Genomic DNA, 115343 nt, shown 5'->3' with positions numbered 1-115343 from the left:
CCTTTGGCGGCGATTCAGGGCTACGCCGAACTCACCCGCCAGGACAGTTCGGAGCTGCCGCCGACCACCGAATACGCGCTGGCCCGCATCGAATCCGAGGCCCGGCGGATGGCGTTGCTCGTCGACGAGTTGCTGCTGCTTTCGCGGCTGGGCGAAGGGCAAGATCTGCAGTCCGAGGACGTCGACCTGGCCGCGGTGGCCAACAACGCGGTCAATGACGCGACGGTGGCTGCGCTGACCCACCACTGGGTCAAAGACTTGCCCGACCATCCGGTCTGGGTGCGGGGCGACCACGCCCGGCTGCACCAGTTGGTCAGCAACCTGCTGGGCAACGCCCGGGTGCACACACCGCCCGGGGTGACGGTGACGACCGGAATCACCTGCCACCGTGACGGTCCCGAACCGCCGTTCGTGGAATTGACCGTCACCGACGACGGACCCGGCATCGACGAAGAGCTGCTGCCCAGGCTGTTCGAACGGTTCGTCCGCGCAGACAAATCGAGATCCGACGGCTCGGGCCACGGACTGGGCCTGCCGATCGTCAGTTCGATCGTCAAGGCCCATCATGGTTCGGTCACCGTCGAATCCACGGAGGACGAGACGGTTTTCCGGGTACGGCTCCCCCTGATCGACGGGCCGCCACGGGGCGTTAACAAACCGTAAAGGTGCACGGTAGCCCCGTTAGGAAACCGTCAACCACGCACCCTCACCGCACGCCACCCGGTTAGTTTCGATCGGACGTTGGCCCGCGGCTGTCGCGCGACGGTGGGGCTACTCGGAGTCCCTTGCGTATGCGCGTGATTGGCGCGGAACGGAGACGAGATGGGCGTGGCGGTGTACGTCGTGCTGACCGTGGCGGTGTTCGCCGCACTCGGCATCGCTCAGCAGCTGGTCGAGCGGCTATGAACTACCAAAACACGGTCGGTTTGGTGCTTTCCGTCCTCGTTGCGCTCTACGTGGGTAGCGCCCTGCTGTTCCCCGAGAGGTTCTGAGTGAGCACGACAACGGCCGGGATCGTTTTCCTCGTTGTCCTCGTCGCGGCGGTGGCGGTTGTCCACGTGCCCTTCGGGGACTACATGTTTCGCGTATACGCCGCGGAGAAGGATTCGTCTGTCGAGCGGATGATCTATCGGCTGATCGGCGTCGACGCGCGCTCGGAACAGACCTGGGGGGCCTATGCCCGAAGCGTGCTGGCGTTCTCGTCGATCAGCATTCTGTTCTTGTTCGTCTTCCAACTCGTCCAGGGCAAGTTGCCGCTCCACCTGCATGACCCGGCCACCAGGCTGACGCCCTCGCTGGCGTGGAACACCGCGGTCAGCTTTGTCACCAACACCAACTGGCAGGCCTACTCCGGCGAGACGACACAGGGACATCTCGTGCAGATGGGCGGCCTGGCGGTGCAGAACTTCGTGTCCGCGGCCGTCGGGATGGCGGTGGCCGTGGCGCTGGTGCGCGGGTTCGCCCGCACCCGCACCGGCGAGCTCGGCAACTTCTGGGTCGACCTGGTGCGCGGGACGCTGCGGATCCTGTTGCCCGTCGCCATCGTCAGCGCGATCCTGCTGATCGCCGGTGGGGCGATCCAGAACTTCCACCTGCACGACCAGGTGGTCACCACCGTCGGCGGCGCCCAGCAGACGATCACCGGCGGGCCGGTGGCCAGCCAGGAGGTCATCAAGGAACTCGGCACCAACGGCGGCGGCTTCTACAACGCGAATTCCGCGCACCCGTTTGAGAATCCGACCGGCTGGACCAACTGGCTGGAGATCTTCCTCATCCTGGTGATCGGGTTCTCACTGCCCCGCACGTTCGGGCGCATGGTGGGTAACACCAAGCAGGGCTTCGCGATTGCGGCCGTGATGGCGACGCTGTACATGATCAGCACCACCTTCATGCTGTGGTTCCAGACGCAGCACCACGGCACGGTGCCGACGGCCGTCGGCGCGGCCACGGAGGGGGTCGAGCAGCGCTTCGGCGTCGCCGACTCGGGGGTGTTCGCCGCCGCGACGACGCTCACGTCCACCGGCGCGGTCGATTCCGCGCACGACTCGCTGACCAGCCTGGGCGGCATGATCACGATGTTCAACATGCAGCTGGGTGAGGTCGCGCCCGGCGGCACCGGCTCCGGCCTGTACGGCATCCTGGTGCTGGCGGTGATCACCGTGTTCGTCGCCGGCCTGATGGTCGGACGGACCCCCGAATACCTCGGCAAGAAGATCACCCCGCGCGAGATCAAGCTCGCCGCAAGCTATTTCCTGGTCACTCCGCTGATCGTGCTGACCGGCACCGCGATCGCGATGGCGTTGCCCGGCCAACGCGCCGGCATGCTCAACAGCGGACCGCACGGACTCTCCGAGATCCTCTACGCGTTCACCTCGGCGGCCAACAACAACGGGTCGGCCTTCGCCGGGCTGGGCGCCAACACCGACTGGTACAACACCGCTCTCGGCCTGGCCATGGCCTTCGGCCGGTTCCTGCCCATCGTGCTCGTGCTGGCGCTGGCCGGATCGTTGGCCCGCCAAGGCAGCACACCGGCCTCGGCGGGCACCTTGCCCACGCACCGGCCGCAGTTCGTGGGCATGGTTGCGGGCGTCACGTTGATCGTCGTTGCCCTGACGTTCTTGCCCATGCTCGCGCTCGGGCCGCTCGCCGAAGGGATTCACTGATGACCGCCACCGCGATCCAGCCGGCCGAGCAGACGCGACCGGCGGCGTCCACCAGCAGAAAACGGGTGCAGGGTGGCCTGCTCGACCCGAGGACGCTGTGGCGCTCGACCCCGGACGCGCTGCGCAAACTCAATCCCCGCACCCTGTGGCGCAACCCGGTGATGTTCATCGTCGAAATCGGCGCCGCCTGGAGCACCGTCCTGGCGGTCGCCGCGCCGAGCTGGTTCGCCTGGCTGGCCGTGATCTGGTTGTGGCTGACCGTGCTGTTCGCCAATCTCGCCGAAGCGGTTGCCGAGGGCCGGGGCAAGGCCCAGGCCGAAACGCTGCGCCGAGCCAAAACGCAAACCGTCGCCCGGCGGCTCAAGGACTGGGTACCGGGGGCCGCTGCGGTTGAGGAAGCGGTCGCCGCGGCGCAACTGCGACAGGGCGACATCGTCGTGGTCGAGGCCGGCCAGGCGATCCCCGGCGACGGTGACGTGGTGGAAGGCATTGCCTCCGTGGACGAATCGGCCATCACGGGCGAGTCGGCGCCGGTGATCCGGGAGTCCGGCGGCGACCGATCGGCGGTCACCGGCGGCACCACCGTGCTGAGCGACCGGATCGTCGTCAAGATCACCCAGAAGCCCGGCGAGAGCTTCATCGACCGGATGATCGCGCTCGTCGAGGGCGCCAACCGGCAGAAGACCCCGAACGAGATCGCGCTGAACATCCTGCTGGCCGCGTTGACGATCATCTTCGTCTTCGCCGTCGTGACCTTGCAGCCGCTGGCCATCTACTCCAAGGCGAACAACCCCGGCGTCCCGGATAGCCAGGCGCTGGACGCCGGCGGCGTGACCGGCATCGTGATGGTGTCGCTGCTGGTGTGCCTGATCCCGACCACCATCGGCGCGCTGCTGTCGGCCATCGGCATCGCCGGCATGGACCGGCTGGTGCAGCGCAACGTGCTCGCCATGTCCGGGCGGGCGGTGGAGGCCGCCGGCGACGTCAACACCCTGCTGCTGGACAAGACGGGCACCATCACGCTGGGCAACCGGCAGGCCGCCGCCTTCATCCCTCTCGACGGGGTGTCGCCCGAACAATTGGCCGACGCCGCGCAATTGTCCAGCCTCGCCGACGAAACACCCGAGGGCCGTTCGGTTGTCGTGTTCGCCAAGGAGCACTTCGGATTGCGTGCCCGCACACCGGGCGAGCTGTCACAGGCCCACTGGGTAGCCTTCTCGGCCACCACGCGGATGTCGGGCGTCGACCTCGACGCGCACCTGCTGCGCAAGGGCGCGGCCAGCTCGGTCGCGGAATGGGTGCGCGGCCAAGGGGGCAACGTCCCCGCGCAGCTCGGCGAGATCGTCGACGGCGTCTCCGCCGGTGGCGGCACGCCGCTGGTCGTCGGGGAAAGCGTCGATGGGCACGCGAGGGTGCTCGGTGTCATCCACCTCAAAGACGTCGTCAAGCAGGGCATGCGGGATCGGTTCGACGAGATGCGCCGGATGGGCATCCGGACGGTGATGATCACCGGCGATAACCCGTTGACCGCCAAGGCGATTGCCGACGAGGCCGGGGTCGACGACTTCCTGGCCGAGGCCACCCCGGAGGACAAGCTCGCGTTGATCAAGCGCGAGCAGGCCGGCGGCAAACTGGTGGCGATGACCGGCGACGGCACCAACGACGCGCCCGCCTTGGCGCAGGCCGACGTGGGTGTGGCGATGAACACCGGCACGTCGGCCGCCAAAGAGGCCGGCAACATGGTCGACCTCGACTCCGATCCCACCAAGCTCATCGAGATCGTGGAGATCGGCAAGCAGCTGCTGATCACCCGCGGGGCGCTGACGACCTTTTCGATCGCCAACGATATCGCGAAGTACTTCGCGATCATCCCGGCGATGTTCGTCGCGCTGTTCCCCGGCCTGGACCTGATCAACGTGATGCGGCTGCACAGCCCGCAATCGGCGATCCTGTCCGCGGTGGTCTTCAACGCGATCGTCATCGTGTTGCTGATCCCGCTCTCGCTGCGCGGTGTGCGGTACACGCCGAGCAGCGCGTCAAAACTGTTGAGCCGCAACCTGTATGTCTACGGTCTGGGCGGCATCGTCGCCCCGTTCGCCGGAATCAAGGCGATCGACCTGATCGTCCAATTCATCCCGGGGATGTCCTGATATGACGAATTTCGTCCGCCTGCACTGGGCGGCACTGCGTGCGCTGCTGGTGCTGACCGCGATCACCGGTCTGGCCTATCCCCTATTCGTCTGGGCCGTCGCGCAGCTTCCGGGATTGCGGGAGCATGCCGAGGGGTCGATCCTCACCGCGGACGGCAAGCCGGTGGGCAGCAGGTTGATCGGCCAGTCCTTCACCGACTCCGGCGGCAACCCGTTGCCGCAATACTTCCAGAGCCGACCCTCGGCGGCCGGCGCCGGCTACGACCCGACCTCGTCGGGCGGCAGCAACCTGGGGCCGGAAAGCATCGTCGACGCGCCCGGCAAGCCGAGCCTGCTGACGCAGGTGTGTGCGCGCAGTGCCGCGGTGGGCAGGCTGGAAGGTGTCGACGGGTCGCGGCCGTTCTGCACCGGCGGGGGTGTGGGCGCGGTGCTGTCGGTGATAGGCCCGCGCGACGCGCGTGGAAACGTCGTCCACCCGACCCGGGTTATCAGCGTCAACGAGCCGTGCGGCTCGACGCCGGCGCCGTTCCTCACCCTCTACCAGGGGGTGCGTGTCGAATGCGCCCAAACCGCAGAGGACTACTCGATCGGACAGACCGTGCCCGTCCGCGGCGCCGCGCCCGCCAGCCCGGCCGTGCCGGCCGACGCGGTCACCGCCAGCGGCAGCGGCCTCGATCCGAACATCTCGACGGCCTACGCCGACATCCAAGTGGCACGGGTCGCCCACGCCCGCAGTGTCAGCCCGGATCAGATCCGTGCGGTGGTGGCGCAGTACCGGAGCGGCCGCGCGCTGGGGTTTTTCGGTGAGCCGTGCGTCGATGTGCTGCAACTCAACCTGCAACTCGACCACCGGTATCCCGTCACGAGTTAGCGCCAAGGGGGATGATGGTTGGCGTGAGTGACGTCAACCTCCACGGCCGCCAACCCAGGCGGGGGGAGCTACGCATCTACCTCGGTGCCGCTCCGGGCGTGGGTAAGACGTATTCGATGCTGGGTGAGGCGCATCGGCGGCTGGAGCGTGGCACCGATCTGGTGGCGGGCGTGGTGGAAACCCATGGGCGTGCGAAAACCGCTGAGCTGCTTGAGGGCATCGAGATCATTCCGCCGCGCTATATCGAGTATCGCGGCGGCCGCTTCCCCGAGCTCGACGTGCCGGCCGTGCTGGCGCGCCGCCCGCAGGTCGTCCTCGTCGACGAACTCGCGCACACCAACGCGCCGGGCAGCAAGAACCCCAAGCGATGGCAGGACGTCGAGGAGTTGCTCGACGCCGGGATCACGGTGATCTCCACGGTCAACGTGCAGCACCTGGAAAGCCTCAACGACGTCGTCGCCCAGATCACCGGGATCGAGCAGAAGGAGACCGTCCCGGACCTGATCGTGCGGCAGGCCGCGCAGGTCGAACTCATCGATATCACGCCAGAGGCGTTGCGGCGCAGGTTGTCCCATGGCAATGTCTACGCTCCCGATCGCATCGATGCGGCGCTGTCGAACTACTTCCGTCGCGGAAACCTCACCGCGCTAAGGGAACTGGCGCTGCTGTGGCTCGCCGACCAGGTCGATACGGCCCTGGCAAAATACCGGGCCGAGAACAAGATCACCGACATGTGGGAGGCGCGCGAGCGGGTTGTCGTCGCGGTCACCGGTGGACCCGAATCCGAGACGTTGGTGCGACGGGCGTCCCGCATCGCGTCGAAGTCGACCGCCGAGCTCATGGTGGTCCACGTCGTCCGCGGCGACGGCCTGGCCGGCCTGTCGGAATCCCGGATGGCCAAGATCCGCGAGCTGGCGACCAGCCTGGACGCTTCGCTGCACACCGTCGTCGGCGACGACGTGCCCACGGCCCTACTCGAGTTCGCGCGCGAGATGAACGCCACGCAGCTGGTGATCGGCACCTCGCGGCGGTCGCGCTGGGCGCGCCTGTTCGAGGAGGGTATCGGCCCGAGGATCGTCGAGCTGTCCGGCAAGATCGACGTGCATCTGGTCACCCACGAGGAGGCCAAGCGCGGATTTCGCACGGCCTCGCTCGCGCCGCGCGAACGGCGGGTGACGTCGTGGCTGGCGGCGCTCATCGTGCCGTCGATCATCTGCGCGATCACCGTCACGGCGCTGGATCCCTACCTGGACACCGGCGGCGAGAGCGCCTTGTTCTTTGTGGGGGTGCTGCTGGTCGGGTTGTTCGGAGGCGTTGCGCCCGCGGCGCTTTCGGCGATGCTGTCCGGGCTGCTGCTGAACTACTTTTTGATTGCCCCGCGGCACAGCTTCACCATCGCCGAACCCAACAGCGCCATCACCGAATTGGTGCTGCTGCTGATCGCGGTCGCGGTGGCGGTGCTGGTCGATTTCGCGGCCAAACGCACCCGGGAAGCCCGCCGCGCGTCGCAGGAGGCCGAGCTGCTGACCCTGTTCGCGGGTTCGGTGCTGCGCGGCGCCGACCTCGAAACGCTGCTCGAACGGGTGCGTGAGACGTACGCCCAGCGCGCGGTCGCGATGTTGCGCGGGGCCGGCGAGGAAGCGCGCGGCGGCGGCACCACGAGCGACGTCGTCGCCTGCGTGGGCAGGGATCCCTGCGTCACCGTCGATTCCGCGGACACCGCGATCGAGGTCGGTGACGACGAATTCTGGATGCTGCTGGCGGGCCGAAAGCTCTCGGCGCGGGACCGGCGGGTGCTCAGCGCGGTGGCCAGGCAGGCGGCCGGTTTGATCAGGCAGCGGGAACTCGCCGAGGAGGCCAGCCGAACCGAGGCGGTCGTGCGGGCCGACGAACTGCGGCGCTCGCTGCTGTCCGCGGTCAGCCATGACCTGCGCACGCCGCTGGCGGCGGCCAAGGTCGCGGTATCCAGCCTGCGCGCCGAGGACGTCGCCTTCTCCGCCACCGACACCGCGGAGTTGCTGGCGACGATCGAGGAGTCCATCGACCAACTCACCGCGCTGGTCGGCAACCTGCTCGATTCCTCGCGGCTGGCCGCCGGGGTGATCCACCCCGACCTGAGCCGGGTGTACCTCGAGGAAACCGTGCAACGCGCGCTGGTCAGCATCGGCAAGGGCGCCACCGGCTATTTCCGGTCCGCCATCGACCGCGTCAAGGTGGACGTGGGCGACGCCATGGTGATGGCCGACGCCGGGCTGCTGGAGCGCGTGCTGGCCAACCTGATCGACAACGCGCTGCGCTACGCGCCCCACTGCCTGGTCCGGGTCAACGCCGGGCGAGTGGGCGATCGGGTGCTGATCAACGTCATCGACGAGGGGCCCGGAATACCCCACGGGGCCGAGGAGCAGATCTTCGAAGCGTTTCAGCGGCTGGGCGATCACGACAACACCACCGGCGTCGGTCTGGGGATGTCGGTGGCGCGGGGCTTCGTCGAGGCGATGGGCGGGACCATAACGGCCACCGACACTCCGGGAGGCGGGCTGACCGTGATCGTGGAAATGGCTGCGCCGCAATCGATAGAGGACCGGCGCACATGACGCGCGCCGGCGACGATGCAGAGCGCAGCGATGAGGAGGAGCGGCGCACATGACCCGCGCCGGCGACGATGCAGAGCGCAGCGATGAGGAGGAGCGGCGCACATGACGCGCGTATTGGTGATCGACGACGAGCCGCAGATACTGCGCGCGCTGCGCATCAACCTGTCCGTGCGGGGCTATGAGGTGGTCACCGCGTCGAGCGGCGCGGGCGCGCTGCGCGCCGCCGCCGAGCACAAGCCCGACGTGGTGATCCTCGACCTCGGCCTGCCCGACATCTCCGGGATCGACGTCCTGGCGGGTCTGCGCGGATGGCTCACCGCACCGGTGATCGTGTTGTCCGCGCGCACCGACTCGTCGGACAAAGTGGAGGCGCTGGACGCCGGCGCCGACGATTACGTCACCAAACCCTTTGGGATGGACGAGTTCCTGGCCCGGCTGCGCGCGGCGGTCCGCCGCAACACCGCAGCATCCGAAGTCGAGCAGCCGGTGATCGAAACAGAATCGTTCACCGTCGATTTGGCCGCCAAGAAGGTCAGCAAGAACGGCGGCGAGGTCCATCTCACCCCCACCGAGTGGGGAATGCTCGAGGTCCTCGTCCGCAATCGCGGCAAGTTGGTCGGCCGCGAGGAGCTACTCAAGGAGGTGTGGGGCCCGGCCTATGCCACCGAAACCCATTACCTGCGTGTGTATCTCGCGCAGCTGCGCCGCAAGCTCGAAGACGACCCGTCGAACCCCAAACACCTGCTGACCGAGTCGGGCATGGGCTATCGCTTCGAGGTATGACGCCCGCGCCCACCGACATAGTCCCATCCGCCACACGCGTCCCTCCGGAGGAGGACATGTCAATTGCCCACCTCCGAGCGACAACCCGCGGCCTCGCGCAACGCCAGCACGCGCTGATGGATTCGATGCTCGGTGCTGCGCGGCAGGTAGCCGGGGCCGTACCTTCCTCGCCCTAGTCGCCGTACCCGCCCACGACCGATCTCCCATCGCAGCGCGTCCGAAATCGCCTTCGACGGCCTGCCGCGCACCGAGAAGCGGTGCCAGTTCAAGGCTTCGATCAGTTCGGCGATGGTTGCCGGCCCGTGAACGGCCAGCTGCATCGTGAGCACGTAACGCAGCTCGATGCCTTTGAGTGCATGGTTCATTCCCGGACGGTCGCACAGGGGTACGACACCGCCGAAGTTGTCGCTCGGAGGTGGGCAATTGACATGTCCTCCTCCGGAGGGGCGCATGTGGCGGGTGTGACTAAACCCGGCCTATTCGGCGATCGACAGCACGATGCCGTCCAAAATGTCGTGCTCGCTCACCGTCAACTCCTCGATGCCCGCACGGGCGCGCAACTCGCGGGCCAACTCCTCCACCACGATCGCACCACCGCCGATCACGTCGGCCCGCCCCGCGTGCATCGGCGGCAGCGCCGCGCGCTCGGCGCGCGTCATCCCGATCAGCCGTTCACACACCGCCAACAGATCCGCACCGGCGACGCGTGAAAGATGAATGGCCGCAGAGTCATACGCCGGCAAGTCGTGCGCCAGCGCGGACAGCGTGGTCATCGTCCCGGCCAATCCGACCCACGTCCGCGCGCCCTCGACGGGCACCACGCCCAGCGCGACCTCGAGCCGCTCGCGCACCACCTGCCGGGCTGCGGCCACTTCCGCGGGCGTCGGCGGGTCCGAATGCAGGCAACGCTCGGTCAGCCGGACGCAGCCGATGTCGGCCGAGTAGCTGGCCGCCACCGCCTCGCCCCCCACGACGATTTCGGTGGAGCCCCCACCGAGGTCGACGACGACGAAACGTCCGGCCCCACCGTCCAATTCGCCGACCGCGCCGCGGAACGACAGCTCGGCCTCCTCGGCGCCGCTGATCACCTCGGCCACCGCACCGGGCAGCACCGCGCCCAACACGTCGGCCGTCATCGCGAAGAAGTCGTCGCGGTTGGCGACATCGCGGGCCGCCGAGGTCGCCACCATCCGCACCCGCTCCACCCCATGCGCTTTCAGCAGCGCGGCGTAGTCCGCTAACGCCGCCCAGGTGCGGGCTATGGCCTCGGCCGCGAACTCGCCGGTCGCGTCGACACCCTGGCCGAGCCGCACGATCCGCGTCTCCCGATGCACGTCACGCAGCCGCCCCGGCCCTACAACATCGGCGATCAACAAGCGAATTGAGTTGGTACCGCAGTCGATTCCCGCGAGCCTGCCGTTCACCATTGGCCCTCCACCAAAATGCCCGCCATCGCGGGCTCGCCGGCCAGGATCGCCAGCGCCTCGTCGCCGAACGGATTCACGCCCGGCCCCTTGGCCAGCGAATGCGCGATCAGCACGTGCAAGCACTTGACCCGGTCGGGCATCCCGCCGCCGGTGAACGTCGTCCCCAACGATTCGATCGCGTCACGCTCTGCCAGATAGGACTCGTGCGCGCGCCGGTACGCGGCCGCCAGGTCGGCGTCGCGGCCCAGTCGCTCGGTCATCTCGCGCATCAATCCCGTCGTCTCGAGCCTGCTCGCCGCCGCCGTCAGCGCCGGATGTGTCAGGTAGTACAGCGTCGGAAACGGCGTTCCGTCAGGCAATTTCGGCGCGGTCTTCACCACGCCGGGTTCGCCGTTGGGACACCGGTAGGCGATTTCGAGCACCCCGCGCGGTTCCCGCCCGAGCTGGCGGGCCACCGCGTCCAGGTCGGCACGATCAACCACCGGGACCGGGGGGATTCGGCGCGGACGGACCCGGTTCGGCCGGCGGGGCCGGGGCTTCGGCGGGCGGCGGCGCGGGAGGCGGCGCGGCCGGCGGCAGGTGCGGGGCGTCGGCGATGGTGTGCCACAGCGACGTGTACCACGGGTCGTTGTTGACCGGTTTCGCCGACGGGGACCCCGGCTGGGTCGGCTCGGCCGCCGACGGGGGAAGCTGAACCTGGAACGGGATGTCGCCGGGCTTCACGAAGCCGAGCCGCTCGCGGGCCTGCGCCGCAATGTAGGCCGGGTCACCGAGTTTGGTCTTTCGCTGCTCCAAATCCGCGATCTGACGGCGCAGCGCCGCCTCGCTGGCGGCCAGCTGATTCATCTCGGTGCGCTGCGCGAAATAGGTGCGCACCGGTCCGGCGATCGTCAGCGTCAGCACGCAGATCACCGCGGCCAGCACCGCCGCGCGCCGCGCGGTGAACCCGAGCCGTTGCTCGGAGCGCTGCTCAACCGATTCGGCGGCCTGCCGGGCGATGGGTTCGACGACATGCTCTTGCTGCGTGGCGTTGCGGCCGCCGTGGTTCGCCGTGGGCGATGTCCGCGCGGACGGCTTCGACGACGGCTTGGCCGACCGAGGGCGCCGAACCGAAGCGCCGGCCTTCCCCGGGCGCGATGCCGGGGAACGCCGCTTCGGATCCGGCTTGCCGGGCAAGCTATTTGGCCTCCGGCGGCGTATACCGCGGGAAGGCGAGATCGCCGGCGTAGCGGGCGGCATCGCCGAGCGCCTCCTCGATCCGCAGCAGCTGGTTGTATTTGGCGACGCGCTCGCTGCGGGCGGGCGCACCGGTCTTGATCTGCCCGCTGCCGACCGCCACCGCCAGGTCGGCGATCGTGGTGTCCTCGGTCTCGCCGCTGCGATGGCTCATCATCGTGCGGTAGCCGCTGTGATGGGCCAGCGCGACGGCGTCGAGCGTCTCGGTCAGCGTGCCGATCTGATTCACCTTGACCAGCAACGCGTTTGCCACACCCTTGTCGATACCCTCTTCCAGGCGTTCGGGATTGGTGACGAAGATGTCGTCGCCGACGATCTGCAGCCGGTCACCGATGGCCGCGGTCAGGGCTACCCAGCCATCCCAATCGTCTTCCGACAGTGGGTCTTCGATGGACACCAGCGGATAAGACCCGAGCAGCCCGGCGTAGAACTCGGTCATCTGCTCCGCGGTGCGGGTGCTGCCCTCGAATTTGTAACCCGCCCCGTCGGTGAAGAACTCGGTGGCCGCCGCGTCGAGGGCCAGCGCCACGTCGGCGCCGAGTTTGAAGCCGGCCGAGTCGATGGCCCGGCTGATCAGGTCCAGGGCGGCCGTGGTGCCCGCCACGTCGGGGGCGAAGCCGCCCTCGTCGCCCAGGCCCGTGCTCAAGCCCTGCTTCTTGAGCACCGATTTCAGCGAGTGATACACCTCGGCGCCCCAGCGCAGCGCCTCGGCGAAGCTGGGCGCACCGATCGGCGCCACCATGAACTCCTGGATGTCGACGGCGGTGTCGGCGTGCGCGCCGCCGTTGAGAATGTTCATCATCGGCACCGGCAGGATGTGCGCGTTCGGGCCGCCGAGGTAGCGGAAAAGCGGCAACTCGGCGGAATCGGCGGCCGCCTTGGCCACGGCCAGCGACACACCCAGGATCGCGTTGCCGCCCAGCCTCGACTTGTCGGGCGTGCCGTCCAGGTCCAGCAGCGCCTGGTCGACCAGCCGCTGATCGTCGGCGTTGAGGCCGATCACCGCCGGGCCGATCTCGTCCAGCACCGCCTGCACGGCCTTCTGCACACCCTTGCCGGCATAGCGCTCGCCACCGTCGCGCAACTCGACGGCCTCGTGCTCGCCCGTCGACGCGCCCGACGGCACCGCCGCGCGGGCAAAGGTCCCGTCGATCAGGGCAATCTCGACCTCGACTGTCGGGTTGCCGCGGGAATCGAGGATCTCGCGGGCCCCGACCTGCTCGATAATCGGCACTGGGGTTCTCCTTGTTCGCGTAAGGCCTGGGTCAGCGATACATCCTGCTATAGCGGGTGACCTTTCGCGTAAGCGGTCGCCCAATCCCGGACCGCCCGCGCGTAGACCCCGGAATTGTTGTAGGCCCGCAGCGCGGTGATCCATCCCCGCGGCGTCGCGAGATCCTTTCCGCGCCAACACAGGTAGCCCGCCGCGGCGAGCGCGGCGTCGTCGATGTTGTCGGGGCTGACGCGGCCGTCGTTGTGAGCGTCGACACCATAGAGCCGCCACGTCTCGGGGATGAACTGCATCGGCCCCATGGCACGCGTCACGCCGTCGCCGTCGGTGAGGTCCTCGTCGGTGTCGACGATGCGCAGCGTCCCGCCGCTGCCGTCGAGTCGGACGCCGCGGATCGGCGGGCTGACATCCCCGTTGGGGGCCAGCGTGGCGCCGCGGTAGGTGCCGTGGTGGCTCTCGACCTGTCCGATGCCCGCCAGCGTGGTCCAGGCGATGTGGCACTTCGGGTTCTCGACTTCGGCGACCCGGGCCGCGTACGCATAGGCCTCGAGCGCGATCAGCGGGATCTCCAAGGCCGCCGACCGTGGTTGGGCCCAGTCGCGCAACTGTTCCGCGGGCCGACCGCTGGCGTGCGTGTCCACCGGCGGCACCGGGTCACCCGCGGGGGGCGGCACGCCGTCGGGGATGAACAGGCTGAGTTGCCACGTGCAACTGGAGGCCAGAACGATCGCGGTCGCGCCGATCACGGCGGCCGCGCGCATCCAACGCCTCGGCGACACCATGCTTTCCTGAGCTCCCCTAAACTCGCCTGCACCAACTTCCGCCACACCATCGTCCCATGCGTTCGGGGACCGCTCGGTCGCGTCGGGCCTCGGCGCACCGGCGTCGTGCCGGGTTCAGCTAATTACCGATTAGCTGCTGGCCGCCTTGGCTAGCGCGGTCAGACCAACGCTGACCACGGGGATTCGCAACCTCATCCGCGATATTACCGACGCGCCGAGGACAAATCCGGCAAACACCGCGGCGACCGCTCTCTCCGGTGACGGCGGGCGGGAAATAACCGTGGCGCGCCCGCCTGCGAGGCGTCGTCGCGCGCTCAGGCCTCGTCGGCAACGGCGTCGGTGGCGGCCCCCTTGGGGGCCGAGTCACCCGTCGGCCAGTGCTCGCGCCACTCCTGTTCGGAGACTTCACCGAGCGGGGCCACGTCGAACTCGTCGGGGACGTCTCCCCCGCGGCGCGCCGTGGCGATCGCCCGTTCCGCACCGCGAACCGTGTCGACGAAGTCCAGAACCGCTGTGCGCAGAGCGCTTTCGGCATCGACATCGGCCGACACGCGGATCGAGGTAATTTCGTCGGGGATCAGGTCGGCGGGCACACCGGCTTTGCCGGCGCGCTGAATCACCTTCTGGGCGAGCGCAAGCGCGGGCTGCCCCGTGTGCACGTCGTCCATCACCGACTTGCGCGGCTTTTCGGACGCCTTGCGCTCTTCCCACTGGGCCAACTGCTCTTCGAGCGAAATCGATTGCCCGGCAAGCACTCCCGGGACCCGGTTGCCCAGCTTGCGCATCAGGGCTGCGGCGACGTCATCGATGGTGAAGGCGGACTGCGGCGCCTCCTCGGCGATGCGGGCGTGGAAGAGGACTTGCAGCAGCACGTCGCCGAGTTCGTCGCGCAGCTGGTCGGCGTTGCCGCTGCCCACCGCGTCCAGCAGCTCGTAGGTTTCCTCCAACAAAAACCTGCGCAGCGAATCGTGGGTTTGCTCACTCTCCCACGGCCCGGCGGTGCGCAGTTTGTCCATCATGGCCACGGCGTCGACCAGCCGTTCGCCGCGCGGCGTCTCGGGCGCCGAGATCAGCCGGGCCCCGGCCGCCAGGCGGGCGGTCACGGCCGGGTGGTCGGGGTCGGACGACAGCAGCACCGGCGCGTCCGCACCGGAGTGCACCGGACGCGCCGCCGACAACGACCAGGGCACCGCGACGGGCATCTCCTCGGTGTACTGCACCTCACCGGCGAGATGCTCGATGGCTTCGATGGGGACCAGCGAAGGGCGGCGGGGGTCGAACAACACGACGATCATTGGCGCCGCTCCTCCTCATCGCTGCGCTCTGCATCGTCGCCGGCGCGGATCATTTAGCGCCCCTCACTCGTCATCGCCGCAGGTGAACTCGTTATACCAATATCCGTCTGCGCCTTGCCCTGCAATGCCGTCACCAGGTTGGCCACCATCTGCACCAGCTCGACATCGCGCAGCCGCGGCGCGCCGACGCCGCCGGCGCGCGGGATGGGAACCTGCACGGTGGAGGTCGTGGCGCGGTAGCCCGCCGCCGGATACATCCGCTTGAGCCGCACCTGCGCCGAATCCGGCAGCGTCATCGGCGAGAGCCGCACGGTGGCCGCCGAGGGCGCCGACACCTCGGTGATGCCCGCGGCGCGGCACAGCAGCCGCAGCCGGGCCACCGCCACCAGCCGCAGGGCCGGCTCGGGCAGCGCGCCGTAGCGGTCGACGAGTTCCTCCACGACCGCGTCGATCTCGCCGTCGGAGGCCGCCGCGGCCAGCCGGCGGTACGCCTCGAGCCGCAGCCGGTCGCTGGCGATGTAGTCCGGCGGCAGGTGCGCATCGACCGGCAGGTCGATGCGCACGTCCTTCGGCTCCTCGGCCGTCGTGACGGTGTGGCCGTCGGCGGCCGCGCGGTAGGCCTCCACGGCCTCGCCCACCAGGCGGACGTACAGGTCGAAGCCGACGCCGGCGACGTGCCCGGACTGCTCGACGCCCAACACGTTTCCGGCGCCGCGGATCTCGAGGTCCTTCATCGCGACCGCCATGCCCGCGCCGAGCTCGTTGTTCTGCGCGATGGTGGCCAGCCGGTCGTAGGCGGTCTCGGTCAGCGGCGCATGCGGCGGATACAGGAAGTAGGCGTAGCCGCGCTCCCGGCTGCGGCCGACCCGGCCGCGCAGCTGGTGCAGCTGCGAGAGGCCGAAGGTGTCGGCGCGCTCGACGATCAGCGTGTTGGCGTTGGAGATGTCCAGCCCGGTCTCCACGATCGTGGTGCACACCAGGATGTCGTATTCGCGGTTCCAGAACCCCTGCACCGTGCGTTCCAGCCGTTCTTCGGGCATCTGCCCGTGCGCGACGACCACCCGCGCCTCGGGCACCAGCTCCCGGATCTTCGCCGCCGTCCGGTCGATGGAGCTGACCCGGTTGTGCACGTAGAAGACCTGCCCGTCGCGCAGCAGCTCGCGGCGCAAGGCGGCCGCGACCTGCTTGTCGTCGTGCGGGCCGACGTAGGTCAGCACCGGGTAGCGCTCCTCGGGCGGGGTCAGGATCGTCGACATCTCGCGGATCCCGGCCAGGCTCATCTCCAGCGTGCGCGGGATCGGGGTGGCGCTCATGGTCAGCACGTCGACGTGGGTGCGCAGCGACTTGATGTGCTCCTTGTGCTCGACGCCGAACCGCTGCTCCTCGTCGACGACGACGAGGCCGAGGTCCTTCCAGCGCACCCCCGTCTGCAACAGCCGGTGCGTGCCGATCACCACGTCCACCGACCCGTCGGCCAGGCCCTCGATCACGGCCTTGGACTCCGCGGGGTCGGTGAACCGGGACAGGCCCTTGACGGTCACCGGGAACCCGGTCATCCGGTCGGTGAAGGTCTGCAGGTGCTGGTCGGCCAGCAGCGTGGTGGGCACCAGCACGGCCACCTGCTTGCCGTCCTGGACCGCCTTGAACGCCGCCCGCACCGCGATCTCGGTCTTGCCGTAGCCCACATCGCCGCAGATCACCCGGTCCATCGGGATCGGCTTTTCCATGTCCCCCTTGACCTCGGTGATCGCGGTCAGCTGGTCGACGGTCTCGGTGTACCCGAACGCGTCTTCCATCTCGGCCTGCCACGGGGTGTCCGGGCCGAACGCGTGCCCGGGGCTGGCCTGTCGCTTGGCGTACAGGGACACCAGCTCGCCGGCGATCTCGCGCACCGCGCGGCGCGCCTTGGTCTTGGTGTTCGCCCAGTCGCTGCCGCCGAGCTTGCTCAGCGCCGGCGCCTGCCCGCCGACGTACCGCGACAGCTGATCCAGCGAATCCATTGGGACATAAAGCTTGTCTGTATTTTTGGCCGCGCCACCACGGTTCTTGCTGGACGCGTACTCCAGCACCAAATACTCGCGCCGGGCGCCGCCGACGGTGCGCTCGACCATCTCCACGAACCGGCCGATGCCGTGCTGATCGTGCACGACGAGATCACCGGCGGTCAGCGCCAACGGGTCAACGGTGTTGCGCCGCTTGGCCGCCAGCCGCTTGCCCTCGACGGCGGCGACCCGGCTGCCCGTGAGGTCGGTCTCGGTGATCACCACCAGCGTGGCGCCGGGGATGATGACGCCGTCGTGCAGCGGGCCCTTGAGCACGCCGACTATCCCCTTTTTAGGTCGAACTTGGCCTGCGGCCCCGGATTCCAGCATGGCGGCCGGGGTGTCGCATTCGGCGAGCCGTTCCACCACGCGGTGCGCGGTGCCGGCGCCGGGGGCGACGACGACGGCGTAGCCGCCGGTGGTGACGTGCGCGCGCAGCATCGCGAAGATGCCGTCGATGTCGTGCTGATGGCCGCGCGCCGAGGGCGCCGCCCGGATGTCCAGCTCGACGGCCGACTCGTCGGACAACTGGCTCAACGTCCACCACGGATGCCCGCCATTGGCGGCCGCGGCCCGCACGTCATCCAGCTCGGCGAACCCGGACCCGCCGAATTGCGCGACGTCGACGGGGGCGTCCGTGCCCATGGCCGCCGCCGACCACGAGGCCTCGAGGAATTCGCTACCGGTCTTGATCAGGTCGGCGGCGCGGGTCCGGATCTTCTCCGGGTCGCACAGCAATATCGGCGTGCCCTGCGCCAGCTGGTCGGTGAGCAGCACGTGTTCGCCCGGCCGAAGCACCGGCAGCAGCGCCTCCATGCCGTCCACCGCGATGCCCTCGGCGAGCTTGGCCAGCATGTCGGTGACGCTGCCGGTGATGGCGGGCTCGGTCGCGGGGTGCCGCGCGGACAGCTCGGCGGCCCGTTGCCGCACCTCCTCCGTGAGCAGCAGCTCGCGGCAGGGCACCGCGATCAGGGTGTCGACCTCGATCTCCGGGATCGACCGCTGATCGGCGACGGAGAACATCCGCATCTCGCTGACCTCGTCACCCCAGAACTCGATGCGCACCGGGTGCTCGGCGGTCGGCGGGAAGACGTCGAGAATGCCGCCGCGCACGGCGAACTCGCCGCGCCGGCCCACCATGTCGACCCGGGTGTAGGCCAGTTCGACCAGCCGGGCGATCACGCCCTCGAATTCGACTTCCGCACCGACGCTCAATGTGACCGGCTCGATCAGGCCGAGCTGCGGTGTCATCGGCTGCAGCAGCGAGCGGGCCGCGGTGACCACGACCTGAAGGGGAGGGCCCAGCCGCGCGTCGTCGGGGTGGGCCAGGCGCCGCAGCACGGTCAGGCGGGCGCCGACGGTGTCGACGCCGGGCGAGAGCCGCTCGTGCGGCAGCGTCTCCCAGGACGGGAAGACCGCGACGGCATCGCCGAAGACGCCGCGCAGTTCAGCGGTCAGGTCGTCGGCTTCGCGCCCGGTCGCGGTGACTACCAGCAAAGGACCCAACCGCGCCAGCGCGCTGGCCACAAACAACCGTGCGCTGGCTGGACCCACCAGGTGCAATTCGGCCGGCGACGCGGCCGCGCTGTCGATCAGCTGCTGGAAGGTCGGCGCGGTGAGCGCCAATTCAACGAGCCCCGCGATCGGGGTTTCTGGGCGAGCAGCCCCCGGTGCGGTCATGATGAATTCCATTCTAGGGCGGCTTGCCCGGCTCCTTCCTCCCGCCGACGCGGCGCTCGCCGTCGCCGGGCGGGGGACCGCCGGACACGCCGATCCGCGTCAATATTGGGCTCGGCGTCGTCAAGGGATCGTCAAGAAAGCTCTACGCGTGCGCCCGCGGGCGCACGTTGGATTCATGACATTGCTGGACATTCTGCCGTCGCTCGGCCACGCGGCTCCGCCGCGCTTCGACCCGGCGATCTGGCCCCTCACCGCCCATCCCGACGAGGAGGGCAGGCTGTGCGTCGGCGGTGTGGCGTTGGCCGATATCGCCGACGAGTTCAACACCCCGGCCTACGTGATCGACGAAGCCGACTTCCGGCATCGCGCCCGCCGCTATCGCCGGACCCTGCGCGGGGTCGAGGTCGTCTACGCCGGCAAGTCGCTGCTGAGCACCGCGGTGGCAGGCTGGGCCCGCGACGAGGGCCTGGGCGTCGACGTCTGCTCGGCCGGTGAACTGGCCACGGCCCTGACCGGCGGCGTGGACCCGGCCCGCCTCGTCATGCACGGCAACGCGAAATCGCCCGACGAGCTGCGCGACGCCGTGCGCGCCGGGGTGGGGCGCATCGTGGTGGACTCCTGCATGGAGATCGCCTACCTCGCCGGCCTGGCGCGGCGGCGCCAGCGGGTGCTCATCCGGGTGACGCCCGACATCGACATCCACGGGCACCGCGCCGTCACCACCGGCGTCAGCGACCAGAAGTTCGGCTTCACGCTCGCCGGCGACCACGCCGCCGACGCGGTGGCCCGCGTGCTGGCGCACCCCATCCTCGACCTGGTCGGCCTGCACTGCCACATCGGCTCGCAGGTCAGCGACGCCGCCCTGTACGGCGAGGCCATTCGGCGGATGATCGCCGCGATGGCCGACATCCGGGCCCGGCACGGCGTCATCCTCACCGAGCTGAACATCGGTGGCGGACATGCGATCCCGTACGTTCCCGGCGACCGCGAGCTGGATCTCGACGAGCTGGCCGCGGCGATCGAGGACGCCCTCGACGAGGCCTGCGCCGCCGAGCAGTTCCCCCGCCCGCAGATCGTGGTGGAACCGGGCCGGGCCATCAGCGGCCGCGCCGGCGTGACCCTGTATCGGGTGCGCTCGGTGAAGACGCAATTCGGCGGTCGCACCTTCGTCGCCGTCGACGGCGGCATGAGCGATAACCCGCGGGTGGCGCTGTACGGCGCGCAGTACGCCGTCGCGCTGGCCAACCGGCATCCGCTGGGGCTCAAGCAGACCGTCACCGTGGCCGGCCGGCACTGTGAATCGGGCGACGAGATCGCCCGCGACATCGAGTTGCCGGCGGATCTGCGCCCCGGCGACCTGCTGGCCGTGGCGTGCACCGGCGCCTACCACCACAGCATGGCGTCCAACTACAACATGGTCGGCAGGCCGTCGCTGGTGGCCGTCAAGGATGGCCGGGCCCGCGAACTGGTTCGCCGCGAGACCGTCGCCGACCTGATGGCGCGCGACTGCGGGTAGCCCGTCGCGGTCTACTCGTCCTGCAGGCGGGGGTCGGCCTCCAGCCCGATCAGCCCGTTCCACATGAGGTTGACCAGGTGCGCGGCCACCACTTCCTTCTTGGGCTCGCGGGTGTCGAGCCACCACTGCGCGGTCATCGACACCGAGCCCACCAGCGCCTGGGCGTAGAGAGGAGCCAGCCCCGGATCCAGGCCGCGACGGGAGAAATCACCGGCCAGGATGGAGCTGACCTGGTTGACGGCGTCGTTGAGCAGGCTCGAGTAGGTGCCCGAGCTGATCGCGGCCGGTGAGTCGCGGATCATGATCCGGAAGCCGTCGGTGCGCTCTTCGACGTAGGTGAGCAGGGCAAGGGCGACCCGCTCGACCCGCACCCGGGAGCGGTTGTTGGTCAGCGACGAGGTGATGCCGTCCAGCAGCGCCGACATCTCCCGGTCGACGACGACGGCATAGAGGCCCTCTTTGCCCCCGAAATGCTCGTAGACGACCGGCTTGGACACGTTGGCCCGCAGCGCGATCTCCTCGATCGAGGTGCCTTCATACCCGCGCTCGGCGAACAGCGAACGCGCGATGCCGATGAGTTGTTGGCGACGTTCGGTGCCGGTCATCCGCGCGCGCGGCGCCCGAACCTCCTTGTCCGGTTCCTTTTGCGTTTGGGGGTCCAGCACGGCCACGTCAATCAGCGTATCGGGCGGTGGGCGGTTCGGTGGGCGACCAGCGCCCCGCATCGTCATCCGACTAGGCCCGGATTGTCGGATTCCTCCTCGGGCCGCAAGCGCCCCGCATCGTCATCCGACTAAGCCGACTAAAGTCTTCTTGGCGATCCGTCGTGGTGTAATCGGCAGCACCTCTGATTTTGGTTCAGATAGTTCAGGTTCGAGTCCTGGCGACGGAGCTTCCTCCGAATCGAGCGCGGGTCTCCCGCGGCTCGATTTTTTGCCTTCACCGCAGATGAGGTGACACGCTTGACGGCGTGTCGGCGCTTCCGCGCGCAGCCCGCGCGGGACGAACCCGAAAAGGAGGGTTGATGTCGTCTCCTGGTGATACCGCGGTCGTGGTGCTCGCGGCCGGGCCCGGCACCCGGATGCGGTCGGACACCCCGAAGGTGCTGCACACCATCGGCGGGCGCAGCATGCTGTCCCACCTCCTGCACGCGATCGCCAAGGTGGCGCCGCAGCACCTGGCCGTGGTGCTGGGCCACGATCACGAGCGCATCGCCCCGCTCGTCGCCGACTGGGCCGACGCCCTCGGACGCCCCATCGACGTGGCCCTGCAGGACCGGCCGCGGGGCACCGGCGACGCCGTCCTGTGCGGCCTGTCCGCGCTGCCCGAGGACTACGCCGGGGTGGTCGTCGTCACCTCGGGCGACACCCCGCTGCTGGACGCCGACACCCTCGCCGACCTCATCGCCGCCCATAGCGCGGCGCCGGCCGCGGCCACGGTGCTGACCACGACGTTGAGCGACCCCAGCGGCTACGGCCGCATCCTGCGCACCCAGGACAACCAGGTCACGGCGATCGTGGAGCACGCCGACGCCACCGAATCCCAGCGCGAGATCCGCGAGGTCAACGCCGGCGTCTACGCCTTCGACATCGCGGCGTTGCGCTCGGCGCTGAACCGGTTGAGCTCCAACAACGCCCAGCAGGAGCTGTATCTGACCGACGTCATCGCCATCCTGCGCGGCGACGGCCTGGCGATCCACGCCCGCCACGTCGACGACAGCGCGCTGGTGGCCGGCGTCAACAACCGGGTCCAGCTCGCGCAGCTGGGCGCCGAGCTCAACCGGCGCATCGTCGCCGCCCACCAGATGGCCGGCGTCACCATCGTCGACCCGGCCACCACCTGGATCGACGTCGACGTGACGATCGGCCGCGACACCGTGATCCACCCCGGGACTCAGCTGCTGGGCCGCACCCAGGTCGGCGGGCACTGCGTCGTTGGCCCGGACACCACCCTGACCGACGTCAGCGTCGGCGACGGCGCCTCGGTGGTGCGGACCCACGGCACCTCGTCGTCCATCGGCGCCGGGGCCACCGTCGGCCCGTTCACCTACCTGCGGCCCGGCACCGTGCTGGGCGACGACGGCAAGCTGGGCGCGTTCGTCGAGACCAAGAACTCCACCATCGGCACCGGCTCCAAAGTGCCGCACCTGACCTATGTCGGGGACGCCGACATCGGCGAGCACAGCAACATCGGCGCGTCCAGCGTGTTCGTCAACTACGACGGCGAATCCAAGCGGCGGACCACCATCGGTTCGCACGTCCGCACCGGGTCGGACACCATGTTCGTGGCTCCGGTGACGGTCGGCGACGGCGCCTACACCGGCGCGGGCACCGTGGTGCGCAACGACGTCCCGCCGGGAACGCTGGCGGTCTCCGCAGGTCCGCAACGCAACATCGAGGGCTGGGTGCACCGCAAGCGCCCCGGCAGCGCCGCCGCGCAAGCGGCCGAGGCCGCCGAAAAGGCCACCGGCCAGCCGCCCGCCGCAGAAACCGAACAGACATCGTGACGTCGGTAGCTGGCAACCCGGCCACATTTCCGTACGATTCGCTTCGTACGATGGGCACTTCCATTGGGATCCGAACGGCAAGGGCAGCACGGTGAGCCACGACTGGACCGATAACCGCAAAAATTTGATGCTCTTCTCCGGTCGGGCGCACCCCGAGCTGGCCGAGCAGGTGGCCAAGGAGCTCGACGTCCACGTCACCGCGCAGACCGCGCGCGAGTTCGCCAACGGCGAGATCTTCGTCCGGTTCCACGAATCGGTCCGCGGGTGCGACGCCTTCGTGTTGCAGTCGGCGCCGGCGCCGGTGAACAACTGGCTGATGGAACAGCTCATCATGATCGACGCGCTCAAGCGGGGCAGCGCCAAGCGGATCACCGCCGTCATGCCGTTCTACCCCTACGCCCGCCAAGACAAGAAGCACCGCGGCCGCGAACCGATCTCGGCGCGCCTGGTCGCCGACCTGCTCAAGACCGCCGGCGCCGACCGGATCGTGACCGTCGACCTGCACACCGATCAGATCCAGGGCTTCTTCGACGGGCCCGTCGATCACATGCGCGGGCAGAACCTGCTCACCGGCTACATCCGGGACAACTACCCCGACGGCAACATGGTGGTCGTCTCCCCCGACTCCGGCCGGGTGCGCATCGCCGAGAAATGGGCCGACGCCCTGGGCGGTGTCCCGCTGGCGTTCATCCACAAGACCCGCGACCCGCGGGTGCCCAACCAGGTGGTGTCCAACCGCGTCGTCGGTGAGGTGGCGGGACGCACCTGCGTCTTGATCGACGACATGATCGACACGGGTGGCACCATCGCCGGCGCGGTCAAGCTGCTGCACGACGACGGCGCGGCCGACGTGGTGATCGCCGCGACGCACGGTGTGCTCTCCGACCCGGCGGCCGAGCGGCTGGCCGGCTGCGGCGCCCGGGAGGTGATCGTGACGAACACCTTGCCGATCGGTGAGGAGAAGCGTTTCCCGCAGCTGACGGTCCTGTCCATCGCGCCACTGCTGGCCAGCACCATCCGTGCCGTGTTCGAAAACGGCTCGGTCACAGGGCTGTTCGACGGGGACGCCTAAATGGCCGACACCGTCATCTACCACAACCCCCGCTGCAGCACCTCCCGCAAGACGCTGGACCTGTTGCGCGACAGCGGCCTTGAGCCCGAAGTCGTCGAGTACCTGAAGAACCCGCCGTCGCGTGCCGAGCTGGTGAAGATGATCCGCGACGCCGGCATCGACGTGCGTACGGCGGTGCGCAAGCGTGAATCGCTGTATGAGGAGCTCAATCTCGCCGACGCGACCGATGAGCAATTGCTCGACGCCATGGTCGAACACCCGATCCTGATCGAACGGCCCTTCGTCGTCACGACGAAGGGCACTCGGCTGGCCCGCCCGATCGACGCGGTCCGCGAGATTCTGTGAATCGGTTCGGCAGCTGCGCGGCCGGTGCCGCGATAGTTGCACTGGCCGTGTCGGCCGCCGGGTGCGCCCCGAAAGCTCCTGACTATCAATCGATCTTGTCGAAGACGCCGACGACCTCTACCACCACCCCGACGGCAAAGCCGGTCCCCCTGTCGCAGTATCTGCAAAGCATCGGGGTTACCGGCCAACCCGTGGCACCGGAATCCGTTCCCGGCCTGACGATCTCGATCCCGACGCCGCAGGGCTGGGCGCCGTTCACCAGTCCCAACATCACACCGCAAACCTTGATCATCTCCAAGGGCGGTAAATTTCCGACGGCGCGGCTGGTGGTCTTCCAGCTGAACGGGGATTTCGACCCGGCCGAAGTCATCAAGCACGGCAACGACGATGCGCGCCTGTTCGAGAACTTCAAGCAGCTGGACGCCTCGGGCACGCCGTACAGCGGCTTCCCGTCGTCGATGATCCAGGGCAGCTACGACCTCGACGGCATGCGGCTACACAGCTGGAACCGCATCGTCATCCCCACCGGTCCGCCGCCGGACCACAAGCGCTACCTGGTGCAGCTGACCATCACCAGCATGGCCAACCAGGCCGCCGCGGAGTCGACGGACATCGACGCGATCATCCGCGGATTCGTCGTCGCGGCGAAGTAAATTCAGGAGCGACGGCCCGCTTCCTGCACCAGCTGGACCCGGGATGTCAGGCCGAGCTTCGAGTAGACGTGGGTGAGGTGCGTCTGGACGGTGCGCGGCGAGATGAAAAGCCGCGCGCCGATCTCCTTGTTGTCCAGGCCTTCACGGACCAGGCGTACCACATCGTTCTCCATGGGCGTCAGAGATTCCCAGCCGCTACTCGGGCGTTTGCGTTCGCCACGCCCGCGTTGCGCGTAGGCGATCGCCTCTTCGGTGGACAGCGCGGCCCCTTCCGCCCAGGCGGCGTCAAAGGCATTCTGCCCCAATCCTTCTCGTATGGCCGCCACCGCCGAGTCGTAGCCCTCCCGATACAACGCAAAGCGGGCATGACCCATGCGCTCGCGGATCGCGGCGGACGCGCCGAGCAGGCGGGCCCCGTATGAATGGGTGCCGACGCCGGCAGCCAATCGGACGAGGCATTCCAACGCGTCGGCCACCCGCAGATATCCCTGGGTGCGGGCGGCGATCACGAGGGCTTCGTGTGCGTCGCGCTCGGCCTGGTCGAGATCGCCTTGGGCTAACGCGATGTGCGCCCGCACCGTTCGCGCACCCATTTGGTGCCAACCCGGGACCATCGCGACGGTGTCATCGACCCAACGGCGGGCGGCGGCGACGTCACCGCATGCCAGCGCGGCCTCGGCCATCGGATTGAAACACCTCGCGTAAAGCTCGCGCGCCGGAACCGTATGCCGCCACGCCTCTTCGGCTGCCTGCCGTGCGCCCGCGCCATCGCCGGTAATCAGGGCCGCATGCGCAAACATCGCATACATGGTGTCTCCGTAGAGTCCACCCATCGCCTCGGCGGCATTGAAGGCGGATCGCGCCGAGGTTAACAAGGTGGCCGCCCGCCCCTGGAAGGCGAGCACCTGTCCATAGCCCACTTGACCGAAGACCGTCATCGGGAGATCGCGGGCAGCCTCTGCTTCCTCGGCCAACGCATGCAGGACCTCTTGCGCCTCGGTGAGATGGCCCTGCATGCACAGCGCGAGACCCAACCACGTCCGACAGTTCCGGGAGAAGAACCGGTCGCCGAGCGCGTCGGCAAGGTCACGTCCTTCTTCCGCCGCCGCCCGCATCGGAATTGGTTCACCTGCATAGCAATTCGTCACCGCCAGATAGGCAAGAGTCTGACACAGACTCCACCGATCATCGATCGCACGAACCAGGTCGATGGCCTCGTCAACGTAGGACTCCAGTTTGTCGACCTCGTAGAGTGCCAACGCGCCCCGCCCGACCAGGGCCAGGGCGAGCAACGCCGGGACGTCGAGCTCACGAGCGATCGCCAACGCCTCGCGGGAACGGTCCACATCCCCGCGGGCCCCCGCCCACGCGCACAACACACCGTGATAGGCGACCCCGCGCACCCAGGCCGCGGGAGTGACGTGCGATCGCGTTTCGTCAGTCAAGAGCGCGTCGAACCCCGCCAGTCCTTCCCGGAACCGCCCGCAGCGGATCCAGACCTGCTGTACCGCGGACACCAGCTCCAGCGCAATCTCCGGCTCGGATTTCTCCAGGCTCCAGCTGTAGGCGGCTCGCAGGTTGTCGATTTCGCTCTGTGCCCAATTCAACAGCGCCTCAAGGCCACTCAACCCATGTGACTCAAAGTCAATGGCCCTGGCCGTGTAGTAGTCGCGGTGGCGCGTGCGAACGTCGTCGGCCTCACCGGATTCGCCGAGCTTTTCCTGGGCGTACTGGCGCACCGTCTCCAGCAAGCGGTAGCGCATCCCGTCGGCGGTGTCGTCGGCGACGACGAGAGATTTGTCGACCAGCAAGCTCAATTGATCCAGCAGCTGGTAGCTTTCGACATCGCTGTCGGCGCCGACGGCTTGGGCAGCATCCAGGTCGAAACCGCCGGCGAACGCGGCCAGCCGCCGAAACAGCACCTGCTCCGGTTCTGTCAGTAGCGCGTGCGACCAATCCACCGAGGCTCGCAGCGTCTGCTGGCGGCGCACCGCGGTGCGCGCACCCCCGGTGAGCAACCGGAACCGGTCATGCAGGCTGTCCACGATCTGATGCAACGACAGCGCCCGAACCCGCGCGGCGGCGAGCTCGATCGCCAATGGCATGCCGTCCAGACGCTCGCAGATCTGCTCGAGCAGTGCCCGGTTTTCCTCTGTCACAACGAATTCGGGACGGGCACGCCGCGCCCGGTCGGTGAACAATTCGATGGCCTCGTCGGCAAGGGACAGCGACGGAACCCGCCAACTCAGCTCCCCGGGCAAGCCCAGCGGCTCGCGGCTGGTGGCCAGGATCGTCAATTGTGGGCAGGCCGCCAGCAATTCGATGGCCATCGCGCCGCATGCGTCAAGCAGGTGCTCACAGTTGTCGAGCAGCAGCAAGATCTTCTTGTCGCCGAAGAACCGAACGAGCAGATCCATGGTGGAGCGGCCCGGTTGATCGGGCAGTCCCAGCGTGCGGGCGACGGTCACCGGCGCCACTTCCGGGATGGTGATCGGCGCGAGGTCGACGTACCAGACCCCATCGGAGAAGTCCGCGGCCACTCGTGCGGCGCTTTCGACGGCCAGCCTGGTCTTTCCCGCGCCGCCGGCTCCGGTCAGCGTCACCAGCCGGTTGGCGGTGACGATGTCCCGCAATTCGCCCAGTTGCGCTTGGCGGCCGACAAAGCTCGTCAACTGGGCGGGAAGGTTCTGCGCCACAACAGCTGTGCGGACGCGCAGCGGCGGGAACTCGTTGCGCAGGTCCGGATGACACACCTGCACGACCCGTTCGGGACGCGGGAGGTCCCGCAAGGGATGGCTGCCCAGATCGGCCAGCCAGACGTCCTCGGGAAGGCGGTCGACGACCAGCGATTCGGTCACCCCGGACAACACGGTCTGGCCACCATGCGCCAAGTCGCGCAGCCGCGCGGTGCGATTGATCGTCGGGCCGGCGTAGTTGGCGTCGTCGCGCAGCTGGATCTCGCCGGTGTGGATTCCGATGCGCAGCCGGATCGGGGCCAGCGGGGCCCGCTGCAACTCCAGCGCACATGCCACCGCGTCGGACGCCCGCGCGAAGGCGGCCACAAAGCTGTCGCCCTCACCCTGTTCGAGCGGGCGCACCCCGTCGTGCGAGGCGATCGCTTCGTTCACCGTCTTGTTCAGCTGGACCAGCGCGGCCGTCATCTCCTCGGGTCGCGTTTCCCACAGCCGCGTCGAGCCCTCGACATCGGCCAGCAGCAACGTCACCGTTCCGGTCGGCAGCAACTCGACCACGCCCAAATCGTCCCAGGTTAGCGACGGTATTTCCGCATGTTGGCTCATGTTAGTCAGCATCGCCTCCGCCGACTAGGCAAAACATCGGCCAATACGCGCAGATCGCCTTCGCGCGGCGCGCGGATCTACGACCCCCGGGCCGTAGATCTACGCGCCAGGGCGGATGGTCTTTGCAGCGCGGCGCCGGATAGTCGACTGCCATGACCACTCTCATCAGCGGATGCCCGAACGTTTTCGACGCCGGCCTACCCGTCATTGCCTATGATCACCTCACCGATCCCGACGCGGCGCACCGCGTCATCGACGACGCCCGCGAGCTGTCACCGATCGCCGTCGGCCCGCACGGACCGGAGGTGTTGAGTTACGAGCTGGTCCGGACGGTGTTGCGCGACAGCCGATTCGTCACCGCGCACGGCCTCGGGCTCGGCCTGCAAGGCGTTACCTCCGGCCCGCTGTGGGACAGGGCCATCAGCAACATCCTCGGACTCGACGGCGCCGCACATCACCGGCTGCGCCGCCTGGTGTCGAAGGCCTTCGCACCGCGGGGCGCGGAGCGGCTGCGCGCCCTCGTCATCCAGATCATCGACGGCCTGGTCGACCCGCTCGCCGAGGCGGGGCACTGCGACGTCGTCGCCGACATCGCTCGCCGCTACCCGACGCCGGTCATCTGCGCGTTGCTGGGTGCGCCGCCGGAGGATTGGCACCTGTTCAGCGACTGGACCGATGACATCAAGAAGATCTTCGATTGGAACGTCGCCGAAGACGGCCCGGCGATCCTGGCCGCGTGGGATCAACTCGACGCCTACCTCGAGGAGTTGATCGCGCGGCGGCGCGCGTCGCTGTCCGACGACCTGATTTCGGAGCTCATCCGGAGCGAAGACGATGGAGACCGGCTCACCCACGACGAACTGCTCATGCTGTGCGCGACGCTGCTCGGTGCCGGAACCGACACCACCCGCAACCAGCTCGCCGCGGCGGTGCAGGTGTTGGCCGACCAGCCCGATCAGTGGGCGCTGCTCGCCCAGCATCCCGAGCTGGCCGCCAACGCGGTTCACGAGCTGATGCGTTACTACCCAATCGTTTTCGGCACCATCCGGGAAACCGTCGAAGACGTCGAGCTGGCCGGGGTGTGCATTCCCGCCGGCACCCTGGTGCTCGCCAATACCGCCGCGGCCAACCGCGACGCGAGCGTGTACGACCGGCCCGACCGCGTCGACATCACGCGTGAAGACCCGCCGGCGATGCTCACCTTCGGTGGCGGCGTGCACTTTTGCCTCGGCGCCCACCTCGCGCGCCTCGAATTGACCGAGGCACTGCGGGTGATCACCCGACGCATGCCCAACCCCCGCCGCACCGGACCGGCACCGTGGAAAGCCATCAGCGGCATCACCGGACCGACGACCCTGCCGCTGGCGTTCGATGTCGGTACTGTTCAGCCATGACGAACTGGACCGCCGCAGACCTTCCGTCGTTCGCCGAACGAACCGTCATCATCACCGGTGCCAACAGCGGGTTGGGCGCCGTGACCGCACGCGAACTGGCGCGCCGCGGGGCCACGATCGTCATGGCCGTGCGCGACATCCGCAAGGGCGAGACCGCCGCCCGGACCATGGCCGGCCAGGTCGAGGTGCGTGAACTCGACCTACAGGACCTGTCGTCGGTGCGCCGGTTCGCCGACGGGGTGGGCACCGCCGACGTGCTGATCAACAACGCCGGCATCATGGCGGCCCCGTTCTCCTTGACCGTCGACGGCTTCGAGAGCCAGATCGGCACCAACCACCTGGGCCATTTCGCACTGACGAACCTGCTGCTGCCCAAGCTGAGCGACCGGGTGGTGACCGTGTCGTCGATGGCGCACTGGCCGGGACGCATCAGGCTCGACGACCTGAACTGGCAGGCGCGCCGGTACTCGCCGTGGCTGGCCTACAGCCAGTCCAAGCTCGCCAATCTGCTGTTCACCAGCGAGTTACAGCGACGCCTGGCCGCGGCCGGATCCCCGCTGCGCGCGATCGCGGTCCATCCCGGCTACTCGCACACCAACCTGCAGGGCGCCTCGGGCCGCAAGTTGGGTGACGCGCTGATGTCGGCCGCGACCCGGGTGGTCGCCACCGACGCCGATTTCGGCGCGCGGCAGACCCTGTACGCGGCGTCGCAGGATTTGCCCGGCGACACCTTCGTCGGCCCGCGATTCGGCTATCTGGGCCGCACCCAACCGGTGGGGCGGAGCCGGCGGGCCAAGGACGCGGCCATGGCCGCCGAGCTGTGGGCGCTGTCCGAGCAGCTCACGAAGACGCAATTCCCCCTCTGAAGTCACATGGGTCACGCTGGCCCCAGGTGTCCCTGGCCGAGGGGATGGGCCTTTTGCCCACCTCCGAGCGACAACCGCGGCCGCCCGGCGCGCAACCCGGCGGGCGGACCCGGCGACACCCGGTGCGCAACCCTTACCGCACCCGGCGCGCAATCCCGGCGTCGGCCGGCGCGCAACCCTTACCGCACCCGGCGCGCAATCCCGGCGTCGGCCGGCGCGCAACCCCGGCGGCACCGCGCCTCGCCGTCCGCAGCGCGCCTCGCCGTCCGCACCGCGCCTCGCCGTCCGAACCGCGCCTCGCCGTCCGCGCGGCGCCCCTTTGTCGCTCGGAGGTGGGCACTTGCAACATCTCCCGGAGGAGCGACGGGAGTGACAGGAGTGACAAGCGTGGCGTCCGCGCCCGACCACGCCCTCCGCGCCGGGCGCCGAGACCACGCCCGGCGCCGAATTTCCCCTCTGAGGTGCACATGCGATAACCTGACCGGGCGTCACGGCGAGGGTAGCTGGCTGGCCAGCACCGTTATCGACGGAGACCGACGATCTGTCGCGAACCTGGCCGTGCCCCGAACCACCGAGCACACACAGGAGCGACACGATGGCTGCCAAAACCCTCAACCAGCTCAAGGTCACGGTGCGCGCCGAGACCGGCAAGGGTGCGTCCCGGCGAGCACGCCGCGACGGCAAGATCCCGGCCGTCCTCTACGGCCACGGCGCCGACCCTCAGCACCTCGAACTGCCCGGCCATGACTTCGCGGCCGTGCTGCGGCACGCCGGCACCAACGCGGTGCTGACCCTCGACATCGAGGGCAAGGAGCAGCTGGCGCTGACCAAGTCGCTCGACATCCACCCCATCCGCCGCACCATTCAGCACGCCGACCTGCTGGTCGTGCGGCGCGGCGAGAAGGTCGTCGTCGAAGTCCGCGTCGTCATCGAGGGCGACGCCGCGCCCGGCACGCTGGTGACCCAGGAAACCAGCACCATCGAGGTCGAGGCCGACGCCATGTCGATCCCCGAGCAGCTGACGGTGTCGGTCGAGGACACCGAGCCCGGCACCCAGTTCACCGCCGGACAGATCTCCCTACCCAAGGGCGTCAACCTGATCTCCGACCCGGAAATGCTTGTGGTCAACGTGGTTAACGCGCCGACGGCCGAGGAGCTGGCCGAAGAGGGCGCGGGCGAGGTCACCGAGGAGGCCGCGCCGGCCGAGGGCGAAGCCGAAGAGGCCGGCGAAGAAGAGGCCTCCGAAGCCGAGTCCGAGTAGGCGGATCGCAACATGGCCGAGCCGTTGCTGGTGGTCGGCCTGGGCAATCCCGGAGACAACTACGCCCGCACCCGACACAATGTCGGGTTCATGGTTGCCGACCTGCTCGCGGCGCGGATGGGTTCGAAGTTCAAGGCGCACAAGCGTTCCGGCGCCGAAATCGTCAGCGGCCGCCTCGTCGGACACTCGGTGGTGGTGGCCAAGCCGCGCTGCTACATGAACGAATCCGGCCGCCAGGTCGGCCCGCTGGCGAAGTTCTACTCGGTGACGCCGGGCGACATCATCGTCATCCACGACGATCTCGACTTGGACTTTGGCCGCATCCGGCTCAAGATCGGCGGCGGCGAAGGCGGCCACAACGGGCTGCGTTCGTTGGCTAACGCCCTGGGCAGCAAGGACTTTCAGCGGGTCCGCATCGGCATCGGCCGTCCGCCGGGACGCAAAGATCCGGCGGCGTTCGTGCTGGAAAACTTCAATGCCGCCGAGCGCACCGAAGTCCCCACGATCTGCGAACAGGCCGCGGACGCAACCGAATTGCTGATCGAACTGGGGTTAGAGCCCGCGCAGAACCGCGTCCACGCCTGGTAAGCGCAAAACCCTAGGTGACCAGGGTGACCGAGTTGGATCGCCGCAACTTGCCCGACGGCGTCTTCGGAATGGTCCCGGGACCGAGCACCACCACGTTGCGCGGCCGCACGTCGACCTCCGCCACCACCTCGCGGGCGACCTGGTGCTCGATGCGACGCACCTCGGCCTGGTCCTGGAAAGCGTTGGACTCCACGGCCACGGCGAACGTCTCGCGGGAGTGGCCGGCGTCCAGGCGCACCGCGACGGCGCAGCCGGGCCGCACCCCCTCGACGCGGCAGGCGGCGCGCTCGATGTCGGTCGGATAGATGTTGCGGCCGGCCATGATGATGACGTCCTTGACGCGGCCGCACACCACCACGTGGCCCTCCTCGGTCAGGTAGCCGAGGTCGCCGGTGTCATACCAGCCGTTCTCGTCCTGGGCCGAGATGAAGCCGCCCATGGTCAGGTAGCCGGGCGTCAGCGACTCGCCGCGCAGCTCGATCACGCCGACCCCGCGGGGCGGCATCACATCGCCGTTCTCGTCGATGATGCGCGCCTCGAGATCCTGCAGCAACGGACCGAGCGTGGCCAGCCTGCGGGTGTTGCCCTTGGTGGCGGGCACGGCACGACGCAGGGCGGCCAGCAGGTCGGCGTCGACCTCGTCGACGACCAGACCGGCGTTGCACTCCGAAAACGACACGGCCAGTGTGGTTTCGGCCATGCCGTAGGCCGGCAGGATCGCCGACGCATTCAGGCCGAACGGCTTGCCGGCATCGAGCAGGTCCTCGACGTCGGCGGGTTCGACGGGCTCGGCGCCGGACAGCGCGAAGCGCAGCGTCGACAGGTCGAAATCGCCGGGCTTGGCCTGCCGGCGCAGCCGCTTGGCCAGCAGCGCGTAGGCGAAGTTGGGCGCCGCGGTCATGGTGCCCTTGTACTTGTCGATGAGCTTGGCCCACAGCAGCGTGTCGCGCAGGAAGTCCATCGGGGTGACCTTGACCAGCTCGGCGCCGAAGTACATCGGGATGGTGAGGAAGCCGACCATGCCCATGTCGTGGAAGCAGGGCAGCCAGCTCACCATGACGTCCTTGTCGACGTCGTACTGGGCGCCGATGAACATCGCCTCGGCGTTGGAGTAGATGTTGCGGTGGGTGATCTGCACCGCCTTGGGGGAACCGGTCGAGCCGGACGTCAGCTGCATCAGCGCCAGCGCGTCCTCGCCGACCTCGACGGGGTCGATCGGCTCCGCCGTGAGCAGGTCGGCCACCGTGACGACCTTGATGCCCTTCTCCTCGAGCACCGGGATGGCCACCAGGAACGGCTCCGACACGACGACGGCCTTCGCCTCGATCATGCCGATGACGTTCATGGTGTCCTCGGCCCACACGGCCAGGTCGGTGCGCGGTGTGGGCTGGTGCAGCATGGTCAGGCTGGCGCCGCGCATCCACAGGCCCTGCGCCGTCGGCGCGATCTCCACCGGGAAGCCGGCGAGCACGCCGACCGCGTCGCCGGGCCCGATGCCCGCGGCGGCCAGGCCACCCGCGATACGACGCGCGCGCTCGTGGACCTCGCCCCAGGTGTGGCGGACTGGTTCGTGGGGTTCACCGGTAACCATGCCCGTCGTCACGGACCGGGCATTGCGGTACATCTTCTCGGTAAACCTGCTCACAAAAACCTCCTCGGTTCCAGCCCTCGTCCCAACGCCCGAAGTCTCATATTCCGCCCGCTGGGTAATACTTCGCCGCAAGCACGCAAACACGGTTGGGCGGCGGTTAGGTCTCGGATCGGTGATGCGCCCCCGCCCGCCGCACCAGGGCGGCGGCCGGTCGCCCGGCAAGCGTGAAATAGGCCCGACAAACCTTGTCGGGCCGTATGCATTAATCGCCCGCCGGCGCGCCCGGCGGACGATGGAATTAAGTGATCTTGCTCAACGCTTCCCGTCACCGCGCATTATCTTAAGCTCCTCTTAGGGAAGCGCAAAACTAATGCGCAAAATGGGAAAATATTCACACCTCGGTGGGCGCGGGGACCACCCGCGCCCCGACCACCGGCCCGCTGGCGACCCGCACCGTGCGGCACACCCCCGCTCCGGACACCTCGGTGCCGACGTCGACCGCCGCGGTGGCCGAGGGGCACAAGAAGGCACACGTCGGGCCCGAGCCGGAGACGATGCCCGCCAGCGCGCCGGCGTCCACGCCGGCCCGCAACGTGCGCCGTAGACCGGGATTCAGACTGACCGCGGCCGCCTGCATCTCGTTGCCCAGCAGCGGGGCCAGCTGCTCGGCATCGCCGGCGGCCAGGGCGGCCAGCACCGGCCCGGGCGCGGGCAGCCGCGGCGGGTCCCCCGCCTCCCGGAGCCGGTCCAGTTCGGTGAAGACCGCCGGCGTGAGCAGCTCGCTGTCGGCGAACGCCAAAACCCAGTGGAAGGTGTTGCGCGACAACACCGTCGCCAGCTCCTCACCCCGCCCGGTGCCCAACGCGGTGCCGCCGTGCAGCGCGAACGGCACGTCGCTGCCCAGCCGCGCGGCGAGCATGCGCAGGTCGCGGCGAGGCACGTTGAGTTCCCACAGGGAGTTCATGGCGACCAGCACCGCCGCCGCGTCGGCGCTGCCGCCGGCCATGCCGCCGGCCACCGGTATCGACTTGTCGATCATGATCGACACGTCCGGTGCCCGGCCGACGTGTTCGGCCATCAGTTCCGCCGCCTGCCAGGCGAGGTTGCGTTCATCGGTGGGCAGTTTGTCGGCGCCCTCGCCGACGATCTGGAGCGAGAGCACATCGGCATTGCGCACGGTCACCTCGTCGAGCAGCGAGACGGCCTGGAATATCGTCGTCAGCTCGTGATAGCCGTCCTCGCGGCGGTCACCGACCGCCAGGTAGAGGTTGACTTTTCCGGGCACCCGAACGGTGACCGACCCGGTGGGCACCCAAGCCGCAGCGGTATTGCCGTCAGACGCGGACACCGCAGCAGACTATCGCTGCGACCGGCCGAGCACGTAGCGGCGCCCGGACTTTCGGCGTTCAGCCGGCCGAGGTGGTGTGGGGGCTCGTCGCGGCGGCGCTGTGGGAGCGATCGGCGGAGCGCTGCAACAACCGCACGAAGTCGTCGATGGAGAGCGTCTCGCCGCGGCGCGCGGGATCGATGCTGGCAGCCAGCAACCGATCCGCCGACTCGTTGCCCGAGCCGGCCCAGTCCAGGAACGCGTTGCGACACGTCTTGCGGCGCTGAGCGAAGGCGATGTCCACCAGCTCGAACACCTGACGCCGGAACGCGTCGGCGGTGGGCCACGGCGAGGTCGCGTACCGGTCGATGCGAACCAGTCCGGAGTAGACGCGGGGAATCGGCCAGAACACGGTCGGCGAGACCGTGCCGCAACGGCGAACCGTGCCGAAGAAGCGAACCTTCACGCTGGGCACGCCGTACTCCTTGCCGCCGGGTTCGGCGGCAAGGCGTTCGGCGACCTCGGCCTGCACCATGACCGTCACGACCCGAATGGACGGGAACTCGGCGAGCAGGTGCAACAGCGCCGGGACCGCGACGTTGTAGGGCAGGTTCGCGACCACGGCGGTCGGCTGGACGTCCAGTTCGTCACGGCGAAGGGTCAAGATATCGCGGTTGAGCACGCTCAGGCGCTGGATTTCGCTGTGCGAGTGTTCGGCGACGGTGTCCGGCAATCGTTCGGCCAGCACCGGATCGATTTCGACGGCGGTGACGGGGGCGCCCCGGTCCAGCAGCGCGAGCGTCAACGAACCGAGGCCGGGGCCCACTTCCAGGACGTGGTCGGACCGACCGATCCCGGAGGTCGACACCACTCGGCGCACCGTGTTGGCGTCGTGGACGAAATTCTGGCCGAGCGATTTCCGTGGCCGAAACTCAAGTTCTTTGGCCAGCCGCCTGATCTCCGTGCGCCCGAGTAGCCGGATGGTCAGCGCGCACCAGCTCTTCCGCTGCACACTGGCCACGCACCCCAACCCTGGCGCTCTCGGGTCACCTCGGCGACGGTGATCTGCTCCTCGCGGGTGGCGAGGTCGGCGCGGGCGGCGAACCGCAACCCGCCGTTGCGCTCCCACGTGCCCTGGTCGAACTGCACACCGCCGTAATACCCGTTGCCGGTGTTGATCGCCCAGTTTCCGCCGGCCTCACAACCGGCGATCGCATCCCAGATGGAGCCGTCGCTGATCGGCGGCACCTCGGTGCCGGGCTTGGTGCCGACTCGTACCACCGATTCGCGGGCGGGCGTGATCACCGTGTTGGCGATCGGCAGGCGGCCGGTCTCGACCCCGTTGACGGTGGCCACCGAGAAGGTGACGTCCTGCGTGCCGGGGCTACCCGGGTCCTCGACCACCTGGCGGCTCATGTTCATTTCCGGATCTTCGATCCGGCGGGCGTTGGGCGGCAACGGGATCCGCTCGGTGACCTGCTGGATCCGGTTGCGGGTCACCTGGACTTCCATTCCGTCGACGATCGGCGTCGTCGCGGCGGGCACCACCTGGTCGCTCTCGAGCAGCGGCGCGCCGGCGGCGCTGAGCAGACCGGCGACGTTCGGGGCCGCCAGATGTACCGTGCGCACGGCGCCGCCGTCGTTGATGCGGACCGTCTTCGCGCTGACGACAGGCAGCGCCATCCCGGCCAGCGGGACGCGGCTACCGCGGTTGGCCGCGGCGGGGGCGGTGTCGGTCATCGCCAACTGGGCCAGCGCCTCGTCGACGGTGGACGCCGTGGTCCACACCTGCTTGGTGTCATGGCCGTCCAGCGAGATCTGCAACGGGCGGCTGCGCCGGAGCACGATCTTGCCGGCGTCGTGAACCGCGACATCGGCGGCGGGGTACAAATCGTCACGGTCGTCGATGACGAAGCCGTTCTCCTCGACGACGTCGATGACCCGCGACTTCATGGTCTTCACCTGCATGGCGACACCGTCGACGGTCAACGTCACCGTCTTGCACACCGAGATCGCATATCCGCCCGCGAATGCCAGGACTACCAGCAGCCCTCCGACCACGAGACGCAACATCGGCGAAGGATTCTGATGAAGTTTTGTCAATACACTCAACGCGCGCTACCCAACCCTCAGCAACCACTCATTTAGCAGCAGGTCATAAATTAAGGGCCCGCAGGCCCATACCGTTCGATCACAAGACGGTAACGAACTGGCCAATGTTGGGCAACTCTGGCGCGGCTGCGACACGGCGTGTCAACGGAATCGCCAGGTCAGTCGCCTCAATCGGCGGCCAATCCGTACACCCGTCGAGCGTTACTCGTCGTGACGTGAGCCAGCTCCTCGGGGCGACGATCCACCAGTTCGGCGATCGCCCGAACAGTATAAGGAAGGCAATACGGCTCATTGGCCGCCCCTCGGTAAGGATGCGGTGTCAAAAAAGGGGCATCGGTTTCCACCAGCAGCTGCTCCGGCGGAATCAACGGGACGGCCTCGCGCAGGGCGCGCGCGTTGCGGAAGCTGGCGGTGCCCGACAGACTCAGCAGCCATCCGGCGTCCACGCAGCGCCGCGCCATGGCGGCGTCCGAGGAAAAGCAGTGGAAGATCACGACGTCCGGGGCGCCCTCGGCGGCGAGCACGTCGAGCACCTCGGCGTCGGCCTCCCGATTGTGGATCATCAGCGGTTTGCCGCACCGCTTCGCCAGATCGATGTGCCAGGCGAAGGCCTCCCGCTGCACGGCGGGCTCGGCACAGCCGTCCAGCCGCCCGGGCCAATACATGTCCATGCCGGTCTCGCCGACCGCCACCACCCGGGGGTGGGCCACCAGGCGCTCGATCTCGGCGCGGGCGGCCTCGGTGAGCGCGTCGGCGCGGGTCGGGTGCAAGGCCGCTGCGGCATAAACCCGCCGGTCCCATTCGGCGGCGCGGGTGACCCAGCCCGCCGACTCCAGGTCGTCGGCGATGGTGACGACCGCACCGACCCCGACCGCCGCCGCGCGGTCGACGATGGCCCGCACTCCCTCGGCGTCGGTGGCGCCGCACGCGTCGAGGTGGGTGTGCGCATCCACGAGCGGGCTCAAGGGCTCGGGAGCCGGGGGCGGCTGGCGTTTGGAACTCACGCGCACACAATAGGGTGAACTGCGATGAGGCCGTATTACGTCACCACCGCAATCACCTATCCGAACGGCGATCCGCACATCGGGCACGCGTACGAATACGTCGCGACCGACGCGATCGCCCGGTTCAAGCGGCTTGACGGGTTCGACGTGCGGTTTCTGACCGGCACCGACGAGCACGGCCTCAAGATGGTGGAGACGGCGGCCGCCGAGGGCATCGGCACGGCCGAGCTGGCCCGCCGCAATTCGGATATGTTCCAGCGCCTGCAGGAGCGGTTGAACATCTCCTTCGACCGCTTCATTCGGACCACTGACCCCGACCACCACGAGGCGTCCAAAGAGATCTGGCGCCGGATGGCCGCCGCCGGCGACATCTACCTGGACACCTACTCGGGCTGGTACTCGGTGCGCGACGAACGGTTTTTCGTCGAATCGGAAACCAGACTCCTCGACGACGGGACCCGGGTGGCGGTGGAAACCGGCGCCCCGGTGACCTGGACCGAGGAACAGACCTACTTCTTCCGGCTCTCGGCGTATGCCGACAAGCTGCTGGCCCACTACGAGGCGAACCCGGACTTCATCGCGCCCGAGGTGCGCCGCAACGAGGTCGTCAGTTTCGTGGCGGGCGGCTTGCGCGACCTGTCCATCTCGCGCACCTCGTTCGACTGGGGCGTGCAGGTGCCCGAGCATCCCGACCACGTGATGTACGTCTGGGTCGACGCGCTGACCAACTACCTGACCGGGGTGGGCTACCCGGACACCGACTCGGAGATGTTCCGCCGCTACTGGCCGGCCGACCTGCACATGATCGGCAAGGACATCATCCGGTTTCACACCGTGTACTGGCCGGCGTTTCTGATGTCGGCCGGAATCGAGTTGCCGCGAAGGGTTTTCGCGCACGGCTTCCTGCTCAACCGCGGCGAGAAGATGAGCAAGTCGGTGGGCAACGTCGTCGACCCGGTCGCCCTGATCGAGGAGTTCGGCGTGGACCAGGTGCGTTATTTCCTGTTGCGGGAGGTCCCGTTCGGCCAGGACGGCAGCTTCAGCGAAGAGGCCATCATCACCCGGATCAACACCGACCTGGCCAACGAACTGGGCAACCTGGCCCAGCGGTCGCTGTCGATGATCGCCAAGAACCTGGGCGGCGTGCTGCCCGAACCCGGTGAGTTCACCGCCGCCGACACCGAACTGCTGGCGACGGCCGACGGCCTGTTGGAGCGGCTGCGGGCCAGCTTCGAATCACAGGCGATGCACCTGGCGCTGGAAGCGATCTGGCTGATGCTCGGCGAGGCCAACAGATACTTTTCGGCGCAGCAGCCGTGGGTCTTGCGCAAGAGCGAGTCGGAGGCCGATCAGCAGCGGTTCCGCACGGTCTTGTACGTCACCTGCGAGGCGGTTCGCATCGCGGCGCTGCTGGTTCAGCCCGTCATGCCCGAATCGGCCGGCACGCTGCTCGATCTGCTGGGGCAGGCGCAAGACCAGCGAACATTTGCCGCCCTCGGCGCGCGGCTGACTCCCGGCACGGTGCTGCCGCCCCCGACGGGCGTGTTCCCCCGCTACCAGAACGACTAGGCGAGGCGAACGCGGACGGTGACGCGCCCGTTGGCGTCCCTGTGTGCGATCGCATGTCCGGTCCGTTCGGCGCCGTCGAGCGTCAGCGACATCGGGGCGCCGTCGCCGACAAAGTTGCGCCACCACGTCTTGGCTTCGGGCATGTTCGCGGCGATCTCGATATCGTCGCCGCGGCGGCGGTAGGCCACCGGAATCGAAAACGTGCGCCCGGAACGTCGACCCGTGTAGGTGACGAGCGTGATGCTGCGCCTGAGGCCGGCGCCGAAGCGCGGCGAGGCCGCCATGGCCGCGACCGGTTTGTTCAACACTGGTGCCGCGCGCATCAACAGCCGTCCGATGTTCTTGCCCATGGTCATTGTCTCGATATCCCTTCGGAGTTCAGATCACTAGCGCCAGGCACAATCCGGCGACCGCCAGGCCCTGCAGGGTGGCCCTGGTTGTGATCACCTTGTCCCAGTTACGTTGCAGCGCTCGAACATTCGTCGACAGCTCGGGCCGATCGACCGCGGCGATGAGTTGGTGGTTGATCGGCGCGCTCACTCGTAGGTAGAGCAACAGCCACACCAGCAGCATGCCGACGGAGGCGCCGGCGGCACCGGCTTGCGTCCAGTGGCCGGACACCGCGGCGAATACCGCGCTGAGCGCCGCGGCCACCAGGCCGAGGACCCCGGGCACCGGCATCCGGCGGTCTCCGTAGCGATGGATGTTGCCCATCACCGCGAGCATGGCGCGGTCGTCGACGCGGGCCAGCGCGGGCCGCTGCACCACCGCGCAGAACACGTCGGTGCCGTAGACCACCGCGGTACCCAGCACCGCGATGACCGCGAACAGCGTGGCGATCATGATGCGCACTCCTCGTCTGCAGGTGTTAGCGATGCTAACCCTATGAGCCGATCGTGTCAATAGCGTCGCTAGCTTCTATATCGGCGCTAGCATGAGTGGATGGCCATCGCAGACCGCCGGGCACGCGAACGCGCCGCCCGGCGCCGGCTGATCACCGCCACCGCGCGCAAGCTGGCCGAGGAAGAGGGCTGGGACGCCGTCACCACCCGGCGGCTGTCCGCCGAGATCGAATACAGCCAGCCGGTGCTCTACAAACACTTCTCGGGCATGGAGGACATCACCGCATCGGTGGCGGTCGAGGGATTCGGCGAACTCGCGGACGCGCTGCGCACCGCGCGCCGCGGCGCCACCGACGGCCGGGACGCCCTGGCGCGGGTCGCCCACGCCTTCGTCGCGTTCGCTCGTGACAACCCCGCGCTCTTCGATGCGATGTTCACCCGCGCGACAACGCTGCCGTTCGCCGCCGCGGAAACCCCCGCCGAGCTGACGGCGGCCTTCGCCGAGCTGCGCACCGCGGTGGACATGGTCGCGGGCGCCCGGGATGCCGACACGCTGACGGAGGTGCTGTGGGCGGCCCTGCACGGGCTGGTCACCCTCGACCGCAGCGGCCGGCTACGTCCGAACCACCACGGCGCCCGCGTCGACATCCTGATCAGCGGGTTCTGCGACGCCGCCGCCCCGGCGACGTGAGCGTTCAAAGAGCCGAACAATTCGGTTGCGGATCAAGCGACTTCAACCACGCCGCCGAATCCCTTTCGGGGAAAGCCCCCAACATATCCTCTGCTATAGCCCATAATCGGGCTGTGGAACGACGCCAGAACCGGCAACAGAGCCAATCGCCGATGACGACCTTGAAGGAGCTGCCCGCACTGGTGGTGCTGGAGCGGATCCCGGTTCCGGTGCTGGCCATCGGCGACGACGGCAGTATTTTGTTCGCCAACACCGCGTTTGCCGACATGATGGGTTACGAGCCGGAGGAAACGCTGTCGCTGCGGTTCGAACAGATCTTCCATCAGGCCCCGGCGTCGGAATCGCTGCTGGCGACCGTCCATGCTCTCGCGAACATGGTCGTCGAGCTGGCACACAAGGACGGCTCGGTCGTGCGCGCCATGATGAGCAAGTCCGCGGTGCGACGGGTGGATGACCAGTTCGCCCTCGCCGCGTTCCAGGACCTGACCGAGCAGCTCTGGGAGGAAGCGCGCTAGCGGGTGCCCTCAGCGGCGCGAAGCGGAGTCAATCGCTATCGGCGCGCAAGCGGAGTCAAACACTATCGGCGCCGCCATGATTCGCGCCTGACGCGCCACAGGATCACCCCTGCCCCGACGATGGCCACGGCGACCCAACCCGCGCCGAACCACCATAGCCAGTCGAGATCCGAATGGCTTCCGGATCCCGCGGCGGCCGCGCCGGCCGGCAATGGCGGATGATCGACGGTCACCGGTTCTTGTCCGGGTACAGACACCACCGCAACGCCTTTGAGTCGCTGCCAGTGCTTGTTGTCATCGCCCTTGAGCCACCGGATCAGCTCGTCAAGCTGTCCGGGCGCCCCGTTGGACGTCGCGATCAGCAGTGTGCGCCCGCGGTTGAAAACCGTTTGGAGAGAGGCGAATCGCAGCATCGGGTCCAGCGTGAGCTTGGTGGGCTTGTCGCCGGACCCGACGGCGTTGACGGTGATCGGCCCGCTGGGCCCGGCTGCCACGGGGAGCGTCACGTCGGACTGATTCCAGCCGTCGGCGGAAATCAGCAGGGCGGGATTCGAGGAATCCACCGCTTGCTTGACGCCGGTGACGGTGGTGTCGATCGGTAACGCGCTCATTCGCTGCAGACCCACCAGGATGTCGAGTGCGCGCATCGTGTCGATCAACGAGTGCTCCGCGATGCCCACCTGCACGCGGGGCATCAGTGTCTGCGGCACCGACTGAAGGCCGTCCGGGGTCGGCGGCGCGGCGCCACTGCTCTGAATGGTGCTGTCGCCGTTGATGTTCAACGTCAATAACTGGTTGCCCGGCCCGGCGGTGTAAAAGTCGCCGCAATGCCCGACGTTGCTCGCGACGTCGAGCACCAATTCGATGTTGGTGTAGCGCTGCAGCAGCCGATCCGGCACGTCGATCCAGCGGTCGATGCTGCCCTGCCCATCGGTGGGCCAGTGATCGATGGTCTCGGGACCGATCGTGACGGCAATCCGGCCGGCGATGTTGTTCGGCGTCGGCGTATAGGAACCCAGCAGATGCACGCGCACCCCGCGGATCGACCTGCCAAATCGGGTCTGGTCCACTCCGATCGACACCCGCGGTTGCAGGGAAGTCGCGTTGATGAAGGGGCGCCCCAGTTCGCGCAGCGTGGCGGTGTCTGCGGGTAGTTGCACCTTGGGCTTCAGCGATTCCGCCGCGGCCCTGGAGGAAAACGCCAGCTCCGACAGGTCGCTGAACAGCACGGCCGTGTTCGATTCGTCCGTTTGGCCCAGCGCCCCGGAGACGAGAAGCCACGGCACACCGGTCGCGCCCTGCAGCGAAAGGCCGTTATCCGGGCCCTCTTTGACGACGACCTGGCGTTCCAGCGGCGCCGGCGGCGTCGGCGGCGCCGCCTGTCCTTCCTGTAGCGGGACCACGACGATCTCGGGAGCCTGTTTGCCGTAATGCGACGCCGTGGAGGTGGCCAGTCGGATTGCCGTGTCGGACTCGGCAGTTGACGGCGATTGCGGCAGATAGATGGTCAGCTTTCGCAGCACCGGCGGCAAGAAATGAGCCACGGTGGTGGGCGGCAGCTCGGCCCCGGTGTAGGTGACCGTTCCGTTGGCGAGCCGAAGCGGGCTTTCCGGGTACAAGCAAAATCCGTCCAGCGGCACCAGGTACGTACGCACCGTCACGCTCAGAAAGTTGTCGATGAGCTCCGCTCCGGTGAGCGGAATGACGATCGGGGCTTGATCGGTGGTCGGTAGGTTCACCCGAGCGATGGTGCGATCGCCTTGCGTCACGGTGATCAACCCCGACCGCAGATTGATCGGCAGTTCGACGGTCGCGTTCAGAGCTGTCGGGGTCAGCCCGTGCAGCACCGGCAGAGTCAGCGGCACGTTGTTGGTCAGGCCCCAGAATTCCAGGGTGGAGGAAGACCCAAGGTCCGCCAGCGTCAGTGTCGTCGTCGAGTCCGTCGCGGTGACCGGATCGGCGGGCGTACCCCACGACGCCGCCGGAGCATTTATCACCAGGAAACCGACGACACCGGCGAGTGCGATTGCACGGCCGAGAGCTTTCCGGAACATCACCGGAACAGTATGCATTGTTGAAAGCGCTTCAACCCCAATAACGGAAACGCCGTTGCGGCGAACGCGAAAACGTGTCCCGCAACGGCTCTCACCGAAAGCTAATCGGCTTCGGTTTCCCCGGCGGCGTCGTCGTCCGAAGCCTCGGCGGCGGTATGGCGCATCACTTCGCGGCGCAGAAATTGCTGGAAGTAGGGCAGCGACGCTTCCGCGACAACGCCGGGCAGCAGGAGTTCCCAGAGCTGATGCAACCGCGCGAAGGGGTCACCGGTGACGTCCCCGATCCTGCCGTGGCTGGATATCGCGGTCGCGATCAACCGCGTCCCGGATATGGCGCCCACGATCGACGCGCTGAGCACGTCGGGGTCGATGTCGCTCCGAAGGTCGCCTTCCTTGGCCGCGCGGCGCGCCTCCTGGGCCGTCTCCAACACCAAGTTGGCGTAGAAGCGCGAGGCGGCCCCGTTGAATCCGCTTAATGCCGTGGCCAATTGCGCGGCCGCTCGGGCCATTTTGTCGGAGCCCAACACGTCGACGATCGTGAATGAGCCGTGCACAATGTTTTCCAGCCCCGGCGACGACGACTTGCAGACATTTCGGTACGCGCTGAGGATCGCGTCCGACCCTTCCTCGATGATGTTCGAGGCCAACGATTCTTTCGAATCAAAGTGGTGATAGAGGGCGCCTTTGGTCATGCCCGTCCGCTCGATGATCGTGCTCCACCCGGCGGCCGCATACCCGACCTCGCCGAAGACTTCGATCGCGGCGTCGAGGATTTTTTGCCGAGTGGCTTCAGACCGAACCTGGCGCGGCATTACCGCTGCACCTTTGCAGTCTCGTCGGATCCGCAGATCGCTCGCCCGTCGTTTTTACTGCGCGTCGTCATCGGTGGAACTGGTGTTGATGGCGAGCGTCGCACGCCGCCTGAGGAATTGGCGGAAGTAGTCGATTCGGTCCGGTTGAAGTATCCCGGTGAGCAGCAAGGACCAGCACTTTTCCAAGTCGCCCAGGAACCGTTCCGGGTCGTCCAGGTTGCTGGTCTTTCGCAGTCCCATGTGCAGGGACACCATCATGCGGCCGATGTCCTGCGGGTCGCATTGTTCATTGATGTCGCCCTCGGCCATGGCCTGCTCGGCGACTTTGCCCAGGTTTTTGATCCAGCGGTCGAACAACTTTTCCTGCATCCCGTCGGGCAGGCCGACCGACTCCATCAGGTTCAGTCCCGACCTGACGAGGTCAATCTTGATGTCCCGGACGGCGATCAGATACGAGAAGTCGATGAGCGTCTCGAGGCCCGAGAGCCCCCGCGTCAGCAGGTCACGCACGCCGGCCGCGCCGTCCTCGACCTGGCTTTCGATGATCGCGACCGCCAGCGCGTGCTTCGACTTGAAGTGGAAATACATTGCGCCCTTGGTCAGTTCGGCCTCGGCGAGAATGTCGTCGAGCCCGACGTCGTGGTAGGGCCTACGGGCGAACTGGTGCGACGCGGCCCGCAGAATCTGTTGCCGGGTCGCGTCGGCGCGTCCGTCAGTCGAATGTGTCGTCATCGCAATCGAGAAATCAGTTCTTGGCGGCCGGGACCGTGCGGCAAGCCGTGGCATCGAGGCTGACGCCGCGGGCGGCATCGCCCACCCTTGCGTCGACCGACGCCTTGCTCAAGCAGGGCACACACACCTCGGTTCTTCACAGATTGAGAGCGAACACGCCGCTCAAGATTTCTAGCCCACTTCTGAGGTTAGCAGTCATACGGCTGTCCCGGTTGACGCTCCTGTAAATACTTGAGGTTTATGTCACAGCGTGTTGTCAAACCTATAGTATGTTTTATACGCTATTGTGCGTACGTCAGTCTGATTTGGCCCGCGGACCGTCTCGACCGTCCGTATCGCACGAAGGAGAACGCACATGTCCCCTCTCACCACGCCTTATTCGGGCCGCGTGGTGGGAGGGGGCATGGACGCCGCGCGCACGCCCTCGTCGGTCCTGGGCCCCAAAAGCGTGCGCGACCGGGGACTAACGGCCTTTAGCGAGGGACCAATGACCCGTAGCCCTCGAACGGGCCTATTTCCATACTTGAGGTATGAACTTGGCGGCTTTATTGGTCTCGGAGCATGCGACGTGAGCGCTTTCGCCGGATCCGCGACGCGATCCGCTGACGGGAGGGCCGTCAAGTGATCGATTTCGGAGCGCTTCCCCCGGAGGTCAACTCCGCGCGGATGTACGCCGGCCCCGGCCCCTTCTCGCTGATGGCCGCGGCGGTGGCCTGGGACGCTTTGGCCGCCGAACTGCACGCCGCGGCGAGTTGCTACCGCTCGGTGATCGCCGGGTTGACCACCGGACGCTGGCTGGGCCCGTCGTCGCTGACCATGGCGTCGGCGTACGCGCCATACATGGCGTGGATGGCCGGCGCCGGAGCGCGAGCCGCGGAGACGGCCGGTCAAGCCAGACTCGCCGTGGAGGTTTTCGAGGCCGCCTTCGCGATGACCGTCCCGCCGCCCGCGGTCGCGGCCAACCGGGCGCAGCTCGCGACGCTGGTCGCGACCAACTTCTTCGGGCAGAACACCGCCGCCATCGCGGCCACCGAGGCCGAATACGGCGAGATGTGGGCGCAGGACGCCGCGGCGATGTATGCGTACGCCGCGGGTTCGGCGGCCGCGTGCGAGGTGACACCGTTCACCCCGGCGCCGAACGTGACCAACGAGAGTGGGGTGGCCCAGCAGGCCGCCGCGGTCGGGAAGGCCACCTCGGAGACGGAGCAGGCGAACCTGGCGAATGTGGTGTCCAAGGTGCCCAACTCGTTGCACCAGCTGTCCTCGCCGATGAAAACCGGGACCACCCTCCTCAGCGACGTCGTCACCGATACCAGTTCTGGCGCCGGGGATGCCATTACCGGCGCTGGGGCCGGCGCAGGCGATGCGGCCAATTCGTCGATCATGACCGGCCTCGCGTCGGGCATCCCCGGCGCCATCCCCAGCGCATTCTCGGCGGCGGCGACCCCCCTCTACGGCATGTCCTCCATCCTCGGCATAGCCCAGACCGCGCAGGGCTTGGCAAAAGCCGCCGGCGACGGCGTCATGGCCGCTGCCTCGGGGGCGGCGAGTGCGGCCAGTTCGGGTGCCGGAGCGCTCGGATCGATCGGATCGCTCGGATCCGGCATCTTCGGCAGCCTCGGCAAGGCGGCCATGCTGGGTCCGTTGGCGGTGCCGGCGAGCTGGACCAGCGTGATTCCAGCCGCCCACAGCGCCGTGTCGGCGCTACCCGCGATCAACCTCGCCGGCGCCAACGTGCCGCCCAGCGTCATGGGCTCGCTGCCCCGTCTCGCGGCCGCCTCGGGCAAGAACCTCGGGCCACGTTACGGCGTGATCCCGACCGTGATGACACGCCCGCTGTCCGCCGGATACGCGTAGGCCATGCCATGAGCGGACAGGTTTTTTTAAAAGGCCCGGTGCAGGAGAAGGAGCGGTAAGTGAAGTACACGCCCACCAAGGTCGCCGGGGTGACAATCATCGACTTCGAACTCAACCACGACCATCGCGGGTTCTCCTCACGTTCGTTCTCCGCCCGTGACTTCGCCAACCATGGGCTGGATTTCGAAGTCGCGCAGACGAATATCTACTTCAACTACACCCGCGGCACCGTGCGTGGCCTGTACCGCCGGGTGCCGCCGCACGCCGAGGCGAAACTGGTCCGTTGCACGCGCGGTGCCATCGCCGCCGTCGCGGTCGACGTCCGCCCCGACTCGCTGACCTACGGCGACCACGTGATGGTGCAGTTGAGCGCCGACGACCAACGCACGCTGTTCTTGCCCCCGTATGTCGCTTATGGCTTCCAGACGCAGGTCGACGACACCGAGGTCACCTTTCACGTCAGCGGCCAGTACGCGATGGCCGACGAGCAGGGGATCCGCTGGGACGACCCCGAATTCGGAATCTCATGGCCGATACCGGTCACCGTCATCTCCGAGCAAGACGCGAGCTGGCCCTCGCGCAAATCCAGATTGGCACCAGTCGAACAGGTGGCATCATGCGTCAGTCGGTGATCGTTCCCAACACAGTGGATGTCGTGGCGCCCAGCTGGCGGCAGCTCAAGGCCTGGCCGGCGGGCACGACGGCGTCGCACCGCAGCGAGGCCGCGGGCCCGCCCGTGATCGCCCCCGCCGCGGCTCCGGCTGCTGCGAATACCGCACAGCGCTGGCAGGACCGCTACTCGCAGGGTCTGCGCATCAGTGACTCGGTGATCGTCTTCGCGTCGGTGATGCTCGCCCAGTACGTCCGCTTCGGGGAGATCGCGAACACCTCGGGTTACTCGGACCCGACCATGACGCTGTTCTCCTTCCTGTTCGCGGCGCTGTGGCTGTCGGCCCTCGCGATATTCCAAACGCGCTCAACGCGAATCATCGGCGCGGGGATCGAGGAGTACCGCCGGATCGGCACCGCCTCCTTCTGGACGTTCGGGATCATCGCCATGGTGACGTTGCTCGCCAAGGTCGATCTGGCCCGCGGCTATCTGGCGATCGCGCTTCCCGTCGGCACCGTGGGATTGCTGGCCAGCCGCAGCGTGTGGCGAAAGCACATCTGCCACAAGCGCGTCCAGGGTGAGTGCCAGACCCGCGTCTTGGCGATCGGAGACCGGCAATCGGTCACGCACCTCGCACACGAACTGGACCGTAACCCGGTGGCCGGGTGCGTCGTGGTCGGCGTCTGCATCCCCGGTTACGGGCCGGCGCGCGGCAACACCCTGACGATCGGCGGCCGTCAGGTCCCGATCCTGGGCGACCAAACCCAGGTGGCGACGGCGATCGGCAGCTGCGGCGCGGACACCGTCGCGGTGACCCAAACGGATCACTTTGGGATGCACGGGATCAGGGAGCTGCTGTGGCAGCTGGAGACCCTGGACGTCGACCTGGTGGTGTCGCCCGGCGTCATGGACGTCACCGAGGCGCGGTTGACGCTGCGCCTGACCGGCGGGCTGCCGCTGCTGCACGTCGACAAGCCGCAATACGAAGGGGCGCACCGCTTTCAGAAGCAGGCCTTCGACTTCGTGTTCTCGCTGGCGGCGCTGGTCGCCACAGCGCCGGTGCTGGTCGCCGCTGCCATCGCCATCAAGCTGACCAGCAAGGGCCCCGTCTTCTACCCGTCGGAACGCATCGGCACCGACGGAAAGCCCTTTACGATGCTGAAGTTCCGCACGATGGTCGACGGTGCGGACACTCAACTCGAGCACCTGCTCGCCGTCAACGAGGGCGCCGGCGGCATGCTGTTCAAGATGCGCCAGGACCCCCGGGTCACCCCCATCGGCAGAATTCTCCGCCGGTACAGCATCGATGAGCTCCCGCAATTCATCAACGTCCTAAAGGGGGACATGAGCGTCGTCGGGCCCCGGCCCCCGTTGCGCCGCGAAGTCGACAACTACGACGGCGAGGTCAAGAGGCGCTTGCTGGTGAAGCCGGGCGTCAGCGGGCTGTGGCAGGTGAGCGGCCGGTCGGACCTGTCCTGGGAAGAGTCGGTGCGCCTGGATCTGTCCTACGTCGACAACTGGTCGATGTCGGGTGATCTGATGATCGTCGCCAAGACGGTGAAAGCGGTCCTGACAAGCCACGGAGCCTACTAGGCTCGCGAGCCATGACCGAGCCAACGGCACCCGCCGCGGTGGTGCCCACGGTGCCGCTCGCGCGGATGGCTCACGCGTTCTCGATCCAGCTGATCTGCCGGGCGCTGGGGATGCTCGCGTCCGTGGTTTCGGTGGCGATGACCGCCCGCTATCTGGGTCCCGGACGCTACGGCCAGCTCACCATCGCGGTGGCGTTCGTCGCGATGTGGACCAGCTTCGCCGATCTGGGCATCGCCACCGTCATCGTGCGGCGGGTGACCTCCGGGCGTGGCGAACTCGAACGCCTGGTGCGCATCAACAGCGGCCTGGCCCTTCTCTACTGCGGTCCCCTCGCGGTGCTGGCGGCCGGGTCGGGGCTGCTCATCTATCACGACACCCAGGTGCGGGTGATGCTCGTCGTGCTGGCGGGCGGGCTGCTGCTGCAGACCATGACGACACGGTTCGAACCGGTATTCCTTGCCACCGTCCGGTTCTCCGCGGTGGCCATCTCCGACGTCGCCGCCCGGGTGAGCACGCTGGCCATGGTCGCCTGGCTGGTCGCGGCGCACTCGGACGTCATCTGGTTCGCGGTCGCACAGCTGATCCCACCGGCCGTGCAGCTACTGATCCAGGGCGCCGCCGCGATGCGGCACATCTCGGTACGGCCGCTGTTCGCCCCGCGGGAAGCCGCCGACCTGTTACGGGAAAGCTTGCCGCTGATCGGATTCATGATCGTCGGGCTCCTGTACTGCCGCGCCGACGGCGTGATCCTGTCCCTGCTGAGCACCCACTCCGAGGTGGGCGTGTACGGGCTGGCCCTGACGATCTCGTTCAACACGATCGTGGTTTCGCTGATCTTCCACAAGTCGACGCTGGCGACGGCCACCGAGCTGTTCTCGCGCGACGTGGCGGCGTTCGCCCGTTTTCTGCGCCGCAGCGTCGAATTGATGTACTTCGTTGCGGTTCCGATAGCCGTTGTGGGCGTGCTGCTGGCCGGACCGCTGATCGGGTTGTTCGGCAAGAGCGCGTTCATCGAACGCGGGACGCCCACACTGGCGTTGCTGTTCGTCGCCGCGGCCCTGCGGTTCGTCGGTGGCACCCTGGGCCAGGGGTTGGTGGCTTCCCATCATCAACAGGTCCTGCTGTGGCTGACGGTGGCGACCCTCGCGCTCAACGTCGCGCTCAACCTCGCCCTGGCGGGGCGGTTCGGCGCCGTCGGTCCCGGCGTGGCGCTGGTGTGCACGGAACTGTTCAACATGACGATCTCGAGCTGGTGGCTGCGCCGACGCTGCGGTTACCGCACGCCCGTGCCGTTCGTGCTGCGCTTGCTGATTCCGACGGGGGCGAGCGTGGTTGTGACACTGCTGCTTTCGGGTCATCACGTAATCCTGGTACTGTCCGCCGCAGCCGTCGCCTACCTGGCCACCAGCGCGACCTTCGGCCCGATCACCTGGTCGACCCTGACCTCTCTGCGGGCCACGCTGCGCGAAGAGCAGCTGACGGCATGACCCGTGAAACGGACCGGGCATATCTGAAGCGCCCAGTCGGCGACACCGCCGGCCTGCCGCCCACGCGCTCGCTGGCCGTGCTGATCGTGAGCCAAGGCGGCCACGAGTCGCTCGAGGTCTGCCTCGACAGCGTCGCCGAGCATCTACCCGAGCTGCCGGTTCACGTCTACGACCGCAGCGGCTCGGGGCATGCGGAACTCGCCGCGAAATGCCCTGCGGTCCGGTGGTTTTCGGGCCAGGCGAACGTCGGTTTCGCCGCGGCCTGCAACACGCTGGTGGAGCACATGCCCGCCGATACAGACCTCCTGCTGCTGGACCCCCATGCCCGCCTGCTGGGGCCGCTGAACCGGACCCGCGAGTTACTTGGTCAGCCCAGGGTGGCGGCGGTTTCGCCGCTCGCACGCGACGCCGCCGCGCTGGACCGGGCGCCGTGGGACGTCGCCGCCCGCCGCCACACCGTCAGCCGCGAGCTGCGCGCGGCGGGCGGGCGCGCCGGCCCGCACCGTCGCACGACGCCCGCACGGCGGTACTCTCGCCAGCCTCCCGAATCGCGAAGCATCGACGGCGATTTGGCTCCGATCTGCCTGGCGATCAGCCGCGCGGCCTGGAACACCATCGGCCCCTTCGACGAGGAGTACTTCGGCTACGGCGAGGTGGCCGACTGGCAGGCCCGGGCCCGCGCCGCCGGCTGGCGCCTCCTGCTCGCCGACGAGCTCGGCGTCGAGCGCCGCGACCCGGTGAGCGACGACGGCCCCCGACAGCGCCGCGACCGGGACCTGGCGCGAACCAACACCGCGCTGTTGCTCGAACATCACAAGAGCGTCCACCACGCGGACGTGTACCTGGCCGGCACAGCCGCCCTGCAGCGGCTACGGCGGGGCAAACGCGCGCGCCGGCAAACCGGCCTGCCGTCGATAGTCATCGCCACCAACCGTCTGGTCTACGGGGGCGCCGAGCGGCAAAAGGCGCTCTTGGCAACGGAATTGGACCGCCGCGGCTACTCGGTCACTGTCGTCTGCGTGCAGCGGTTCGGCCCGCTGATCGCCGAAATTCCGGACACGGTGCGGGTGATCCGCCAGCCGTGGTGGGCGCCGATGGTCGACATGGCCGAGGGCCCGGCGGTGCTGATCACCGGCGACACCAATACCGAGGTGGGCTTCGGCACGTTGTGGCGCGCCGCCGGCCGGAGCCGTCGATGGCTGGTCGCACCGCACGTCCCTCCCGAGGAGGACCGGCCGATCTACTCGCGGCCACTGGCCGCGGCGATGCGCCGCGCGGACGGATTCATCGTTTTGGCACAACGCCATTGGGACATGCTGACCAAACAGCACCGGCTCCGGGGACGGTACTTCGTCGCGCCCAACGGCGTCGCCGACCTCGGGGAGCCGAGCCCCCGGCATCGCGGCGCCGGCCGACCGCTGCACCTGGTCATGCTCTCGCGCATCGTCGAGCACAAGAACCCGCATCTGCTGATCGAGGCGCTGAGCGGGCTCGCTGAGATGCCCTGGCGATTGTCGATTTTCGGCGACGGGCCCGATCGAGAGAGGCTGCAGGCACGCACACCCGCCGGGTTGGGCGATCGCGTCCAGTGGCGCGGTTGGTCGGCCGGGCCGGGCCCCGCGCTGGCCGACGCGGACCTGCTGTGTGTTCCCAGCCGCTCCGAGGCCTTCCCGGTGGTGATCCTCGAGGCGATGGCCAGGGCGGTGCCGGTCGCGGCGTCGGCGATTTGTGCTGTCCCGGAAATGTTGGATTTCGGAGGGGCGGGGTTCCTGGTCGAGCCCGTCTCCGCGTTGGGGTGGCGAGAACACTTGGCCCGGATCATGGCGGAGCCCGACGCGCTGCCGTCGGTCGGACGACGCGGCTATGAGCGCATGCGCAAGCATTACACAGTGGAGGCGATGGCCGACGCCTACCTGGGCGCGATCGGGGCTGTGCTGTGAATTCGCCTCGGGTGCTGTGGCTTTCGCCGTGGACGCGACCGGCGGTGCGGGTGCAAGCCGAGGCGCTGCTGCGCCACGGTGCCGACGTGCTGTTGGTCACCTCCGATCAGCATCCGGAATCGGACGCCGCGCGCGACTACGAGTTGGTGCTCGACCCGCGCTTTCGCACGGCCGCGACCTGGCTGCCGGCCCTGAAAGCCTGGCGCCGCGTCCGCCGCTTCCGGCCCGACATCGTGATCGCCGAACTGGTGCGGGATCCGCGCTGGATCGCGTTGGCCGGGCGAGCCCCGCGCATTCAGGTGGTACACGACGATCGACCGCACGACCCCGACGAACTGACCCCGGCCTACGAGCGTGCCGTGTTCGACCGCTGGGCCGCGCGCTCGGCCGCCACCATCACCTACAGCGACTATGTCGCGGCCGCGGTGTCCGCGCGCCGCGATGTCGCCGGTACGCCGGTGCATGTCGTGCCGTTGGCCAGCGACCTCGATCTCGACCGCGTTCCGCCGTTCGTGGGGCCCGAACGGCGCCGCGATTTCGTCATGTTCGGCCGGCTCAACCCGTACAAGAACGTCGATGTCGTGCTGGCGGCCTGGCAGCGGCATGTGATCGGCGGCGGCTGGCGAGGCGACAACCTGGTGCTCGTCGGCGACGGGCCGCTGGACGCCGACGCCCTGCCCAAACACACGCTCTGGCGCAACGGCAGCTTCCGCTACGCCGATGTCATCCCCACGCTGGCCGCCGCCAAAGGGTCGCTCGCCCACTATCGGCGCGCCTCACAGAGTGGCGTGCAGTCGCTCTCGATGCAGCTGGGTGTCATGCCGATCGTGTCGACCGCCGGCGCGTTGCCCGAATACCAGCCGCCGGGTTTGGCCCCGATCGGGGTCGACGACGTCGCCGGGCTCGCCGCCGCTTTCGACCTCCTGGCCGATCCGGTGACCGCGGCCCGCCTGGGGGCCGAAGCGGCGCGCCACTACGCGCACCGATGCGCGGTTGACCTTGTCGCCGTGCGCATTTTGGACGTCATCGCCCAGGTGCTGGATCGCCGGCGGTGACGTGAGGCTCAGGCCAGGCCCCGCCAGAACGTCTCCAGCCACCCGGTGAGTTCGCGGGCCCGGCCCAGCGCATCGGGTGGCGCCGATCGGGACCGCGTCGCCGCGATGGCCGCCGGGAGCTCCTCTGTTTCCCGGACCACGGTCGCCAGCCCGGCACCCGCCATCTTCTCGGCGAACGGCAACTGGTGCTCATCGACGTGCTCCCCGCGCGACGAGCGACGCGGCACCAGCACGGGATGTTTCCCTTGCTCGACGCACAGCAGCGTCGATCCGGCGCCCGCGTGGGTCACGGCGACAGAGGCCCGCCGGATGTGCGTGCAGACGTCCCCGAAGGACAGGAAGCGCTCGAACGCGGCGTGGCGCGGCTCGAATTTGCAGGTGCCGAGCTGTACGAAAAAGTCCTCCCCCACCGCGTCGGTGCTCGCCAGCTCGTCCACCGCGCGCGCCAGCCGGTCGAAGGGATGGACCTCCATCCCCATGATCACGAAGATCACACGATCCTCCCGTGATACTCGGTGCGGGGAATCCGGTCGGCCAACTCGGGCCACTGCACCAGAAAGCGGGAGGCGAACGGCTTCACCATGCGGGCGGTGAGCGAGAGTTCGGTGATGCGGGTGATGGATTCGACGAACACGGTGGGAATCCGCAGCAGCCAGGCCAGCCACAGGAAGGGTGCGGCCACGCCCGATCCGGTCGTCAAGATCATGGCGGGGCGGTGGCGGATCAAAAGGCGTAGGGCCAGCACCAGATTGCGCAGCAGGTTGGGCACGTTACGGACCGTCGGGTGCGCGGCCCAGTACACCTCGCGCTCGTCGCGCAACAGGTAACGGGCGTCGGCGGTCCCGAAACTCACCCAAAACCGATCCTTGTCCTGCCAGAACTCGCGCAGGCAGAACATCTCGTAGATGTGCCCACCGGAGGACGCGATGAGGAGCAGCCGACCCATGTCTCCCCTCGGTTGAGGCGCGCCGATCTTCTGGCGGCGCGGCGATCCCGATGTCAAAGACTAACTCCCGTCGTGGCCGTCCCCGGGTTGCGACGGCAAACAGATCGAGCGGATTTCGCGATGATGCGTTGACCGGATGCTAACGTCCACCTTGTTGGCGGGCCGTACACGTTGCCGATGCGGCACTCGGAGTGAGTAGAGGCGCGGACCATGATTCGAACGGCCATAGTCGGCCTGGGCAAGATGGGTCTTTCGCACCTCGCGATCCTTCGCACGCACCCGGACCTCGAGGTGGTCGGCGTGTGTGACTCCGCCGGCTATCTGCGCGACATCCTGGCCAAATACACCGGTCTGGACTGCTACGACGATTTCGATCGGATGCTGGCGCAGACGAAGGCGGACGCGGTTGTCGTCGCCGTTCCGTCGCGGCTGCACGCGCCGATGGTCGAAAAGGCCCTTGCCCGAGGCACACACGTCTTCTGCGAGAAACCGTTCGTCCTCGATGTCCGCGACGGCGAGCGCCTGGTGACGCTCGCCGAGAGTAATCGGCTCGTCACGCAGGTCGGCTATCACTGCCGCTTCATCGGCGCCTTCCAAGAGGCGGCACGAATCGTCGCGGCGGGGGCTCTCGGGCAGGTACACCACGTGCGTGCCGAGGCATACGGCCCCGTCGTCCTTCGACAGAAGGGAAGCACGTGGCGCGGCGTCAAAGCCGAAGGCGGTGGCGCCCTCTACGACTACGCCTGCCACGCCATCGATTTGATGAACTTCATCGCCGGCGTGCCCCTAGCGGTCGACGGAGTCGTCCGCCACAGCGTTTTCTCGCGCGACGTCGACGACGAGGTGTACTGCACGATGCGCTACGGCAACGGCGCCAGCGGCCAGCTGTGCGTGAACTGGAGCGACGAGAGCTTTCGCAAGATGTCGACGAAGGTTTCGGTGTGGGGAACCAACGGCCGCGTCGTCGCCGATCGGCAGGAATGCCAGATCTATCTCCGCGAGACGCACCCCGGGGTCCCCGACCTGGGGGCGGGATGGACGATCCGGTACACGACCGATCTCACCGACGAGGTCTGGTATTACCTTCGGGGTGAAGAGTATTCGGCGCAGATCGACTATTTCGCGCAGAGCATCAAGAACAACCGGGTGAACGGCGAGAACACTTTTCGCTCGGCGCTCGACGTCGATCGTGTGGTCGACATGATCACCGGCGCTGGAGCCGGCGCGTCACCCCTGCCCCAGGCGGCCGCGAATGGCTCCCCGCGCGGCTCGCGGCGCCGCGAGATCGTCGCGCGCATCAGGAAACTCACGTCCCCGAGGGCATCGTGACCATGGACCGTGTGCTGTTCGGCGACAACCAGTTCTTCGGCGTCAACCACATGTCCGAGGAGAAAGCGCGCGCCCAGGCGATACGGTTTCAGCACCTACCGCCCGTGCTGGGGACGCTGGACGCCGCGTACCAGGAAGGCATCCGCACGTTCGTGTGCACGACGCACGACCGGGTCGGCGAAATCTGCGATCATTTCCGCGCCAACCGGACCCGCTACCCCGACTACGTCTTCTACCCGTGCATGCCGTACGCGCACAAGTACGCCAACGCCGTGACCGAGTTCGGGATGCTCGAGGCGCTGCGCAGGTTCCTGCCCGACGATGGGGCCGTCAAGTCGATGTTCAAGGGCGGTGTCGCCCTCGCGGGCAAGGACATCGAGCCGATCATGCAGCTATTGGTCGACGCCGAGATGAAGATGTTCGCCGGACTGTCCACGCCCGTCATCTTCATTCAAAACGTCGTCACCGACTTGCTTCTCGGCCTGGGCATGGACGAGGGGTTCCGGTTTTTCTCCGACCACGTCAGGCTCAAGTACGGTGCCGAGCCGGGGTTCATCACCATGAATCTCCCGCGCCTGCTCGACGCCCTCGACGGCCAGGGAATCGAGAATCCGATCGTGTGCGCCAATTTCAACAAGATCGGCTTCCGGATGTGTGGCGGAATCGAGCTCTACGAGAGGACAATCCGCGAGCGCCGCTGCCGGCTGATCGCGATGTCGGTGCTCGCCTCGGGCGCGATCCCGCCCCGCGAGGCCATCGATTACGTCTGCGGTCAGCCGCAGATCCATTCGATCGTCTTCGGCGCATCCAGCCGCGCGAACATTCGGCAGACGAAGTCGCTGATCGACGAGCTGTGGCAGGTCCCGACGTGATCCCCGGACCCCGGTTAGCTCGAATCCGTTGACGAGCAGGTAATTCGGGCTTTCGCCAGACGCTCCGCGAGCCGCACGCCCAGCGCGATCCCGAGAAGCGTCGGGTTGGCCTGGCTCGATGTCGGCAACACCGAGGTGCTCGCGACGTAGAGTCCGCGAACCCCATGGACTTGCAGGTGTGGATCTACGACACCGCCTTCCGGCAATGTCGACATCCGGGTGGTTCCCGCCTGGTGGTAACCGGTCCGCTTCTTCATGTACGCACGGACCGCGGCCTCGACATCGTCGGTCAGCCACTCCACGTATCCCACGCCGTGGCGGCGAAGGTGGTCATCGATGGCGGCGATGGCCTTGCGCACGCTTGCGTAATCGGCGTCGGAGAAGTGCATGCTGGTGCGAATCCTCCTCATGCCGAGGGCGTCTCGTTCGTCGGTCAGCTCGACCCGGCTCTCCCAGTGCGGAAGGTGCTCGCCGTGGTACTGCAGCAGGTAGCGATTGTCGGCGCTCTTCACGAAGAAGCCGGGCGCCTTGCGGCCCCGGCGGAGGAACCGTGCGTAGCAGAAGGCGACGGCGAACCGGAGGGAACCGAACAGGTCTCGCACGACGTTGCCCAGATGCGCAAGGATTCGTGGCGAACCGTCGGTCTTGGTGTGGGCCTCACGGATCGCCTCCGCGAGCAGGAATCGTCCGATCGGCGAGATCAGTGTCAGGTACACCCCGGACAGGATCCCGCTTCCGTGACTCGGATCGCTGATCGGCGGATTCACCAAGAAGATTGCGGCGTTCGGCATTTCGTTCTGGCGCAACAGCTGCGGGTCGAAGGTGAAGCGCCGGCGAACATACACCCCCTCCCCGTCCCGCTCGTATCCGTGGATGACCTCATCCGTGGTGAATTGCACGCGCGCGACCCGGGCCTCGACGTGCGCCATGTACCAGCGCCCCAGGTGCCCGCTCGCGTTCCCCAGCCCCCCGGGGTGATGGCGATCCGACGCCAGCAGCAGGCGGGTGGCCTCCAAACCCCCGGTCGCGATGACGTAGTCCGTCGCAACCACTCGCCCCGCACCGCCGTTCAAGGACTTGACCACCAGGTGGTCGACGGTGTCGCCGGCCGCCGTCGTCACGATCTCGGTGCAGGTGAGGCCGGTCCACAGCGTGAGATGGGGAGCGTCTCGCAACGCCGCCCGGTAGCGGCGCCCGAAACGGGTTGGTAGCGCCCAGCGCTCGAGGTCGGTCGTGCGCACGTCGCCGTCGGGGAGCCCCGCGACCAAGTCGCGCTCCGCGATCTCGGGGATCTCGCGCGCATTGAACGCCGCCCGACCGCATACCGCCCAGTCGCAGGCCCGCTGAAGGTAGGGCTCGACGTCGTCGTATCCGATGGGCCACGGCGCCTGCGCCGTAATTGGCCGGTCCTCGAAATCGATGGGGTCGAACTCGAGGCAGCGTCCCCCCCAGAGCGCCGAGGTTCCACCGACCTGCCGGCGGACCGTCAGCTCGCTACGCGAATGGAAGTAGTCGTCGTGCCGGGAATCGAACCTCGACAGCGCTTGGGCCGCACGGTCGTTGCGTTCGAGGCCGCTTTCGACGAGGACCACCTGCACGCCCGACCCGGCGAGTTCCAGCGCGGTCGCGATGCCGATCGGGCCGGCCCCGACGACCACCACATCCGTTTCGATCGTCATGCCGTGGGCGAAGTCCTCCATCTCGCGAATCACGCGGCCGCACCCTGTCGGAACTCCTTGACGAGAGCGAGGAACCGCGCCACGGTCTCGGCGTCCGGTGGCGACGAGACCGCGTCGGCGGCTTCGGTGACCCGCTGCGGCCTGGTGGTGCTGTAAAGGATTGCGCGGCAGCCCGTTGCGGTGACCGACGAGGCGAGGATCAGCCGGGCCAGCGCGCCGGAGGCCAGGGGGTCGGCCTGCAGGGCTTCGCGCCAGCGGCTTGCCATTCCGGGGTCGGCAAGCAAGGCGCCCGAGAGCTTGCGGTGCGGCCGCTCGAGTACGCCGAATGCGATATCGGCCGGTCTCGGCGAAGGATCGAGCAAGTCGCTGCGGAGTTGGCTGACTGCCCGCGGCCCGAATGCGCGGACGAAGTCCAGCTCGAGCCCCTCGTCCTGCGAGACGCCCCAGGCGCGAATCTTTCCCTGTTGGCGCGCCCGCTCAAAGAATTCGCGCAGTTCGTCGCTCGCAACGGTGTCCTGAGGCCTCGGCGCGTGGACGAAGAGGATGTCGACATGGTCGACGCCGAGCGCCGCCAGGCTCTCGTCGAGGCTGCGTGTCGCGACGGCCGCGTCGTACACCCGGCCGCCCGCCGACGGCGCCTGCTGCCGCTTGACGATACGGCGCAGCGCGGGAGCCTTTTTCAGCAGCGCCCGGGCCGGGGCCTGGAATCGGCCGAGCCGCCGCGCCGCGCCGCCGACATCGATGCCGAACTTGGTGGCGATGGTCACGCTGTCGCGGTCGACCGTGCGCAAAAAGGCCCCGAGCTCAGCCTCGGCCATTCCCAGCCCGTACATCCGCGCGGTGTCGAAGTGGGTGATGCCGCTGTCCACGGCGCCGGCGAGCACGGCCATCCGTTCCTTCTTCGACGGCGACTGCATCAGTGCGCCGCATCCGAAACCGATTGCGCTGACCGCCAATTGCGGTCCCTGAAGTTCAACCCGTCGCAATGCCGCAGCCCAGGTAGATACGGCGGAGTTCGGCGTCGATGACGTCGGGGCTCCGTGTCGCCGCGACGTGCGCTTGACCTCGCAGCCCGTCACGCTCGGCCAGCTCGGGGTCGCGCAGGTACCGGCCGATCGCGTTGGCCAACGCGGGCACATCGCCGACCGGGACCAGCATGCCCGGGTCGGGGGCGATCTCCGCCGTCCCACCGACGGGCGTCGCCACGAACGGGCGCGCGCCGGCCAGGGCTTCGGTCAGGATCATCGGCATGCCCTCCGCAAACGACGGGAGCACCACCACCCGGACCGAGCGGAGCAGCCCACGAACCGCGTCGGGGTGAATCGGACCTTCGACGGTCAGCCGCTCCGTCTCCGGCGGGGCATAGTCGTCGATGGGACCGATTATCCGACAACGGCCTTCGATGCCCTCGGCGAGAAGAAGCCGCCAGGCCGCCACAAGTCTGTCGACACCTTTGCGAAGCCCAACGGCGCCCGCGAACAGCGCCACGGGTGGCGTGGAGGCCGCACCGGGCGCATCACGGTCGACCACGATCGGGTTCGGCACCATGGCGGTCCGCACCGTCGGCGCCACCTCGGCGACCGCGGCGCGCGCTTCCTCCGACAACAGGATCACATGGTCCGCCCGCTTCAACGTCGCGCCCACGAAGCGGGGGCGCGACCTGGCGAACTCGGGAAAGTCGGGGCCATGGAGGGTGACGATCACCCGGAAACCCTTGGCCCTGGCCAAGCGGATCAACGGTCCTTCGCGCAGCCAGGCCCCGCCGTTGGAGATATGGAAGTGCACGATGGTGCCTCGAGGGGACCGGGCCAGTGACATCCCGGCGCGTGCGGTGAGAAACAGGTTCCTCAGATGGCGGTCCCCGTTCCAGGTCGACAGGACCCGGATGTCGTCGGCGCCGATCTTGTTGTCGCGCAAGACCCGGATCACGGACTGCGTCCCGCCGATGCTGTACATGTCGGGCCCCACGTGTGTCACTGAGATCATGTCGGCCTGGCTCGTCTACGGGAAAGTGACCGCGCCAACCGTGGCATCGAGGGGCGGGTCGGGCGTGGCGGCCGGCGCCGGATTGTCCTCGGTCCGGCTGCCCTCCGCGCCCCGGCGCCGCAAGCCGGCGTAGCCCATCGCCGCCCCCAGCGCCATGCCCAAGCCCAAGGCGTCCATCGGCATCTCCGGCAACGGCCACACGGCGGATATCGCCAACAGGCCCGCGGCGACGGCCGCACTGATTTTCGCGGGCGCCGGGGCGCACCGCAGCGCGAGGATCACCGGCGTGAGCGCGAACAGCACGAACGCGGCCATGCCCACCGCCCCGGCCTTAGCCAGCCACCACAGGTAGAAGTTGTGGGAGTAGGCGGGATAGAGGTACCGATGGAATTCGTCGTCGCCGGTCGGCGGCTGGTACACGTAGCCCAGGCCGTGCCCGAAGAACGGGGCCTGGGCGATGGTCTCCTTGAGGAGATTGATTTCTCGCAGTCGCTCCAGCGCCGAATCGTCCACCGCGAGCGCGCTCGACGTAACCCCGCCCAGCACCCGCTGATTGAACGCAACGTATTGATCGGCCAGCCACGCCCCGGTCTTCGAACGCTGCAGCAAAAACAGCGACCCGGGCACCGCCACCGCGACGACGGCCAGGCCGACCGTCGCGGCCACGACCGCCCGCCGCACGGCCGCCCAACTCAGGCTGCCCAACAGTGCGACCGCGGCCGCCACCCCCATGGAGATCAGCGTGTTGCGGGAGAAGGACAGCAGCGAAATGCTCAGCGCGGGAACGCCCAACGCGAGATAAGCCATGGGTCGGACCCGGCCCACGATCGGGGCGGCGACCAGTGCGCTCAGCACCGCGGTGGCCGGCGTCTGGGTGGACAGGATGATGCGCACGGCCTGACCGGCACCCGTCGTCCCCTCCAGGCTTTCCGCCCGACCGGCCAACCGGATGGCGTACAGCGAGCTGATGATCGCCATCGCCGCCGAAAACCACAGGATCACGATCATCACCCGGATCGACCATCGGACGTGTCCGCTGTAGACGACGAACATCGCAAGGACGAAGCCGATCGCCATTTCGATCATGGTGGTCGCTTCGCGGGTCACCGTGAGGTCGGGGTTTCCCGTGGCGAATCCGGTGGCCGTGGAACACAGCACCGCCACCACCAGGATCCCCGGCAGCACGAAGTCGGACGACCGCGGTTTCGCGGTGGGGATCAGGTAGCAGATCGCGAGGATGGCCGCCAGGTGGTACGCGTAAATCGTCAGCGGGCCAAAGACTTTCCCCACGTGTAAGCCTTCCGGCAGTGCCGCGAACGCACCGAACAGCGTGACCCCCACCATCCCTTCGGGTTTCACCCAGTACACGACCACGCAGAACAACGCGGCGGTCAGCAGCACACCCTCGGTGGTTCGGCGCACCGACAGCACGCCGAACGCGAAGCATCCGAACACGAAGATCGCCAGCAGGGCGCCATCCACGGCCAGGCGGTGACGGGCCCGCAGGTACGGGATCACGCCGGCCTGCTGACCTTTGACCGGTAGGCGCGGTCGGCGGCCCTGATGTGCAGCGACTGGCGGGCGTCGGTCAACACCGTGCCGACCACCTGTGCGCCGGCGGCGCGCAGGGCGGTCAACGCGTCCTTGAGTTCGTCCGCGGTCGTGCGCTTCGCGCGAACCACCAGCACGGTGGCGGGGACGGCACCGGCCAGCAGGCCGGTGTCGGCGGTCGCCAGCACCGGCGGGCCGTCGATGACGATGCGGTCAAACCGTGAGGACAATTCCTGCACCACTCGGTCGATCACTTCCGGCAGGTACGCGCTGGGGGGCAGACTCTCGCGCCGTGCGGACCGCGACGCGAGGATGTGCAGCTTCGAAATCGGCGTCGGCTTCACCACCTGGGCGGCCGCGGCGGGGTTGGCGAGCGCGTTGGCCAGCCCCTCCCCCGATTCGACCCTGAGCAGACCGGCGATCACGTGCCGGCGGCTGTCGCCCTCGACCAGCAACGCGTCTTCGCCCATCTCGGCGAGCGCGAGCGCCAGGTTCATCGCCGTCGTCGTCGTTCCCTCGCCACCGAACGGGCCCGCCACCAACACCTGACGGGCATTGGGTCCCATCGCCCTGAGCAGCCGGGTGCGCATGCCGCGCACCGCGTCGTCGAATGCGGTGTCGGTGCCGAACCGCGGAGTCCCGCCGCGCTTTCCCGGCAGCTCCGCCAAGGTCGGCAGGCCCGAGAGTTCCTCCAGCTTGGCGCGGGTGCGCACGGTGCGGTCGCCGGCCTCGCGGGTCAGCGCCACCGCGATGGCCAACAGCAGACCGGCGATGAACCCGATCGCCATGTTTCGCAGCGGCACCGGCGACACCGGAATCTTCGGAACGCGGGGCGGCTCGACCATCGTCGCCCGCGCCAAGGGCCACGGCTTGCCGGTCGGTCCCGCCGATGCCGGCACGTCGGACGGTTGACCCGACGGCGGCGGCGTCGTCTCGACCGCCTCGGGTCGCGGTCCCGCGGTGACCGGCGCGGCCACGCCGTTCGACGCCGGGTTCGGGGCAAGCGTCGGCAGCATCGCGCTGAACTGGCCGGCCATGGCGCCCGCCAGCGCGGCGGCGCGCGCCGGGTCGGTGTCTTTGACGCTGATCGTGAACAGCACCGATTTCGGGGTGTATTTGACTTGGGTTTGGCTCAGCAGATCATCGGCGCGCATGGGAAGTTGGAGCTGGCGGATGGCGCGCTCGGCCACGATGTGTCCACCGGCGATTTGCGCGTACGACGACAGCCGTTCCTGGGCGGCCTGCGTGCCGCTGTACACCTCGTTGAGGTCGGTCGCACCGGAAAACGAGATGAGGACCGTGGCCGACGACTGGTAGTGCTTGGTCTGCAATGCGGTCACGAACGCGGCGCCGACGGTACACGCCAGCAGCGCGGTCAAGGCGAGTTTCCAGTGCGCGCCGAGAATCCGGACGAAGGTACGGAAATCCATCGGCTATTAACCTTTCTAAAAGCCTTCGGCGGGAAGAAAACTCTGCGGTTTTGCCCCACCAGCCGCGCATACCACTGCAGATTATGCAGCATCATCAGGCGGGCATTGGCGGAATCGCGGTCCCGCTGCCCCGGTTGATTTACCGCGTAATTGGCGACGCGGCGCCCGCAGTCATCGTCACGCGGCGTGAGTCAACGCGTCGCGGGACAGATTCAGCGTCGCGATCGGATAGCATCCGGTGCCGTCGCGCCCGTCGCGCGCGAGCCGCATGGGCGGATAGTTCACCACGTGGTTCGCGCCCGGCTTGTGCTGTTGCCAATCGACCGAGGCGCACAACGTGTAGTGCCCTGGCGCCAAGCCCGCCAAGTCGATGTGAATGGACTCCGTCGTCGACGCCGGCAACGGCTCCTTGCCGGAGCCGTCCCCGGATGGGCTTTGGACCAGGGTTTTCAGCGCCACGGTCGCGGGAAGCGTGCGGACCACGGCCCCCGAGAAATCGACGAGCCGGTAGCCCGGGGCCCAGTTTTCGGTCGCGGCGGCCGCGCCGTAATTGGTCCACGCGACGGCCAGGGTCGCCTTGCCGTCTTTCACCGATTGCGATTCCTGCCGCGCCTCCACCGAATACCGGTAGCCTGCGACGACATTTGCCCGCGCCCACAGCAAGTACAGCGCCGGGTCCATCGGTGTCGACGAATCCACAGCCGGGAAGTTGAAACTCGATGTCATCGACACGCGGTACTTGACGACGTCCTGCAGGCCTTTTTCGTAGTAGGTCCGCGGATCGGTTTTCTCGGGCAGCTGGCACCATTCGGTGATCATCGGCGCCGACGCCAGCCGGTTCCTCAGCGCTCCGACCAGCGGGTCCTTGGACTGCACATAGTGGGAACCATCTCTTTCGGCCCACGCGGGCAGCGGATCCTGCACGCCCAGGCAGTCCGCGCGGATGCCCACCGGCGCGGACAGTTTCTTCGTCACGTCGTCGGCGATCAACTGGCGCACGATCTCCGGGTTCAGTGCGGTTGTCACCAATTGCGTGTGGGGAAAAGCGTTTACGGTCGCCGCGACCAGCTGCCGAATGGACTCGGCGGTGATGTTCTGGTCACGAAACTGGCTGTAATACCCCAGCTTCGCGACGCTCTCATCGGGTGCGGGCCCTGGCGCACCGAGTGTGTCACGCAGATACGAGATGTGGTTCTCGCTGAAATCGCCGTAGCCGGAGAATTCGAAGACGCTCAGCCGTTCGTCGCCGTCGTAACGGCGGCCCAACGCGGCCAACAGCTGGCCGAATGCGTTCAGGTAGTTCGGATCATTCCAGTTCGGAACGACCTGCGTGACGCCGGGCATCCACCAATATCGTTGCGGACCGGAGTAGTTGGTGGCCGCGGCGCCCATCCAGTCGGGCATCGCGATGTTGGTGTTGTTCGGATAGACGGTGTCGCAACACGAGTTGTAGGCGACCACACGAAGCGTCAGGCGCATGTTTCGACCGGCCAATTTCGTCAGGGCGTCATCGATCACGCTGAAATCGAATTTGCGATCGTCGGGAGCGTCCGGCGGCAGTGTGCTCGGATCGGTGGGCTGCAACTGGCGCCAGGGGACACGCAAACTGGCGTCGTAGGACGCCGGCCACGCCGGGTAGCGCCGCTGCGCCGGACTGCCCTGCGGGAACAGCGGTTGCAGGAGATCTTCGTACTGGCCGCGCAGCGGGTTCGGCACGTCCTGCACGGACAACGGTATGGCCGGACTGCTGATCAGGGCGAGCGGATCAAGGTCGCTGCGGCCGTCACATCCGTCGAGCACCAACGTCACGCACACGGTGACGACAAGGAGAATGTTCCTAATTGTCCGGACCATGATTGCTCGCGCTAAACCGTGTCCGACAAATGCATCTACTGCTACCTCTCTGGCGGTCGCGACTAGTCACATGCGCGGGATATCAAGGGTGACAACAGGGTACAGCCCGGGCCCGTGACAGATGGCTGAAATCGGGGCGCCCGGTGAAAAGCCCGCCGGCTTGGCGGGGCCTCCCGGCGCGCTTTGGCCATTGTCAAATCGCCGCGTCGACTAAGCTGGGGCTCCGCAAATCGGACAGGAGTCACAGCAGATGTCGGTCGCACGCTCGGCCAAAACGTGGCTCGCGCCGGCGGCAAAAAAACTCGCACCGCGCCTGTTCTGGCGGCGGAAGTTTCGAATCCTGCACCGCTTGGGGCAGAGCCGCGCGGACATCCAGCTGGTGGCGTCATTGTGCGATCCGAACCGGATCTCCCTGGACATCGGAGCGGACCTCGGCGAATTCACGATTGCGATGGCGGCGTCGTCGCGCTCGGTGACCGCGTTCGAGCCCCGGCCGGCGCAGGCCCGCGATCTGGCAGCGATGTTCGCCGCCGTCGGCGTCCCCGTCCGGGTGGAGGCGGTGGCGCTGTCCGACCGGCCCGGCACGATCGCCATGCGGGTGGTCGAATCCGAGCCGGGCCGAAGCACAATCGACACCGACAACGAACTCACCGACGTCGACGGGGATGACATTCGCCGCATCGACGTGCCGGTCAAGCGGCTCGACGACCTGCATCTTGACGACATCGGCCTGATCAAGATCGACGTCGAGGGCCACGAACTCGCAGTGTTACGGGGCGCCACGCAGACGCTCACCCGCAATCGGCCGGCGATCGTGGTGGAAGCCGAGGAACGCCATCACCCCGACGCCGTCGCCGAGATCACGGCGTTGCTGGCCGGTCTCGGTTACGCGGGTTACTTCGATCTCGGTGGCGCTCGTCGGCCCATCGCCGAGTTCGATCCGGCACAGCATCAGGACCCGGCCAACGTCGGCAGGCGGGAGGACGGCTGGGCCGCCCACGGCACCTACCTCAACAACTTTGTCTTCTTGCCCACCGAAGGCTGAGCGGCCTCCGCGATCGTCGCCGCTACGTCGAGCCCAGCGACGATGACTCGCGGTCGGCGAGAAACGGCATCGGCATCCAGCGCGCGGACAGCAGCGCTTCCATCGCGTCGCCGGGCAGGGGACGCGACAGCAGGAAGCCTTGCGCGCGGTGGCAGCCGTGTTGCATCAAAGTCAGTGCGGCGGCGGGGGTTTCGACGCCTTCGGCGACCACTTCCAGCCCGAACGCCTCGGCGAGCCCGATGATGGCGCGGACGATGGCCAGGTCGCCGGTGTCGGTGCCGACATCGCGCACGAACCCGGCGTCGATCTTGAGCATGTCGACCGGCAGGGATTTCAGGTGGGACAGAACGGCATAGCCGGTGCCGAAGTCGTCGATGGCGACCTGCACGCCGACTTCCTTGAGCTCCGACAAGGTTTTTCGCGTGGTGTCGATGTCGTGCACCACGGCGCGTTCGGTGATCTCGAGGCACACCGATGCGGCATCGATTCCGAACTCGCCGATCGTGTCGGCGACGCTTTCGACGAAGCCACGACTGATCAGCTGGATGGGCGACACGTTGATGCGCAGCATGGCGCCGTGCCCGACCCCATGGGCGCGCCACTGGCTGAACTCGGCGCAGGCGCTGCGCATCACCCACCCGCCCAACTCCGCGGCGAGGTTGGTGGATTCGGCCACGCCGATGAACGAGTCGGGCAGCAGCAGACCCCAGACCGGGTGCCGCCAGCGCACCAGCGCCTCCGCGCCCACGATGGCCCCGGTCCACAAGTCGACCTCGGGCAGGTAATGCAGGAGCAGACCTTCGCTGTCGATGTCGCCCTGCAGGTGCAACTCGATGTCGTTGCGGAACGCTCGCTTGAGCGACATGTCGTCGGTGGACACCGCCGTCTGATTGCCGCCGGCACGCTTGGCCGTCAGCACCGCCTCGTCCGCCCGGCGGAGCAGATCGGCGCAGTTGTCCGCCCCGGGCGTGCCCACCGCCAGCCCGATGCTGACGGTCCGGCTGATCACGTGGCCACCGATGGTCAGGCGATCGCACAGCATCGTCGACAGGCGACGCGCGAACGCCTCGGCGACCTCCGGCGACATCGGCTCGTCCGGGATGACGACGAACTCGTCGCCGCCGAGCCGGGCGATCATGCTCGGCGTTCCCGCGCACTCCTCGATGCGCTGCGCGAAGACCCGGATGAACCAGTCGCCCGCGCTGTGGCCGAGGTAGTCGTTGATCGGCTTGAGCCGATCGAGATCGAGGTAGAACACCGCGACGGGTCCGGGGCTGCCGGGCGCGAGGCGTCCGGACAGGTGCGCGACCAGCGCCCGCCGGTTGTACACACCGGTCAGGTCGTCGTGCTCGGCGAGGTAGCGGAGCCGCTCTTCGGCGACGATGCGCGCTTGAAGCTGGGCAAACAGCGCGGCGACCGCCTCCAGGGTGTTGATCTCCTCCTGCTTCCACCTGCGGGCGCCGAACTTCACGAAGCCGAGCACGCCGGTGCACGCGTCGCTGGACATCAGCGGCGCGGCCGCCACCGACGGCGACGCCGTCGCCTTGCCCGGCCTCAGCGCGCGGCGGACCCACCCGGCGGACCGATCCGGACGGGTCACCACCGGCTTGCGGTCGCGCTCACACTGGGCGAGCACCGACTCGACGCCGTCCAACTGCAACGCCGCCACCAGATCCGGATCCGGGCTGTCGGTTCGTCTCGGCCATTCGGCGACCAACGTCGACGCCGCGGCATCGTTGTCGTGGTGGCGCAGGAAGCTGGCGTCCACATCGAACTGCTCGACGAGCCGCGCGAGTACCTTTTCGCTGACCGAGGTCGCCGTGGGCGCCGTGGCCTCCATCAGCGCGGTGGCGACGGAGGTGACCACCAGGTTCAGGCTGCGCGGCACGGAATCCTCCGATACGGGGCACTATCCCGTCTGGGTCCCGAAGTCAAAATATGTCCGAGAACGGTATCACGCACGGCCCCGCCCATCCGGGGTTACGAAAAGCTCGCAGCCAACGAAGCAGCGCCGCGGCCGGACGATGTCACTGGCCGTTTGCCGAGGCCGAGTCGCTCGGGATGTCAAGCGTGGCAATCGGGTACAGCCCTGAGCCGTCGCGGCCGTCCCGGGCCAGGGCCATGGATGCGTAATTGACGACGTGCGAGGCGCCCGGCTTGTGTTGCCGCCATTCGACGGACGCCCGCAGCGTGTAGTGGCCGGGCGCCAGGCCCGTCACGTCGACGTGGACCGACTCGCTCGACGATTCGGGAACCGGCTCCTCGCGCGATTGGCTGGTCTCGTCATGGACCAGCTTCGCCAGGTTCACCGTCGCCGGCAGGCTGCGGACCACCGCCCCCGAGAAGTCGACCAGCTTGTAACCGGGCTCCCAGTGCTCGGTGGCCGCCGCCGAACCGTAGTTGGTCCAGGCCACCGAGATCGTCGCCACCTTGCCCTGGATCGACTGCGATCCCGGCTGCGCCTCGACCGAGTACCGGTATCCCGCGGAGGTATTGGCCTTGCCCCACAGCAAAAACAGCTTGGGATCCATCGCCGAGGCAGCATCCCGGTCGGGGAAGTCGGCACTCGAGGTCATCGACACGTGGTACCTGATGACGTCGTGCAGCCCCTTCTCGTAGTACGACCGGGGGTCGGCGCCGCTGGGCAACTGGCACCACTGGCTGATCACCAGGGCCGAGGTGAGCCGCTGCTTGATCGCGTTGACGACGGCGTCGTTGGAGCGCACGTAGTGCGAGTCGCTGGCGTCGGCCCATTCCGGCAACGGCGCCTGCACCCCCAGGCAGTCCGCGCGGATGCCGACGGGCGCGGCCAGTTTCTTCGTCACGTCGTCGGCGAACAATTCGCGGACGATCTCCGGATTCTGGGGGGCCACCACCAATTGCGTGTGCGGGAAGGCATTCGTGTTCGCCGCGACCAACTGCGCGATGGAGGCCTTGGTGATGCTCTGGTCGCGGAACTGGCTGTAATAGCCCAGCTTTGCCACGCTGTCGTCCGGCGCGGGCCCCGGCGCGCTCAGCGAATCGCGCAGATACGCGACGTGGTTCTCGCCGAAGTCGCCGTAACCGGAGAATTCGAACACGCTGAGTCGCTCGTCGCCGTCATAGCGACGGCCGAGGGCGGCCAGCAGTTGACTGATCCCGTTGAGGTAGTCGGGGTCGTTGAAATTCGGCACCACCTGGGTGACCCCCGGGGCCGAACTCTTCGCCGGCGCGGGATAACTGGCGGCGTACGGCCGCACCCAGTCCGGGATCGCGATGTTCGTGTTGTCGGAAGAGGTGTCGTTGCAACAGGATTTGTAGACGAATACGCCAAGGGCCAGGCGCATGTTCCGGGCCCCGAGCTTGTTCAGCGCGTCGTCGATCGCGCTGAAATCGAACTTGCGGTCGTCGGGCGCGTCGGGGGGCAGTGTGCGCGGATCGACCGGCTGCAACTGCCGCCACGAGACACGCAGGCTGGCGTCATACGACGCGGGCCAGGAGGAGTACCGCTGCTGCGCCGAATTGCCTTGCGGGAAAAGCGGATTCAGCATTTCCTCGTACTGGCCGCGCAGCGGGTTCGGGATCTCCTGCGCGCTGGGTGGGATGGCCGGGCTGACCATCGCGGACAGCGGCCCGGGGTCGCTTTTACCACCGCACGCGCTCAACACCAGCGCCGCGCACACGACAGCGGCAAGCGCGCGCGTCCTCCATGACCACAACATCGTCACCGCGTCAGATCGCACCCGACGACACGTCCGACGGCGAGGGCCCGCGGCCGCTCGCGCAGATGGTCGTCGTCAAGGTTGCTTCTCCCAATACACACCGATGGCGCGTGCAAGTGGCCCCATATTTCGCGGTTTGTCTGGTGCGTGTATCCGACCGGGGCGGGCCACGAATTGGCGTAGCGCAGCGTATCACGCGCGTTCCCGCGATGCTCCGCCGCAGCTCAGCGGGGGTGCGGTCCGTTGACGGCACGCTTCCGCCCGCCGGCGCGCAGTGAGACGGGTCACAATAGCGGTGTCGATGTCACGCTCGGCCGGTCTGCGGTGTCTCAAGGGCACAGGTCCTCACGAACAGCTAGGAGATATAGCCATGACCGAGGTGGCGCCTCAGAGAACTCATGTCGTCGTTGTCGGCGGCGGATACGCCGGGACGCTCGCGGCCAACCATTTGCGGCAGCGCCCAGACATCGACATCACGCTGGTGAACCCCCGGCCGGTCTTCGTGGAGCGCATCCGGTTGCATCAGCTGGTCGCCGACACCGGCGCCGCGACCGCCGATTACGCGACGCTGCTCGGCGACGGGATAGAGCTGATCGTCGACACGGTCGAAGGCATCGACGCGCCGGGCCGGCGCCTGCTGCTGGGCTCGGGCTTCGAGCTGGACTACGACTACCTGATCTACGCCGTCGGCAGCACCGGCGCGACGCCTTCGACGGTGCCGGGCTTCGCCGAGTTCGCCCACTCGGTCGCCGACCTGGAAAGCGCGCAGCGACTGCACTACGCGCTCACCGACCTGCCGCTACCCGCACCCGTCACCGTGGTCGGCGGCGGGCTCACGGGCATCGAGATGGCCTCCGAGCTCGCCGAGCGACGACGGCCGGTCACCCTGGTCTGCGACCCCGTTCTCGGCCCGTCGCTGAGCAAGCGGGGCCGGCGATCGGTGGCCAAGCGGCTGCGCCGCCTCGGTGTCACCGTGCTGGAATCCGTCGCCGTGGCCGAGGTGCGCTGGGATGAGGTGGTGCTCAACGACGGCACCGTGTTGCCCAGCGCGGCCACCGTGTGGACGGCCGGATTCACCGTGCCCGATCTGGCCGCGCGCAGCGGGCTGCGCACCGACCCGATGGGCCGGCTGCTCACCGACGAAACGCTGACCAGCATCGACGACGACCGCATCGTCGCCGCCGGTGACGCAGCCGCGCCGTCCGGTCAGCCGTTGCGGATGAGTTGCCAGGCCGCCGGACCCATGGGCGCCCAGGCCGCCAACACCGTGCTCAGCCGCATCGCCGGGGACGCGCCCGCGGCGCTGAACCAGGCGTTCGTCGGACAATGCATCAGCCTCGGTCGCGCGCACGCCACCTTCCAGCTGGCGCGCACCGACGACACCCCGGTGAACCTGTACCTCGGTGGCCGGGCCGCGGCTTCGCTCAAGGAGACGATCTGCAAGGCCACGCTGTGGGCGATCCGCCGCGAGGCCGCCAAACCCGGTTCGTATTTCTGGCTCAAGGGCGGCAAGCGGCCCGCGCAGTCACCGACCGGCGAGCGGGTCGCGTTGCGATGACACGGGCACCGATCGGCAGCGAGCACGCCGAACGCTTCACCCTGCTGCGGCCGCTGCTGTTCACCATCGCCTACGAGATGCTGGGCTCGGCGACCGAGGCCGACGACGTGCTGCAGGACAGTTATCTGCGGTGGTCGGCCGTCGACCTGTCGACGGTGCGCGACACCAAGTCCTACCTGGCCCAGCTGGTCACCCGGCAGGCGCTCAACGCGCTGCGGGCCGACGCCCGCCGGCGCGAGGAGTACGTGGGCCCGTGGCTGCCCGAGCCGCTGCTCCTCGAAGACCAGGACCCGTCCGCGGATGTCGTTCTCGCAGAGTCGATTTCGATGGCAATGCTGGTCCTGCTGGAGACGCTGAGCCCCGACGAGCGGGCCGTGTTCGTGCTGCGCGAGGTGTTCGGCTTCGACTACGGCGAGATCGCCCAGGCGGTGGGCAAGCCGGCGCCCACGGTGCGACAGGTGGCGCACCGGGCCCGTGAACACGTGCGGGCTCGGCGCAAGCGGTTCGAGGCGGCCGACCCGGAGCGCACCGCGGAGATCACCGCCCAGTTCCTGGCCGCGGCGGCGGGGGGCGACGTGGAAGCGCTGATGACCATGCTGGCCCCGGACGCCACGTGGACGGCCGACAGCGGCGGCGTGGTGAGCGCCGCCCGACGGCCGGTGGTCGGCGCCGACAAGGTGGCCCGGGCGATCGCCGGGCTGATGCGCAGGGCCGCGGAGATGGCCGCGCTGCGGGTGGAGACGGTGACCTGCAACGGCGCGCCGGCAGTGCTGCTCTACCTGGGCGTCCAGCTCGAAGGGGTGATCACCGTGGAGATCGCCGACGACAAGATCACCAACTTCTACGTCATGCGCAACCCGCGCAAACTGGCGGCGCTGGCCACCGCTCGCGACATCAGCCGCGGCTGAGCGGCACACTGGGTCGGTGCGCATCGACCGGCTCGGCGATCTCGGCGCCGCACCCCAGGTGCTGCGCGCCCTCGGTGACGCCACGACCCGATTGGGTCTCCCGCCCCCGGCCGCGCTGACCGGCGAGTGGTTCGGGGCCCTGGCGGTGATCGCGCCGAGCGTGTCGCTGGGGCCGGTGGCTGTCGACGGCGTGTTCGCCGTCGACGCCCCGCGGACCCCCGAGCCGCACGCGGTGGGCGGCGGGTGGATCGGGTACCTGTCGTACCCCGACCCCGGCGCCGACGCGCACCCGAACCGGATCCCCGAGGCCGCCGGCGGCTGGACGGACTGCGTGCTGCGCCGCGACCGCGACGGGCACTGGTGGTACGAAAGCCTCTCCGGCGCGCCGATGCCGGGCTGGCTCGCCGCCGCGCTGGCCGCGCCTGCGCCACCGCCGCGCGAGAGCCGGATCGACTGGGGCATCGCCGACCGGTCCGCGCACCGCGACGGGGTGCTCGCCTGCCTGGAAGCCATCCGCGCCGGCGAGGTCTACCAGGCGTGCGTGTGCACCCAATTCACCGGCACGGTCGCCGGTTTCCCGCTGGACTTCTTCGTCGATGGCGTCGCCCGCACCTCCCCGGCCCGGGCGGCCTACGTCGCGGGTGCGTGGGGCGCGGTGGCGTCGCTGTCGCCGGAGCTCTTCCTACGCCGGCGCGGGACGGCCGTCATGTCCAGCCCGATCAAGGGCACCTTGCCGCTGGACGCCTGGCCGTCGGCGCTGCGCGCCTCGCCCAAGGAGGTGGCCGAAAACATCATGATCGTCGACCTGGTCCGCAACGATCTCGGCCGCGTGGCGGTCGTCGGTTCGGTGACGGTGCCGGAGCTGTTGGTGGTGCGGCGCGCGCCGGGCGTGTGGCACCTGGTGTCCACGGTGGCCGCCCAGGTTCCGGTCGAATTGCCGACGTCGGCGCTGCTGGACGCCACCTTCCCGCCGGCCTCGGTCACCGGGACACCCAAACACCGTGCCCGCCAACTGCTCTCGCAATGGGAACCGCACCGCCGCGGAATCTATTGCGGAACAATCGGATTGGCCTCCCCGGTAGCCGGCTGCGAACTCAACGTCGCGATCCGCACCGTCGAATTCGACGCCGCGGGAGGGGCCGTGCTGGGTGTGGGTGGCGGGATCACCGCCGATTCCGACCCCGACGCCGAGTGGGCCGAATGCCTGCACAAGGCCTCGCCCATCGTAGGGCTGCCGTCGATCGCGGCCGCCAGCCCCGCCGGCTTGTCCTGACGGCGGCGGCCCGCTGCGCCCGGCTTCGCCGCGCTTGCGACCGCCACCGCCGCTAGACGCGGCGAGCCCGCAGCACCGCGTCGTAGAGCTGGCGGGACCGCACCTCGGGATACGCTGCCGCCACCTCGCCGCAGGCGTCCTTGACGCGAGCACCGCCCGCGACCAGCTCCTCGACCTCGACGACCAGCGACGGCAGGTCGGCGCGCGGCGTCGCGCCGGCCAGCACCACGGTGATCTCGCCGAGCACACCGTCGGCCGCCCACTTCGCCAGCTCGTCGAGCGGTCCGCGCACCACCTCTTCGTGCACCTTGGTCAGTTCCCGGCAGACCGCGGCCCGCCGCGCGCCGCCGAGCCGCTCGACCGCGTCCTGCAAACAGGCGGGCAACCGGCGCGGCGACTCGAAGAACACACAGGTGCGTCGCTCGTCGGCCAGCGAATCCAGCCAGGTGCGTCGGGCCGCCTTCTTGCGCGGCGCGAACCCCTCGAAGCAGAATTTGTCCGCCGGCAGGCCGGACACGGCCAGCGCGGTGGTCACCGCCGAGGGTCCCGGCAGGCATCCCACCGGCAGGCCGGCTTCCACGCACGCCGTCACCAGCCGGAAGCCGGGGTCGTTGATCAGCGGCATCCCGGCGTCGCTGACCACCAGCACGGTCGCGCCCGCCCTGATCGCCTCGAGCACCGGGTCCACCCGGGTGGCCTCGACCCGGTCGAACATGCTGATCACCCGGCCGGTGATCTTCACCTCGAGGGCGGTGGCCAACATCCGGACCCTGCGGGTGTCCTCGGCGGCCACCACGTCGGCCGTGGCCAGCGCGTCGAGGAGGCGGGGCGAGGCGTCCGAGGGCTGACCCAAGGGGGTCGCGCCCAGCAACAGGCGGCCGGTGGTCATGGTCGACAGCCTACGATCGACACCGATGACTGCCCCGCCCCGCGAATCCCCCTTGAACGCCCAGGGTGTCGAAAAGGAGCGCGTGGTCCCGGTCGTCAGCCCGGGCCCGCGGGTTCCGGTGGCCGATTTCGGTCCGACCGATCACGTCCGCGGCTGGGTGGTGACCGGCGTGATCACCGTGGCGGCCGCGGTGACCCGCTTCCTGAACCTGGGCTCGCCCACCGATGCCGGCACGCCGGTCTTCGACGAGAAGCACTACGCCCCGCAGGCTTGGCAGGCGCTGCACAACCACGGGGTGGAGGACAATCCGGGGTTCGGTCTGGTTGTCCACCCGCCGGTGGGCAAGCAGCTCATCGCGATCGGCGAGGCGATCTTCGGCTACAGCGGCGTCGGCTGGCGGTTCACCGGCGCATTGCTCGGCGTGGTCATGGTGGCGCTGGTGATGCGGATCGTCCGGCGGATCAGCCGGTCGACGCTGGTCGGCGCGATCGCCGGGGTGCTGGTCATCTGCGACGGCGTCAGCTTCGTCGCCTCGCGGACCGCGCTGCTCGACGGCATCCTGACGTTTTTCGTGGTCGCCGCGTTCGGCGCGTTGATCGTCGACCGCGACGAGGTGCGGCAACGAATGCACGTCGCGCTGCTGCAGGGCCGCAATGCCGACACGGTGTGGGGCCCACGCCTGGGTGTGCGGTGGTGGCGCTTCGGCGCCGGGGTGCTGCTCGGATTGGCATGCGGCACAAAGTGGTCGGGCCTGTACTTCGTGGTGTTTTTCGGCGTGATGTCGCTGGCGTTCGACGTGGCCGCGCGCCGCCAGTACCAGGTCGACCGGCCCTGGATGGGGACGCTGCGACGCGACCTCATCCCCACCGGCTATGCGCTGGGCCTGATTCCGGTGCTGGTGTATCTGGCCAGCTACGCCCCGTGGTTCGCCTCCGAGACGGCCATCGATCGGCACGAGGTGGGCCAGACGATCGGCCCGCATTCGTTGATCCCGCTACCCGATGCGATCCGGTCGCTGTGGCACTACTCGGCCAAGGCTTTTCAATTCCACGCGAGCCTGACGAATGCGGCGGGCAACTATCACCCGTGGGAATCGAAACCGTGGAGCTGGCCGATGTCGTTGCGGCCGGTGCTCTATGCGATCGACGAGCAGAACGTGCCGGGCTGTGGCGCGCAGTCCTGCGTCAAGGCCGAGATGCTGGTGGGTACGCCGGCGCTGTGGTGGGTGGCGGTGCCGGTGTTGATTTTCGCGCTGTGGCGCATGCTGGTGCGCCGCGATTGGCGTTACGCCGCTGTGCTGGTGGGCTATTGCGCGGGCTGGCTGCCGTGGTTCGCCAACATCGATCGGCAGATGTACTTCTTCTACGCGGCGACGATGGCGCCGTTTTTGGTGATGGCCATCGCGCTGATTTGCTGCGACATCCTCTACACCCCGGGGGCGCCCGCCCGGGGGCCCGGGGTGAACTCAGAGCGACGCACGCTGGGGTTGATCGCCGTCTGCGCCTATGTGGCGTTGGTGGTGACCAACTTCGCCTGGCTGTTCCCGGTGCTGACCGGTCTGCCGATTTCGCAGCAGACGTGGAACATGGAGATCTGGCTGCCCAGCTGGCGCTGATTCTTTCCCGCGAGACCGCAACCAGCGGCGGCGTCACTCGGGAAATGCGTTGGGACTTACAGTTTCGCGGCGTTGTCAGACCGCGTCGCGGCTGACGGGGCACGACATGCAGCGGGGGCCGCCGCGGCCGGTGCCCAATTCGGATCCCGCGATGGTCAGCACTTCGATGCCGGCCTCCTGCAGGCGAATGTTGGTCTGCACGTTGCGTTCATAGGCGACGACGACGCCGGGTGCCAGCGCCAGCGTGTTGTTGCCGTCGTCCCACTGCTCGCGTTCGGCGATGACGGGGTCGAGCCCGGTGTCGATCACCCGCAGCTTGTCGATCTCCATCGCCTTGGCCGCGCCCTCCAGGAAGGGGACCTCGTCGCTGATGGCGACCCCGTCGGGGGTGCGCTGGATGGTGAACGCCGACAACGTGTCGACGATGTTCGCGTACATCACCACCGTGTCCGTGTCGACCATCGTGCACACCGTGTCCAGATGCATCTGCGCGCGCCGCTGCGCAATCGGCACCGCGAGCACCGTGTGCGCGAGATCGTCGTCAAACAGGCTGCGGGCCAACGCTTCCGCACCGGCGGGGGTGGTGCGCTCCCCCACCCCGACCGCGACCACGCCGGGCGCGAGCAGCAGCACGTCACCACCCTCGACGGGCGCGGTGCGCGACTCGTAGGCGCGCCGCACCCCGGTGAACCGCGGGTGATGGGCATAGATGAGATCGGTCAACGACGCCTCACGGACCCGGGCCCGCAGCGCCAGCGTCGGGATCACCACCCGCGGGCCGATCCAGATCGACGAGTCCCGGGTGAACACCAGGTTGGGCAGCGGTTCGATGACGAAATCGCCGCCGTGGTGCATGCGCAGCACCAACGACACGTCGGTGCGGGTGTCCGCGGGCAACTCGTTGAACGTCATGCCCGCCATCAGGACCTGCGCCAGCCGGGCGGGCTCCAGTCCCCGCAGGTACGCCGAAAGCTCTTGCGCCAGTGGCACTCCGAGCCTCCGCGCGTCCACGGCGGCCGCCACGCCCTGCATCCGCGCGGCCCCGCTGTGCGTCAGCGCCTCGGTGAGCAGGTCCGACAGCAACAGCACTTCGACGCCGCGGGAACGCAGCACCTCGGCGAACTGGTCGTGCTCGTCCTGCGCGCGGGCGACCCACGGGAGGCCGTCGAACAGCAGCTGGTCGACGTTGCGCGGGTTGAGGCGGAGCAACTCGGCGCCCGGGCGGTGCACGATGACCGTGCGCAGCGCGCCGACCTCGGACTTGGTGCCCAGCTCAACCTCACCCACGACTCAACCGTAGCGGCGGCGGGGGCCGGACGGGCGCGTCACACGCCCGCCGCGCGGCCCGCCGCCATCGAACGAATGTGCGATAAACTGGGTCGCGTGGAGGTTGCGGTTCAAGGCTCCCTGTTCCAGCACACCGAGCGCCGACAGCTCGGTGACGGCGCGTTCATCGAAATCCGCGCCGGCTGGCTGACCGACGCGGACGACCTGCTGGACGCCTTGTTGTCGACGGTGCCGTGGCGCGAGGAACGCCGCCAGATGTACGACCGGGTGGTCGACGTCCCTCGCCTGGTCAGCTTCCACGACCTCACGGCCGACGATCCGCCGCACCCGATGCTGACCCGGCTGCGGCGGCGGCTCAACGACATCTACGCCGGCGAGCTCGGTGAGCCGTTCACCACGGTGGGGCTGTGCTGCTACCGCGACGGCTCCGACAGCGTGGCCTGGCACGGCGACACGATCGGCCGGAGCAGTTCGGAGGACACCATGGTGGCGATCGTCAGCCTGGGCGCCACCCGCGCGTTCGCGATGCGGCGCCGCGGCGGCGGCCCGTCGCTGCGGCTGCCGCAGGCGCACGGGGATCTGCTGGTGATGGGCGGGTCATGCCAGCGGACGTGGGAGCACGCCGTGCCCAAGACGGCCGCACCGGTCGGTCCTCGGGTGAGCATCCAGTTCCGGCCGCGCGGCGTGCGCTAGCGGCGGTCGCAAGCGAGGCCGTGGCGATCGCAAGCGCGGCGAAGCCGGGCGAAGCGGGTCGCCACTATCGACATAAGCCGGGCGCAGCGGGCCGCCGCCATCAAGCCCAGCGGCGGTCGCAAGCGCGGCCGTGGCGGTCGCGAGCGAGGCGAAGCCGGGCGAAGCGGGTCGCCACTATCAAGCCCAGTGGCGGTCGCAAGCGCGGCGGGCCGCCGCCGTCAAGCCGTCTAGGCACGCACCGACGCCACCGCTTTGACGAGCAGGTCGCGCGCGCGTTGGGTGTCGACCGGCGCGACGGGCTGATCGGGAATCACCAGCGGGTTGGCGATGACGATCACCTGGTAGTCGCCGAATGAAGCCGAGTAGTCGAACAACTCGCCGGTGCGTGGACCGCCCGGGGTCAGCGCCTGCATGACGCGATGCACGCCGAGCGTGCGGGTGCTGTCGATCCGCGGCGCCTCGACCACCTGGACGCCGCCGCGCAGCTGCGGGCCGGCGAAGGTCACCTTTTGGCAGTCTTTTCCGGGATCGTTGAGGGGCAACGCTTTTGAGGTCTCCAGCGCGATCACCACGAACCGGTTGCCGCGGCCCTCGGCGGTGACCGCGGACATGTTGCCCTGCAGGTCCGCCGGCATGTCCGGCCCGGCCGCCACTTTCGCGCAGTTCGCCGGGTCGAACGTCAATCCGTCGGGCAGCTTTCGGCCGGCCAGCAGCTTGGGATCGATTCCCCGTTCGCTGATGTCGCTGACCTTGAAATCGGGTCCGAAGCTGGACTTGACGTCGACGACCTTGTTGATGTCGACCTTCGCCACGGGAGTGGCCGATGAGCACCCGGCCAGGACGCAGGCGGCCGCGAGCGCGAGCAACATCTTGGACATCGTGGCCAATCTACCCAAGCGGATAGTTCAGCTGCGCAACGTGGACACCGTTTTGGCGAGCAGATCCGCGGCGAATCGCGGTGGCAGGACCGGAAGCGCTGAACCTGGATCGGTGGTCAGCGTGGTGAACGCGTAGAAGTCGCCCAGATACGCGGTGAATGTGTAGACGCGGGAATCTATTTCGGTGCCCGACTCGACCGATGACTTGACGTCGGCGACCATGCCGATGGTTTGGACACCGTCGACGTGCGGTGCATCGGTGAGGTGGACGTGTGCCACGGTGTTCCCGGCGGTCTCCGACCAGTGGGCGCACGCGGTGAGCAGGTCCTCCGGGAAATCCACCGGTCCCGGCAAAGCCACCACCACCGCGTTGACGATGCCGCCGCTCCCCGAGCCCGACACGCCCTGCGCCGATTGGTCGCGCCCGTTCCCGGGGTCGGCGAGCGTCCCGCATTTGGCGGGCTTGGGGTGTGGGTCATCGCCCAGGCCCCAGATCACCCTCGGCGAGGCGGCGCTGGGGATTGCGGTGCTCACCTCGTAACCGGGCGGCATGTCGCGAATGATCCGTTTGATGTTGGCGGGGTTGACGGCGGCGGTGTTGCTCGGCGGCGATTTCGCCGGAACCGCCGGCGGTTTGGGCGCGGGTTGATGAGCGCACCCGGCGACGGCCAACGTGAGCGCGGCAGTCACCGCCGGGCCAATCCCGAACGGCCGCATGAGGAGTTGATAGCACAGGACGCCGCCATAGCGGCGCCCCCACGCCAGCGCCGGTCTCAGCCGACCGCCTCGATCACCTGCCGGGCCACGCGCCTGATCTGCTCGGCCTCGTCGGGGCCGAACGGCAGGTGACGCGGGTGCGGCACGTCGATCACGGTGGTGATCACGCCGATGTCTTCACGCTGCCACACCGCACCGTAGCGGTCCATGATCGCGCGCATCGGCCCATTGTCGGAAAGCATTCGCGCGGAGAACCTTTCGACGCCGTCGACATCGGCGGCGATGGACAGTGCGCTGATCAAATAGGTGCCGATGCCCCGGCCCTGATAGGCGTCGGCGACGGTGAACGCGATCTCGGCGACCGTCGGGTCGTTTTCGTCGCGCACGAAGCGCGCGTCGGCCACCGGGTCGCTGCCGTCGGTGACCACCCACACGAAGTGGTCGACGTAGTCGACCTCCGACAGGTAGTGCATCAACGCAGGCGTGGGAAGACGCGGGGTCATGAAGCGCCGATACAGCGTGTCGCCGGAGAAGTAGATGTGTCCGTGCACGGTGCGCTCGCTGTCGCCGGGCAGCACCGGGCGCAGCAACAGGAGCGTGCCGTCGCGCACGCGAATCGGGATCGGCGTGATGAACGCGGCGAGCCGCTGGCGCGCGGTGCGCAACAGCCGCGGCGTGATGCCCGGGATGTGCACCATGCTGGCGAAGGATCTGGTGTCACCGACCCATCCGGTCAGCGGTTCGGCGGCGCTGACCGTCGCGGTCCGGGGAATGTCGCGCAGCAGGGCGATCTCGCCGACGATCATGCCAGGGGACGCATGCTCGACGATCACCACGCCGTCGTCACCGACGTGTTTGATCTCGGCGGTACCCGAGGAGATCAGCAGGAACGAGACGGCTTGCTCCCCCTGGCGCATCAGCACCTCGCCGGCCGCGGCGCGCAGCGGCTGCAGGCGGCCCGCCAACGGCGCAAGGTCTTCGGGGGGACATCCCTTGAAGATGTCCATCGTCGCCAGCTCGTCCACCCGGGCGCCGGTCAGTCCGGCCACCGCTACCGACCGCCGCCCGCAGCATCGCGACACCGCTGTGCACGTCGCGATGGTGCCATGACCTGCCCCGCCTGCTTGCCGTCGTCTGGTGCGCCAGGCCCGAGCCTCCTGGACGCGGTCGGATGTTGCCCAGGTTATGAGCAGGCAGCGGCCGCGGCAAGGATGCTGGCGTCTAATGAGCCGAAACTAGTGCGCGGCCCGGGCGGCCAGGATGAGCTCGACCGCGGCGGCAAGGTCGTCCACCACGATGTCGGCGTCGGGGGACGCCTCGCCGCCGGAGCGGAGCAGGATGGTCGCCACTCCCGCCGCCCGACCCGCCCTCATGTCGATGTCGCTGTCGCCGATCATCACGGATGCGGTCAGATCGATGCCGTGTTCGGCCGCGGCGCGCACCAACATGCCGGTGCCGGGTTTGCGGCAGTCGCAACTGTTCGCGGCGTGCGGGCAATGGTAGGCGGCGTCGATCCGGGCGCCGTCGTCCGCGAGCAGTTGTTGCAGGCGGTTCTGGACGGCAGTGAAATGTGTTGGATCGGAAGCGGGTTCGGAGAGCCACCGCTGGTTGGTCACCAGTACGGTCCGCAGTCCCGCGGCGTTCAGGGCGGCCAGCGCCGCGGCGGCGCCCGGTAGCAGCACCAGTTCCGCGGGTGACCGGATGTACTCACCCTCGGCGGCCTTGACGTTGATGGTGCCGTCTCGGTCCAGAAAGACGGTGCGCACGTCGCGCAGATCGGCTGCGGCCATCGTCGATGTCAGGACGGCCCGGGAAACAGTGCCGCCTCGACCATTTCGCAAATGGAATGGCCCAGGTGCAGGCATGCCTCCTGAACCCGGGCCGTGTCGTCGCTGGGAACTCGGATGCAGAATTTCGCCACATCGGCCACCTTGCCACCGATTGCGCCCGTGAGCGTGACGGTCGTCATTCCCGCCTGGCCGGCGACCTCGAGCGCGCGAACGACGTTGGGAGAGTTGCCCGACGTGGTCAGCCCGATCACCACGTCCCCGGGGCGCCCGGTGGCGAGAACCTGGCGGGCGAACACCTCGTCGTAGGAGTAGTCGTTGGAGATCGCCGTGATCGCGGCCGTCGCGTCGGGCAGGCTGATCGCCGCCAGACCGGGACGGTCAAAGGCAAAGCGGCCCATGAGTTCTGCCGCCAGGTGCCCCGCGTCTTGCGCCGATCCCCCGTTGCCGAAGAAGATCACCTTGCCCCCGGCGCGCAGCGAGTCGATGATCGCGCGCGCGACCTCGACGGTCTGCGCGGCGACATCGCCCTGCTGCATCTGTTGCTTGACCGCGATCGTTTCGGCCAAGCGCTGCTGAACCAGCTCCACGCTCGGCGAGACCGCGTCCGAGCCGGTCATGCCAGCCATGTCGTCAATCCCTTGCTCTCGAACGCGAATTCGGTGACGTTGGCCTCCGCGCCCTCGAGCGCTTCGATGAGCCGGTGCTTCTTGGCGAAGTCACAGAACAACAGGATGTATCCCCCACCGCCGGCCCCGGTGAGCTTTCCGCCCAGCGCCCCGTTTTTCAGGGCCAGCTCGTAGAGGTCGTCGATGCGCTCGTTGGTGATGTAGGGCGACATGCGTTTCTTCTGGGTCCACGCCTCGCCCAGCAGCGCACCGAAGTCGTTCAGCTTGCCTGTCAGCAACGCCGCCTTCATCGCGACCGCCAAGTCCTTCTGGGCCCGCAGGCCCTCCAGCGTGTCATCCGAACCCGTTGTGGCGCGGCGGGTTTGGTCCTCGATCACCCGCGCGGAGTCGCGGGTGATGCCCGTGTAGCACAGCAGCAGGCTGAGCTCGAGCTCGAAGGCGGTCTCGTCGCGGATTCGCAGCGGATTGACGATCACGCGGTCGGTGAACTCGATGAAGTTGAAGCCGCCGAACGTCGCGGCGTACATGTCCTGCATGCCGCCCGCGATGCCCAGGTCGTCGCGTTCGATGGCACACGCCAGTTGGGCCGTCTCGTATTCGCCCATGGGCACCCGGTAGTGCTCGGCGAGCAGGCCGGTGAGCGCGACCATCATCGTCGACGACGAGCCCAGCCCCGATCCCGGCGGGGCGCTGGAGCGCAGCACCAGGTCGTAGCCGTCCGTGCCGTCACGGCCGAACCGGCGCACCGCGGCCTTGATCAGATCGAGGCTGCCGTCGTAGAGAATCTCGCTGTCCAGCGTCATCTCGTGCGTGGTCTTGAAGTCCACCGACTCGATGCTGACCCGGCGGTCGGTGCGCGGGGCGAGCGATCCCTGGGCGTAGCGGTCGATGGTCGCCGACAGGACACAGCCGCCTTCGGTCGTCGGGAACGGGGGCACGTCGGTGCCGCCGCCGGCGAAGGAGATCCGCAGCGGCGCTCGCGCGCGAATTCGTGGCCGTGTCATGGGGATTCTCTGTCGAGCGGATCGCCCAGCTGCGAGACCACGCGTGCCACGTGCCAACCCCATCGTTCTGCGTCCGGAAGCGCCGCCAGACTAACAGGCTGACCAGCGCGATTGTCGGGTTTTCGCCCGACTGCTCCCGGCCCGGCTCAGGCGATCTGCTGGCTTGGCTGCAGCACGAAATCGACGATGATGGCGGCCATGTCGTCGATCGCGCGGCGCGCGATGACCTCATAGCCGTGGGTGCTCAGCGTGGGCAGGCACAGCAGGCCGGCGCGCGCGGCCTGCCCGGTGGCCTTGGCGTGCGACGCGTCGGATTCGAATGCGCCCAGCGCGGCCGGCTGTGGGGACAACCCCTGGTCGGTGGCGATTTTCAGCAGCCGGTCGGCGACTTCCTTGTCGTAAATGCACAACGCGTCGCTGTAGCCGATGATCGGCCCGCCGCTGACCGTGGTGTTGTATTCGACTTCGGTGGGGCCGACTTCCAGGGCGAGCGTGAGGTGGCCGGGCAGGGTCGCGCTGGCGTAGGTGCCCCCCACCCCGCCGATCTCCTCGTTGGTGGTGAAGACCAGGTAGACGTCGTCGGCCGGGCGTTGGTTGCGCTCGCGCAACAGGCGGGCGGCGTTCAGCAGCGCGGTCACCGCGGCGCGGTCGTCGAGGAAGTAGGCGCCGACGTAGTCTCCGATCTCGACCACGGATCGCTTGCTGCGGTCGACGCACACCCGGGTGCCGGCGTGCACTCCCGCCGCGGCCAGCTCCTCGGTGCTGCGGCCGGTGAAGACGTACACGTGATGCCAGTCCAGTGCCCGGTCGCCCTTGTCGGGCTTGGTCTCCCAGATCCGCGAGCTTTCCTGGGTGGTGTGCTCGGAGCCGAGAGCCAGTACGGCGGTGAGGGTTTCGTTGTCGCCGAGCACCGCGACCGGTCCGAGTCCGAAGTTGCCCGGGTACATCGTTCCCAGCTGCGTCAGATGCAGCGTGCCGTCGGATTCCACGCGTTTGACGATCATCGACAGCTCGTCCATGTGCGCCATCACCCGGGTCGCGGTGCCGGGGATAGCCTGAGTCCGCTGGCGGTGGTCGGGCGCCCCGGTGTTTTTGGCCGACGCATTGGCGGCGACGTAGCCGATCAGGTTTCCGGCGTCGTCGGTCCACATGTCGTCGACGAGGGGTTGCAGCTCCCGGGCGATGACGGCGCGGACCTCGTCCTCCTGCCCGCACGGCCCATAGGTCCACAGGAGTTCCTGCAGCAAGTCGTCGCCTGCGTCGCGGTCGGGGTGCGCCATGGGATCCTCTTCCGTCATCGGGTTCAGAGGACCAGTACCCGCGATGTCCTGCGACTACGCCAACGCCGTCAGGGGTTTCGACGCCTGGTTCAGCTCACGGCGTCCGGGTCTGCCAACGAAACAAGGAGGTGCGACGGTGTCGGCCCGCCCTGATGCAATTGGTAGCGCCCGCCGGCCAAGGCCCGGCGAGCCGGCTTGCTGGGCACCAGATGCGGAAAGTCATAGGTGGTGATCGTCAGGCGCAGCCGGTGGCCCGCGGCGATCAGCGCGGCCGTCGGAAAGATTTCGATGTCGTAGCGGGTGAGCTCCCCGGGCACGACGGGCTGCGCGGCCGCTCGGGTGCTGAGGTGCTGCGGGCGCAGAACGGTGCCGTCGGGCAGGTACCAGGTGCGGTCGGGATCCAGCTTCCGGTGCGAACCGAGTAGCGCGCCCTGGGACAGCGGACGGCTGGCACCGTCGGGGGCGACGGCGTCGAGGTGGGCGACCCACACCGTCTCGGTGGTGGTGGCCGTCGCGTGGATAATCAGCGCGATCGGTCCGGCCACCAGCTTCGCCTGCCCGAATGGCTCGGTGGTGTAGGACAGCGCGCCGCGCTGCAGGCGGCGGTTGTCCTGGTCGTAGCGGATGGTGCGGCCGCGTTGGGAGAACAAAAAGCTGCTCAGCCCCAGCGACCACTGCTCCAGGCTGCGGCCCGACAGGGGTCCGCGCGGGACATAGGTCAGCGGCGCAACAGTGGTGTGGGGCGAGGCATCCGAACTCAGCCGGCCCGCGTCGGACAGGTAGAAACGAGTGGGCGTCGCCTCGGCGAGCGGATAGTCGTCGGCGCGATACCAGTTCGAGCTTCCGATCGCCTGGAACGTCAGCGGCTTCCCCGCAATCGCCGCGCGCGCATCGTCTTTGAGCCAGTGCTCGAACCAGCGCAACTGCAGCGCCTGAAGGTGCAGCCCGCCGTGGTCCGACACGTGATACCACGGGCCCATCATCAATCGGATCCGGTCCGAGACGGGTTGGCCGGGTTCCATCGGTGCGTCGTCGGGCCGGCCGGCGGCCGCGTTCTGCAGCGCGGCGTAGTTCAGGGGCGCCCCGCGCTGAAACGCGTCGTGCCATCCGCCGACGAGGAAGGTCGCGACGCCGTTGGCGGCGATCTTGGACAGGACCAGCCCCGGACTCATCGCGTCCCAAAACGGGCCGTCATAGGCGGTCTCGCCGCCGGCGACAACCTCGGCGATCAGTGGCCGGAAGTAGCGCCGCTGATCGCGTCCGCGCTGGCGAACCGCGGCGAGACCGCCCGAACGCGGCCGCTCGTGACCGCCGCGGGCGAGCCACTCCAGCGTCGGATTGACCACGTTGAGCAGCGTGTAGACCGACCCGTATCCGCGGACCGCGTGCAGGTGCGGCACGCCGCCCATGGTGGCGGCGTCGCGATAGAAATCGCGGGCCGCCATCACCGGGAAAATCGCCTTCAGGGGCGAGTCCGGGCCGACGGCGGCCGCGGTGAAGAGTTGGTTGATCGCCAGGTAGGACAGCCCCACCATGCCGACGCGGCCGTTGGCGTTGGGCAGCGTGGTCGCCCACTGCACCAACTCCACGCCGTCCTGCGTCTGCCGGTCGCCGCACATCTCGAACGAACCGCCCGACGAACCGGTGCCGCGGACGTCGACCATCACCTCGATGTAGCCGCGCTTGATGAGGTAGGGCGCCGCGCCGCCGCCGATTTGTGCGGCCGGCGGCGGGGCTTTCTTGCCGTAGGGCGTGATCGACAGCAAGACGGGAAACGGGCCTTCGGCGGCCTGCCCCGTCTCGGGCACCGTCGGGTAGTGGATGTCGGCGCGCAGTTCGACGCCGTCGCTCATCGGCACGGCGACGTTGTGTCGCACGCCCACGCCGTAGGTCGCCGGGGGCGGCGTCCACTCCGGCGCGAACGGCGATGGACTGGTCTTGCGGACGCGTCGCGCAGGTTTGCGCCTGGATCGCAGAGTCGTCCTTGATCTCACCATCGGTAGAGCTCCCCCTGAGGCCCCGCGGCGCCATCGCCGCGAATCATCAGCGAATTTAGAGCACCGTCCTCAGCGGAACTGAGGGGGTGTCACGATGGCGCGGCCGCTTCCGCCGGTCGTCGGACGCAGCGGTCCAGCGACCCCGCCGATTGCCTTCGACGCCTAACGGTTTCGGCGGCCTCGCGATGCGGATCGGCCACTGATTTCGCAAGGCGCTCGCAGGCGGCGACCGGCGACTCGCGCTGACAGATCGCCGATTCCACCCGTGACCCCAGCTTGTCATTGCCATAAACAGTCCCGCGGCCTCTGACTTCGTCCGAGGCGGGGCCCGCTGAAAACCACGGGCCCCCAGCCGATTTCGTCATACCGCCTCGTCCTGGGCGTCGGACACGAAATGGGTGACGCTCGGATGCAGATGTCGCAACAGCTCCTCACCGGAGAACTGCATGCGCTCGGCCTCATCCAGGAAAGCAGACTGTGCGGCCGAGGATTCGTAGACCAATCCCGCGCCTTTCGCTACGCTCGGCTCGCGCACCGCCTTGCGCTTCTTCAAACGCATCAGCTCGGGATGCATCTTCTTCCGCTGTGCGGGAGGGACCAGCGCACCGCGGTTGAAGGGCCTCATACCAAGCTTGTCCGCGACCTCCCGGACCTGACAAGTCTTCAGCCGGTAGCGCCAAGCGATTTGCGAAATCGTGAACCACCCCCGTGGCATCCGCCAGATCCAGCCCGCCACGGTAACCACCGTCAACACAACCGCCAGGGTCGCTTCAGGGCGGAACAGCTTCCCGGAGAACTTGATCGTCACGATCCCGACTACCAGCATGACGACGAGAGCTGACACGAAAAAAATCTGAGCCGGACTCACCCCGCCCCCTTGCTTCCACCGCGAGTACGTCCAACGGTCTCAGACCCGGCTGGCGGTGAAACCGCGACACGCCGAAGCGTGCCGAGTGGCGGTTTCGTGGACATGCGTTTGACTGAGTTATTCGAGCACTACGGTGGTTCCGCGACCCGGCACCTGGGTGATCGACCGGCGGTGTATCGGCTCGGATTTAGCGTCGACGGGGCGCACCCGCATGGTGGTGAACATCGCGCCGAGCACAATCCGCATCTCGCATTCGGCGAAAGTCGCTCCAAGGCAACGGCGCACGCCTCCTCCGAATGGAATCCACGTGTACGTTCCCGCGCGGTTGTCGAGAAACCGCTCGGGACGAAACTGTTTCGGGTCGGGGTAGATGTCGGGACGGCGGTGCATGAGATAGATCGAGGGCGCGACCTTGACGCCGGCGGGCAGTGAAAACCCGTCGACCTCCATCGGTTCGGTGAGCCGTCTGCTCACCAGGGCGAGCACGGGCCGCATCCGGAGTGTCTCCTTCACCACGGCATCGACGTACCTCTGGCCGTCGTCGGCGTGCGCCTCTTCGATAAGGCGCGAATGCGCGTCCGGGTGACGGATGATCCGCTCGACCGCCCACGCCAGTCCCGATGCCGTTGTTTCGTGGCCTGCCAATAGCAACGTGATGAGTTCGTCGCGAATCTCTTGATCGCTCATCGGATTACCGTCTTCGTGCCTGGCCTTCAACAGCATCGAGAGGACGTCGGTGCGGGTATCGAGGTCGGCTTGCCGACGGCGCGTGGCGATCTCTTCATGAAGCAGGCGATCTACGTCGGCCAGCAACTTGTGAGTGAGCGCAGTCCTCATCTTCTGGGGCCCTACGAGCAAGAGGAAAAATTGCGCCGCGCCGTTGGTTGTGAGAACGAGCGTCCGCTGTAGCGCCTGGCGCAACCGGTCCATGCTCTGCCCGCGCTCGAGTCCGAACACAAGGTGCAGGATGACTTCGAGCGTCAACGCTTGCATCCGGGGATGCAGCCGCACCGGCACACCGCGGGGCCAGCGGGCAATCTCGGCCTCGGCAATGGCGCTCATCGTGCTCATGTAGCTCTGCAACTGATTGCCGCGAAACGCGGGCATGAGGAGTCGACGCTGTTCTCTGTGTGCGTCGCGGTCGAGCAGTAGTACCGAGTTCTGGCCCACCACGGGCTGCAGGATGCGGTTTGCTTCCCCGGCGAGCACCAATCCGGGAGGCGAGGTGAAGATCTGCCGCACCGCATCGGGATGCGAGACCATCACGATCGGTCCCTCGCCGACCAGCTTCATGGTGAACGTGTCGCCGTATCGGGCGGCGGCGCGGTCCATGAACTCCCATGGACGAGCGATCCATTCAGCAGTTTGTACTGCCACCGGTGCTCGAGGACCGGGTGGCAGCGTGTCGGCAGCCATCGATCACCCCCGATGGGGACGGCGTGCTAGGTAGCTTGGGCAACTTTATGTGCTGAGGCTGCCGGCCACCAGAGATTCGCCGACGGCATGCCTCCGCGGCGCGAGCGGCGCCTCGAACCGCGTAATACCCATACCGCACTGGTCTGACCACTTGACGTCTGGCCAATGACCCGGCATGGTGGGGGCATGGCCCTGCGCCCCGTGACCCGACAGTCGATACCCGACCACGTCTTCGAGCAGATCATGTCCGACGTGCTCAGTGGCGAACTCGCGCCCGGGGAGCTGCTGCCCAGTGAGCGAAGACTCGCGGAGGTGCTGGGGGTGTCCCGGCCGGTGGTTCGCGAGGCACTCAAGCGCCTCACCGCTGCCGGCCTGGTCGAGGTTCGGCAGGGTGACGCCACCACGGTGCGGGACTACAAGCGTCACGCGGGCCTGGACCTGTTGCCCCGGTTGCTGCTTCGCGGTGGGGATCGTGGCGACGAGCTGGACGTGGCGGTCGTGCGCAGCATTCTGGAGACCCGGCTGCACAACGGCCCCAAAGTCGCCGAACTGGCCGCCGAACGGGGCGGCCCGCAGGCGGCCGGCGTGCTCGAGGCCGCCGTGGACGCGCTCGCCGCCGAAGAGGATCCGACGGAACGTCAACGCGCGGCGCTGACGTTCTGGGACCACGTCGTCGACGCCGCGGACTCCATCGTGTTCCGGCTGATGTTCAACACCCTGCGGGCCACCTACGAACCCGCACTCCCGGCGCTCGACACCGTGATGGCCGCCGAGGTCAATCGCCCGGAGCTGTACCGCCAAGTGGCACAGGCGATCACCGCCGGCGATCCGGTCGGGGCCAAACGTGCCGCTACCGAACTCCTCGAGCCGGCCACCCGCGGCCTGCTCACCGCCCTATCCAGCCTGGATGACGAGCAATGAGAACACCCGTACGCAGCAACCTCACCCTGTCCGCGGCGGGCCGGGAGTTTTGGCGCCAGCCTTCTCCCTGGGGCCTCGCACTGACGTTCGCCGGGGCGCTGACGGCCCGGATCGTCGTCGGTGACTGGCGGCTCACCGACGTCGTGCTGCCGGCGCTCATGATCGCGGCCTTCCCGGTCTTCGAGTGGATCATCCACGTCGCCATCCTGCACTGGCGGCCGCGCAGTGTCGGTCGCTTCGTCGTGGACCCCTTGCTGGCGCGCAAACATCGCGAACATCACTGCGAGCCGCGGAAAGTCGAGCTCATCTTCATCCCGTGGCAGACGTTGCCCTGGGTGATCCCGACGGCCGTCGCCGTAGCGTTCGTGGCCTTTCCTCGGCTCGGCCTCGGGCTGACGTACCTGGTCGTCTTGACCGCCCTCGGGCTGGCCTACGAGTGGACGCATTACCTCATCCACACCGACTACAAGCCCAAAAGCAGTGTGTATCGGTCGGTTTGGCGTAACCATCGACGGCATCACTTCAAAAACGAACACTACTGGTTCACCGTCACCACCACCGGAACCGCCGACCGGCTGCTCGGCACGTACCCGGACCAGTCGACGGTACCGACCTCCCCGACAGCCAAGAATCTGCACGGTGTGAGTGCGAGCTCGACCACCGCTGCGGCATCCGGACGGTTTGTACCTCGATAACGAAAACTATTGCTGAATCTACTGATTAACCACTGTGTACCGGACGGTGGTCAAAACGACTGCACGCGCCCCTCTGACCTAGTTCTGTCTTAATCGGACTGGCGGCATTGGACCCAGGCCCCCTTTGCCCCGGCCGGACGTAGTCTGAATTTCAATGTGCTGCATCGTCTTTCGTGGGCTTCACCTGCGCAAGGGCGCTACCGGTTGATCACGCGTGATACCGCTACCTTGTCGTCAAGTTTTCGCGTGGTGCCTGCAATTACCTGACCGGCGAAGTCAAGCAACTCCTCAAGGGTGGGGAACATTGCGAAGGCATCCACGATCGCCTCGTCGGCGCCTGACTCGGCGAGGCGCTCGAGCTTGTCGGCAACGAAGTCAACGGGCGTGCCCGGTTCGAGGTTGATCCGCATGGCCGTCTTCAGCGCGTCAGGATCGCGGCCGGCGTCCTGGGCCGCGCGGCGCGCGATCGACCACAGGTGGTCGGTGACCTCGTCCTGCAGCCCCTCGACCCCGAGCCAGCCGGTGCCGCTGCGGCCGACCCGGCGCATCGCGGCCTCGCTGGCACCGCCGATCCAGATGGGTGGACCGCCGGCCTGGACCGGGCGCAGTTCGGCATGGACCGGCGGAAGCGAGAAGAACTCGCTTTCCCAGGACACCGGGGTGGTCGTCCACCATTGGTGCAGAAACGCCAGCAGATCATCGAGCATCCGCCCGCGCCGGTGCCAGTCCGCGCCGCGGGCGATGTCGTGTTCGTCCTTCATCCACCCGACCCCCACGCCGACGTCAAGACGGCCGTCGCTGAGCACGTCGAGCGTGGTCAGCAGTCGGGCCAGGTGCACCGGCTCGTAGTAGAACGTGCTGAGCGTGCTGGAGTTCAGCCGCACCCGGCTGGTCGCCGTCGCGGCAACGGTCCACAACAGCACCGGATCGAGGTACCGGGTCATCTGCGGCGGGTACGGCTGCTCTTTGCCCGGGTAGGTGCTGTGCATATCGACCGGCGTGACCAGGCGATCGCCGACCCACAGCGTGTCGTAGCCAAGGTCCTCGAGTCCGCGGCAGAACGCGCTCAAGCCAACGGCGCTGCTGACAGCGGGCCCGACGATGGGAAGTGCGAAACCAAGTTTCATTGGGATTCCTTTCGGTGATCCATCAACCATTGTTTGGGCTCCCGGTGCCCCGGTCCGTCCACGGCTCGGACCGGGGCGGTGCGCCTCAGGCGGGAACGGTGGCGCCGAGGGCAAAGTCGAAATTCCCCACGCCGTGGCGGGCGAGGCCCATCACGACCAGGCCCATTCCTTCCAGCCAGTGCGCCATGTGCAACGCGCCGACGTCCAGCGGGCGCAGGTCGAGGCTCTCGATGAACGCCGCCACGTCCGCCTTGGCGCGCACGTCGTCGCCGGCGAGGAAGACGTCGAGCGGCCGGCCCTGGCCCAGGACAACGCCGAAGATGGTGTTGAACGCCTTCACCACGCTGGCGCTGGCCGGCGCGGCCTTGGCAACTTGCTGCGCGACCGAGGTGCCATCGGGGATGGCCAGCCCGTCGGCCGCGGCATTGAAGGGGTTGCTGATGTCGACGATGACCTTGCCAGCGAGGGCGTCTCCGTATTGGGCGACGACCGGAACGACATGGGCGTACAAGAGGGCCACGATGACGATGTCCCCGGCCGGAACGGCGCCGAACTCGCCGGTCGTGGCGTTGCGGCCGAGCGCCTTGGCCAGGTCAGCTGCCTTGGACTGATCGCGGCCGATGACCTCGACGGTGTTGCCACCGGCGACCGCCAGCTCGCCGATGGCTCGGGCCATGTTCCCGGTGCCGATGATGCTGATGCTGCTCATGAGGTGAGTCCTGTCTCGAATAGATGAACGAAAAGGTTGATGTGTCTACCTTAAGGGAGGTTTGATGACGCGTCAACCAAATCGGGGTAGCATGAGTGGCTAATGGATGCGAACTGGCTGAACCCTCGTGAAGACCGCGCCTGGCGGGCGTTCCAGCACGCGCATCATCAGCTCGACGTGCACCTGAACCGGGGGCTGCAGGAAATGGGCCTGTCGGGGGCCGACTACCAGATCTTGGCGGTGCTCTCGGAGCACGACCGGGACCGCATGCCCGCCCGCGACCTGTGCAACACACTGGGCTGGGAAAAGAGCCGTGTCTCCCACCAGGTGCGACGCATGGAGAAGGGCGGGCTGATCTGTCGTGAGCCCAACCCCGACGACGCCCGGAGCACCATGGTCTGCCTGTTGCCGGCTGGCCGCGCCGCGATCGAGAAGGCGGCGCCCCGGCACGTGGAGGACGTCCGCCGGAACTTCATCGAACTGCTTACCCCTGCTGAGCTCGACATGCTCGCCGCCCTCAACGAACGAGTCCTGCGCCACCTGACCAAAGACGACTCTCCAGCCGACGACGAGCCCTCGTAGGTGAGACGGCGGCGTCGCATACTTGGTGCCGCGATCGAATCCGCTGCGTACCCGCTGCGCGGCGGACACCATTCGGTGAACGCAAATAACCGGGAAATGCGCTGTTACGTGCTCAAACTTTGTGGAGCTAAGGGGAATCGAACCCCTGACCTACTCGATGCGAACGAGTCGCGCTACCAACTGCGCCATAGCCCCTGACCGCTAGCAGGCTACCAGCCGCGGCACCAACCGCCGAAACGCGAGCACTACTCGCCGACGGCGCGCGGCAAGTCCCGGGGCCACCCGTAGGTCCTCATCGCCATCGCGTAGTCCAGGTGTTCGAAGACCGGGTCCTCGTCGTCGATTTCCAGCACCACCGCGCCCGGGCGGCGCAGCCGCGACGGGACCACGTCGTACTCCCGGTCGTAGGCGTTCTCGACACCGAGGCGCGCCCGCGCCATCCGCTGCGCCCGGCGGCGGCGCACCTTCTCCTCGATGCGCGTCTGGCGGCGCAGATAGCCCAGGTACAGCAGGGTGATGCCGATCGCGCTGCCGCATACCCACCAGGCGCTCGGCGAGATCTTGAACGCCGCGGTGGCCGAGCCGATCAGGACGAGGGCCATCACCATCAAGACCTTCTTGCGGAACGCGTACTTGCGGGCGCTGACCGCGGCGGCCGTCTTGGCGTCGAGCCGGCGCCGGCGGGCAGCGCTGCGCGGCATCGGGGCTGGAACCTCGTCGTCGTCGTCGGCGTCTTCGGCGGGGGGCTCCAATCCGGACGAGTCCTCGACGTACTCGTAGCGGTCCTCGTCGTCGTGCTTGGCGACGGCCTCGGTGTCGACGTCGTCCTCGGCCGGTTCCTCGTCGACGTCCTCGGCCGCAGAATCGCTGGCCCCCACCGGAAGTGCGGCCGAATCCTCGACGACATCGACGTCGAGGTAGTCGGGCTCGTCGGCCTCGGCGGGCTCGGTCACGGCCATTTTCATCACCACCGGGCGCCGGCGGCTCAGCTCGTCGGTGTCGGCGTCGTCATCCGTCTCGCGGTCGTCGTCGTTCTCGGCAAGGTCGTGCTCCTCGTCGAGGTCGGTGCCGGCCGAGTCTTCCGGCGGTTGCCAGTCGGGATCGCTGCGGTGACCGGCGGCCGGACAGCTGCGCTTGATCAGCCGGGAGTTGGCCCCGCCGTTGAGGACTCGCGTCGCCAACGCCACATCGCTGGTGCGGCGCACCGCGTCGCGTTTGCTGACGAGCATCGGCACCAAGACAAACAGCCACAGCACCACGAGCGATATCCACAACAATGACTGCGGGATGCTTGGCATGATGACCTGCTCTCTGTGGTTCTCATCCCCCGCGAAGCCCATTCGTGGCCAACGCGGCCGGGTCATGACGACCAGGACAATTACACACCTGTAATTTGCCTCCCACAAGCACCACGAGTCACTCGTGTCGCGCCAGTCCCAAATCGGCAAAAATCCGGTCACGGTCGGAGCGTCGCCGACCGACCCAATTAATAGGTGGTCGTCATACCCAGCTGGCGTTACCGGCGCGGACCAGCGCCGATGCCACCGACCCCGTGACCTCTTCGACGGTGATGGCCATCAACAGGTGGTCGCGCCACGCCTTGTCGACTTCCAGGTAGCGCTGCAGCACGCCCTCCTGGCGGAACCCCACCTTTGCCAACACGGCCCGGCTCGCGGCGTTTTCCGGGCGGACGGTGGCCTCCACCCGGTGCAGCATCACCGGCCCGAAGCAGTGATCTAGCCCCAGAGCCAACGCCGCGGTCGCCACCCCGCCGCCGGTGGCCGACCGCGGCACCCAGTAGCCGATCCACGCCGACCGCAACGCGCCGTGGGTGACGTTGCCGATGGTCAGCTGGCCGCAGAACTGCCCGTCGAGTTCGATGACGTAGGGCAGCATCCGTCCCTGGCGCGCCTCCGCCCGCAGGCCGGAGCACAACGCCGGCCACGCGGCCACGGCATGCCGGACCGTCCAATCACCCTCGGCGCTGGGCTCCCACGGCTCCAGATGCGCACGATCGCTCAGCCGGATCCGGCTCCACTGCGCGCCATCGCGCAGCCGCACCGCCCGCAGGCGGACCACGCCCGCCGGAACCCGAAGCGGCCCAACGCTCATGGGCCAACCCGGATGACGGGAATTGGAGCGCAAGAGGTTCACCGTGGACGCAGTCGTTCCGCTCAGCCGCGCTGAGCCAAGAAGGCGACGTCGACGATCTCGCCGGTCCGAATCTGCTCGGCGCCGCTGGGCACCACCACCAGACAGTTGGCTTCGGCGAGGGTGGCCAGCAGGTGCGACGACGCGCCCGGGGCGCCGCCGAGCGCCTGCACCAGATACTCCCCACTCTCCTGGTCGCGCATCAGCTGGCCGCGCAGGAAACCCTTGCGCCCGGCCACCGACGTGATCGGCGACAGTGTGCGGGCCTGCACGATGCGGCGCATCGGCTGGCGCTTGCCCAGCGACAGCCGGATCAGCGGGCGCACCATCACCTCGAAGACCACCAGCGCACTCACCGGATTGGCCGGCAACAGGAACGTCGGGACGCCCTCGCGGCCCAGCTGACCAAAGCCCTGGACGGAGCCGGGATGCATCGCGACGCGGACGACCTCGAGCTCGCCGAGCTCGGAGAGCACCGAACGCACCACTTCGGCCGCCGCACCGCCGACGGCCCCGGCGATGACGATGACCTCGGCGCGATTGATCTGGCCCTCGACGATGTCGCGAAGCTCCTTGGCGCCGCCGCCGACGATCCCGACGCGGTTGACCTCGGCACCGGCGTCGCGGGCCGCGGCCGCCAGTGCATAGGAGTTGACGTCGTAGACCTGGCCGTTCCCCGGGGTGCGGGAAATGTCGACCAGTTCTCCACCCAGCGCCATGATCGTGACCCGCGGCCGGGGATGAACCAGCACCCGTTCGCGGCCGACCGCGGCCAGCAGCCCGACCTGGGCCGCGCCGATGACCGTTCCGGCGCGCACCGCGACATCACCGGGCTGGACGTCGTCGCCGGCGCGGCGCACGTAGGCGCCCGACGGCGCCCCGCGGTAGATCCGCACGCGCGACGTCCCGCCGTCGGTCCACCGCATCGGCAGGACCGCGTCGGCCAGGGTGGGCAGCGGGGCCCCGGTCTGCACGCGGACGGCCTGGCGTGGCTGCAAGCGGCTGGGCGTGCGCGAACCCGCCTCGACGGTGCCCATCACCGGCAGCACCAGCCCGTCGCGCCCGTCGCTCTCGGGTGAGTCGTCGATCGGCTCGGGCAGGCTGTCGTGGCCCACCTCGCCGACGCCGAGGACGTCGACGCTGCGCACCGCGTAGCCGTCGATCGCGGCCTGATCGAAACCGGGCATCGGGCGTTCGGTCACCACCTCCTCGGCGCACATCAATCCCTGCGCCTCGGCGATCGCCACACGTATCGGCCGCGGGGCCACCGCGGCAGCCGTGATCCGAGCCTGCTGCTCTTCCACCGAACGCACAGCGCGCCTCTCTGCCCTCGCTGCCTGACGGGCGGCCCGCCGGCCGGGTTACCGCCGGGCTACTGCTCGGCCAGGCCCAATCGCGCCACCAACCATTGCCGCAAATCCGGGCCGTAGTCGTCACGATCCAATGCAAAGTCAACCGCAGCCTTGAGGTAGCCGCCAGGATTTCCCAAGTCGTGTCGAGATCCGCGGTGCACGACCACATGCACCGGGTGGCCCTCCGCGATCAGCAGGGCGATGCCGTCGGTGAGTTGCACTTCGCCACCGGCCCCGCGCTCGGTGCGGCGCAACGCGTCAAAGATGGCGCGGTCGAGCACATATCGGCCCGCCGCGGCGAACAGCGACGGCGCGTCCTCGGCCTTGGGCTTCTCGACCATGCTCTTGACCCGCAGCACGTCGGGGTTCTCATCGTCGGGCACCGGCTCGACGTCGAAAACGCCGTACGCGCTGATCTCTTCGGGGGTGACCTCGATCGCGCACAACACGGTGCCGCCGTGGTGGGCCCGCACCTTCGACATCGTGCCCAGCACGCCGGTCGGTAACACCAGGTCGTCGGGCAGCAGCACCGCGATCGCGTTCTCGTCGTCGGACAGCCGCGATTCCACGCACCCGATCGCATGGCCGAGCCCCAGCGGTTCGCTCTGCACGACGGACTCGACCTTGATCAGTCGCGGCGCGCGGCGGACCTTGTCGAGCATCGCGGTCTTGCCGCGCTCCTCCAGCGTGCTTTCCAGTACGAGGTCTTCGACGAAATGCGCGACGACGCCGTCCTTGCCCTCGGAGGTGATGATCACCAGCCGTTCGGCGCCGGCTTCGGCCGCTTCGGCGGCCACCAGCTCTATGCCCGGGGTATCGACCACCGGCAGCAGTTCCTTGGGAACCGTTTTGGTTGCCGGCAAGAAGCGGGTACCGAGACCGGCGGCGGGCACAACAGCCGTGCGTGGCACCACCACGTTTGGGCATGACATCGTTCACACGATAACCCGCATCCGCTTTGCCGAGTCGATGTGGCGCGGGCAAAGTCCTGGCTGTCATGGTTGACGCATGGCAACCACGGGCAAGGCCGCGTTGCGCGAACAGCTACTCGCGGCCCGGCGCCGCGTTGCCGACGACGTTCGGGCCGCCGAGGCGGACCTACTGCGGGAAAAGTTGGAAGCCCCGGAAAGCATTGTGGCCAGCGACAGCACGGTCTGCGCCTATGTGCCGGTGGGCACCGAGCCGGGGTCGATTGAGCTGCTGGACATGTTGCTGCGCCGCGCCGGCCGGGTGCTGCTGCCGGTTGCGCGTACCACCGCCGACAACACGCCGCTGCCGCTGTCGTGGGGCGAATACCGGCCCGGCACCCTGACCACCGGCCGGTGGGGATTGCTCGAGCCCCCGCAGCCGTGGCTGCCGGCGGCGGCCCTGGCGGAGGCCGCCCTGGTGCTGGTGCCGGCGCTGGCCGTCGACCGCGCCGGCGTGCGGCTGGGCCGGGGGCGGGGGTTCTACGACCGCTCGCTGGGCGGCCGTGACCCCCACGCGCCGCTGGTGGCGCTCGTCCGCGACGCGGAATTGCTGGACGAGATCCCGGCCGGTCCGCACGACGTCCCGATGACCCACGCGCTTACGCCGCAACGAGGGCTGATCGCCCTCGATTCGCACTGACATGTCGGGAATGAGACATGTCACGTGGCGGTTCTAGCACTTGAGACGCTAGAGTGCTAACCAGGTTTGCAATCATCCGGAGGTTTTCGTGCCGACTTACAGCTATCAATGCACCGAGTGCGACGATCGCTTCGACATCGTGCAGGCCTTCACCGACGATGCGCTGACCACGTGCAAACGCTGCTCCGGTCGGCTTCGCAAGCGCTTCAACTCCGTCGGAGTGGTGTTCAAGGGCAGCGGCTTCTACCGCACCGACAGCCGCGAGTCCGGCAAGAAGTCGAGCGCCTCCACCAACGGCTCCTCGTCGAGCGACTCGGGTTCGAGCTCGGGTTCCAGCGAGAAGTCCGGTTCCAATGACAAGTCCGCCTCGAGCGAGAAGTCGAGCAGCAGCTCCACCCCCTCCCCCGCCGCCGCGGCCACCAACTGAGCGTTATCCACACGCGCGTCGCTGACCGGCGACCCGGGCACCGCGTTGCGCCTACCGTTGCCCCGTGGGCGAATCATCGCTGAACCCAAGCGTATTGAGCCGGCTGTCGCTGTGGTTGCGACCGGACTGGACCCGCACCGTGCTGGCGCGCCGCGTCGCGGCGGGCGGGCTGGTCGTGCTGGCCGGCATCGCGACGCTGCGCTCCAATCCCGCCGGTGACTACACGCAGGTGGTGGTCGCCGACCACGACCTGCGCCCCGGCAACGCGTTGACCGCCGCCGACGTCCGAATCGAAAAGCGTTTGGCCTCAACAGTTCCCGACGGGGCTCGCGCCGACGTGGGCGCGGTGGTGGGTTCGACGCTGGCCGGCCCGGCCAGGCGTGGCGAGGTGCTCACCGACGTCCGGTTACTGGGCAACCGGCTGGCCGAGGCGGCGATCGGGTCGAAGGCGGGACCGGGGGCCCGCATCGTGCCGCTGCATCTGGCGGACGGCGCGTTGATCGACCTCGTCCGCGCCGGGGATGTGGTCGACGTGTTGGCGGCGCCGGCGACCGGCGCGCCGGAAACCGCCCATGCCGCCCCCAGGGTGGTGGCGACCGACGCCGTCGTGGTCCTCGTGTCGGCCAAGGAAAAGCTCCAGTCCGCCGATGCCGACCGCGTAGTGTTGGTTGCGCTGCCGGCTCGTGTGGCGAACACGGTGGCGGGCTCGGCGTTGGGCCAGACGGTGACGCTTACCTTGCACTGAGCGGGTCGCCCCAGCCTCGCATCCGTATTCGCTGGATCAGGCCGTCTGGAGGCTGGCACAGTACTTGCACTTGCGCGCGGCCTCCGGGATGTCGGACTTGCACTCCGCGCATGCCTTGGTGGCCGGCTCCTCCACGAACACGGTGACGCCGCGGCGGGCCTGGATGTGCTTGTACGGCACCACGATCATGAAGTACACGGCCGTCATGAAGACGACGAAGTAGATGATCGCCGAGATGAACGATCCGATGTCGAGGAAGGTCGCCTTGTTCCCCGCATCGCCGAGCTGCCAACCCAATCCGAATTTCGTACCGGGCTGCACGGCGGCGACCAGCGGGTTGATCACGCTGTCGGTGAAGGCCTTGACGAGGTTGGAGAAGGCCAGGGCTACGACCAGACCGATGGCCACGGTGATCACGTCACCGCGCATCACGAAACTTTTGAATCCCTTTATCATGCGCACACCTCCCGTAGCGCCGACTATCGGGGCAGCGCGCTGCCGCCCGGAGAAAACGCTATGCCAGGTTGTGCGCTATCACACATTTCCCGAACGATTAGTCACCAAAGGTTGACCGCGTCGTGATGTCTTTACACGCGAGCCGCTGCTCAACGGTGGTGCGGGGGCACGTTCTCCCGCAACCACTGCTCGTGCTCGTACGCGTTGGAATCGAGCCCGTCCGTTGACTCCTGGGTTCGTGAAACGAATTCGGCCTCGAAACCGGAAGGTCTTGTCACCGCCGGACCGACCCCAGGACCGCGAATCAGATCTCGAGGCTCGACAGCTGCCCAATGATCTGGGCCGCCAACGGATTAAGAGTCGCCATTCCGTCGCGCACCGCATAGCGGGAGCCGGCCAGGTTGACCACCAACGTACTGCCGGAGACCCCGGCCAGACCGCGGGACAAACCGGCGTCGATGATGCCCGCCGACAGCCCCGAGCCGCGGATCGCCTCCGCGATACCGAGGATCTCGCGATCGAGGATCTCGCGGGTGGCCTCCGGGGTGACGTCGCGTGGGGTGACACCCGTGCCGCCGACCGAGACGACCAGATCCACCCCGCCGATCACGGCGGTGTTCAGCGCATTGCGGATCTCGACCTCGTCGGCGGCGACCGCCACCACACCGTCGACGACGAATCCCGCCTCGGTCAGCAGCTCGGTGACCAACGGGCCGCTGTGGTCCTCGTCTCCGTGCGCGGTGCGGTCGTCGACCACCACGACCAGAGCCCGGCCAACTACCAATTCCGCCCCCGTTTCCATGGGTGCAACCGTATATCCGAGCTCCGACAACCCCGTCGTCGAGGGTTCGTCCACTCTCACTACTGGTCCGCCTTCCCGAGAGTCACCGGCAAAGTCCGGCTCCCGCCGCCGGCGGGGTCGGAGAACGTCAGCGAAATCTTGTCGCCGGGCGCCTTGGAGCGCACCGCGGCCACCAACGCGTCCGCGCTGTTGATCGGGCGGTCGTCGACCTTGGTGACGACCACGTTCTTCGGCACGCCCGCGGCGGCGGCGGCGCCGCCCGCGACGACGTCGACGACCTTGGCGCCCGGGGTGCCCTTGTCGCTGGTCACCTGGACGCCGAGCGAGGCGTGCGACGCCTTGCCCGTGGCGATCAACTCGTCGGCGATGCGTTTGGCCTGGTCGACGGGGATCGCGAAGCCCAGCCCGATCGAGCCGCTCTGGGCGTCCGGCGATTCGCCGCCGAGGGTGGCGATCGCGGAGTTGACGCCCACCAGCTGGCCGCTCATGTTGACCAACGCGCCGCCGGAGTTACCGGGGTTGATCGCGGCATCGGTCTGAATGGCGTCCAGCACGGTGTTTTGGTTGCCCGACTCACCCGTCGTGGACACCGGCCGGTTGAGCGCGCTGACGATCCCGGTGGTCACCGTGCCCGACAGACCCAACGGCGACCCGATCGCCACCACCGGCTGACCGACGTGCAGATCCGACGAGGAGCCCAGGGAGATGGGCGTGAGTCCGGACATGCCCTGCACGCGAATCACGGCGATGTCGCTGGTGGGATCGGTGCCGACGACGGTGAACGGGGCGGTACGACCGTCGGAGAAGGTCACCGTGGTTTTCGGTGTGGGTCCGCCGGGTCCGCCCGGCGCGACGGGAGGCACCGGGGCCCCGGGGAGACCCGCAGGAGGCTTGGGCGATCCCGCCGCGGCCGCGACGACGTGGTTGTTGGTGAGGATCAGCCCGTCGGTCGACAGGACGATCCCGGAGCCTTCTTCGGACTGCCTTCCGATATCGGTCTCGAGCATCACGACGCTGGGCACGACCTTGGAGGCCACCTGTTCGACGCTGCCCGGTGGCATGTTCGCGGCCGGGACGCTGGGCGCCGCCCCCACGACCCGCCCGCCGCCGTTGCCCGAGGCGTGGTCGCCGAGCTCGATCGCCGTCGCCGCCGCGCCGCCGATACCGGCCGACACCACCGCGATGGCCAACGCCCCGGCGGTCAAAAGCCCTGCGCGAGAACGCTTTCGCGGTTCCGGTGCGGCCGGCATACCGGGCAGCATGCCGGGCATCGGACCCGTGCCGGGGATCCGGCCAGGGCCGGTGTTGCCGAACGGTTCGTAGGGCGGACGGAACTGGCTCGTCTGCGACGGCTGCGACCGATAGCGCCAGTCGAACTGCTGGTTGTACGGCTGCTGCTGTCCCTGGGCATAGCCCGAGGACCCCGCGTGGCTCGGGACGGACGCAGTCTGATTCGGCGCGGGAGGGTATCCCGGCTGCTGCGGCGGTGGCGAATACCTCGGGTCATTCGTCATGTCGCTAAGTCGCTCTTCCTCTATCTCAGTGTTTCGGCAAGTCGACGGCTGGGTTCAACAGTAGCCGCAGACCTACCTTGCCCGCGCGGACTGAGAGTCCACTGAGATAACGTTCGCCGATTCCCCAGAGTTCGCCTCGTCGCCGGCCGCCGGCCCGCCCGCCTCGGTCGCGGCGTCTACCTGGCCGGCCTCCGGCTCGGTCGCGGAGTATGTCGCCGGCGGCAGTGGCCGTCCGGGCAGCAGCACATAGAAGGAGGTACCCGGGGGCTGGCCGCCCGGGACGGTGTCCTCGACGCGCAGCAAGCCGCCGTGGTTGAGCACGACCTTCTTGACGATCGCCAGACCGAGGCCGGAGCCGGGCATGGCCCGTGCCGTCGTCGAACGATAGAACCGCTCGAACACCAGCCGGCGCTCTTGCGGTGGAATCCCGGGTCCGTGGTCGGCGACCACCAGCTCGGCGTGCGACGGGTCGAGTTGCCGCATGGTGACGCCGACGTGACCGCCCGGCGGGCTCCACTTGGCCGCGTTGTCCAACAGGTTCAGGACCGCGCGCGACAGGCCGGCGGCGTCGCCGTACATCTGCCACGGCGTCACGTCGACGTCGAAGTGAATGTCGTTGCGGCGCCGCCTGACTCGCTCCAGGCTGCGGTCGACCACGTCGGACATGTCGACCGGCTCGTGCACCACCTGGCCGGCGTCGTCGCGGGTGAGGTCCACCAAATCGCCTACCAGCGTGGACAATTCCTCGATCTGAGCGACCACGTCGGCGCGCAGGTCGACCATCTCCTGTTCGGGTAGCCGCGGCGCTCCGGGTTCCATCGACGCCATCAGCAGCTCGACGTTGGTCCGCAGCGACGTCAGCGGGGTGCGCAGTTCATGCCCGGCGTCGGTGACCAGCCGCGCCTGCCGTTCCCGCGATTCGGCCAACGCCCGCAGCATCAGGTTGAACGACTCGGTGAGCCGGGCCAATTCGTCGCTGCCGAACACGGGGATGGGTCGCAGGTCGTCGGTGCGCGCGACGCGTTCGGCCGCTTCGGTCAGGCGGCCCACCGGGCGCAGGCCGGCCCGGGTGACCATGCCGCCCGCGACCGCGGCGACGGCCACCCCGACCCCGCCGACGATCAGCAGCACCCAGCGCAGTTTGTTCATCACCGCCTCGGTCGGCTTGAGGCTCTTGGAGATCAGCAGCGAGGTGCCGTTCTGCAGATGGACGGCGAGGATCCGCTGATCGCCGGCGGTGCGCCGCGACATGAACAGATCGCCGTGGATGACCGCCTTCTCCGCCGGACCAACCGGCAGGGTCTGACCGGGCTGCTGGGCGGTGTAGATGGCGTGGCCCGGGTTCACCAAAATCGCGTTGACGTCCGAATAGGCGGTGCCTTCGATCGCCTTGCCGGGGTCGGCGGCCAGGGAACCGCTGGCGATCAGCAGCTGGGCCCGGCTTTGCAGTTGGTTGTCGATGTCGCTGTAGAGCGCGGCCGAAATCACGGCGTAGACGGCGAACGCCATCAGCACCACGACCATGGCGACCATCGACATCGCCAGCAGCATGACCCGCCACCGCAACGACAGCGACGGGGTCGCGCGCAGCGGTGGGCGCATGGGTGGGCGCGGAGGCCGGGGGAACTTGATCATCGTGGGGATTGCATCGTCACGGCGGTGTCTCCCGCAGGACGTAACCCACCCCGCGCACGGTGTGGATCAGCCGGGACTCACCGTCGGCTTCGGTTTTGCGGCGCAGATAGCCCACGTAGACCTCCAGCGCATTGCCCGAGGTGGGGAAGTCGAACCCCCATACCTCCTCGAGGATGCGGCTGCGGGTGAGCACGCGGCGGGGATTGGCGATCAGCATTTCGAGCAACGCGAATTCGGTGCGCGTCAGGCTGATCCGGCGCTCCCCGCGGGTGACCTCGCGGGTCACCGGGTCCAGGGTGAGGTCGGAGAACTTCATCGCCACCGATTCGGCCTCGTCCTCCGGCTTGGTCCGGCGCAGCAGCGCACGCATCCGGGCCAACAGTTCTTCCAGGGCGAACGGCTTGGGCAGGTAGTCGTCGGCGCCGGCGTCCAGGCCGGCGACCCGCTCGGAGACCGAATCGCGCGCCGTGAGCACCAGGATCGGCAGGTCATCCCCGGTGCTGCGGAGCTGTCGGCACACCTCGAGGCCATCCAGCCTCGGCATCATCACATCCAGGACGAGCGCATCGGGGCGATCGCTTGCGATCAGTTCGAGAGCTTCGACCCCGTCATGGGCCAACTCGACCGAGTAGCCGTTGAAGGACAACGACCTACGCAGCGACTCGCGCACGGCGCGATCGTCGTCGACGACCAGTATTCGCACGGCCCCTAGTTTCGTCCCACCGCCTGAGACTGACCTGAGAGGCGCGCCGGTGAGGTTCTAGCGGCGGTCGCAAGTGCGGCGAAGCCGGGCGCAGCGGGCCGCCGCCATCAGGTCAGCGGCGGGCCGCCGCCATCGGGTCAGCGGCGGTCGAGGTCGATCAGGCCGAGGCGGGCGGCCTTGAGCAGCCTGCGCGGCACTCTGTGCCGCTGACCTGCGACCGTGACACCGACGAGTTCGGTCTTCTCGGCCTTCCACTGCGCGCGCCGGCTACGGGTGTTCGCGCGCGACATTCTGCGCTTGGGTACGGCCATGGTCGGGCCTGACTCCTCAATGTGGCTTGCGGTTCGGCATGTCGCGCGGCGTGGGCCGGGAGGCCGAACGGGCGACGATCGGGTATCAGGATAGTCGCTGGTCCGCTCGTCGCCAAAACCGACGCCCGCCGCCCCGGATCGCACCCTGCGCTAGCACGGCCCTGGCGCACCCGCCCCGAAGTGGGATCCTTGACGTGACACCCGCGGTACCCGATAACCTACCGGTTGGTTGGTTGGGTCTCACCGGTGAATCCCTGAATGGAGGACGGGCATGGCCTCTGCTTCCGGCGCTTGCGTCCGGATCGCGAACTGCTCCGGGTTCTACGGCGACCGGCTGTCGGCCATGCGCGAAATGCTCACCGGTGGCGAGGTCGACTACCTCACCGGCGACTACCTGGCCGAACTCACCATGCTCATCCTGGGCCGGGACCGGATGAAGCACCCCGAGCGCGGCTACGCCAAGACCTTCCTGACGCAACTCGAGGACTGCCTGGGCGAGGCCCGCGACCGCGGGGTCCGCATCGTGGCCAACGCAGGCGGCCTCAACCCGGCCGGGCTTGCCGACGCGATCCGCGCGCTGGCCGAGCGCCTGGGTATCGACGCCCGGATCGCGCACGTGGAAGGCGACGACCTGTTGCCCCGCGCCGCCGAACTGGGCCTGGGCAGCCCGCTGACCGCGAACGCCTACCTGGGCGCCTGGGGCATCGTCGACTGCCTGGCCGGCGGCGCCGACGTCGTCGTCACCGGCCGGGTCACCGACGCGTCGGTGATCGTCGGGGCGGCCGCCGCGCATTTCGGCTGGCATCGCACCGACTACGACCAGCTCGCCGGCGCCATGGTCGCCGGCCACGTCATCGAATGCGGGGTCCAGGCCACCGGCGGCAACTACGCGTTCTTCACCGAAATCGCCGACCTCACCCACGCCGGTTTTCCCCTGGCCGAGGTCTATGCCGACGGATCCTCGGTGATCACCAAGCACCCCGGCAGCGGCGGTTTGGTCAGCGTCGACACCGTCACCGCCCAGCTGCTGTACGAGATCACCGGGGCGCGCTACGCCAACCCCGACGTCACCGCTCGGATGGACACCGTTGAGCTCGCGCCCGACGGTCCGGACCGGGTGCGCATCAGCGGCGTGCGCGGCGAAGCCCCGCCGCCCACCTACAAGGTGTCGCTGAACAGCATCGGCGGGTTTCGCAACTCGATGACCTTCGTGCTCACCGGCCTGGACATCGAGGCCAAGGCGGAGCTGGTGCGCCGGCAACTCGACGCCGCGCTCACCGTCAAGCCCGCCGAACTGCAGTGGACCCTGGCCCGCACCGACCACGCCGACGCCGACACCGAGGAGGCCGCCAGCGCGCTGCTGCACTGCGTCGTGCGCGACCCCGATCCCGTTAATGTCGGACGCCAATTCTCTTCGGCCGCAGTGGAGTTGGCGCTAGCCAGCTATCCGGGCTTCCACGTGACCGCACCGCCGGGCGACGGCCAGGTCTACGGCGTGTTCACCCCCGGCTACGTCGACGCCGACCAGGTGCCGCACGTCGCGGTGCACGCCGACGGGACGCGCATCGATATCCCCTGCGCCACCGATACTTTGGTGTTGGCTCCGGCCGATCCCCCGCCGCTGCCCGAGCCGCTTCCGGATGGCCTGCTGCGCAGGGCGCCACTCGGCCGCATCGCCGGTGCCCGCAGCGGCGACAAGGGCGGCTCCGCCAACGTCGGTGTGTGGGTCCGCACCGACGAGCAATGGCGGTGGCTGGCCCACACGTTGACCGTCGAACGGCTCAAGGAGCTACTCCCCGAGGCGGCGGACTTCGATGTCACCCGCCACGTGTTGCCGAATCTGCGGGCGGTCAACTTCGTCATCGACGGCATCCTCGGCCAGGGCGTCGCCTACCAAGCCCGATTCGATCCTCAAGCCAAGGGGTTGGGCGAATGGCTGCGCGGCCGCCACCTCGACATCCCGGAGAGTCTGTTGTCATGAATCTTTGGACCACACCCGAGCGTGAGCAGCTACGAAAGACGGTGCGCTCCTTCGCGGAACGCGAGATCCTGCCCCACGTCGACGAGTGGGAACGCAGCGGCGAGCTGCCGCGCGAATTGCACCGCAGCGCCGGGGCCGCCGGGCTGCTGGGCGCGGGCTTCCCCGAATCGGTCGGCGGCGGGGGTGGCGACGGCGCCGACGCGGTGATCATCTGCGAAGAGATGCATCAGGCCGGAGCCCCAGGGGGCGTCTTCGCGTCGCTGTTCACCTGTGGCATCGCGGTGCCGCACATGATCGCCTCCGGCGACGAGCGGCTCATCGAGGAGTTCGTCCGGCCGACGCTGGCGGGCGAGAAGATCGGTTCGCTGGCCATCACCGAACCGGGCGGCGGTTCCGACGTCGGCCACCTGCGGACCTCCGCCGAGCGCGACGGTGATCACTACATCGTCAACGGCGCCAAGACCTACATCACCTCCGGCGTGCGCGCCGACTACGTCGTCACCGCGGTGCGCACCGGAGGCCCTGGCGCGGCGGGGGTTTCGTTGCTGGTGGTCGAAAAGGGCACTCCCGGCTTCGAGGTGACGCGCAAGTTGGACAAGATGGGCTGGCGATCCTCGGACACCGCCGAGTTGTCCTACACCGACGTCCGGGTGCCGGCGGCCAACCTGGTCGGCGCCGAGAACAGCGGGTTCGCCCAGATCGCGCAGGCCTTCGTCGCCGAGCGAATCGGCCTTGCCGCCCAAGCGTATTCGAGCGCCCAGCGGTGCCTGGACCTGACCGTGCAATGGTGCCGCGACCGCGAGACGTTCGGCCGCCCGCTGATCTCGCGGCAGTCGGTGCAGAACACGCTGGCCGAGATGGCCCGACGCATCGACGTGGCCCGCGTCTACTCGCGCCACGTGGTGGAACGCCAGCTCGCCGGCGAGACGAATCTGATCCCGCAGGTGTGTTTCGCCAAAAACACCGCCGTCGAGGCCGGCGAATGGGTGGCAAACCAGGCCGTCCAGCTGTTCGGTGGCATGGGTTATATGACCGAATCCGAGGTCGAGCGCCAATACCGGGACATGAGGATCCTGGGCATCGGCGGCGGCACCACCGAAATCCTGACCGCACTGTCCGCCAAACTCCTGGGGTTCCAGTCATGATCGCAGCGATGAGGAGGAGTGGCGCCAAATGACCACCCTGCAATCCACGCTGAACCACGACGACGCCGAGTTCACCGAGGCCGCGTCGGCGGCGATCGCGAAACTCGACGAGATCGACGCCGAGCTGGCCAATGCGCTGGCGGGCGGTGGACCCAAATACGTTGAGCGTCACCACGAACGCGGCAAACTGACCGCGCGTGAACGCATCGAGTTGCTCGTCGACGCGGACTCGCCGTTCCTGGAGCTCAGCCCGCTGGCCGCCTGGGGCAGCGCCTTCAAGGTCGGCGCCAGCACCGTCACCGGCATCGGCGTGGTCGAGGGCGTCGAATGCATGATCGTCGCCAACGACCCGACGGTCAAAGGCGGCACCAGCAACCCATGGACCCTGAAGAAGATCCTGCGGGCCAACCAAATCGCCTTCGAGAACCGGCTTCCGGTGATTTCTCTGGTGGAATCCGGCGGCGCCGACCTGCCCACCCAGAAGGAGATCTTCATCCCCGGCGGGCGGATGTTCCGCGACCTGACCAGGCTTTCGGCGGCCGGGATCCCCACCATCGCTTTGGTGTTCGGTAACTCCACCGCGGGCGGCGCCTACGTCCCGGGGATGTCCGATCACGTGGTGATGATCAAGGAACGCTCCAAGGTGTTCCTCGCCGGTCCCCCACTGGTGAAGATGGCCACCGGCGAGGAGTCCGACGACGAATCGCTGGGCGGCGCCGAAATGCACGCCCGGATCTCGGGTTTGGCCGACTACTTCGCGGTCGACGAACTCGACGCCATCCGCATCGGCCGCCGCATCGTCGCCCGGCTGAATTGGACCAAGCAAGGCCCGAAGCCCAAGCCGATCACCGAGCCGTTGTTCGACACCGAGGAGCTCATCGGCATCGTCCCCGCGGATCTGCGCATCCCATTCGATCCCCGCGAAGTGATCGCCCGGATCGTCGACGGATCCGAATTCGACGAATTCAAGCCGCTGTACGGCTCCTCACTGGTGACGGGCTGGGCCCAGTTGCACGGCTACCCGATCGGGATCCTGGCCAACGCGCGCGGCGTGCTGTTCAGCGAGGAGTCGCAAAAGGCCACGCAGTTCATCCAGCTGGCCAACCGCTCCAACACGCCACTGCTGTTCCTGCACAACACCACCGGCTACATGGTGGGCAAGGACTACGAGGAGGGCGGGATGATCAAGCACGGCTCGATGATGATCAATGCCGTGTCCAATTCGACCGTCCCGCACATCTCGCTGCTGATCGGCGCCTCCTACGGCGCGGGCCACTACGGCATGTGCGGCCGTGCCTACGATCCGCGGTTCCTGTTCGCCTGGCCGACGTCGAAGTCCGCGGTGATGGGTGGCGCCCAGCTCTCGGGGGTGCTGTCGATCGTGGCCCGCGCGGCCGCGGAAGCCCGCGGCCAGCAGGTCGACGAGGAGGCCGACGCGGCGATGCGGGCCGCGGTCGAGGGCCAGATCGAGGCGGAGTCGCTGCCGCTGGTGTTGTCCGGGATGCTCTACGACGACGGGGTGATCGACCCACGGGACACCCGGACCGTGCTGGGAATCTGTTTGTCCGCCATCGCCAATGGCCCGATCAAGGGGACGTCGAACTTCGGCGTCTTCCGGATGTGAGCCCCATGATTACTCGAGTTCTGGTTGCCAACCGTGGCGAGATCGCGCGCCGGGTGTTCGCCACGTGCCGCCGGCTGGGCCTGGGCACCGTCGCCGTCTACACCGACCCGGACGCCGGCGCGCCGCACGTCGCCGAGGCGGACGCCCGGGTGCGGCTGCCCAAGACCAACGACTATCTCAACGCCGAGGCCATCATCGCCGCGGCCCGCGCCGCCGGTGCCGACGCGATCCACCCCGGCTACGGCTTCCTCTCGGAGAACGCCGATTTCGCGGCCGCCGTCCAGCACGCCGGACTGACCTGGATCGGCCCGCCGGTGGACGCGGTGCGGGCGATGGGCTCCAAGATCGAGGCCAAGAAGCTGATGGCCTCCGCCTGCGTGCCCGTTCTCGACGAGCTCGATCCCGACACGGTCACCCAGGCGCAGCTGCCGGTGCTGGTCAAGGCCTCCGCGGGCGGGGGCGGGCGGGGCATGCGGGTGGTGCGCGAATTGTCCGCCCTGCCAGCAGAAGTCGAGGCAGCGCGCCGCGAAGCGCAGTCCGCGTTCGGCGATCCGACGGTGTTCTGCGAGCGCTACCTGCCCACCGGCCACCACATCGAGGTTCAGGTCATGGCCGACACCCACGGCACGGTGTGGGCCGTCGGGGAACGCGAGTGCTCGATTCAGCGCCGCCACCAGAAGATCATCGAGGAGGCCCCCTCCCCGCTGGTGGAGCGCACCCCGGGCATGCGCGCCAAGCTGTTCGACGCGGCGCGACTGGCCGCCGGCGCGATCGGCTACACCGGCGCCGGGACGGTGGAGTTCCTGGCCGACGACGATGGCGAGTTCTACTTCCTGGAGATGAACACGCGGCTACAGGTCGAGCACCCGGTCACCGAAGAGACGACCGGGCTCGACCTGGTGGAACTGCAGCTCGCGGTGGCCGACGGCGCCCGCCTCGACGCCGAACCTCCTGCCGCCCAGGGTCATTCGATCGAGGCCAGGCTCTACGCGGAGGATCCCGCACGCGAGTGGCAGCCCCAGGCCGGTGTTATGCGCGCGTTCGAGGTGCCCTCCGTGCGAGCCGAGTTCGGCTCGCTGGGACAACGGACCGGCATCCGGCTGGATTCGGGGATCGCCGACGGATTCACGGTATCGATCCACTACGACCCGATGCTGGCCAAGGTCATCTCCTACGCCCCGACACGCCGCCAGGCGGCGCTGGTTCTCGCCGACGCGCTGACCCGAGCCCGGGTGCACGGGCTGCGCACCAACCGCGACCTGCTGGTGAATGTGTTACGGCATCCAGCGTTCCTCGACGGCGCCACCGACACAGCGTTTTTCGACACGCACGGCCTGGCCGAACTATCGGCGCCGCTGGGTGACGCCGTAGCGGTTCGTCTGTCGGCGATCGCCGCCGCCCTCGCCGACGCCGCACGCAACCGTGCGCTCGCCCCGGTGTTGGGCGCCATCCCCAGCGGCTGGCGAAACCTGCGGTCGGGTTATCAGGTCAAGACCTACGGTGACGATGACGGCAACGAACACCGCATTCAATACCGGTTCGACAGAACCCGGTTGGTCCTGCCCGACGATCCTTCGGTGCAATTGGTGTCGGCCACGGCGAAAGCCGTGGTATTGAGGACGGACGGCGTCGACCACCACTTCTCGGTGCGGCGCTACGACACCAGCGATTCCGACGTCTACGTCGACTCCGCGCGCGGACCGGTGCACCTGATCGCGCTGCCGCGCTTCCCCGAGCCCGGTTCGACCGTCGAAAAGGGATCGCTGGTCGCCCCCATGCCCGGCAACGTCATCCGACTCGGCGCCGCGATCGGCGACACCGTCACCGCCGGTCAACCACTGATCTGGTTGGAAGCCATGAAGATGGAACACACCATCACCGCACCGGTCGACGGCGTTCTCGCCGAACTCGACGTCAAGACCGGTCAGCAAGTCGAAGTGGGCGCCGTACTGGCAAGAGTCGAAGCGCCGCAATCAGAAGGAGATCCCCAGTGACCGACAGCAGCTTCATCGAGAACGAGGAGCGTCAGGCCCTGCGCAAGGCGGTGGCCGAATGGGCGTCCAACTACGGCAGCGAGTACTACCTGAAGAAGGCGCGCGCCCACGAGCACACCGACGAATTGTGGTCGGAGGCAGGAAAACTCGGCTTCCTGGGCGTGAACCTGCCCGAGGAGTACGGCGGTGGCGGCGCCGGAATGTACGAGCTGTCGCTGGTGATGGAGGAGATGGCCGCCGCCGGTAGCGCGTTGCTGCTCATGGTGGTCTCGCCCGCCATCAACGGCACCATCATCAGCAAGTTCGGGACCGAGGAGCAGAAGAAGCGCTGGCTCCCCGGTATCGCCGACGGGACACTGACCATGGCGTTCGCCATCACCGAGCCCGACGCCGGATCCAACTCGCACAAGATCACCACCACGGCCCGCCGCGACGGCAGCGACTGGGTCCTCAAGGGCCAGAAGGTGTTCATCTCCGGCATCGACCAGGCGCAGGCCGTGCTCGTGGTGGCCCGCACCGAGGAGGCCAAAACGGGCAAGCTGCGCCCCGCGCTGTTCGTGGTGCCCACCGATGCGCCCGGCTTCACCTACACGCCCATCGAAATGGAATTGATCAGCCCCGAACGCCAATTCCAGGTCTTCCTCGACGACGTCCGGTTGCCCAGCGACGCACTCGTCGGCGCCGAAGATGCCGCCATCGCACAGCTTTTCGCCGGCCTGAACCCCGAACGCATCATGGGCGCGGCCAGCTCGGTCGGGATGGGGCGGTTCGCGCTGGACCGGGCCGCCGAGTACGTCAAGACCCGCCAGGTGTGGGGAACCCCGATCGGCTCGCACCAAGGGCTGTCACATCCGTTGGCGCAGTGCCACATCGAGGTCGAACTCGCCAAGCTGATGATGCAGAAGGCCGCGACCCTGTATGACTCCGGCAACGACATGGCTGCGGCCGAGGCCGCGAACATGGCCAAATACGCTGCGGCCGAAGCTGCTACCCGGTCGGTGGACCAGGCCGTGCAGTCGATGGGCGGCAACGGGCTCACCAAGGAATACGGTGTGGGCGCCATGCTGACTTCGGCCCGGCTGGGCCGCATCGCCCCGGTCAGCCGCGAGATGGTGCTGAACTTCGTCGCGCAGACGTCACTGGGCCTGCCGCGAAGCTACTAAATGGACACCCTCGTCGAATACGCCGGACCCGCCGACACGGGCGGGCCGTACGCGCGGCTGACGCTGAACTCACCGCACAACCGCAACGCGCTGTCGACCACGCTGGTCGCCCAGTTGCACCAGGGGCTGCGCGACGCCTCGTCGGATCCGGCCGTGCGCGCGGTGGTGCTGGGCCACGCCGGGGGCACCTTCTGCGCCGGCGCGGACCTGAGCGAGGGCGGCGGCGCAGCCGGGCGAAGCGGGTCGCCACCCCCTGCCTATGACATGGCCGTCGCCCGGGCCCGGGAGATGACCGCTTTGATGCGGGCCATCGTCGCCTCGCCACTGCCGGTGATCGCCGCCATCAACGGCCATGTCCGGGCCGGCGGCTTCGGCCTCGTGGGTGCCTGCGATATCGCGGTCGCCGGGCCGCGCAGCACGTTCGCGCTGACCGAGGCGCGCATCGGCGTCGCCCCGGCGATCATCTCGTTGACTCTGCTGCCGAAATTGTCGCCGCGCGCCGCGGCGCGCTACTACCTGACCGGCGAAACATTCGACGCCGACGCGGCGGCGGAAATCGGGCTGATCACCATGGCCGCCGAGGACGTCGACGCCGCGGCCGAGAAACTGGTCGCCGATGTGGGCCGTGGGTCACCGCAGGGGCTCGCGGCTTCCAAGGCGCTGACGACGGCCGCGGTGCTGGAAGGGTTCGACCGTGACGCCGAACGGCTCGCCGAGGAATCGGCGCGGCTCTTCGTGTCCGACGAGGCCCGCGAAGGCATGTTGGCGTTCCTGGAGAAGCGGCCACCCCGCTGGACGAGTTAGCCAACGACAAGTTAGCCAGATGTCTAAGAGTGGTCCGGCCAAATCGGCCGGCGGTCCGGCCCGAGCCGATGCAAGGTTGCAGTTTAGCCAATCCTCTTGCAGCAAAACCTGGACGTCGTAGGCTCGTGGGTGATGAGCAACTCAACGCAACGGGATGCGGAGGACACGCGCGACCAGCCGTCGCGCGCGGCCGATACCGATCGCATACAGACTGCGCAGTTGCTGGCGTACGCGGCCGAGCAGGGCCGCCTGCAGCTCAACGACTACGAAGACCGTTTGACCAGGGCCTATGCCGCGACGACGTATGAGGAACTGGACCGGTTGAGGGCCGATCTGCCCGGCGCCCCGATCAGCCCGCGCCGCGGCGGCAAACCCAATCCGGCGCCGTCGACGCTACTGCTGGCGTTGATGAGTGGCTTCGAGCGGCGCGGCCGATGGAACGTGCCGAAGAAGCTGACCACCTTCACCCTGTGGGGCAGCGGGGTGGTCGATCTGCGCTACGCCGACTTCACCTCGACCGAGGTCGACATCCACGCGATGTCGATCATGGGCGTGCAGAACATTTTGCTGCCGCCCGAAGTCAACGTGGAGGTGCACGGCCGCGGGGTGATGGGAAACTTCGACCGCGGCGTCCACGGCCAGGGCACTCCCGGGGCACCGACGGTCCACATTCGCGGCTTCTCGCTGTGGGGAGCCGTCGGGATCGCGCGTAAGGCCCGCAGGCCCCGCGGCGGGTAGCCGCTTCCCAGCGACGGAGCCTCAGCGGGGCACGTAGTCGAAGGTGTCAGGGTTGGGTCCGTTGCGTCCCGACTCACCCTTGTTCAGCGCTGAGATCGCGTCCATGTCGGAATCGTCCAGTTCGAAGTCGAACAGCTCGAAGTTGGATTTGACCCGTGCCGGTGTCACCGATTTGGGGAAGACGATGTCGCCGCGCTGAATGTGCCAGCGCAACACGACCTGTGCGGGCGTTTTGTCGCGGGACCCGGCGATGCGGTTGATCACCGGATCGTCGAGCACCTTGCCCTGGGCGATGGGTGCCCACGCCTCCGTGGCGATGCCGTGCTCGCGTCCGTACGCCCTCACCTCGTCGTTGCCGAAGTATGGATGAACCTCGATCTGGTTGACCGACGGCACGGTGTCGGTTTCGTCGGCGAGCCGATTCAAATGTGCGACTTGGAAATTCGACACGCCGATGCTGCGCGCGCGTCCGTCCCGCGCGAACTCTTCGAAGACCTTCCACGTCGAGACGAAGTCGCCGTCGTAGAGCGTGGGCAGCGGCCAGTGGATGAGAAACAGGTCGACGTAGTCCGAATCGAGCGCCTTCAGCGTTTGGTCGAAGGCGCGGCGCGCGTCATCGGGCTTGTGAAAGCCGTTGTTGAGCTTGCTGGTGATGAAGACCTCGCCGCGCTCAAGGCCGGCGTCGCGGATGCCTTGGCGGACTTCCTTTTCATTTCCGTACATTTCGGCGGTGTCGATGTGCCGGTATCCGATGTCGAGCGCCGTCTTGACCGCCGCGGCCGTCTCGTCGGGCTTGATCTGGAACACCCCGAAACCGAGCTGCGGGATCTCGACACCGTCGTTGAGTTCGATCGTGGGAACCTTGCTCACGGGATTTCTCCTTTTATGGTCTATCGACGGCGGCGGGAACGTAGGTAGT

General features: G+C 68.2%; 103 protein-coding genes, 2 tRNA genes and 1 pseudogene (2 of these 106 running past the window's edge). 49 read left to right on the top strand and 57 right to left on the bottom strand.

Going from position 1 to position 115343, the window contains the following annotated elements; all coding sequences use genetic code 11:
- From OCQ_RS05290 to OCQ_RS05260, 9 genes and pseudogenes are all read left to right on the top strand, one after another.
- Nucleotides 1-663: the end of a sensor histidine kinase gene (locus tag OCQ_RS05290; RefSeq protein WP_014379347.1), read on the top strand. 873 nt of this gene lie to the left of the window's left edge; only the last 663 of its 1536 coding nucleotides appear in the window; its start codon lies beyond the left edge, outside the window; it ends in the stop codon at nt 661-663.
- Between the two features lie 159 nt (nt 664-822).
- Nucleotides 823-906: a hypothetical protein gene (locus tag OCQ_RS25605; RefSeq protein ID WP_051019702.1), complete on the top strand. Its 84-nt coding sequence runs from the start codon at nt 823-825 to the stop codon at nt 904-906.
- A complete protein-coding gene (locus OCQ_RS27310) occupies nt 903-992 on the top strand; it encodes a potassium-transporting ATPase subunit F (protein ID WP_051019700.1) in 90 nt (29 codons plus the stop codon). Before OCQ_RS25605 ends, OCQ_RS27310 begins: the two co-directional genes overlap by 4 nt.
- Nucleotides 993-2663, top strand: a complete 1671-nt coding sequence (kdpA, locus tag OCQ_RS05280) for a potassium-transporting ATPase subunit KdpA (protein WP_014383966.1) — start codon at nt 993-995, stop codon at nt 2661-2663. It begins immediately after the preceding gene.
- Nucleotides 2663-4813, top strand: coding sequence for a potassium-transporting ATPase subunit KdpB (gene kdpB, locus OCQ_RS05275; RefSeq protein WP_014383965.1), 2151 nt, complete (start codon nt 2663-2665; stop codon nt 4811-4813). The genes kdpA and kdpB overlap by 1 nt, the downstream gene beginning before the upstream one ends.
- Nucleotide 4814: 1 nt before the next feature.
- Entirely contained in the window at nt 4815-5684 is an 870-nt protein-coding gene (locus tag OCQ_RS05270; RefSeq protein ID WP_014383964.1) for a potassium-transporting ATPase subunit C, read from the top strand.
- 11 nt (nt 5685-5695) lie between these two features.
- Entirely contained in the window at nt 5696-8278 is a 2583-nt protein-coding gene (locus tag OCQ_RS05265; protein ID WP_041784818.1) for a sensor histidine kinase, read from the top strand.
- Nucleotides 8279-8293: 15 nt separating this feature from the next.
- A pseudogene (locus OCQ_RS27305) lies at nt 8294-8367 on the top strand (hypothetical protein); the annotation flags it as partial.
- A gap of 13 nt (nt 8368-8380) precedes the next feature.
- Nucleotides 8381-9061, top strand: a complete 681-nt coding sequence (locus OCQ_RS05260) for a response regulator (protein WP_009954135.1) — start codon at nt 8381-8383, stop codon at nt 9059-9061.
- A 59-nt stretch (nt 9062-9120) separates the two neighbouring features.
- On the opposite strand, the gene OCQ_RS05255 is transcribed toward OCQ_RS05260, so the two are convergent.
- The 8 genes from OCQ_RS05255 to mfd form a co-directional block, all read right to left on the bottom strand.
- Nucleotides 9121-9426 carry a hypothetical protein gene (locus tag OCQ_RS05255; protein ID WP_009954136.1) on the bottom strand — a complete coding sequence of 102 codons (306 nt, stop codon included), beginning with the start codon at nt 9424-9426 and terminating at the stop codon, nt 9121-9123.
- Nucleotides 9427-9537: 111 nt separating this feature from the next.
- Nucleotides 9538-10488 (bottom strand): Ppx/GppA phosphatase family protein, encoded by a 951-nt coding sequence (locus tag OCQ_RS05250; RefSeq protein WP_041784817.1) that lies wholly within the window; start codon nt 10486-10488, stop codon nt 9538-9540.
- On the bottom strand, nt 10482-10970 hold the full coding sequence (locus OCQ_RS05245; protein WP_009954138.1) for a DUF501 domain-containing protein: 489 nt from the start codon (nt 10968-10970) through the stop codon (nt 10482-10484). Before OCQ_RS05245 ends, OCQ_RS05250 begins: the two co-directional genes overlap by 7 nt.
- Nucleotides 10963-11664 (bottom strand): FtsB family cell division protein, encoded by a 702-nt coding sequence (locus OCQ_RS05240; protein WP_014383961.1) that lies wholly within the window; start codon nt 11662-11664, stop codon nt 10963-10965. The genes OCQ_RS05245 and OCQ_RS05240 overlap by 8 nt, the downstream gene beginning before the upstream one ends.
- A gap of 1 nt (nt 11665) precedes the next feature.
- On the bottom strand, nt 11666-12958 hold the full coding sequence (gene eno / locus OCQ_RS05235) for a phosphopyruvate hydratase (protein WP_014383960.1): 1293 nt from the start codon (nt 12956-12958) through the stop codon (nt 11666-11668).
- A gap of 47 nt (nt 12959-13005) precedes the next feature.
- Nucleotides 13006-13734 (bottom strand): lytic transglycosylase domain-containing protein, encoded by a 729-nt coding sequence (locus OCQ_RS05230; protein WP_008254220.1) that lies wholly within the window; start codon nt 13732-13734, stop codon nt 13006-13008.
- 317 nt (nt 13735-14051) lie between these two features.
- Nucleotides 14052-15032: a nucleoside triphosphate pyrophosphohydrolase gene (locus OCQ_RS05225; protein ID WP_014379338.1), complete on the bottom strand. Its 981-nt coding sequence runs from the start codon at nt 15030-15032 to the stop codon at nt 14052-14054.
- Between the two features lie 53 nt (nt 15033-15085).
- The gene (gene mfd, locus OCQ_RS05220; RefSeq protein WP_162130195.1) at nt 15086-18754 is read right to left on the bottom strand and encodes a transcription-repair coupling factor; all 3669 of its coding nucleotides are present in this window, start codon (nt 18752-18754) and stop codon (nt 15086-15088) included.
- A 175-nt stretch (nt 18755-18929) separates the two neighbouring features.
- On the opposite strand from mfd, the gene lysA reads away from it, so the two are divergent.
- Entirely contained in the window at nt 18930-20270 is a 1341-nt protein-coding gene (gene lysA / locus OCQ_RS05215) for a diaminopimelate decarboxylase (protein WP_014383958.1), read from the top strand.
- Between the two features lie 11 nt (nt 20271-20281).
- On the opposite strand, the gene OCQ_RS05210 is transcribed toward lysA, so the two are convergent.
- Nucleotides 20282-20875, bottom strand: a complete 594-nt coding sequence (locus OCQ_RS05210) for a TetR/AcrR family transcriptional regulator (RefSeq protein ID WP_008254212.1) — start codon at nt 20873-20875, stop codon at nt 20282-20284.
- A gap of 215 nt (nt 20876-21090) precedes the next feature.
- Here OCQ_RS05210 and OCQ_RS05205 point away from each other — a divergent pair.
- The 5 genes from OCQ_RS05205 (at nt 21091) to OCQ_RS05185 (ending at nt 24846) form a co-directional block, all read left to right on the top strand.
- Nucleotides 21091-21162, top strand: a tRNA-Gln gene (locus tag OCQ_RS05205).
- Nucleotides 21163-21294: 132 nt separating this feature from the next.
- The gene (gene glmU, locus OCQ_RS05200) at nt 21295-22776 is read left to right on the top strand and encodes a bifunctional UDP-N-acetylglucosamine diphosphorylase/glucosamine-1-phosphate N-acetyltransferase GlmU (RefSeq protein ID WP_008254210.1); all 1482 of its coding nucleotides are present in this window, start codon (nt 21295-21297) and stop codon (nt 22774-22776) included.
- A 91-nt stretch (nt 22777-22867) separates the two neighbouring features.
- A complete protein-coding gene (locus tag OCQ_RS05195) occupies nt 22868-23848 on the top strand; it encodes a ribose-phosphate diphosphokinase (RefSeq protein WP_008254209.1) in 981 nt (326 codons plus the stop codon).
- The gene (gene arsC, locus OCQ_RS05190) at nt 23849-24193 is read left to right on the top strand and encodes an arsenate reductase (glutaredoxin) (protein ID WP_008254208.1); all 345 of its coding nucleotides are present in this window, start codon (nt 23849-23851) and stop codon (nt 24191-24193) included.
- Nucleotides 24190-24846: an LpqN/LpqT family lipoprotein gene (locus OCQ_RS05185; RefSeq protein ID WP_009952967.1), complete on the top strand. Its 657-nt coding sequence runs from the start codon at nt 24190-24192 to the stop codon at nt 24844-24846. The genes arsC and OCQ_RS05185 overlap by 4 nt, the downstream gene beginning before the upstream one ends.
- A gap of 2 nt (nt 24847-24848) precedes the next feature.
- Here the strand turns inward: OCQ_RS05185 and OCQ_RS05180 are convergent, their stop codons facing one another.
- On the bottom strand, nt 24849-28145 hold the full coding sequence (locus OCQ_RS05180) for a helix-turn-helix transcriptional regulator (protein ID WP_014383957.1): 3297 nt from the start codon (nt 28143-28145) through the stop codon (nt 24849-24851).
- A gap of 152 nt (nt 28146-28297) precedes the next feature.
- Between OCQ_RS05180 and OCQ_RS05175 the strand changes: the two genes are divergently transcribed.
- The 4 genes from OCQ_RS05175 (at nt 28298) to pth (ending at nt 32254) form a co-directional block, all read left to right on the top strand.
- Nucleotides 28298-29539 (top strand): cytochrome P450, encoded by a 1242-nt coding sequence (locus OCQ_RS05175; RefSeq protein WP_009952965.1) that lies wholly within the window; start codon nt 28298-28300, stop codon nt 29537-29539.
- Entirely contained in the window at nt 29536-30405 is an 870-nt protein-coding gene (locus tag OCQ_RS05170; RefSeq protein WP_014379330.1) for an oxidoreductase, read from the top strand. The genes OCQ_RS05175 and OCQ_RS05170 overlap by 4 nt, the downstream gene beginning before the upstream one ends.
- Nucleotides 30406-31000: 595 nt before the next feature.
- The gene (locus OCQ_RS05165; RefSeq protein ID WP_008254200.1) at nt 31001-31666 is read left to right on the top strand and encodes a 50S ribosomal protein L25/general stress protein Ctc; all 666 of its coding nucleotides are present in this window, start codon (nt 31001-31003) and stop codon (nt 31664-31666) included.
- A gap of 12 nt (nt 31667-31678) precedes the next feature.
- Nucleotides 31679-32254, top strand: a complete 576-nt coding sequence (pth, locus tag OCQ_RS05160; protein WP_008254198.1) for an aminoacyl-tRNA hydrolase — start codon at nt 31679-31681, stop codon at nt 32252-32254.
- A gap of 10 nt (nt 32255-32264) precedes the next feature.
- Here pth and OCQ_RS05155 read toward each other — a convergent pair whose 3' ends face one another.
- The 5 genes from OCQ_RS05155 to OCQ_RS05135 all read right to left on the bottom strand — a co-directional run bounded on the left by OCQ_RS05155 (nt 32265) and on the right by OCQ_RS05135 (nt 38294).
- On the bottom strand, nt 32265-33899 hold the full coding sequence (locus tag OCQ_RS05155; RefSeq protein WP_008254197.1) for a fatty acyl-AMP ligase: 1635 nt from the start codon (nt 33897-33899) through the stop codon (nt 32265-32267).
- 337 nt (nt 33900-34236) lie between these two features.
- Nucleotides 34237-35193 (bottom strand): 4-(cytidine 5'-diphospho)-2-C-methyl-D-erythritol kinase, encoded by a 957-nt coding sequence (locus OCQ_RS05150; protein ID WP_043954503.1) that lies wholly within the window; start codon nt 35191-35193, stop codon nt 34237-34239.
- A 58-nt stretch (nt 35194-35251) separates the two neighbouring features.
- Nucleotides 35252-36193 (bottom strand): 16S rRNA (adenine(1518)-N(6)/adenine(1519)-N(6))-dimethyltransferase RsmA, encoded by a 942-nt coding sequence (gene rsmA, locus OCQ_RS05145; RefSeq protein WP_014379327.1) that lies wholly within the window; start codon nt 36191-36193, stop codon nt 35252-35254.
- Nucleotides 36157-37284: a resuscitation-promoting factor gene (locus tag OCQ_RS05140; RefSeq protein WP_008254190.1), complete on the bottom strand. Its 1128-nt coding sequence runs from the start codon at nt 37282-37284 to the stop codon at nt 36157-36159. The genes rsmA and OCQ_RS05140 overlap by 37 nt, the downstream gene beginning before the upstream one ends.
- A gap of 167 nt (nt 37285-37451) precedes the next feature.
- A complete protein-coding gene (locus tag OCQ_RS05135) occupies nt 37452-38294 on the bottom strand; it encodes a TatD family hydrolase (protein ID WP_080587983.1) in 843 nt (280 codons plus the stop codon).
- A gap of 18 nt (nt 38295-38312) precedes the next feature.
- Here OCQ_RS05135 and metG point away from each other — a divergent pair, with 18 nt between their 5' ends.
- On the top strand, nt 38313-39857 hold the full coding sequence (metG, locus tag OCQ_RS05130) for a methionine--tRNA ligase (RefSeq protein ID WP_014383954.1): 1545 nt from the start codon (nt 38313-38315) through the stop codon (nt 39855-39857).
- Here metG and OCQ_RS05125 read toward each other — a convergent pair.
- Both OCQ_RS05125 and OCQ_RS05120 read right to left on the bottom strand, forming a co-directional pair.
- On the bottom strand, nt 39854-40213 hold the full coding sequence (locus tag OCQ_RS05125; RefSeq protein ID WP_009954286.1) for a nitroreductase/quinone reductase family protein: 360 nt from the start codon (nt 40211-40213) through the stop codon (nt 39854-39856). The genes metG and OCQ_RS05125 overlap by 4 nt on opposite strands.
- Nucleotides 40214-40235: 22 nt before the next feature.
- Entirely contained in the window at nt 40236-40709 is a 474-nt protein-coding gene (locus tag OCQ_RS05120; RefSeq protein ID WP_014383953.1) for a DUF1772 domain-containing protein, read from the bottom strand.
- Between the two features lie 90 nt (nt 40710-40799).
- On the opposite strand from OCQ_RS05120, the gene OCQ_RS05115 reads away from it, so the two are divergent.
- Entirely contained in the window at nt 40800-41390 is a 591-nt protein-coding gene (locus tag OCQ_RS05115; protein WP_014383952.1) for a TetR/AcrR family transcriptional regulator, read from the top strand.
- Between the two features lie 152 nt (nt 41391-41542).
- Nucleotides 41543-41905 carry a PAS domain S-box protein gene (locus tag OCQ_RS05110; protein WP_008254177.1) on the top strand — a complete coding sequence of 121 codons (363 nt, stop codon included), beginning with the start codon at nt 41543-41545 and terminating at the stop codon, nt 41903-41905.
- Nucleotides 41906-41967: 62 nt separating this feature from the next.
- On the opposite strand, the gene OCQ_RS05105 is transcribed toward OCQ_RS05110, so the two are convergent.
- The 3 genes from OCQ_RS05105 to OCQ_RS05095 all read right to left on the bottom strand — a co-directional run bounded on the left by OCQ_RS05105 (nt 41968) and on the right by OCQ_RS05095 (nt 45503).
- Nucleotides 41968-43977, bottom strand: a complete 2010-nt coding sequence (locus OCQ_RS05105) for a hypothetical protein (protein ID WP_014383951.1) — start codon at nt 43975-43977, stop codon at nt 41968-41970.
- An 83-nt stretch (nt 43978-44060) separates the two neighbouring features.
- Nucleotides 44061-44771: a TetR/AcrR family transcriptional regulator gene (locus tag OCQ_RS05100; protein WP_014383950.1), complete on the bottom strand. Its 711-nt coding sequence runs from the start codon at nt 44769-44771 to the stop codon at nt 44061-44063.
- A 54-nt stretch (nt 44772-44825) separates the two neighbouring features.
- Complete coding sequence (locus tag OCQ_RS05095) at nt 44826-45503, bottom strand: TetR/AcrR family transcriptional regulator (RefSeq protein WP_009954293.1); 678 nt, start codon at nt 45501-45503, stop codon at nt 44826-44828.
- A gap of 621 nt (nt 45504-46124) precedes the next feature.
- On the opposite strand from OCQ_RS05095, the gene OCQ_RS05090 reads away from it, so the two are divergent.
- The 6 genes from OCQ_RS05090 to OCQ_RS05065 are packed head-to-tail and all read left to right on the top strand — an operon-like array spanning nt 46125 to nt 54045.
- Complete coding sequence (locus tag OCQ_RS05090) at nt 46125-47360, top strand: PPE family protein (protein WP_014379319.1); 1236 nt, start codon at nt 46125-46127, stop codon at nt 47358-47360.
- A gap of 59 nt (nt 47361-47419) precedes the next feature.
- A complete protein-coding gene (locus tag OCQ_RS05085) occupies nt 47420-47992 on the top strand; it encodes a dTDP-4-dehydrorhamnose 3,5-epimerase family protein (RefSeq protein WP_008254170.1) in 573 nt (190 codons plus the stop codon).
- Nucleotides 47977-49563 (top strand): sugar transferase, encoded by a 1587-nt coding sequence (locus OCQ_RS05080; protein WP_014379318.1) that lies wholly within the window; start codon nt 47977-47979, stop codon nt 49561-49563. The genes OCQ_RS05085 and OCQ_RS05080 overlap by 16 nt, the downstream gene beginning before the upstream one ends.
- A gap of 11 nt (nt 49564-49574) precedes the next feature.
- Nucleotides 49575-51050, top strand: coding sequence for a flippase (locus tag OCQ_RS05075; RefSeq protein WP_009954299.1), 1476 nt, complete (start codon nt 49575-49577; stop codon nt 51048-51050).
- On the top strand, nt 51047-52990 hold the full coding sequence (locus tag OCQ_RS05070; protein WP_014383948.1) for a glycosyltransferase: 1944 nt from the start codon (nt 51047-51049) through the stop codon (nt 52988-52990). Before OCQ_RS05075 ends, OCQ_RS05070 begins: the two co-directional genes overlap by 4 nt.
- 11 nt (nt 52991-53001) lie before the next feature.
- On the top strand, nt 53002-54045 hold the full coding sequence (locus OCQ_RS05065) for a glycosyltransferase family 4 protein (RefSeq protein WP_009955600.1): 1044 nt from the start codon (nt 53002-53004) through the stop codon (nt 54043-54045).
- An 8-nt stretch (nt 54046-54053) separates the two neighbouring features.
- Here OCQ_RS05065 and OCQ_RS05060 read toward each other — a convergent pair whose 3' ends face one another.
- Nucleotides 54054-54539 (bottom strand): glycosyltransferase, encoded by a 486-nt coding sequence (locus OCQ_RS05060; protein ID WP_008254162.1) that lies wholly within the window; start codon nt 54537-54539, stop codon nt 54054-54056.
- Nucleotides 54536-54991 carry a glycosyltransferase family protein gene (locus tag OCQ_RS05055; RefSeq protein WP_008254160.1) on the bottom strand — a complete coding sequence of 152 codons (456 nt, stop codon included), beginning with the start codon at nt 54989-54991 and terminating at the stop codon, nt 54536-54538. The genes OCQ_RS05060 and OCQ_RS05055 overlap by 4 nt, the downstream gene beginning before the upstream one ends.
- A gap of 210 nt (nt 54992-55201) precedes the next feature.
- Here OCQ_RS05055 and OCQ_RS05050 point away from each other — a divergent pair, with 210 nt between their 5' ends.
- Together OCQ_RS05050 and OCQ_RS05045 are read left to right on the top strand one after the other, a co-directional pair.
- Nucleotides 55202-56320 (top strand): Gfo/Idh/MocA family protein, encoded by a 1119-nt coding sequence (locus OCQ_RS05050; RefSeq protein ID WP_014383947.1) that lies wholly within the window; start codon nt 55202-55204, stop codon nt 56318-56320.
- Nucleotides 56317-57192 (top strand): hypothetical protein, encoded by an 876-nt coding sequence (locus OCQ_RS05045; RefSeq protein ID WP_041784816.1) that lies wholly within the window; start codon nt 56317-56319, stop codon nt 57190-57192. The genes OCQ_RS05050 and OCQ_RS05045 overlap by 4 nt, the downstream gene beginning before the upstream one ends.
- 14 nt (nt 57193-57206) lie before the next feature.
- Here the strand turns inward: OCQ_RS05045 and OCQ_RS05040 are convergent, their stop codons facing one another.
- The 6 genes from OCQ_RS05040 to OCQ_RS05015 form a co-directional block, all read right to left on the bottom strand.
- A complete protein-coding gene (locus OCQ_RS05040; protein WP_269156505.1) occupies nt 57207-58892 on the bottom strand; it encodes an FAD-dependent oxidoreductase in 1686 nt (561 codons plus the stop codon).
- Between the two features lie 8 nt (nt 58893-58900).
- Nucleotides 58901-59827, bottom strand: coding sequence for an aldo/keto reductase (locus OCQ_RS05035; protein ID WP_014383944.1), 927 nt, complete (start codon nt 59825-59827; stop codon nt 58901-58903).
- A 16-nt stretch (nt 59828-59843) separates the two neighbouring features.
- Nucleotides 59844-60857, bottom strand: a complete 1014-nt coding sequence (locus OCQ_RS05030) for a glycosyltransferase family 4 protein (RefSeq protein WP_014941362.1) — start codon at nt 60855-60857, stop codon at nt 59844-59846.
- A gap of 15 nt (nt 60858-60872) precedes the next feature.
- Nucleotides 60873-62375, bottom strand: coding sequence for an O-antigen ligase family protein (locus OCQ_RS05025; RefSeq protein ID WP_014383942.1), 1503 nt, complete (start codon nt 62373-62375; stop codon nt 60873-60875).
- A complete protein-coding gene (locus OCQ_RS05020; RefSeq protein WP_009955589.1) occupies nt 62372-63838 on the bottom strand; it encodes a polysaccharide biosynthesis tyrosine autokinase in 1467 nt (488 codons plus the stop codon). The genes OCQ_RS05025 and OCQ_RS05020 overlap by 4 nt, the downstream gene beginning before the upstream one ends.
- Before the next feature lie 177 nt (nt 63839-64015).
- Nucleotides 64016-65692, bottom strand: a complete 1677-nt coding sequence (locus OCQ_RS05015) for a hypothetical protein (protein WP_051019696.1) — start codon at nt 65690-65692, stop codon at nt 64016-64018.
- Between the two features lie 250 nt (nt 65693-65942).
- Between OCQ_RS05015 and OCQ_RS05010 the strand changes: the two genes are divergently transcribed.
- Nucleotides 65943-66737, top strand: coding sequence for an FkbM family methyltransferase (locus OCQ_RS05010; protein WP_014383940.1), 795 nt, complete (start codon nt 65943-65945; stop codon nt 66735-66737).
- Nucleotides 66738-66759: 22 nt separating this feature from the next.
- Here OCQ_RS05010 and OCQ_RS05005 read toward each other — a convergent pair whose 3' ends face one another.
- Complete coding sequence (locus OCQ_RS05005) at nt 66760-68625, bottom strand: putative bifunctional diguanylate cyclase/phosphodiesterase (protein ID WP_014383939.1); 1866 nt, start codon at nt 68623-68625, stop codon at nt 66760-66762.
- Between the two features lie 139 nt (nt 68626-68764).
- On the bottom strand, nt 68765-70438 hold the full coding sequence (locus OCQ_RS05000; RefSeq protein ID WP_051019758.1) for a hypothetical protein: 1674 nt from the start codon (nt 70436-70438) through the stop codon (nt 68765-68767).
- Between the two features lie 370 nt (nt 70439-70808).
- On the opposite strand from OCQ_RS05000, the gene OCQ_RS04995 reads away from it, so the two are divergent.
- From OCQ_RS04995 to OCQ_RS04985, 3 genes are read left to right on the top strand one after another with little or no spacing between them, the layout of a single operon-like run.
- The gene (locus tag OCQ_RS04995; protein WP_014383937.1) at nt 70809-71996 is read left to right on the top strand and encodes an NAD(P)/FAD-dependent oxidoreductase; all 1188 of its coding nucleotides are present in this window, start codon (nt 70809-70811) and stop codon (nt 71994-71996) included.
- Nucleotides 71993-72904: an RNA polymerase sigma-70 factor gene (locus OCQ_RS04990; protein WP_014383936.1), complete on the top strand. Its 912-nt coding sequence runs from the start codon at nt 71993-71995 to the stop codon at nt 72902-72904. The genes OCQ_RS04995 and OCQ_RS04990 overlap by 4 nt, the downstream gene beginning before the upstream one ends.
- 16 nt (nt 72905-72920) lie before the next feature.
- A complete protein-coding gene (locus OCQ_RS04985; RefSeq protein WP_014383935.1) occupies nt 72921-74177 on the top strand; it encodes an aminodeoxychorismate synthase component I in 1257 nt (418 codons plus the stop codon).
- 52 nt (nt 74178-74229) lie between these two features.
- On the opposite strand, the gene rsmI is transcribed toward OCQ_RS04985, so the two are convergent.
- Complete coding sequence (rsmI, locus tag OCQ_RS04980; protein WP_014383934.1) at nt 74230-75066, bottom strand: 16S rRNA (cytidine(1402)-2'-O)-methyltransferase; 837 nt, start codon at nt 75064-75066, stop codon at nt 74230-74232.
- An 82-nt stretch (nt 75067-75148) separates the two neighbouring features.
- Between rsmI and OCQ_RS04975 the strand changes: the two genes are divergently transcribed.
- Nucleotides 75149-76681: a dolichyl-phosphate-mannose--protein mannosyltransferase gene (locus OCQ_RS04975; protein ID WP_162130205.1), complete on the top strand. Its 1533-nt coding sequence runs from the start codon at nt 75149-75151 to the stop codon at nt 76679-76681.
- 75 nt (nt 76682-76756) lie between these two features.
- Here the strand turns inward: OCQ_RS04975 and arcA are convergent, their stop codons facing one another.
- Nucleotides 76757-77968 (bottom strand): arginine deiminase, encoded by a 1212-nt coding sequence (gene arcA / locus OCQ_RS04970; RefSeq protein WP_009954974.1) that lies wholly within the window; start codon nt 77966-77968, stop codon nt 76757-76759.
- A 96-nt stretch (nt 77969-78064) separates the two neighbouring features.
- Here arcA and OCQ_RS04965 point away from each other — a divergent pair, with 96 nt between their 5' ends.
- On the top strand, nt 78065-78661 hold the full coding sequence (locus OCQ_RS04965; protein WP_014383932.1) for an alpha-ketoglutarate-dependent dioxygenase AlkB: 597 nt from the start codon (nt 78065-78067) through the stop codon (nt 78659-78661).
- A 227-nt stretch (nt 78662-78888) separates the two neighbouring features.
- Here OCQ_RS04965 and OCQ_RS04960 read toward each other — a convergent pair whose 3' ends face one another.
- The 10 genes from OCQ_RS04960 to OCQ_RS04915 all read right to left on the bottom strand — a co-directional run bounded on the left by OCQ_RS04960 (nt 78889) and on the right by OCQ_RS04915 (nt 89237).
- Nucleotides 78889-79539 carry a DUF5642 family protein gene (locus OCQ_RS04960; RefSeq protein WP_014381909.1) on the bottom strand — a complete coding sequence of 217 codons (651 nt, stop codon included), beginning with the start codon at nt 79537-79539 and terminating at the stop codon, nt 78889-78891.
- 27 nt (nt 79540-79566) lie between these two features.
- Nucleotides 79567-80256: a DUF5642 family protein gene (locus OCQ_RS04955; protein WP_009957786.1), complete on the bottom strand. Its 690-nt coding sequence runs from the start codon at nt 80254-80256 to the stop codon at nt 79567-79569.
- A gap of 56 nt (nt 80257-80312) precedes the next feature.
- Entirely contained in the window at nt 80313-81263 is a 951-nt protein-coding gene (locus tag OCQ_RS04950) for a GNAT family N-acetyltransferase (RefSeq protein WP_085977618.1), read from the bottom strand.
- A 228-nt stretch (nt 81264-81491) separates the two neighbouring features.
- A complete protein-coding gene (locus OCQ_RS04945; protein ID WP_014383931.1) occupies nt 81492-82046 on the bottom strand; it encodes a D-glycero-alpha-D-manno-heptose-1,7-bisphosphate 7-phosphatase in 555 nt (184 codons plus the stop codon).
- An 8-nt stretch (nt 82047-82054) separates the two neighbouring features.
- On the bottom strand, nt 82055-82672 hold the full coding sequence (locus tag OCQ_RS04940) for a D-sedoheptulose-7-phosphate isomerase (RefSeq protein WP_179960058.1): 618 nt from the start codon (nt 82670-82672) through the stop codon (nt 82055-82057).
- On the bottom strand, nt 82660-83676 hold the full coding sequence (locus tag OCQ_RS04935) for a GHMP family kinase ATP-binding protein (RefSeq protein ID WP_009957791.1): 1017 nt from the start codon (nt 83674-83676) through the stop codon (nt 82660-82662). Before OCQ_RS04935 ends, OCQ_RS04940 begins: the two co-directional genes overlap by 13 nt.
- A 146-nt stretch (nt 83677-83822) precedes the next feature.
- The gene (locus tag OCQ_RS04930; RefSeq protein WP_041785387.1) at nt 83823-84956 is read right to left on the bottom strand and encodes a M42 family metallopeptidase; all 1134 of its coding nucleotides are present in this window, start codon (nt 84954-84956) and stop codon (nt 83823-83825) included.
- An 89-nt stretch (nt 84957-85045) separates the two neighbouring features.
- Nucleotides 85046-86839 carry a CocE/NonD family hydrolase gene (locus tag OCQ_RS04925; RefSeq protein ID WP_014383928.1) on the bottom strand — a complete coding sequence of 598 codons (1794 nt, stop codon included), beginning with the start codon at nt 86837-86839 and terminating at the stop codon, nt 85046-85048.
- 475 nt (nt 86840-87314) lie between these two features.
- Nucleotides 87315-87779: a hypothetical protein gene (locus OCQ_RS04920; RefSeq protein ID WP_009957794.1), complete on the bottom strand. Its 465-nt coding sequence runs from the start codon at nt 87777-87779 to the stop codon at nt 87315-87317.
- Between the two features lie 159 nt (nt 87780-87938).
- On the bottom strand, nt 87939-89237 hold the full coding sequence (locus OCQ_RS04915) for a cytochrome P450 (protein WP_080587982.1): 1299 nt from the start codon (nt 89235-89237) through the stop codon (nt 87939-87941).
- Nucleotides 89238-89423: 186 nt separating this feature from the next.
- On the opposite strand from OCQ_RS04915, the gene OCQ_RS04910 reads away from it, so the two are divergent.
- Nucleotides 89424-90158 carry a FadR/GntR family transcriptional regulator gene (locus OCQ_RS04910; protein WP_014383925.1) on the top strand — a complete coding sequence of 245 codons (735 nt, stop codon included), beginning with the start codon at nt 89424-89426 and terminating at the stop codon, nt 90156-90158.
- Nucleotides 90155-90853 carry a sterol desaturase family protein gene (locus OCQ_RS04905; protein ID WP_014383924.1) on the top strand — a complete coding sequence of 233 codons (699 nt, stop codon included), beginning with the start codon at nt 90155-90157 and terminating at the stop codon, nt 90851-90853. The genes OCQ_RS04910 and OCQ_RS04905 overlap by 4 nt, the downstream gene beginning before the upstream one ends.
- 197 nt (nt 90854-91050) lie before the next feature.
- Here OCQ_RS04905 and OCQ_RS04900 read toward each other — a convergent pair whose 3' ends face one another.
- Nucleotides 91051-91980 carry a TIGR03619 family F420-dependent LLM class oxidoreductase gene (locus OCQ_RS04900; RefSeq protein WP_014383923.1) on the bottom strand — a complete coding sequence of 310 codons (930 nt, stop codon included), beginning with the start codon at nt 91978-91980 and terminating at the stop codon, nt 91051-91053.
- 85 nt (nt 91981-92065) lie between these two features.
- Nucleotides 92066-92689, bottom strand: a complete 624-nt coding sequence (locus tag OCQ_RS04895; protein WP_014383922.1) for an NADPH-dependent F420 reductase — start codon at nt 92687-92689, stop codon at nt 92066-92068.
- Nucleotides 92690-92791: 102 nt separating this feature from the next.
- Between OCQ_RS04895 and OCQ_RS04890 the strand changes: the two genes are divergently transcribed.
- Nucleotides 92792-93271, top strand: a complete 480-nt coding sequence (locus OCQ_RS04890; protein WP_008254102.1) for a MarR family winged helix-turn-helix transcriptional regulator — start codon at nt 92792-92794, stop codon at nt 93269-93271.
- Between the two features lie 122 nt (nt 93272-93393).
- On the opposite strand, the gene OCQ_RS04885 is transcribed toward OCQ_RS04890, so the two are convergent.
- The 5 genes from OCQ_RS04885 to OCQ_RS04865 all read right to left on the bottom strand — a co-directional run bounded on the left by OCQ_RS04885 (nt 93394) and on the right by OCQ_RS04865 (nt 97706).
- Nucleotides 93394-93466 (bottom strand) — tRNA-Ala (locus OCQ_RS04885).
- Between the two features lie 50 nt (nt 93467-93516).
- The gene (sepX, locus tag OCQ_RS04880; RefSeq protein ID WP_051019756.1) at nt 93517-94569 is read right to left on the bottom strand and encodes a divisome protein SepX/GlpR; all 1053 of its coding nucleotides are present in this window, start codon (nt 94567-94569) and stop codon (nt 93517-93519) included.
- A 202-nt stretch (nt 94570-94771) separates the two neighbouring features.
- Nucleotides 94772-95425 (bottom strand): GNAT family N-acetyltransferase, encoded by a 654-nt coding sequence (locus OCQ_RS04875; RefSeq protein WP_179300620.1) that lies wholly within the window; start codon nt 95423-95425, stop codon nt 94772-94774.
- A gap of 20 nt (nt 95426-95445) precedes the next feature.
- Complete coding sequence (glp, locus tag OCQ_RS04870) at nt 95446-96735, bottom strand: molybdotransferase-like divisome protein Glp (RefSeq protein WP_014941349.1); 1290 nt, start codon at nt 96733-96735, stop codon at nt 95446-95448.
- Between the two features lie 59 nt (nt 96736-96794).
- Nucleotides 96795-97706, bottom strand: coding sequence for a UTP--glucose-1-phosphate uridylyltransferase (locus OCQ_RS04865; RefSeq protein ID WP_041784812.1), 912 nt, complete (start codon nt 97704-97706; stop codon nt 96795-96797).
- A gap of 76 nt (nt 97707-97782) precedes the next feature.
- Here OCQ_RS04865 and OCQ_RS04860 point away from each other — a divergent pair, with 76 nt between their 5' ends.
- The 3 genes from OCQ_RS04860 to OCQ_RS04850 all read left to right on the top strand — a co-directional run bounded on the left by OCQ_RS04860 (nt 97783) and on the right by OCQ_RS04850 (nt 99554).
- Nucleotides 97783-98382: a 5-formyltetrahydrofolate cyclo-ligase gene (locus tag OCQ_RS04860; protein ID WP_008254092.1), complete on the top strand. Its 600-nt coding sequence runs from the start codon at nt 97783-97785 to the stop codon at nt 98380-98382.
- An 88-nt stretch (nt 98383-98470) separates the two neighbouring features.
- On the top strand, nt 98471-98809 hold the full coding sequence (locus OCQ_RS04855) for an FmdB family zinc ribbon protein (RefSeq protein ID WP_008254090.1): 339 nt from the start codon (nt 98471-98473) through the stop codon (nt 98807-98809).
- 64 nt (nt 98810-98873) lie between these two features.
- Complete coding sequence (locus OCQ_RS04850) at nt 98874-99554, top strand: SAF domain-containing protein (RefSeq protein ID WP_008254088.1); 681 nt, start codon at nt 98874-98876, stop codon at nt 99552-99554.
- A gap of 36 nt (nt 99555-99590) precedes the next feature.
- Here OCQ_RS04850 and OCQ_RS04845 read toward each other — a convergent pair whose 3' ends face one another.
- The 6 genes from OCQ_RS04845 to rpmF form a co-directional block, all read right to left on the bottom strand.
- Nucleotides 99591-100010, bottom strand: coding sequence for a large conductance mechanosensitive channel protein MscL (locus tag OCQ_RS04845; protein WP_008254074.1), 420 nt, complete (start codon nt 100008-100010; stop codon nt 99591-99593).
- Nucleotides 100011-100314: 304 nt separating this feature from the next.
- The gene (locus tag OCQ_RS04840; RefSeq protein ID WP_008254072.1) at nt 100315-100812 is read right to left on the bottom strand and encodes a MogA/MoaB family molybdenum cofactor biosynthesis protein; all 498 of its coding nucleotides are present in this window, start codon (nt 100810-100812) and stop codon (nt 100315-100317) included.
- A 59-nt stretch (nt 100813-100871) separates the two neighbouring features.
- On the bottom strand, nt 100872-102326 hold the full coding sequence (locus OCQ_RS04835) for a S1C family serine protease (protein WP_008254070.1): 1455 nt from the start codon (nt 102324-102326) through the stop codon (nt 100872-100874).
- Nucleotides 102327-102398: 72 nt separating this feature from the next.
- Nucleotides 102399-103961 carry a HAMP domain-containing sensor histidine kinase gene (locus tag OCQ_RS04830; RefSeq protein ID WP_036397793.1) on the bottom strand — a complete coding sequence of 521 codons (1563 nt, stop codon included), beginning with the start codon at nt 103959-103961 and terminating at the stop codon, nt 102399-102401.
- A gap of 16 nt (nt 103962-103977) precedes the next feature.
- Nucleotides 103978-104664, bottom strand: a complete 687-nt coding sequence (mprA, locus tag OCQ_RS04825; protein ID WP_008254065.1) for a two-component system response regulator MprA — start codon at nt 104662-104664, stop codon at nt 103978-103980.
- 137 nt (nt 104665-104801) lie between these two features.
- Nucleotides 104802-104975 (bottom strand): 50S ribosomal protein L32, encoded by a 174-nt coding sequence (gene rpmF, locus OCQ_RS04820; RefSeq protein ID WP_008254062.1) that lies wholly within the window; start codon nt 104973-104975, stop codon nt 104802-104804.
- Nucleotides 104976-105246: 271 nt separating this feature from the next.
- On the opposite strand from rpmF, the gene OCQ_RS04815 reads away from it, so the two are divergent.
- The 7 genes from OCQ_RS04815 (at nt 105247) to OCQ_RS04785 (ending at nt 114424) form a co-directional block, all read left to right on the top strand.
- The gene (locus OCQ_RS04815) at nt 105247-106956 is read left to right on the top strand and encodes an acyclic terpene utilization AtuA family protein (RefSeq protein ID WP_008254060.1); all 1710 of its coding nucleotides are present in this window, start codon (nt 105247-105249) and stop codon (nt 106954-106956) included.
- Complete coding sequence (locus tag OCQ_RS04810; protein WP_009957815.1) at nt 106953-108101, top strand: acyl-CoA dehydrogenase family protein; 1149 nt, start codon at nt 106953-106955, stop codon at nt 108099-108101. Before OCQ_RS04815 ends, OCQ_RS04810 begins: the two co-directional genes overlap by 4 nt.
- A gap of 28 nt (nt 108102-108129) precedes the next feature.
- Nucleotides 108130-109725, top strand: a complete 1596-nt coding sequence (locus tag OCQ_RS04805) for an acyl-CoA carboxylase subunit beta (RefSeq protein WP_009957816.1) — start codon at nt 108130-108132, stop codon at nt 109723-109725.
- Nucleotides 109726-109730: 5 nt separating this feature from the next.
- Complete coding sequence (locus OCQ_RS04800) at nt 109731-111719, top strand: acetyl/propionyl/methylcrotonyl-CoA carboxylase subunit alpha (RefSeq protein WP_014383915.1); 1989 nt, start codon at nt 109731-109733, stop codon at nt 111717-111719.
- Nucleotides 111716-112882 (top strand): acyl-CoA dehydrogenase family protein, encoded by a 1167-nt coding sequence (locus OCQ_RS04795; RefSeq protein WP_008254047.1) that lies wholly within the window; start codon nt 111716-111718, stop codon nt 112880-112882. Before OCQ_RS04800 ends, OCQ_RS04795 begins: the two co-directional genes overlap by 4 nt.
- Nucleotides 112883-113686 (top strand): enoyl-CoA hydratase family protein, encoded by an 804-nt coding sequence (locus tag OCQ_RS04790; protein ID WP_008254044.1) that lies wholly within the window; start codon nt 112883-112885, stop codon nt 113684-113686.
- 132 nt (nt 113687-113818) lie between these two features.
- Nucleotides 113819-114424 (top strand): DUF1707 SHOCT-like domain-containing protein, encoded by a 606-nt coding sequence (locus OCQ_RS04785; RefSeq protein ID WP_008254042.1) that lies wholly within the window; start codon nt 113819-113821, stop codon nt 114422-114424.
- Nucleotides 114425-114445: 21 nt separating this feature from the next.
- On the opposite strand, the gene OCQ_RS04780 is transcribed toward OCQ_RS04785, so the two are convergent.
- Entirely contained in the window at nt 114446-115294 is an 849-nt protein-coding gene (locus OCQ_RS04780; RefSeq protein WP_008254041.1) for an aldo/keto reductase, read from the bottom strand.
- Between the two features lie 20 nt (nt 115295-115314).
- Nucleotides 115315-115343: the end of a vWA domain-containing protein gene (locus OCQ_RS04775; protein ID WP_026071411.1), read on the bottom strand. The gene runs 1957 nt beyond the window's last position; 29 of the gene's 1986 nt are visible here — the last part of the coding sequence; the start codon falls outside the window, past its right edge; the stop codon is at nt 115315-115317.

Source organism: Mycobacterium paraintracellulare, assembly GCF_000276825.1.
GTDB classification, from domain to species: Bacteria; Actinomycetota; Actinomycetes; order Mycobacteriales; family Mycobacteriaceae; genus Mycobacterium; species Mycobacterium intracellulare.
Note: the sequence above shows the minus strand (reverse complement) of the source record. Positions and strands in the feature narration are given on the sequence as shown.

Coding starts and splice junctions, on each gene's coding strand:
- OCQ_RS25605 (WP_051019702.1), top strand. CDS start 823: ATGGGCGTGGCGGTGTACGTCGTGCTGACCGTGGCGGTGTTCGCCGCA.
- OCQ_RS27310 (WP_051019700.1), top strand. CDS start 903: ATGAACTACCAAAACACGGTCGGTTTGGTGCTTTCCGTCCTCGTTGCG.
- kdpB (WP_014383965.1), top strand. CDS start 2,663: ATGACCGCCACCGCGATCCAGCCGGCCGAGCAGACGCGACCGGCGGCG.
- OCQ_RS05270 (WP_014383964.1), top strand. CDS start 4,815: ATGACGAATTTCGTCCGCCTGCACTGGGCGGCACTGCGTGCGCTGCTG.
- OCQ_RS05265 (WP_041784818.1), top strand. CDS start 5,696: ATGATGGTTGGCGTGAGTGACGTCAACCTCCACGGCCGCCAACCCAGG.
- OCQ_RS05260 (WP_009954135.1), top strand. CDS start 8,381: ATGACGCGCGTATTGGTGATCGACGACGAGCCGCAGATACTGCGCGCG.
- OCQ_RS05255 (WP_009954136.1), bottom strand. CDS start 9,426: ATGAACCATGCACTCAAAGGCATCGAGCTGCGTTACGTGCTCACGATG.
- OCQ_RS05250 (WP_041784817.1), bottom strand. CDS start 10,488: ATGGTGAACGGCAGGCTCGCGGGAATCGACTGCGGTACCAACTCAATT.
- OCQ_RS05225 (WP_014379338.1), bottom strand. CDS start 15,032: ATGATCGTCGTGTTGTTCGACCCCCGCCGCCCTTCGCTGGTCCCCATC.
- mfd (WP_162130195.1), bottom strand. CDS start 18,754: ATGACCGCACCGGGGGCTGCTCGCCCAGAAACCCCGATCGCGGGGCTC.
- lysA (WP_014383958.1), top strand. CDS start 18,930: ATGACATTGCTGGACATTCTGCCGTCGCTCGGCCACGCGGCTCCGCCG.
- OCQ_RS05210 (WP_008254212.1), bottom strand. CDS start 20,875: ATGACCGGCACCGAACGTCGCCAACAACTCATCGGCATCGCGCGTTCG.
- glmU (WP_008254210.1), top strand. CDS start 21,295: ATGTCGTCTCCTGGTGATACCGCGGTCGTGGTGCTCGCGGCCGGGCCC.
- arsC (WP_008254208.1), top strand. CDS start 23,849: ATGGCCGACACCGTCATCTACCACAACCCCCGCTGCAGCACCTCCCGC.
- OCQ_RS05180 (WP_014383957.1), bottom strand. CDS start 28,145: ATGAGCCAACATGCGGAAATACCGTCGCTAACCTGGGACGATTTGGGC.
- OCQ_RS05175 (WP_009952965.1), top strand. CDS start 28,298: ATGACCACTCTCATCAGCGGATGCCCGAACGTTTTCGACGCCGGCCTA.
- OCQ_RS05170 (WP_014379330.1), top strand. CDS start 29,536: ATGACGAACTGGACCGCCGCAGACCTTCCGTCGTTCGCCGAACGAACC.
- OCQ_RS05165 (WP_008254200.1), top strand. CDS start 31,001: ATGGCTGCCAAAACCCTCAACCAGCTCAAGGTCACGGTGCGCGCCGAG.
- pth (WP_008254198.1), top strand. CDS start 31,679: ATGGCCGAGCCGTTGCTGGTGGTCGGCCTGGGCAATCCCGGAGACAAC.
- metG (WP_014383954.1), top strand. CDS start 38,313: ATGAGGCCGTATTACGTCACCACCGCAATCACCTATCCGAACGGCGAT.
- OCQ_RS05125 (WP_009954286.1), bottom strand. CDS start 40,213: ATGACCATGGGCAAGAACATCGGACGGCTGTTGATGCGCGCGGCACCA.
- OCQ_RS05115 (WP_014383952.1), top strand. CDS start 40,800: ATGGCCATCGCAGACCGCCGGGCACGCGAACGCGCCGCCCGGCGCCGG.
- OCQ_RS05110 (WP_008254177.1), top strand. CDS start 41,543: ATGACGACCTTGAAGGAGCTGCCCGCACTGGTGGTGCTGGAGCGGATC.
- OCQ_RS05105 (WP_014383951.1), bottom strand. CDS start 43,977: ATGCATACTGTTCCGGTGATGTTCCGGAAAGCTCTCGGCCGTGCAATC.
- OCQ_RS05100 (WP_014383950.1), bottom strand. CDS start 44,771: ATGCCGCGCCAGGTTCGGTCTGAAGCCACTCGGCAAAAAATCCTCGAC.
- OCQ_RS05095 (WP_009954293.1), bottom strand. CDS start 45,503: ATGACGACACATTCGACTGACGGACGCGCCGACGCGACCCGGCAACAG.
- OCQ_RS05080 (WP_014379318.1), top strand. CDS start 47,977: ATGCGTCAGTCGGTGATCGTTCCCAACACAGTGGATGTCGTGGCGCCC.
- OCQ_RS05075 (WP_009954299.1), top strand. CDS start 49,575: ATGACCGAGCCAACGGCACCCGCCGCGGTGGTGCCCACGGTGCCGCTC.
- OCQ_RS05070 (WP_014383948.1), top strand. CDS start 51,047: ATGACCCGTGAAACGGACCGGGCATATCTGAAGCGCCCAGTCGGCGAC.
- OCQ_RS05055 (WP_008254160.1), bottom strand. CDS start 54,991: ATGGGTCGGCTGCTCCTCATCGCGTCCTCCGGTGGGCACATCTACGAG.
- OCQ_RS05050 (WP_014383947.1), top strand. CDS start 55,202: ATGATTCGAACGGCCATAGTCGGCCTGGGCAAGATGGGTCTTTCGCAC.
- OCQ_RS05040 (WP_269156505.1), bottom strand. CDS start 58,892: ATGGAGGACTTCGCCCACGGCATGACGATCGAAACGGATGTGGTGGTC.
- OCQ_RS05030 (WP_014941362.1), bottom strand. CDS start 60,857: ATGATCTCAGTGACACACGTGGGGCCCGACATGTACAGCATCGGCGGG.
- OCQ_RS05020 (WP_009955589.1), bottom strand. CDS start 63,838: ATGGATTTCCGTACCTTCGTCCGGATTCTCGGCGCGCACTGGAAACTC.
- OCQ_RS05015 (WP_051019696.1), bottom strand. CDS start 65,692: ATGGTCCGGACAATTAGGAACATTCTCCTTGTCGTCACCGTGTGCGTG.
- OCQ_RS05010 (WP_014383940.1), top strand. CDS start 65,943: ATGTCGGTCGCACGCTCGGCCAAAACGTGGCTCGCGCCGGCGGCAAAA.
- OCQ_RS05000 (WP_051019758.1), bottom strand. CDS start 70,438: ATGTTGTGGTCATGGAGGACGCGCGCGCTTGCCGCTGTCGTGTGCGCG.
- OCQ_RS04995 (WP_014383937.1), top strand. CDS start 70,809: ATGACCGAGGTGGCGCCTCAGAGAACTCATGTCGTCGTTGTCGGCGGC.
- OCQ_RS04990 (WP_014383936.1), top strand. CDS start 71,993: ATGACACGGGCACCGATCGGCAGCGAGCACGCCGAACGCTTCACCCTG.
- rsmI (WP_014383934.1), bottom strand. CDS start 75,066: ATGACCACCGGCCGCCTGTTGCTGGGCGCGACCCCCTTGGGTCAGCCC.
- OCQ_RS04960 (WP_014381909.1), bottom strand. CDS start 79,539: ATGTCCAAGATGTTGCTCGCGCTCGCGGCCGCCTGCGTCCTGGCCGGG.
- OCQ_RS04955 (WP_009957786.1), bottom strand. CDS start 80,256: ATGCGGCCGTTCGGGATTGGCCCGGCGGTGACTGCCGCGCTCACGTTG.
- OCQ_RS04950 (WP_085977618.1), bottom strand. CDS start 81,263: ATGGACATCTTCAAGGGATGTCCCCCCGAAGACCTTGCGCCGTTGGCG.
- OCQ_RS04945 (WP_014383931.1), bottom strand. CDS start 82,046: ATGGCCGCAGCCGATCTGCGCGACGTGCGCACCGTCTTTCTGGACCGA.
- OCQ_RS04940 (WP_179960058.1), bottom strand. CDS start 82,672: ATGGCTGGCATGACCGGCTCGGACGCGGTCTCGCCGAGCGTGGAGCTG.
- OCQ_RS04935 (WP_009957791.1), bottom strand. CDS start 83,676: ATGACACGGCCACGAATTCGCGCGCGAGCGCCGCTGCGGATCTCCTTC.
- OCQ_RS04930 (WP_041785387.1), bottom strand. CDS start 84,956: ATGGCGCACCCCGACCGCGACGCAGGCGACGACTTGCTGCAGGAACTC.
- OCQ_RS04920 (WP_009957794.1), bottom strand. CDS start 87,779: ATGCTGGTAGTCGGGATCGTGACGATCAAGTTCTCCGGGAAGCTGTTC.
- OCQ_RS04915 (WP_080587982.1), bottom strand. CDS start 89,237: ATGGCTGCCGACACGCTGCCACCCGGTCCTCGAGCACCGGTGGCAGTA.
- OCQ_RS04910 (WP_014383925.1), top strand. CDS start 89,424: ATGGCCCTGCGCCCCGTGACCCGACAGTCGATACCCGACCACGTCTTC.
- OCQ_RS04905 (WP_014383924.1), top strand. CDS start 90,155: ATGAGAACACCCGTACGCAGCAACCTCACCCTGTCCGCGGCGGGCCGG.
- OCQ_RS04900 (WP_014383923.1), bottom strand. CDS start 91,980: ATGAAACTTGGTTTCGCACTTCCCATCGTCGGGCCCGCTGTCAGCAGC.
- OCQ_RS04895 (WP_014383922.1), bottom strand. CDS start 92,689: ATGAGCAGCATCAGCATCATCGGCACCGGGAACATGGCCCGAGCCATC.
- OCQ_RS04890 (WP_008254102.1), top strand. CDS start 92,792: ATGGATGCGAACTGGCTGAACCCTCGTGAAGACCGCGCCTGGCGGGCG.
- sepX (WP_051019756.1), bottom strand. CDS start 94,569: ATGCCAAGCATCCCGCAGTCATTGTTGTGGATATCGCTCGTGGTGCTG.
- OCQ_RS04865 (WP_041784812.1), bottom strand. CDS start 97,706: ATGTCATGCCCAAACGTGGTGGTGCCACGCACGGCTGTTGTGCCCGCC.
- OCQ_RS04860 (WP_008254092.1), top strand. CDS start 97,783: ATGGCAACCACGGGCAAGGCCGCGTTGCGCGAACAGCTACTCGCGGCC.
- OCQ_RS04845 (WP_008254074.1), bottom strand. CDS start 100,010: ATGATAAAGGGATTCAAAAGTTTCGTGATGCGCGGTGACGTGATCACC.
- OCQ_RS04840 (WP_008254072.1), bottom strand. CDS start 100,812: ATGGAAACGGGGGCGGAATTGGTAGTTGGCCGGGCTCTGGTCGTGGTG.
- OCQ_RS04835 (WP_008254070.1), bottom strand. CDS start 102,326: ATGACGAATGACCCGAGGTATTCGCCACCGCCGCAGCAGCCGGGATAC.
- OCQ_RS04830 (WP_036397793.1), bottom strand. CDS start 103,961: ATGATCAAGTTCCCCCGGCCTCCGCGCCCACCCATGCGCCCACCGCTG.
- rpmF (WP_008254062.1), bottom strand. CDS start 104,975: ATGGCCGTACCCAAGCGCAGAATGTCGCGCGCGAACACCCGTAGCCGG.
- OCQ_RS04815 (WP_008254060.1), top strand. CDS start 105,247: ATGGCCTCTGCTTCCGGCGCTTGCGTCCGGATCGCGAACTGCTCCGGG.
- OCQ_RS04810 (WP_009957815.1), top strand. CDS start 106,953: ATGAATCTTTGGACCACACCCGAGCGTGAGCAGCTACGAAAGACGGTG.
- OCQ_RS04805 (WP_009957816.1), top strand. CDS start 108,130: ATGACCACCCTGCAATCCACGCTGAACCACGACGACGCCGAGTTCACC.
- OCQ_RS04800 (WP_014383915.1), top strand. CDS start 109,731: ATGATTACTCGAGTTCTGGTTGCCAACCGTGGCGAGATCGCGCGCCGG.
- OCQ_RS04790 (WP_008254044.1), top strand. CDS start 112,883: ATGGACACCCTCGTCGAATACGCCGGACCCGCCGACACGGGCGGGCCG.
- OCQ_RS04785 (WP_008254042.1), top strand. CDS start 113,819: ATGAGCAACTCAACGCAACGGGATGCGGAGGACACGCGCGACCAGCCG.